Source organism: Streptomyces sp. Ag109_O5-1 (assembly GCF_003814875.1).
GTDB lineage: Bacteria > Actinomycetota > Actinomycetes > Streptomycetales > Streptomycetaceae > Streptomyces > Streptomyces sasae.
The window spans coordinates 4,794,293-4,908,245 of the sequence record NZ_RKQF01000001.1; the positions used below are offsets into that span (position 1 = coordinate 4,794,293).

General features: G+C 71.6%; 101 protein-coding genes, 2 pseudogenes and 2 riboswitches (2 of these 105 cut by a window edge). Of the genes and pseudogenes, 43 read left to right on the forward strand and 60 right to left on the reverse strand.

All coding sequences use genetic code 11. The annotated features are described in order from the left end of the window. Nucleotides 1–107 carry the beginning of a methylmalonyl-CoA mutase gene (locus tag EDD90_RS21775; RefSeq protein WP_123974633.1) on the reverse strand. Its footprint begins 1,474 nt before the window's first position, so the window shows 107 of its 1,581 coding nt (coding positions 1–107); its start codon is at nt 105–107; the stop codon falls past the left edge of the window. 99 nt (nt 108–206) lie between these two features. Between EDD90_RS21775 and EDD90_RS21780 the strand changes: the two genes are divergently transcribed. After that, the gene (locus EDD90_RS21780; RefSeq protein ID WP_123974634.1) at nt 207–1,070 is read left to right on the forward strand and encodes a L,D-transpeptidase family protein; all 864 of its coding nucleotides are present in this window, start codon (nt 207–209) and stop codon (nt 1,068–1,070) included. Between the two features lie 221 nt (nt 1,071–1,291). On the opposite strand, the gene EDD90_RS21785 is transcribed toward EDD90_RS21780, so the two are convergent. The 4 genes from EDD90_RS21785 to EDD90_RS21800 all read right to left on the reverse strand — a co-directional run bounded on the left by EDD90_RS21785 (nt 1,292) and on the right by EDD90_RS21800 (nt 5,024). After that, on the reverse strand, nt 1,292–2,338 hold the full coding sequence (locus tag EDD90_RS21785; RefSeq protein WP_185149179.1) for a hypothetical protein: 1,047 nt from the start codon (nt 2,336–2,338) through the stop codon (nt 1,292–1,294). Beyond that, a complete protein-coding gene (locus EDD90_RS21790) occupies nt 2,338–3,000 on the reverse strand; it encodes an RNA polymerase sigma factor (RefSeq protein ID WP_123974636.1) in 663 nt (220 codons plus the stop codon). Before EDD90_RS21790 ends, EDD90_RS21785 begins: the two co-directional genes overlap by 1 nt. Nucleotides 3,001–3,593: 593 nt before the next feature. Beyond that, nucleotides 3,594–4,328: a hypothetical protein gene (locus tag EDD90_RS21795; protein WP_260327988.1), complete on the reverse strand. Its 735-nt coding sequence runs from the start codon at nt 4,326–4,328 to the stop codon at nt 3,594–3,596. 78 nt (nt 4,329–4,406) lie between these two features. Beyond that, a complete protein-coding gene (locus tag EDD90_RS21800) occupies nt 4,407–5,024 on the reverse strand; it encodes an RNA polymerase sigma factor (RefSeq protein ID WP_123981477.1) in 618 nt (205 codons plus the stop codon). 297 nt (nt 5,025–5,321) lie between these two features. Here EDD90_RS21800 and EDD90_RS21805 point away from each other — a divergent pair, with 297 nt between their 5' ends. Then, complete coding sequence (locus EDD90_RS21805; protein ID WP_123974638.1) at nt 5,322–7,601, forward strand: peptidoglycan recognition protein; 2,280 nt, start codon at nt 5,322–5,324, stop codon at nt 7,599–7,601. 10 nt (nt 7,602–7,611) lie between these two features. On the opposite strand, the gene EDD90_RS21810 is transcribed toward EDD90_RS21805, so the two are convergent. The 5 genes from EDD90_RS21810 to EDD90_RS21830 form a co-directional block, all read right to left on the reverse strand. Next, nucleotides 7,612–9,084 carry a DHA2 family efflux MFS transporter permease subunit gene (locus tag EDD90_RS21810; RefSeq protein ID WP_123974639.1) on the reverse strand — a complete coding sequence of 491 codons (1,473 nt, stop codon included), beginning with the start codon at nt 9,082–9,084 and terminating at the stop codon, nt 7,612–7,614. 90 nt (nt 9,085–9,174) lie between these two features. Next, entirely contained in the window at nt 9,175–9,555 is a 381-nt protein-coding gene (locus EDD90_RS21815; RefSeq protein WP_185149180.1) for a hypothetical protein, read from the reverse strand. 187 nt (nt 9,556–9,742) lie between these two features. After that, nucleotides 9,743–10,300: a hypothetical protein gene (locus tag EDD90_RS21820; protein WP_123974641.1), complete on the reverse strand. Its 558-nt coding sequence runs from the start codon at nt 10,298–10,300 to the stop codon at nt 9,743–9,745. A gap of 207 nt (nt 10,301–10,507) precedes the next feature. Then, on the reverse strand, nt 10,508–11,269 hold the full coding sequence (locus EDD90_RS21825) for a DUF4328 domain-containing protein (protein WP_123974642.1): 762 nt from the start codon (nt 11,267–11,269) through the stop codon (nt 10,508–10,510). Nucleotides 11,270–11,400: 131 nt separating this feature from the next. Further along, nucleotides 11,401–13,068 carry a glycoside hydrolase family 20 protein gene (locus EDD90_RS21830; protein WP_123974643.1) on the reverse strand — a complete coding sequence of 556 codons (1,668 nt, stop codon included), beginning with the start codon at nt 13,066–13,068 and terminating at the stop codon, nt 11,401–11,403. 155 nt (nt 13,069–13,223) lie between these two features. Here EDD90_RS21830 and EDD90_RS21835 point away from each other — a divergent pair, with 155 nt between their 5' ends. The 10 genes from EDD90_RS21835 (at nt 13,224) to EDD90_RS21880 (ending at nt 20,713) form a co-directional block, all read left to right on the forward strand. Continuing rightward, nucleotides 13,224–13,832 (forward strand): 2-oxo-4-hydroxy-4-carboxy-5-ureidoimidazoline decarboxylase, encoded by a 609-nt coding sequence (locus EDD90_RS21835; RefSeq protein WP_123974644.1) that lies wholly within the window; start codon nt 13,224–13,226, stop codon nt 13,830–13,832. 194 nt (nt 13,833–14,026) lie between these two features. Beyond that, nucleotides 14,027–14,407 carry a succinate dehydrogenase, cytochrome b556 subunit gene (gene sdhC, locus EDD90_RS21840; protein ID WP_043406142.1) on the forward strand — a complete coding sequence of 127 codons (381 nt, stop codon included), beginning with the start codon at nt 14,027–14,029 and terminating at the stop codon, nt 14,405–14,407. Nucleotides 14,408–14,412: 5 nt separating this feature from the next. Then, nucleotides 14,413–14,895 (forward strand): succinate dehydrogenase hydrophobic membrane anchor subunit, encoded by a 483-nt coding sequence (locus tag EDD90_RS21845; RefSeq protein WP_123974645.1) that lies wholly within the window; start codon nt 14,413–14,415, stop codon nt 14,893–14,895. Nucleotides 14,896–14,914: 19 nt separating this feature from the next. Beyond that, complete coding sequence (sdhA, locus tag EDD90_RS21850; RefSeq protein WP_123974646.1) at nt 14,915–16,669, forward strand: succinate dehydrogenase flavoprotein subunit; 1,755 nt, start codon at nt 14,915–14,917, stop codon at nt 16,667–16,669. Continuing rightward, entirely contained in the window at nt 16,669–17,448 is a 780-nt protein-coding gene (locus tag EDD90_RS21855; protein ID WP_046729767.1) for a succinate dehydrogenase iron-sulfur subunit, read from the forward strand. The genes sdhA and EDD90_RS21855 overlap by 1 nt, the downstream gene beginning before the upstream one ends. 430 nt (nt 17,449–17,878) lie before the next feature. Beyond that, entirely contained in the window at nt 17,879–18,289 is a 411-nt protein-coding gene (locus EDD90_RS21860) for a VOC family protein (RefSeq protein ID WP_123974647.1), read from the forward strand. 94 nt (nt 18,290–18,383) lie between these two features. Then, nucleotides 18,384–18,791, forward strand: coding sequence for a hypothetical protein (locus tag EDD90_RS21865; RefSeq protein ID WP_123974648.1), 408 nt, complete (start codon nt 18,384–18,386; stop codon nt 18,789–18,791). Next, a complete protein-coding gene (locus tag EDD90_RS21870; RefSeq protein WP_123974649.1) occupies nt 18,788–19,282 on the forward strand; it encodes a thiol-disulfide oxidoreductase DCC family protein in 495 nt (164 codons plus the stop codon). The genes EDD90_RS21865 and EDD90_RS21870 overlap by 4 nt, the downstream gene beginning before the upstream one ends. Nucleotides 19,283–19,291: 9 nt before the next feature. After that, complete coding sequence (locus tag EDD90_RS21875) at nt 19,292–20,035, forward strand: TetR/AcrR family transcriptional regulator (RefSeq protein WP_123974650.1); 744 nt, start codon at nt 19,292–19,294, stop codon at nt 20,033–20,035. A gap of 90 nt (nt 20,036–20,125) precedes the next feature. Next, nucleotides 20,126–20,713 (forward strand): Uma2 family endonuclease, encoded by a 588-nt coding sequence (locus tag EDD90_RS21880; RefSeq protein ID WP_123974651.1) that lies wholly within the window; start codon nt 20,126–20,128, stop codon nt 20,711–20,713. A gap of 1 nt (nt 20,714) precedes the next feature. On the opposite strand, the gene EDD90_RS21885 is transcribed toward EDD90_RS21880, so the two are convergent. Continuing rightward, a complete protein-coding gene (locus tag EDD90_RS21885) occupies nt 20,715–23,123 on the reverse strand; it encodes an MMPL family transporter (RefSeq protein ID WP_123981479.1) in 2,409 nt (802 codons plus the stop codon). 177 nt (nt 23,124–23,300) lie between these two features. Here EDD90_RS21885 and EDD90_RS21890 point away from each other — a divergent pair, with 177 nt between their 5' ends. Together EDD90_RS21890 and EDD90_RS21895 are read left to right on the forward strand one after the other, a co-directional pair. Beyond that, complete coding sequence (locus EDD90_RS21890; protein WP_123974652.1) at nt 23,301–23,999, forward strand: response regulator transcription factor; 699 nt, start codon at nt 23,301–23,303, stop codon at nt 23,997–23,999. Then, the gene (locus tag EDD90_RS21895; protein ID WP_123974653.1) at nt 23,996–25,429 is read left to right on the forward strand and encodes a cell wall metabolism sensor histidine kinase WalK; all 1,434 of its coding nucleotides are present in this window, start codon (nt 23,996–23,998) and stop codon (nt 25,427–25,429) included. Before EDD90_RS21890 ends, EDD90_RS21895 begins: the two co-directional genes overlap by 4 nt. A 75-nt stretch (nt 25,430–25,504) precedes the next feature. Here EDD90_RS21895 and EDD90_RS21900 read toward each other — a convergent pair whose 3' ends face one another. The 5 genes and pseudogenes from EDD90_RS21900 to EDD90_RS21915 form a co-directional block, all read right to left on the reverse strand. Beyond that, nucleotides 25,505–25,906, reverse strand: coding sequence for an ATP-binding protein (locus EDD90_RS21900; RefSeq protein WP_123974654.1), 402 nt, complete (start codon nt 25,904–25,906; stop codon nt 25,505–25,507). A gap of 59 nt (nt 25,907–25,965) precedes the next feature. Then, a complete protein-coding gene (locus EDD90_RS21905) occupies nt 25,966–27,507 on the reverse strand; it encodes an ABC transporter substrate-binding protein (protein WP_123974655.1) in 1,542 nt (513 codons plus the stop codon). Between the two features lie 192 nt (nt 27,508–27,699). Next, nucleotides 27,700–28,065, reverse strand: a pseudogene (locus EDD90_RS21910) (metallophosphoesterase); the annotation flags it as partial. Beyond that, the gene (locus tag EDD90_RS55580) at nt 28,044–28,181 is read right to left on the reverse strand and encodes a hypothetical protein (RefSeq protein ID WP_185149704.1); all 138 of its coding nucleotides are present in this window, start codon (nt 28,179–28,181) and stop codon (nt 28,044–28,046) included. The gene EDD90_RS55580 and the pseudogene EDD90_RS21910, both read right to left, overlap by 22 nt. Before the next feature lie 16 nt (nt 28,182–28,197). Beyond that, nucleotides 28,198–28,437 carry an SCO4848 family membrane protein gene (locus EDD90_RS21915; protein WP_123974656.1) on the reverse strand — a complete coding sequence of 80 codons (240 nt, stop codon included), beginning with the start codon at nt 28,435–28,437 and terminating at the stop codon, nt 28,198–28,200. A 91-nt stretch (nt 28,438–28,528) separates the two neighbouring features. Here EDD90_RS21915 and EDD90_RS21920 point away from each other — a divergent pair, with 91 nt between their 5' ends. Beyond that, nucleotides 28,529–29,809 carry a D-alanyl-D-alanine carboxypeptidase family protein gene (locus EDD90_RS21920; RefSeq protein ID WP_260327990.1) on the forward strand — a complete coding sequence of 427 codons (1,281 nt, stop codon included), beginning with the start codon at nt 28,529–28,531 and terminating at the stop codon, nt 29,807–29,809. Here the strand turns inward: EDD90_RS21920 and EDD90_RS21925 are convergent. From EDD90_RS21925 to EDD90_RS21940, 4 genes are read right to left on the reverse strand one after another with little or no spacing between them, the layout of a single operon-like run. Continuing rightward, on the reverse strand, nt 29,757–30,662 hold the full coding sequence (locus EDD90_RS21925; RefSeq protein ID WP_123974658.1) for a YihY/virulence factor BrkB family protein: 906 nt from the start codon (nt 30,660–30,662) through the stop codon (nt 29,757–29,759). The genes EDD90_RS21920 and EDD90_RS21925 overlap by 53 nt on opposite strands. A 14-nt stretch (nt 30,663–30,676) precedes the next feature. Continuing rightward, on the reverse strand, nt 30,677–31,075 hold the full coding sequence (locus tag EDD90_RS21930) for a GtrA family protein (RefSeq protein ID WP_123974659.1): 399 nt from the start codon (nt 31,073–31,075) through the stop codon (nt 30,677–30,679). Continuing rightward, on the reverse strand, nt 31,072–32,079 hold the full coding sequence (locus EDD90_RS21935; protein ID WP_123974660.1) for a decaprenyl-phosphate phosphoribosyltransferase: 1,008 nt from the start codon (nt 32,077–32,079) through the stop codon (nt 31,072–31,074). Before EDD90_RS21935 ends, EDD90_RS21930 begins: the two co-directional genes overlap by 4 nt. Continuing rightward, complete coding sequence (locus EDD90_RS21940; RefSeq protein ID WP_185149181.1) at nt 32,076–32,600, reverse strand: phosphatase PAP2 family protein; 525 nt, start codon at nt 32,598–32,600, stop codon at nt 32,076–32,078. Before EDD90_RS21940 ends, EDD90_RS21935 begins: the two co-directional genes overlap by 4 nt. Before the next feature lie 150 nt (nt 32,601–32,750). Here EDD90_RS21940 and EDD90_RS21945 point away from each other — a divergent pair, with 150 nt between their 5' ends. Together EDD90_RS21945 and EDD90_RS21950 are read left to right on the forward strand one after the other, a co-directional pair. Beyond that, entirely contained in the window at nt 32,751–34,157 is a 1,407-nt protein-coding gene (locus tag EDD90_RS21945; RefSeq protein ID WP_123974662.1) for an FAD-binding oxidoreductase, read from the forward strand. 26 nt (nt 34,158–34,183) lie between these two features. Further along, a complete protein-coding gene (locus EDD90_RS21950; RefSeq protein ID WP_123974663.1) occupies nt 34,184–34,939 on the forward strand; it encodes a decaprenylphospho-beta-D-erythro-pentofuranosid-2-ulose 2-reductase in 756 nt (251 codons plus the stop codon). Between the two features lie 86 nt (nt 34,940–35,025). Here the strand turns inward: EDD90_RS21950 and EDD90_RS21955 are convergent, their stop codons facing one another. The 3 genes from EDD90_RS21955 to EDD90_RS21965 form a co-directional block, all read right to left on the reverse strand. Beyond that, a complete protein-coding gene (locus EDD90_RS21955) occupies nt 35,026–35,604 on the reverse strand; it encodes a 2'-5' RNA ligase family protein (protein WP_123974664.1) in 579 nt (192 codons plus the stop codon). A 211-nt stretch (nt 35,605–35,815) separates the two neighbouring features. After that, complete coding sequence (gene trpS, locus EDD90_RS21960) at nt 35,816–36,829, reverse strand: tryptophan--tRNA ligase (protein ID WP_123974665.1); 1,014 nt, start codon at nt 36,827–36,829, stop codon at nt 35,816–35,818. Between the two features lie 128 nt (nt 36,830–36,957). Next, the gene (locus tag EDD90_RS21965) at nt 36,958–38,412 is read right to left on the reverse strand and encodes a glycine hydroxymethyltransferase (RefSeq protein ID WP_123974666.1); all 1,455 of its coding nucleotides are present in this window, start codon (nt 38,410–38,412) and stop codon (nt 36,958–36,960) included. A 32-nt stretch (nt 38,413–38,444) separates the two neighbouring features. Further along, nucleotides 38,445–38,535, reverse strand: a riboswitch (ZMP/ZTP riboswitch). Between the two features lie 103 nt (nt 38,536–38,638). On the opposite strand from EDD90_RS21965, the gene rocD reads away from it, so the two are divergent. Further along, nucleotides 38,639–39,844: an ornithine--oxo-acid transaminase gene (rocD, locus tag EDD90_RS21970; RefSeq protein WP_123974667.1), complete on the forward strand. Its 1,206-nt coding sequence runs from the start codon at nt 38,639–38,641 to the stop codon at nt 39,842–39,844. Between the two features lie 106 nt (nt 39,845–39,950). On the opposite strand, the gene EDD90_RS21975 is transcribed toward rocD, so the two are convergent. Next, nucleotides 39,951–41,135: a glutathionylspermidine synthase family protein gene (locus tag EDD90_RS21975; RefSeq protein WP_123974668.1), complete on the reverse strand. Its 1,185-nt coding sequence runs from the start codon at nt 41,133–41,135 to the stop codon at nt 39,951–39,953. A gap of 9 nt (nt 41,136–41,144) precedes the next feature. Further along, nucleotides 41,145–41,489, reverse strand: a complete 345-nt coding sequence (locus EDD90_RS21980; protein WP_123974669.1) for a hypothetical protein — start codon at nt 41,487–41,489, stop codon at nt 41,145–41,147. A 258-nt stretch (nt 41,490–41,747) separates the two neighbouring features. Between EDD90_RS21980 and EDD90_RS21985 the strand changes: the two are divergent. Together EDD90_RS21985 and EDD90_RS21990 are read left to right on the forward strand one after the other, a co-directional pair. Continuing rightward, nucleotides 41,748–42,686 (forward strand): annotated as a pseudogene (locus EDD90_RS21985) (hydrolase); the annotation flags it as partial. Nucleotides 42,687–42,794: 108 nt separating this feature from the next. Further along, entirely contained in the window at nt 42,795–43,658 is an 864-nt protein-coding gene (locus EDD90_RS21990; RefSeq protein WP_123981481.1) for a DMT family transporter, read from the forward strand. Here EDD90_RS21990 and EDD90_RS21995 read toward each other — a convergent pair. Further along, entirely contained in the window at nt 43,639–44,427 is a 789-nt protein-coding gene (locus EDD90_RS21995; protein ID WP_123974671.1) for a DUF3050 domain-containing protein, read from the reverse strand. The genes EDD90_RS21990 and EDD90_RS21995 overlap by 20 nt on opposite strands. Before the next feature lie 243 nt (nt 44,428–44,670). Between EDD90_RS21995 and EDD90_RS22000 the strand changes: the two genes are divergently transcribed. From EDD90_RS22000 to EDD90_RS22025, 6 genes are read left to right on the forward strand one after another with little or no spacing between them, the layout of a single operon-like run. Further along, nucleotides 44,671–45,258 (forward strand): hypothetical protein, encoded by a 588-nt coding sequence (locus EDD90_RS22000; RefSeq protein ID WP_123981482.1) that lies wholly within the window; start codon nt 44,671–44,673, stop codon nt 45,256–45,258. Between the two features lie 30 nt (nt 45,259–45,288). Beyond that, complete coding sequence (gene pabB / locus EDD90_RS22005) at nt 45,289–47,628, forward strand: aminodeoxychorismate synthase component I (RefSeq protein WP_123974672.1); 2,340 nt, start codon at nt 45,289–45,291, stop codon at nt 47,626–47,628. Next, a complete protein-coding gene (locus EDD90_RS22010; RefSeq protein WP_123974673.1) occupies nt 47,625–49,172 on the forward strand; it encodes an AMP-binding protein in 1,548 nt (515 codons plus the stop codon). Before pabB ends, EDD90_RS22010 begins: the two co-directional genes overlap by 4 nt. A 32-nt stretch (nt 49,173–49,204) precedes the next feature. Further along, nucleotides 49,205–50,755, forward strand: a complete 1,551-nt coding sequence (locus EDD90_RS22015) for a class I adenylate-forming enzyme family protein (protein ID WP_123974674.1) — start codon at nt 49,205–49,207, stop codon at nt 50,753–50,755. Next, entirely contained in the window at nt 50,752–51,927 is a 1,176-nt protein-coding gene (locus tag EDD90_RS22020) for an FAD-dependent monooxygenase (RefSeq protein ID WP_123974675.1), read from the forward strand. Before EDD90_RS22015 ends, EDD90_RS22020 begins: the two co-directional genes overlap by 4 nt. A gap of 13 nt (nt 51,928–51,940) precedes the next feature. Beyond that, nucleotides 51,941–52,744, forward strand: a complete 804-nt coding sequence (locus tag EDD90_RS22025) for an aminotransferase class IV (RefSeq protein WP_123974676.1) — start codon at nt 51,941–51,943, stop codon at nt 52,742–52,744. 116 nt (nt 52,745–52,860) lie between these two features. On the opposite strand, the gene EDD90_RS22030 is transcribed toward EDD90_RS22025, so the two are convergent. Then, nucleotides 52,861–53,346, reverse strand: a complete 486-nt coding sequence (locus EDD90_RS22030) for a carboxymuconolactone decarboxylase family protein (RefSeq protein ID WP_123974677.1) — start codon at nt 53,344–53,346, stop codon at nt 52,861–52,863. Nucleotides 53,347–53,410: 64 nt separating this feature from the next. Further along, on the reverse strand, nt 53,411–54,838 hold the full coding sequence (locus tag EDD90_RS22035; RefSeq protein ID WP_123974678.1) for a PLP-dependent aminotransferase family protein: 1,428 nt from the start codon (nt 54,836–54,838) through the stop codon (nt 53,411–53,413). Nucleotides 54,839–54,884: 46 nt separating this feature from the next. Between EDD90_RS22035 and EDD90_RS22040 the strand changes: the two genes are divergently transcribed. Together EDD90_RS22040 and EDD90_RS22045 are read left to right on the forward strand one after the other, a co-directional pair. Then, nucleotides 54,885–55,382 (forward strand): carboxymuconolactone decarboxylase family protein, encoded by a 498-nt coding sequence (locus tag EDD90_RS22040; protein ID WP_123974679.1) that lies wholly within the window; start codon nt 54,885–54,887, stop codon nt 55,380–55,382. Then, nucleotides 55,379–56,089, forward strand: coding sequence for an isocitrate lyase/phosphoenolpyruvate mutase family protein (locus tag EDD90_RS22045; protein ID WP_123974680.1), 711 nt, complete (start codon nt 55,379–55,381; stop codon nt 56,087–56,089). Before EDD90_RS22040 ends, EDD90_RS22045 begins: the two co-directional genes overlap by 4 nt. Nucleotides 56,090–56,138: 49 nt before the next feature. Here EDD90_RS22045 and EDD90_RS22050 read toward each other — a convergent pair whose 3' ends face one another. From EDD90_RS22050 to EDD90_RS22085, 8 genes are all read right to left on the reverse strand, one after another. After that, the gene (locus EDD90_RS22050) at nt 56,139–57,086 is read right to left on the reverse strand and encodes an ABC transporter substrate-binding protein (protein ID WP_123974681.1); all 948 of its coding nucleotides are present in this window, start codon (nt 57,084–57,086) and stop codon (nt 56,139–56,141) included. Between the two features lie 2 nt (nt 57,087–57,088). Next, nucleotides 57,089–59,020 carry a proline/glycine betaine ABC transporter permease gene (locus EDD90_RS22055; RefSeq protein WP_123974682.1) on the reverse strand — a complete coding sequence of 644 codons (1,932 nt, stop codon included), beginning with the start codon at nt 59,018–59,020 and terminating at the stop codon, nt 57,089–57,091. Continuing rightward, a complete protein-coding gene (locus EDD90_RS22060) occupies nt 59,020–60,336 on the reverse strand; it encodes a glycine betaine/L-proline ABC transporter ATP-binding protein (RefSeq protein ID WP_123974683.1) in 1,317 nt (438 codons plus the stop codon). The genes EDD90_RS22055 and EDD90_RS22060 overlap by 1 nt, the downstream gene beginning before the upstream one ends. Beyond that, complete coding sequence (locus EDD90_RS22065) at nt 60,336–61,856, reverse strand: GMC family oxidoreductase (protein WP_123974684.1); 1,521 nt, start codon at nt 61,854–61,856, stop codon at nt 60,336–60,338. Before EDD90_RS22065 ends, EDD90_RS22060 begins: the two co-directional genes overlap by 1 nt. Nucleotides 61,857–61,905: 49 nt before the next feature. Continuing rightward, nucleotides 61,906–63,417: an aldehyde dehydrogenase family protein gene (locus EDD90_RS22070; RefSeq protein WP_123974685.1), complete on the reverse strand. Its 1,512-nt coding sequence runs from the start codon at nt 63,415–63,417 to the stop codon at nt 61,906–61,908. Between the two features lie 196 nt (nt 63,418–63,613). Further along, nucleotides 63,614–64,351 (reverse strand): DUF2637 domain-containing protein, encoded by a 738-nt coding sequence (locus EDD90_RS22075; protein ID WP_123974686.1) that lies wholly within the window; start codon nt 64,349–64,351, stop codon nt 63,614–63,616. A 23-nt stretch (nt 64,352–64,374) separates the two neighbouring features. After that, nucleotides 64,375–64,554: a hypothetical protein gene (locus EDD90_RS22080; protein WP_123974687.1), complete on the reverse strand. Its 180-nt coding sequence runs from the start codon at nt 64,552–64,554 to the stop codon at nt 64,375–64,377. A 186-nt stretch (nt 64,555–64,740) separates the two neighbouring features. Beyond that, complete coding sequence (locus tag EDD90_RS22085) at nt 64,741–65,670, reverse strand: LysR family transcriptional regulator (RefSeq protein ID WP_123974688.1); 930 nt, start codon at nt 65,668–65,670, stop codon at nt 64,741–64,743. A 100-nt stretch (nt 65,671–65,770) separates the two neighbouring features. On the opposite strand from EDD90_RS22085, the gene EDD90_RS22090 reads away from it, so the two are divergent. Next, nucleotides 65,771–67,174, forward strand: coding sequence for an MFS transporter (locus tag EDD90_RS22090; protein ID WP_123974689.1), 1,404 nt, complete (start codon nt 65,771–65,773; stop codon nt 67,172–67,174). A gap of 38 nt (nt 67,175–67,212) precedes the next feature. After that, on the forward strand, nt 67,213–67,899 hold the full coding sequence (locus tag EDD90_RS22095) for a siderophore-interacting protein (RefSeq protein WP_123974690.1): 687 nt from the start codon (nt 67,213–67,215) through the stop codon (nt 67,897–67,899). Nucleotides 67,900–67,902: 3 nt separating this feature from the next. Here EDD90_RS22095 and EDD90_RS22100 read toward each other — a convergent pair whose 3' ends face one another. The 8 genes from EDD90_RS22100 to EDD90_RS22135 all read right to left on the reverse strand — a co-directional run bounded on the left by EDD90_RS22100 (nt 67,903) and on the right by EDD90_RS22135 (nt 75,931). Beyond that, on the reverse strand, nt 67,903–68,949 hold the full coding sequence (locus EDD90_RS22100) for a hypothetical protein (protein ID WP_260327992.1): 1,047 nt from the start codon (nt 68,947–68,949) through the stop codon (nt 67,903–67,905). Between the two features lie 112 nt (nt 68,950–69,061). Then, nucleotides 69,062–70,051, reverse strand: a complete 990-nt coding sequence (locus EDD90_RS22105) for a malate dehydrogenase (protein WP_123974691.1) — start codon at nt 70,049–70,051, stop codon at nt 69,062–69,064. A 323-nt stretch (nt 70,052–70,374) separates the two neighbouring features. After that, the gene (locus tag EDD90_RS22110) at nt 70,375–71,487 is read right to left on the reverse strand and encodes an XRE family transcriptional regulator (RefSeq protein ID WP_123974692.1); all 1,113 of its coding nucleotides are present in this window, start codon (nt 71,485–71,487) and stop codon (nt 70,375–70,377) included. Between the two features lie 353 nt (nt 71,488–71,840). Then, nucleotides 71,841–72,302: a helix-turn-helix transcriptional regulator gene (locus EDD90_RS22115; protein ID WP_123974693.1), complete on the reverse strand. Its 462-nt coding sequence runs from the start codon at nt 72,300–72,302 to the stop codon at nt 71,841–71,843. Nucleotides 72,303–72,556: 254 nt separating this feature from the next. Continuing rightward, on the reverse strand, nt 72,557–73,234 hold the full coding sequence (locus EDD90_RS22120; RefSeq protein ID WP_123974694.1) for a response regulator transcription factor: 678 nt from the start codon (nt 73,232–73,234) through the stop codon (nt 72,557–72,559). Continuing rightward, a complete protein-coding gene (locus EDD90_RS22125) occupies nt 73,231–74,394 on the reverse strand; it encodes a sensor histidine kinase (RefSeq protein WP_123974695.1) in 1,164 nt (387 codons plus the stop codon). The genes EDD90_RS22120 and EDD90_RS22125 overlap by 4 nt, the downstream gene beginning before the upstream one ends. A 285-nt stretch (nt 74,395–74,679) precedes the next feature. After that, on the reverse strand, nt 74,680–75,087 hold the full coding sequence (locus tag EDD90_RS22130; RefSeq protein ID WP_123974696.1) for a DUF3017 domain-containing protein: 408 nt from the start codon (nt 75,085–75,087) through the stop codon (nt 74,680–74,682). Then, complete coding sequence (locus EDD90_RS22135; protein ID WP_123974697.1) at nt 75,077–75,931, reverse strand: bifunctional methylenetetrahydrofolate dehydrogenase/methenyltetrahydrofolate cyclohydrolase; 855 nt, start codon at nt 75,929–75,931, stop codon at nt 75,077–75,079. The genes EDD90_RS22130 and EDD90_RS22135 overlap by 11 nt, the downstream gene beginning before the upstream one ends. Before the next feature lie 229 nt (nt 75,932–76,160). On the opposite strand from EDD90_RS22135, the gene EDD90_RS22140 reads away from it, so the two are divergent. Continuing rightward, nucleotides 76,161–76,766, forward strand: coding sequence for an RDD family protein (locus EDD90_RS22140; RefSeq protein ID WP_123974698.1), 606 nt, complete (start codon nt 76,161–76,163; stop codon nt 76,764–76,766). Nucleotides 76,767–76,857: 91 nt separating this feature from the next. Here EDD90_RS22140 and purH read toward each other — a convergent pair whose 3' ends face one another. Then, a complete protein-coding gene (gene purH / locus EDD90_RS22145) occupies nt 76,858–78,423 on the reverse strand; it encodes a bifunctional phosphoribosylaminoimidazolecarboxamide formyltransferase/IMP cyclohydrolase (protein WP_123974699.1) in 1,566 nt (521 codons plus the stop codon). Continuing rightward, complete coding sequence (gene purN / locus EDD90_RS22150) at nt 78,420–79,049, reverse strand: phosphoribosylglycinamide formyltransferase (protein ID WP_123974700.1); 630 nt, start codon at nt 79,047–79,049, stop codon at nt 78,420–78,422. The genes purH and purN overlap by 4 nt, the downstream gene beginning before the upstream one ends. A 357-nt stretch (nt 79,050–79,406) precedes the next feature. On the opposite strand from purN, the gene EDD90_RS22155 reads away from it, so the two are divergent. Next, nucleotides 79,407–80,147 carry a hypothetical protein gene (locus tag EDD90_RS22155; RefSeq protein WP_123974701.1) on the forward strand — a complete coding sequence of 247 codons (741 nt, stop codon included), beginning with the start codon at nt 79,407–79,409 and terminating at the stop codon, nt 80,145–80,147. Between the two features lie 22 nt (nt 80,148–80,169). Here EDD90_RS22155 and EDD90_RS22160 read toward each other — a convergent pair whose 3' ends face one another. Further along, on the reverse strand, nt 80,170–82,077 hold the full coding sequence (locus EDD90_RS22160; protein ID WP_123974702.1) for a DUF6350 family protein: 1,908 nt from the start codon (nt 82,075–82,077) through the stop codon (nt 80,170–80,172). Between the two features lie 96 nt (nt 82,078–82,173). Here EDD90_RS22160 and EDD90_RS22165 point away from each other — a divergent pair, with 96 nt between their 5' ends. Next, complete coding sequence (locus EDD90_RS22165) at nt 82,174–83,016, forward strand: sigma factor-like helix-turn-helix DNA-binding protein (RefSeq protein ID WP_260327993.1); 843 nt, start codon at nt 82,174–82,176, stop codon at nt 83,014–83,016. Between the two features lie 249 nt (nt 83,017–83,265). Here the strand turns inward: EDD90_RS22165 and sucD are convergent, their stop codons facing one another. From sucD to EDD90_RS22200, 7 genes are all read right to left on the reverse strand, one after another. Beyond that, the gene (gene sucD / locus EDD90_RS22170; protein ID WP_123974704.1) at nt 83,266–84,150 is read right to left on the reverse strand and encodes a succinate--CoA ligase subunit alpha; all 885 of its coding nucleotides are present in this window, start codon (nt 84,148–84,150) and stop codon (nt 83,266–83,268) included. Between the two features lie 27 nt (nt 84,151–84,177). Continuing rightward, a complete protein-coding gene (gene sucC, locus EDD90_RS22175) occupies nt 84,178–85,359 on the reverse strand; it encodes an ADP-forming succinate--CoA ligase subunit beta (protein WP_123974705.1) in 1,182 nt (393 codons plus the stop codon). A gap of 457 nt (nt 85,360–85,816) precedes the next feature. Beyond that, nucleotides 85,817–87,451, reverse strand: coding sequence for a hypothetical protein (locus EDD90_RS57475; protein WP_260327994.1), 1,635 nt, complete (start codon nt 87,449–87,451; stop codon nt 85,817–85,819). A 230-nt stretch (nt 87,452–87,681) separates the two neighbouring features. Continuing rightward, nucleotides 87,682–88,575, reverse strand: a complete 894-nt coding sequence (locus EDD90_RS22185; RefSeq protein WP_123974706.1) for a hypothetical protein — start codon at nt 88,573–88,575, stop codon at nt 87,682–87,684. Between the two features lie 246 nt (nt 88,576–88,821). Continuing rightward, nucleotides 88,822–90,006, reverse strand: coding sequence for a VWA domain-containing protein (locus EDD90_RS22190; RefSeq protein ID WP_123974707.1), 1,185 nt, complete (start codon nt 90,004–90,006; stop codon nt 88,822–88,824). After that, nucleotides 90,003–92,543 carry a DUF5682 family protein gene (locus EDD90_RS22195; protein WP_123974708.1) on the reverse strand — a complete coding sequence of 847 codons (2,541 nt, stop codon included), beginning with the start codon at nt 92,541–92,543 and terminating at the stop codon, nt 90,003–90,005. Before EDD90_RS22195 ends, EDD90_RS22190 begins: the two co-directional genes overlap by 4 nt. Beyond that, nucleotides 92,540–93,658 carry an AAA family ATPase gene (locus EDD90_RS22200; RefSeq protein WP_123974709.1) on the reverse strand — a complete coding sequence of 373 codons (1,119 nt, stop codon included), beginning with the start codon at nt 93,656–93,658 and terminating at the stop codon, nt 92,540–92,542. The genes EDD90_RS22195 and EDD90_RS22200 overlap by 4 nt, the downstream gene beginning before the upstream one ends. A 132-nt stretch (nt 93,659–93,790) precedes the next feature. Here EDD90_RS22200 and EDD90_RS22205 point away from each other — a divergent pair, with 132 nt between their 5' ends. Together EDD90_RS22205 and EDD90_RS22210 are read left to right on the forward strand one after the other, a co-directional pair. Next, the gene (locus EDD90_RS22205) at nt 93,791–95,146 is read left to right on the forward strand and encodes an SWIM zinc finger family protein (RefSeq protein ID WP_123974710.1); all 1,356 of its coding nucleotides are present in this window, start codon (nt 93,791–93,793) and stop codon (nt 95,144–95,146) included. 60 nt (nt 95,147–95,206) lie between these two features. Next, the gene (locus tag EDD90_RS22210) at nt 95,207–96,796 is read left to right on the forward strand and encodes a DUF5691 domain-containing protein (protein WP_123974711.1); all 1,590 of its coding nucleotides are present in this window, start codon (nt 95,207–95,209) and stop codon (nt 96,794–96,796) included. Between the two features lie 116 nt (nt 96,797–96,912). Here EDD90_RS22210 and EDD90_RS22215 read toward each other — a convergent pair whose 3' ends face one another. Then, nucleotides 96,913–97,329, reverse strand: a complete 417-nt coding sequence (locus EDD90_RS22215; protein ID WP_123974712.1) for a cobalamin B12-binding domain-containing protein — start codon at nt 97,327–97,329, stop codon at nt 96,913–96,915. 316 nt (nt 97,330–97,645) lie between these two features. On the opposite strand from EDD90_RS22215, the gene EDD90_RS22220 reads away from it, so the two are divergent. Both EDD90_RS22220 and EDD90_RS22225 read left to right on the forward strand, forming a co-directional pair. Continuing rightward, nucleotides 97,646–98,500, forward strand: a complete 855-nt coding sequence (locus EDD90_RS22220; protein ID WP_123974713.1) for a triacylglycerol lipase — start codon at nt 97,646–97,648, stop codon at nt 98,498–98,500. 267 nt (nt 98,501–98,767) lie between these two features. Then, nucleotides 98,768–100,222 (forward strand): M23 family metallopeptidase, encoded by a 1,455-nt coding sequence (locus EDD90_RS22225; RefSeq protein ID WP_123974714.1) that lies wholly within the window; start codon nt 98,768–98,770, stop codon nt 100,220–100,222. A gap of 64 nt (nt 100,223–100,286) precedes the next feature. Here the strand turns inward: EDD90_RS22225 and pcrA are convergent, their stop codons facing one another. Next, on the reverse strand, nt 100,287–102,770 hold the full coding sequence (gene pcrA / locus EDD90_RS22230; RefSeq protein ID WP_123974715.1) for a DNA helicase PcrA: 2,484 nt from the start codon (nt 102,768–102,770) through the stop codon (nt 100,287–100,289). Between the two features lie 323 nt (nt 102,771–103,093). Beyond that, a riboswitch (cyclic di-AMP (ydaO/yuaA leader) is annotated at nt 103,094–103,265 on the forward strand. Nucleotides 103,266–103,273: 8 nt separating this feature from the next. Here pcrA and EDD90_RS22235 point away from each other — a divergent pair. Beyond that, the gene (locus tag EDD90_RS22235) at nt 103,274–104,431 is read left to right on the forward strand and encodes an NlpC/P60 family protein (RefSeq protein WP_123974716.1); all 1,158 of its coding nucleotides are present in this window, start codon (nt 103,274–103,276) and stop codon (nt 104,429–104,431) included. Between the two features lie 533 nt (nt 104,432–104,964). Here the strand turns inward: EDD90_RS22235 and EDD90_RS22240 are convergent. Further along, a complete protein-coding gene (locus EDD90_RS22240; RefSeq protein ID WP_123974717.1) occupies nt 104,965–106,158 on the reverse strand; it encodes an RNA-guided endonuclease TnpB family protein in 1,194 nt (397 codons plus the stop codon). A gap of 158 nt (nt 106,159–106,316) precedes the next feature. On the opposite strand from EDD90_RS22240, the gene EDD90_RS22250 reads away from it, so the two are divergent. From EDD90_RS22250 to EDD90_RS22265, 4 genes are all read left to right on the forward strand, one after another. Beyond that, nucleotides 106,317–108,383: a WD40 repeat domain-containing protein gene (locus EDD90_RS22250; protein WP_260327995.1), complete on the forward strand. Its 2,067-nt coding sequence runs from the start codon at nt 106,317–106,319 to the stop codon at nt 108,381–108,383. A gap of 171 nt (nt 108,384–108,554) precedes the next feature. Next, entirely contained in the window at nt 108,555–109,406 is an 852-nt protein-coding gene (locus EDD90_RS22255; protein WP_123974719.1) for a PQQ-binding-like beta-propeller repeat protein, read from the forward strand. Further along, entirely contained in the window at nt 109,313–109,939 is a 627-nt protein-coding gene (locus EDD90_RS22260) for a PQQ-binding-like beta-propeller repeat protein (protein ID WP_185149184.1), read from the forward strand. Before EDD90_RS22255 ends, EDD90_RS22260 begins: the two co-directional genes overlap by 94 nt. Nucleotides 109,940–110,150: 211 nt before the next feature. Beyond that, complete coding sequence (locus tag EDD90_RS22265) at nt 110,151–111,119, forward strand: tellurite resistance/C4-dicarboxylate transporter family protein (RefSeq protein ID WP_123974721.1); 969 nt, start codon at nt 110,151–110,153, stop codon at nt 111,117–111,119. A gap of 3 nt (nt 111,120–111,122) precedes the next feature. Here EDD90_RS22265 and EDD90_RS22270 read toward each other — a convergent pair whose 3' ends face one another. After that, nucleotides 111,123–111,476, reverse strand: coding sequence for a hypothetical protein (locus EDD90_RS22270; RefSeq protein WP_123974722.1), 354 nt, complete (start codon nt 111,474–111,476; stop codon nt 111,123–111,125). Nucleotides 111,477–111,947: 471 nt separating this feature from the next. Between EDD90_RS22270 and EDD90_RS22275 the strand changes: the two genes are divergently transcribed. Further along, entirely contained in the window at nt 111,948–113,006 is a 1,059-nt protein-coding gene (locus tag EDD90_RS22275) for an NlpC/P60 family protein (protein ID WP_123981491.1), read from the forward strand. A gap of 69 nt (nt 113,007–113,075) precedes the next feature. Here the strand turns inward: EDD90_RS22275 and EDD90_RS22280 are convergent, their stop codons facing one another. Then, nucleotides 113,076–113,789 (reverse strand): response regulator transcription factor, encoded by a 714-nt coding sequence (locus tag EDD90_RS22280; protein WP_123974723.1) that lies wholly within the window; start codon nt 113,787–113,789, stop codon nt 113,076–113,078. Continuing rightward, on the reverse strand, nt 113,786–113,953 hold the 3' end of the coding sequence (locus EDD90_RS22285; RefSeq protein ID WP_185149185.1) for an ATP-binding protein. It continues 1,161 nt past the right edge of the window; the window shows 168 of its 1,329 coding nt (coding positions 1,162–1,329); the start codon falls outside the window, past its right edge — the gene reads right to left on this strand; the stop codon is at nt 113,786–113,788. The genes EDD90_RS22280 and EDD90_RS22285 overlap by 4 nt, the downstream gene beginning before the upstream one ends.

The following is a 113,953-nucleotide window of genomic DNA, read 5'->3' on the forward strand; positions in this document are numbered from 1 at the left end:
GGGTAGGACCCCGGGTCGCCGAGTCGCTCGGCCGGGTCCCAGCCCGCGAGGGCCGAGGGGCCGTAGACCGGGTCGACGGGCAGTCCGGACTCCGACTCACGGACCATGATGGGTGACCTCCGCAGTGCGCCAGTAGGCCGGTACGTCTGTCACTCCCCACCATGCCCCCTTGTTCGACGGCGGTCACGCGGGGAAGCATCCTCGGCATGAAGGTGACGGGGTTCTCAGGGATCGTCGGGCGGCCCGGTGTCGCGGTCGCCTCGGCCGCCGCACTGGCGGTGCTGTGCGGATGCACCGCGCAGCCGGCGGACGGCAAGGGGAACTCCCCCGTCCATATCGAGCTGCCGCACAGCCGGACGCCCGGCAAGGCGCCCGGTACGACACCCGGCAGCACCCCTGCCCCGGCCTCGACCCCGTCCGCCGTCGAGACCACCCCGCCGCACATCGTCTTCACCCGGGGCGACACCGGCACCGGTGTCCGTGAGCTCCAGGCCCGGCTGCGTCAGGCCGACTGGCTGTTCGACGGGCCGACGGGGACGTACGACGACCTCACCGCCGAGGCCGTCAAGGGCTTCCAGGGCAAGCGCGGACTCCCGCGGACGGGTGAGACCGACGCCGTGACCTGGCGGCGGCTGGTGCGGATGACGCACCGGCCGGGGAAGTGGGAGCTGTACCTGATGGGCGGTCAGCCGGCCGCCGCACCCGACCCCCGGTGCCTGACCGGCCGGGTGCTGTGCATCAGCAAGACCAGCCGGACGCTGCGCTGGATGATCGACGGGCGGACGGTGTCGACGATGTCGGTGCGGTTCGGGGCGCAGTACACCCCGACCCGTGAGGGTGTGTTCCACATCTACTGGAAGTCACGGCACCACGTGTCGACGCTCTACCACTCCCCGATGCCGTACGCGATGTTCTTCAGCGGCGGCCAGGCGGTGCACTACTCGTACGACTTCGCGGCCCGGGGCTATGCGGGTGGTTCGCACGGGTGCGTCAACGTGCGGGACGAGGCGGCGATCGCGGATCTGTTCGCCCAGGTGCGGAACGGCGACAAGGTCGTCGTCTACTGGTGAGCGAACGGCTCGGGAAGTTTGGGGCGCGGGCGGGACCGGGGGAACGTGTCCCGCCCGCGCCAACGCACGAGCCACGGGTACGGGGGGAACCCCGGCTCTGTGCTACGGCCGATGACCAGTCGGCTCACTCAGTACTGCGCCACTGCCGCCGAAAACGTCACACCCTGCGGGAAAAAATTTCAGCGAGTTACAAAACCGCAGGTCAGAGCGGTTCGTAAAGGTCAGAGTGCGCTGTACGTCGGGTCGGGGGTCGCCGCCGACCGGCTCGGCAGGAGGGGCGCGAAGCCCGTCGGGGCGGGTGAGGCGGTGCCGTCCTCGTGGTGGTCGTTGCCCCCGCCGTTGCCCTCGTCGCTCCCGGAACCGCTTCCGGAGCCGCTCCCGCTCCGGCCGTCGCCGCCCTGGCCGTTGCCGTCGCCCTGGCCGCCGCTCCAACCGTCGTTGCCGCCCTGCCCGCCGACGCTGCCCTTGCCGTCGCCGTAGCTGCCGCCCTTGCCGGCGCCGAGGACGGTCCGGCAGAACTTGTCCACCCGCCCGGCACCGCCCGCGAGCCCCTCCAGGGCGCGTCTGCGGTCCGCGCCCAGGGACTTGCCGTGCTGGACGGCACGGCAGGACGCCAGCGCACGGCCCCACGCGTTCCCGGTACCGCCGTTCGATCCGGTGCCCTTCTCCTTCGACCTGCCGGACGGGTCGGGCGAGGGCTGTCCGGAGCCGTCGGACGTCGTACCGGAGGTGGGGGTGCCGGTCTCGCCGCCGAGCAGGGACTCGGGCGAGGCCGAGCCCTGCGGGACTCCGGGAGTACCGGCGGCCGAGACGGAGGCGGCGGGTCCGGGGCGGTTGCCGCCGAACGGCGTCGGCAGGACTCCGGTGCCGGCGGCGACCGCGACCCCGCCGAGCATGCCGGCGGCCAGCGCGGCGGCGAGGCCGAACCGGGCGGGGCGGGCCCAGCGGGAGACCCGCAGCGGCACAGAGCCGGCGCCGATGCGGACGAGGCCCGCGTCGGCACTCCGCCCGGGCCTCCCCCACTGCGCCGCCATCGCGGTCCGCTCGTCCTCGGCGGATTCGCGCGCTTTGCGGAAGGCAGCCAGCGCTGCTTCCTCGCCGGGGAGCTCGACGGTGGCGGGGGCGGTCTGCGCAAAGAGCGCACCGAGCGCCTTGCCGAGGCGTTCTGCCTGGTCACGGGCGGCGGGATCGACGGCTTCGAGCGACTCACCGCGCAGCAGACGTTCCGCCGTCGCCCGGTTCAGCCACTTGTACTGCTCGTCGGCCATCACATGTCCTTCTGCGTCCGCGAACGCGTATGCGTCACACTGGCGGACGTCACCGCACGACCATCCGGTTCTCGCTGGGGCGGAAGCGCGTCGAGGACGTCCGCCTTCTCCGGGTCGGCGCCGAGCAGTTCCGCGAGTTTCTTCAGGCCCCGGTGGGCTGCCGTCCGGACGGCGCCGGCGCGTTTGCCGAGGGTCTCGGCGGCGGTCTTGGCGTCCAGGCCCACGACGACCCTGAGGACGACGGCCTCGGCCTGGTCCTGCGGCAGCCGGGCGATGAGGGAGAGGGTGGAGTCGGTGGTGAGCGCCTCGATGGCCTCGCCGGCGGTGTCGGACTCGGCGGCCCGGCCGGTCAGTTCCGTCTCGTCGCCGCCGATCGCGGGGCGGCGGCCGCGCATCCGTATGTGGTCGAGGGCGCGGTTGCGGGCGATCCGGGCCGCCCAGCCGCGGAACCGGTCCGCGTCGCCTTCGAACCGGTCGAGGTCCCGGGCGATCTGCAGCCAGGCCTCGGAGGCGACGTCCTCGGCGTCCGGGTCACCGACCAACGTTCGGACGTATCCGAGCAGGCGTGGCTGGACAGCGCGGTAGACGATGCGGAACGCGATCTCGTCCCCGTCCTGTGCCGCACGCACCGCGGCGGTCAACTCCGCGTCGTCCCCCAGCACCCGATACCTACTCTGCGCCTAAACCGGCGCCGCTCTCGCGGTCGTGGTTCTCGCCGTCGTGGTTCCTCAACTAATGATTGCGGTGTTCGGGACGGCGGATCGTTGCGGTGGTCATGCGTCGTCCGCGCCCCGGCGCGAACTGCACGTTACGTGCTCAATCCGTTCCCCGTCCACGTCCGTACACAGCGCAACTAACTCGTGACGCCCTGGGGTGTGACAGAAAACGCACTCATGGCGCTGAACAGAGTACGGGCCGCCGCGCGGCCCGTGCCGCGCGACGGCCGGGGCCTCTCCTGTGGGGGGTGGCGGCCCCGGCCGTTGCTTCGGTGCCGGTCAGCGGTGCAACTTCCTGCGCACCCAGAGAAACCCGATCGCCCCGCCCACGACGGCCATGTACGCGGTCAGCGGCCCGTCGTCCAGGATGAGTCCGGGCATGGCGATGACGGCCACGAACAGAAGCCATCCGCATCCGGCGACGGCGAGGTCCGCTGAATCAGGGCGGCGCCGTTCGTCTTCCACCCGTTCCCCCGTCCCCCGGCTTGCACCTGGTCGACGCAGCGGCATGTTACGCGCCGCGCTCCCGATACGCGGGGTCAGCCGCCCTTGCCGTTCGCGGACTTACCCTTGCTGGATTTGACGGTTTCTTCGGGCTTCTTCGTACTGTTGCCGGAATTGCCTGACTTCTTGGTGGAAGTCGTCGTCTGCGACAGCAGGTCGGCACAGTACGCGGTTACGTTCGTCTTGCCGCCCGCGGCCCGGATCAGCCGCTGCCAGGCGGTCGAGTCCAGCGCCTTGCCGTTGTCCTTGACCTTCTCGTAGGCCCGGCAGTGGGCCTCGGTGTCCTGGGCGGTCGACGGGCGCTCGGACGGGTCGGTACGGCCGGGTGTGCCGGGGGCGTCGGTGGCCGGCCGGCCGGCCAAGGTGCCGGGGGCGGTGGGCGAGGAGCCGGCCCTTCGGGCGTCGTCGTGGCCGCCGCCGGAGGAGTGCACCGACCCGATCGCCGCGACCGCGACCCCGCCGAGGGTGAGGCTCGCCAGGGCCATCGTCACGGTCGCCTTCACCGAGCGACGGGTGCGCCGCTGTTCGCGCGGCCGCCAGTCGTCCCGGCGCCGGGTCCGCGCCCGGTGCTCACCGGCGTCCCGGGCGGTCCGGAAAGCGGCCACCGCCCGCCGCTCGCCCTCGGCGTCGACACCGTGGTCGCGGATGGCGGCGGCGAGCAGGACCTCCAGCGCCGGACCGGCGGGCTCGGCCCCGGGGCCGGGCACATGGCCGTCGGGGCGCACGTGCCGCCGGCCGCGGCCGGCGTCGTCGCTTCGCCGTTCACCCATGTCCCTGTCCATCCCTGTCCGACGGCCGTTCGTCGGGGCCGCCCCCGCCGCCCTTGACGTTCATGCCGTCGTTGGCGTTCATTTCGATTCCCCCAGCGTCCGGGGGTCCTCCTGCGTCACACCTGTGACACCCAGCCGCCGGGCCAGGCCCTTCAGCCCGCGGTGGGCTGCCGTGCGCACCGCGCCCGGGCGCTTGCCGAGGACCCGGGCGGCGGCGGGACCGTCCAGGCCCACCACCACACGCAGCAGCACCGCCTCGGCCTGGTCCCGGGGCAGCGAGCGGACCAGTTCCAGGGCCCGCTCCGTGGAGAGGGACTCCAGCGCCTGGTCGTAGGTGCTGTGCGCGCCGGGCAGCTCCAGCAGGTCCTGCTCGAGGGCGGACGCCCGAGGCCGCACCTTGAGCCGGCGCAGATGGTCCAGGGCCCGGTGCCGGGCGATGGTCGCCGTCCAGCCCCGGAACCCGGCGCCGTCGCCCTTGAACCGGCCCAGGTCCCTGGCTATCTCCAGCCAGGCGTCGGCGGCCACGTCCTCGGCGTCGTCACCGACGATCCCGCGGACATAGCCGAGCAGACCGGGCTGCACCAGCCGGTAGGCGACCGCGAAAGCGGCCTCGTCGCCTTCCTGGGCTCGTGCCACGGCTGCTCCCAGCTCGCCGTCGTACGCCTGCACGCGGCGGGTTTCCCCTCCTTGGCCCAACACGTTCCTCGTTCGTACCGAGTGCGAATCGGGCTCTGCCGAACCCGAACCGGTGCCGTGCGCACCTCCGGTCGTGTGCGCGGCCCCCACGATCACCAGCGTCCGCCCTCACAGAAGTGTCACAGCGGTCCGGATCACGGCGGCGGCCGGTGGTGAGTGACGTTTGGTCAGGACTGGGCGCTGTGTCTAAGAGTCACCTGTGCGACAGGCGTGTCAGGTGTGACAGTCATGGTCCTTTTTTTCTAGGGGTGGGGACGAGTGAGTCCACGCGGGAAGCGTGCGTACAGTCCGCTGAGCATGAAGCGACGGGCGTGGCTGACGCTCGGCGCGGTGGTTCTCGGCGGCGGGGGTGTGGTGACGTACGCCGTCGCCGACCCGTCCGCCGGCCACAGGGCCGCCGGACAGGCCAAGCGGCCGGTGAAGGTCTACGACCTGACGCTGAAGGGCGCCACGAACGGCGGGCGGGAGCTGCCGCGCACGGACACCGAACGGTTCTCGATGCTCGGCGTCTCCTGGACGGGGGCGAAGAACCGGCTGCACGGCACGGCCCAGGTGCGCACCCGGAGCGTCGAGACCGGCGCGTGGTCCGGCTGGCACGACCTGGAGGCGACCGACCCGCTGGTGGACCCCGAGGCCGGCCCCGACGCGCGCGGCGCGTCCGAGCCGCTGTGGGTCGGCCCCTCCGACGGCGTCCAGGTCCAGGTCGTCCACCAGGACGGCTCCACCAGCTCCGGTCTGCCCAAGGGGCTCCAGGTGAACCTGGTCGACCCCGGGGTGGCGACCGCCGCGGAGACCAGGGCGGAGCCGGCCGCGTTCGTGGCGGACGGCACCGCGAGCGACAGCCCGTCGCCGGCGGACTCCACGTCGCCCGACGACTCGGTCTCCCCGTCCGACCCGGCCGACCCGTCCGACTCCGTGTCGCCCACCGACTCCACGTCGCCCAGCGAGTCCGTGACCGCCACCGACTCGGCCTCGCCGAGCGCCTCCGTGTCCGCCACGCCGACGGACAGCGCCTCCGCGAGCCCGTCGGCCTCCGTCACGCCCACCGCACCGCCGTCCACCGTGCCCGAGCCGCCGATCGTCTCGCGCGCCGGCTGGGGCGCCGACGAGTCGCTGAGCCCGGACCCGTCGGAGTACAACGCGGACGTGAAGGCCGTCTTCGTCCACCACACGGACGGGACGAACGACTACACGTGCGCCGACTCCGCCGCGCTCGTACGGGGCATCTACGCGTACCACACGCAGGTCAGCGGCTGGAACGACATCGGCTACAACTTCCTGGTCGACAAGTGCGGCACGATCTTCGAGGGCCGCAAGGGCGGTGTCGGCCTGCCCGTGCTCGGCGCGCACACCTACGGCTGGAACCGGGAGGCGGCCGGTATCGCGGTGCTCGGTGACTACACCTCCATCGGCGCCACGGACGCGGCCCTGGCCTCGGTCGCCCGGATCGCGGCGTGGAAGCTCGGCCAGTACGGCGCCGACCCGGCCACGACCGTGCAGCTCAAGGCGGGCGCGACGCAGAAGAACTTCTTCGGCACCAGCTTCACCGCCGGCAGTTCGTACACCTTCAACCGGATCTCCGGTCACCGCGACGGCTACAACACCGAGTGCCCCGGCAACTCGCTCTACCCGCAGCTGCCGACGATCCGCGCCTGGGCGTCCGGCCCGGTGCAGGGCCTGAAGCTCACCTCGCTGTCGGGCGCCGCCCTGTCCGGCTCGAAGTACTACACCAAGGGTGCGATCACGGCGAAGTGGTCGACCACCACGCCCGGTTCGCTGATCTCGAAGTTCGAGCTGCTGGTGGACGGCAAGGCCGTCGCCACCGCCGCCGGCACGGCCACCTCGGTGGGCACCACGCTCACCGCCGGCAGCCACACCGTCGCCGTACGGGCCGTGCACCAGTCGGGCAAGACCACGACGACCGCCGCGCTGACCGTCGTCACCGACACCACCGCGCCCACCTTCAGCACCGCGCCGACGCTCTCCCTGCGCACCGGCACCGTCAGCACCACCGCCGTCCCGGTCACCCTCGGCTGGAAGGCCGCCGACAACGCGGCCCTGCAGTCGGTGAGCCTGCTGACCCCGACGACGGCCACCTTCGGCCCGACCACGACCGGCTCCAGCCGCACCGCGGGCTCCGGTGCCGCGTCCACCTGGTCGATGAAGGCGTACGACTACGCGGGCAACACCCGTACCTCGTCCCCGTCCTTCACCCCGCTGATCCTGCAGGAGACCTCGGCCGCCAAGTCCGGTACCTGGACCTCCCGTTCGTCCTCCAGCTACCTGGGCGGCAAGTCGTACTCCAGCACCTCCAAGGGCGCGAGCCTGAGCTGGACCTTCACCGGCCGGTCCGCCGCCTGGGTGGTCAGCCGGGCCTCCACCTCGGGGCAGGCGTACGTGTACGTCGACGGCAGCAAGGTCGCCACCGTCGACCTGAAGTCCACGACGACCTCCTACCGCCAGGCGATCTGGACCAAGACCTGGTCGTCCAGCGCCAAGCACACCGTGAAGATCGTCGTCGTCGGCACCAGCGGCCGTCCGACGGTCACGACGGACGGCTTGGTGTACATCAAGTAGGCCGAGCGGTTCAGGTGGCCGAGTCCACCGGTTCGGGCGTCCGTTCCTGCGCGGCTTGCGGGGCGGGCGCCCGGTCCGCGTTCACGACCACTCCGGCGACGAGCGCGGCCAGCAGCAGCGCGGCCATCGCCCACCAGGTGGCCACGTTGAAACCGTGCACCGCGGCCTTCGCCTCCAGCAGGGCCCGGTTCGGGATGCTCGCGGCATGGGCGGTGGCGTACCGGGTCGTGACGCTCGCGGCGATCGTGTTGAGCAGCGCCGTACCGATCGAACCGCCCACCTGCTGGGCGGTGTTGAAGGTGGCCGAGGCCGCGCCCGAGTCGCGCGGGGCGACCCCGCCGGTGGCCAGGGAGACCGAGGTCATCATGGCCGTGCCCATGCCGAGGCCGAGCATCAGCATGCCGGGCAGGATGTGCGAGGCGTACGCGGGCTCGACCCCGACCTGGGCTATCAGCGTCAGCGCCCCGGCCGCCAGCAGCAGCCCGGGGACCATCAGCAGACGGGGCGCGACCCGGTGCAGCAGCCGGGCGGCGACCTGGGTGGAGCCGGTGACCATGCCGACGGTGATGGGGAGATAGGCGACACCGGTCTTCACGGGCGAGTACCCGAGGACGCGCTGCATGTAGTAGGTCAGGAAGAGGAAGACGCCGAACATGCCGATGGTGGTCAGCAGCACGGTGAGGAAGGCGCCGATGCGCTGCCGGTCGCGTACGACGGTCATCGGGAGCAGCGGGACCCGGGCGCGGGTCTGCCAGAACCCGAAGAGGCCGAGCAGCGCGACCCCGCCGAACAGCAGCGTCAGGACCAGGGAGTCGCTCCAGCTCCGGGACTCCGCCTCGGAGAAGCCGTAGACCAGGGCGAGCATCCCGGCCGAGCCGAGCAGCGCGCCGGGTACGTCGAGGCGGGCGTCGGGGTGCCGGCCGCCGCCGGACAGCAGCACCCAGGCGCCGGCGAAGGCGACCAGAGCGATCGGCACGTTGACGTACAGGCACCAGCGCCAGTCCAGGTACTGGGTGAGGAAGCCGCCCGCGAGCAGCCCGACCGCGGCCCCGGCGCCGATGATGGCGCCGAAGATGCCGAAGGCCTTGCTGCGGTCCTTGGGGTCGGTGAACGTCGTCGCCAGCAGCGACAGCGCGGCCGGGGCGAGCAGCGCGGCGAAGACGCCCTGCAGCGCCCGCGCCCCGAACAGCATCCCCTGGTTGACCGCGGCCCCGCCTAGTGCGGAGGCGGCCGCGAAGCCGACCAGGCCGGTCATGAACGCCATCTTGCGGCCGGCGAGGTCGGCGATCCGGCCGCCGAGCAGCAGCAGTCCGCCGAAGGCGAGTGTGTAGGCGGTGATGACCCACTGCCGGTTGCCGTCCGACATGTGCAGGGCGGTCTGGGCGGAGGGGAGCGCGATATTGACGATGGTCATGTCGAGCACGACCATCAGCTGGGCCAGTGCGATGACGACCAGGGCCCACCAGCGTCGGTTGTCGGCCATGGGCCAATCGTGCTCCCGCCCGCGCCACTTGGGAACGCCCGCGTCTCCTATTGCGGGGTTTTTGCCAAGCCTGCGGCCCCGAGCACCTCGCTATCCCACGGCGTCCCGGCACAGCAGCCGCAGCGAGCCCTGGCCCTCGTAACAGCGTCGGGCCTCCTCGATCGGGTCCCAGAGCCGGCCGTCGGGGGTGCGGACCCAGTGATCGCCGCCGGACGCCCACCACTCGGCGCCGGTCTGACGGACGATCACCTCGCCGGCGTAGGCGCCGAGACCGCGCAGCATCTCCCGTACCGCGTTGTACGGCGCGCCCTCCCCGCGTATCTCGTCGATCACCCGGTCGACGCGCCACAGACTCTGCGCCGAATAGTCCAGCCGGACCCGCGCACCCTCGCGCATCATGGCCACCGCGTCCGCCGCCCACCGGGCCGGTTTCCCGGCGGCATGCGGCCTGCTCTGCTGCTGTGCTGTCACGTAGTGGGCTGTCACATAGGGAAGAGCGAGGTCAGCCCCCGTTTCGTCACCCTGGAACCGGGCGTTTCCGCAACCGGCGCAGGACCCCCGCAAGTCCGCCGCAGCTCCACCGCACGACACCCACAGGAATCTCCCAGGTTCGCCCCGCCCGGCTCACGCCTGGCTCATGACCGGCCGCGGGCCCGGCTCATGACCGGCCGCGGGCCCGGCGCGAGACCACCGCGCGCAGCACCCGGCGGCCCTCGGTGGACACGTCCAGCGCCCGGCGCAGGCCGGCCGGGCCATGCTCCGCGAGGAGTTCGAGGACGGTGACCTGGCGGCGCAGTTCGGCGGCGACCAGCGGGGACATGCTGTCGGTGCCGCCCTCGCGGCGGGTGTCGACCGAGGGCGCCGCGTCCTCGGCGGGGTCGAGCAGCCGGTGTATCTGGAGCGAGGCGACGGAACAGGCGTCGGCCCACAGCCGGATGCCGTTCCCCTCCTGCGAGTCGGGCGCGGCGTCCAGCATCCGGCGGGCGAGCGCCTCGGCCTCGTCGGTCTCGCCGGAAGCCTCTCCGGACGCGCCGAGGGAGCCGCGTGCCTTCTCCAGTCCCTCGCTCCAGTCGGAGCCGTCGGCCAGGCTCGCCCACAGTGGCCGCAGCACCAGGTCGTCCCCGCCGAGCAGCGGCACGCACCGATCCAAACAGGCCAACCCACTGGCGGCCAGTCCGCGTTCATCAGCCTGAGCGATCAGCTCAACCAGGCTCATCCCACGCCTCCCCACAACCGGTACAGACCAGGCCACCGCCCTTACGGAGCCCGCACTTCCCCCTACTGCGTGCAATGTACCTGGAGCGTCACAGCGGCACTACGCCCTGCAGATCAAGGAATGTGAAGAAAGAGTTTTCAGCCAATGACACCAACGGGATGAGGTCGACGGTCGGCGGTCGGTACGGCGAGGGTGTACGAGCGCGGGTCAGAGCGCGGCCGGGGCGGTGCCCGCCATCGCCTTCTCGTGCTGCATCCGGGTCAGCCGCACCACGACCAGGATCGCGAGGACGGCGGCGGAGATGTCGAGGGAGTCCGAGAGGATCAGCTGCAGGGCGCCGTCGCGGAGCCGGGCGGCACCCTGCACGTCGTCGCCGGGCGTCGCGAGGGGGTCGGCGACCAGCGCGGCCAGCCACAGCGTCCACCAGGCGTTGACCAGCGTGTGCGAACGGGTCGTACCCCAGGGGCTGCTGGCGTCCCAGATGTCGAGGGTGATCCGGCGCGGGTACCAGAGGTTCACGACCGGCACGAACCAGCCGCCGATCGCCCAGCCCGGCGACTTGCTCTGCCCGAGCGGGTCGAACACCTGGGCGTTGGCCCGTACCCGCTGGAACCAGGTCAGGTACACGATCCCGCAGGCGACCAGCGAACCCACCTGCGCACCGCCGGCGACGCCCAGCATCCGGTCGGCGCGGTCGGCCCGGCGGAACGCGGCGGCGCCGGTCTCGCCGTCCGCCAGCGCCCCCATGGCGTCGTACTGGAGGAAGTCCGCCCAGACGGAGAACAGGTCGGCGGCCACGACCACCCCGAGCAGGACGACGGTGGCCCAGCCGAGGCCCACCGGCGAGCGCAGCCACCGGCCCGGCGTGCTGCCGAAGGGCGGGACCGGCTCGGGCGAGTCGCCCAGGCAGCGGTGGCACAGGGTGGCGCCGGGCGCGGCGGCGAAGTGGTGGCAGCGGGCGCAGATCAAGACGGTTCCCCCGGGATGCGGTCGGGCACGGAGCCCTCCCCTGGCCCGCGCGGAAGCGGAACATACGGCCCGGCCGCGCCGTACGTCCACCCTTGATGCGTCGCGTGATCCGTCGGGTGATCGGTCGCGGATCAGCCCAGCTTGCCGGCGAGCGTCTTGAACCGGGTCCAGGACATCGACGGGGTGCGCGGGTCCCAGAGTTTCTGGGCGGTGGCCCGCAACGGCATCCGGATGCCGGCCGCAACCTGGTCCTGGGTCTGGGAGTTGGCCAGGTCACTCCAGACGGCGAACGACCCGCCGAGGATCCGGGAGTCGTACGCCGAGGACACGGCCGAGGTGCCGCGCAGCACGCGCGGGGTCCACTGCTGGTAGATCCGCTGTCCGGTCGGATAGACGAAGGTGTTGGGCTCCCCGAGGACGTAGTAGAGGAACTCGTCGTTGTAGTTGAGGACCGTCCGCCCCGCGCTCAGGTACTCCACCGGCTTGCGGGCGCCGATCTCCTTGCCGGTCCAGTAGGCGACCTGGAGATCCTTGGCGGGCTGCACGGAACTGCCCCGCAGGAAGCCGTCGTTCCAGGCCCGCATGGTGCGGTCGTGGGCGCGGACGGTGTCGACGCGGGCGTTGAGCCACCCGGTGGTGAGGTCGGCCACGGTGGCGCCGGAGCCGTACTTCTGCCGGGCGGCGGCCGCGAGCTGCGGGTAGGAGGCCTGCGGGTTCGAGACGGTCAGCGCCTGGTACTCGTCACCGCCGAGGTTCCAGTAGGAGCCGGGGAAAACATCGGCGTACTCGCCCAGCAGATCGTCGACGATCTTCGCCGAGGCCGGCTTGGAGATGTCGATGGCGCCCTTGGTGGGGACCCCCTGCGCGTTGCGCAGTTGCAGCTCCGGGTGCGCGGCGAGGACGGCGCCCAGGTGCCCGGGCGAGTCGATCTCGGGCACGACCTGGATGTGCCGGCCGGCCGCGAGGGCGACGATCCGCCTCACCTGAGCCTTGCTCAGATGGTTCTTGGAGACGATCTCCGGGTGGGTGCTGGACTCGATCCGGAACCCCTGGTCGTCGGAGAAGTGCAGCCCGAACTGGTTGAACTTCAGGTCGCCCAGCTCCCTTATCCGGGCCTCGATCCACCCGGCGGTGTAGGGCTTGCGCGCGATGTCCAGCATGAACCCGCGCTGCGGCTTGGCCGGCTGGTCCTTCACGACCCCCTCCGGGGCGCTGCCGCCGCCGTGCACCTCCTGCTTCAGCGTCCGGGTGCCGTAGAAGACGCCCGCGTCACCGGGCCCGCTGATCCGCACCGACCCGCCGCGCACGGTCATGGTGTACGACTCCGGGTCCCCCGTACCGCCGAGGTCGAGGCGCAGATCACCGGCCTTGACGTCCTCGTTCGCGCCTTTCTGCCCGGCGTACGACAGCCCCAGCTCCCCCGCTATCAGCCGCCCCTCGTCGGCCAGCGCCGCGTCGCTCACCACGACGCGCTCGCCGTGTTCGGGGCGCCAGCCCGGCCCGCGGGCGGCGGTGTGGGAGCGGACGGCGGGGATGGTCAGCGGGGCCTGGGAGAGGGGGTAGCTGCGCGTGGGAGTGGGGGTCGGCGTCCCGGCCCCGGCGGCGGACGAGGCGGCCCGCCCACTTCCGGACGGCTGCTGCTGGGGGGCTTCGGCCGTGGACCCGCCGCCGCCGTGGCCCGTGGCGGCCCATACGCCGATGCCCGTACCGAGCACGACGGTCCCCACGACGGCGGCGGCGACCACCGTCCGCCGCCGTGCGATCTGCCGTCCCGAGGGCCTACGCCTGTGCTGGCTCACACGGCCACGCTACGACGCGTCGCCCACTCAGACGTCATCCAACCGCTCCGAAACTCTCCCGTTCGGGTGAAAAACAAGCAACCAACGGACCCGCCGTGAACGTCCTCGATAACGTCAACGACACATCTCTCACAGCATTCCCTGCCACACCGCATGTGACGCGAGGACCCACGCTGCCCGCCCACCGTCTGCCCCATCTCCCCACCCCGCTGGACGCGTTCAACGCCGCCCCCGCCGACGAGGTCGGCGCCCTGCTGCTGCACTGCCTGCACAGCCTGCGCTGGTCCCGCCGCATCACGGACCACCGCCCCTACCCCGACGTGGCCTCCCTCCTGGCAGCGGCGGACGAGGCGACGTACGACCTGTCCCCGGGGGACCTCTCGGAGGCGCTGGCGGGCGAGTGCCTGCCGCCGGTGCCCGAGGGCACCTACCCGGCCGCCCACACAGCCCTGAGCGCGGCCCACGCGACCTACGAGGCCCGCTTCGGCCACGTCTTCATCATCTACCTGGGCGACACGCCGCCCGCCGAATCCCTGGACCACGTCCTGGCAGGCATCCGATCACGTTTGACAAACGATCCGGAGGAAGAGCGAGTCATCACGGCGGAGCAACTCCGGCGCCTGGCCAGAGGACGGCTGGCTGAGAAACTCAGGGGCGCGGGGCTGAACACATCAGCGGCTCCGCCGCGATGGGGGTCCCCCCGCTCGAGCGAATTCGAGAGTGGGGGAGCAACCAGCCCCCACGGCGCCGCGCCCGGCATCTGACAGTCCCCCACCCCCACAAACCCTCTTCTTTTGTAGCCCGTCCGGTGCCAGTTTGATCACACAAGGTAGGCCCCCCGTAAAGCCTCCTGCGACGGCTGGCTAACATGCTGGGGGCCGGTGGACCGTACCCGGCCGGGCCCGACCGACAGCACAAGCCGGCGCGGCCCCGATACCCCGCTCCCGGAGGGACTTCCGTGCCGGCTGGAACGCTGTACCGCGGCCGGGAAGGAATGTGGTCCTGGGTGGCTCACCGAGTCACCGGCGTCCTCATTTTCTTCTTCCTGTTCGTTCACGTGCTGGACACCGCTCTCGTCCGCGTCTCCCCCGAGGACTACGACAAGGTCGTAGCCACGTACAAGACGCCGATCGTCGCACTGCTGGAGTACGGCCTCGTGGCCGCCATCCTCTTCCACGCCCTCAACGGCCTGCGTGTCATCGCCGTCGACTTCTGGTCGAAGGGCCCGCGCTACCAGAAGCAGATGCTCTGGACGGTCGTCGGTGTCTGGGTCGTCCTGATGGCCGGGGCCATTTACCCCGTTCTCGGCCACGCCGCTCGTGTCCTGTTCGGGAGCTGACGCAGATGTCGACCACTGAAACCCCCGCAGCCGGCGTCGGCCCCGTCGAAGGCGCCCCGCTCTTCACCGTGGACAACCCGGCCCCCCTCATCGAGGCCCCGCGCAAGCGCACCAAGAAGACCCCGCGCTCCACCCGCGGCAACTTCGAGATGGCCGCCTGGCTGTTCATGCGCCTGTCCGGCGTCGTGCTGGTCGTCCTCGTCCTCGGCCACCTGCTGATCCAGCTGGTGCTCGACGGCGGCGTGTCGAAGATCGGCTTCGCGTTCGTGGCCGGCCGCTGGGCGAGCCCCTTCTGGCAGGTCTGGGACCTGCTGATGCTGTGGCTCGCGATGCTGCACGGCGCGAACGGCCTGCGCACGATCATCAACGACTACGCGGAGCGCGCGAACACCCGGCTGTGGCTCAAGGGCCTGCTCTACACGGCCACGGTGTTCACCATCCTGCTGGGCTCACTGGTGATCTTCACCTTCGACCCGAACATCCGCTAGGCACGGGGCTGCGAGAATCATGAAGATCCACAAGTACGACACCGTCATCGTCGGCGCCGGCGGCGCGGGCATGCGCGCGGCCATCGAGTCGACGAAGCGCAGCCGCACCGCGGTCCTGACCAAGCTCTACCCCACCCGCTCCCACACGGGCGCCGCGCAGGGCGGTATGGCCGCCGCGCTCGCCAACGTGGAGGAGGACAACTGGGAGTGGCACACCTTCGACACGGTCAAGGGCGGTGACTACCTGGTCGACCAGGACGCCGCCGAGATCCTGGCGAAGGAGGCCATCGACGCCGTCCTCGACCTGGAGAAGATGGGCCTGCCGTTCAACCGGACGCCCAACGGCACGATCGACCAGCGCCGCTTCGGCGGTCACTCCCGCAACCACGGCGAGGCCCCGGTCCGCCGGTCCTGCTACGCGGCCGACCGCACCGGCCACATGATCCTCCAGACGCTGTACCAGAACTGCGTCAAAGAGGGCGTGGAGTTCTTCAACGAGTTCTACGTCCTGGACCAGCTGATCACCGAGGAGGACGGCGTCAGGAAGTCCTCCGGTGTGGTCGCCTACGAGCTGGCCACCGGTGAGATCCACATCTTCCAGGCGAAGGCCGTCATCTACGCCTCCGGCGGCACCGGCAAGTTCTTCAAGGTGACGTCGAACGCCCACACGCTGACCGGTGACGGCCAGGCCGCGGTCTACCGCCGTGGTCTGCCGCTGGAGGACATGGAGTTCTTCCAGTTCCACCCGACCGGCATCTGGCGCATGGGCATCCTGCTGACGGAGGGCGCCCGCGGTGAGGGCGGCATCCTCCGCAACAAGGACGGCGAGCGCTTCATGGAGAAGTACGCGCCGGTCATGAAGGACCTCGCGTCCCGTGACGTCGTGTCCCGCTCCATCTACACGGAGATCCGTGAGGGCCGCGGCTGCGGTCCCGAGGGCGACCACGTCTACCTCGACCTCACCCACCTCCCGCCGGAGCAGCTGGACGCCAAGCTCCCGGACATCACCGAGTTCGCGCGTACTTACCTCGGTATCGAGCCGTACACGGACCCGATCCCGATCCAGCCCACCGCGCACTACGCGATGGGCGGCATCCCGACCAACGTCGAGGGTGAGGTCCTCTCGGACAACACCACCGTCGTCCCGGGCCTGTACGCGGCCGGCGAGGTCGCCTGCGTCTCGGTCCACGGCGCCAACCGCCTCGGCACCAACTCGCTCCTGGACATCAACGTGTTCGGCCGCCGGGCGGGCATCGCGGCCGCCGAGTACGCGCACACCGTGGACTTCGTCGAACTCCCGGAGAACCCGGCCGAGTTCGTGGTCTCCCAGATCGAGCGGCTGCGTACCTCGACGGGCAACGAGCGGGTCGCCACGCTCCGCCGGGAGCTGCAGGAGACCATGGACGCCAACGTCATGGTGTTCCGCACCGAGCAGACGATCAAGACGGCGGTCGAGAAGATCGCGGAGCTGCGCGAGCGCTACAAGAACGTCTCGATCCAGGACAAGGGCAAGCGGTTCAACACGGACCTGCTGGAGGCCATCGAGCTCGGCAACCTGCTCGACCTCGCCGAGGTCATGGCGGTCTCCGCGCTGGCCCGCAAGGAGTCCCGCGGCGGTCACTACCGCGAGGACTACCCCAACCGCGACGACGTCAACTTCATGCGCCACACCATGGCGTACCGCGAGGTGGGCGACGACGGCGCCGAGTCCATCCGTCTCGATTACAAGCCGGTCGTCCAGACCCGCTACCAGCCGATGGAGCGTAAGTACTGATGGCAACCCCCGTTCTGGACAAGGCGGACGCGGCCGGCCAGCCCGAGCCCGGCTTCGCCGACTCCCCGTACATCACGGTCACCTTCCGGGTCCGCCGCTTCAACCCCGAGGTCTCCGCGGACGCGGTCTGGGAAGACTTCCAGCTGGAGATCGACCCGAAGGAGCGCGTCCTCGACGGCCTCCACAAGATCAAGTGGGACGTCGACGGCACGCTGACGTTCCGCCGCTCCTGCGCGCACGGCATCTGTGGTTCGGACGCGATGCGGATCAACGGCAAGAACCGTCTTGCCTGCAAGACCCTCATCAAGGACATCAACCCCGAGAAGCCGATCACGGTCGAGCCCATCAAGGGCCTGACGGTCCTGAAGGACCTGGTCGTGGACATGGAGCCGTTCTTCCAGGCGTACCGGGACGTCATGCCCTTCCTCATCACGAAGGACACGAACGAGCCCACGCGTGAGCGTCTCCAGTCGGCCGAGGACCGCGAGCGCTTCGACGACACCACGAAGTGCATCCTCTGCGCCGCCTGCACCTCCTCGTGCCCGGTCTTCTGGAACGACGGCCAGTACTTCGGCCCGGCCGCCATCGTCAACGCGCACCGCTTCATCTTCGACAGCCGTGACGAGGCGGGCGAGCAGCGCCTGGAGATCCTGAACGACCGCGACGGCGTGTGGCGCTGCCGCACGACCTTCAACTGCACGGACGCCTGCCCGCGCGGCATCGAGGTCACCAAGGCGATCCAGGAGGTGAAGCGAGCGCTGATCACGCGCCGCTTCTGACGTCTCCTTCGGTACGTCGGCCAGGGCCCCGTCTCCCGGTTTCACACCCGGGGGCGGGGCCCCGCCCGTTACCCGAGTCCCTGGCCTCCCGATCGTCACTGCTCCTGGAATCGACGGCGACGGCGGCAGGCGTGGAGGGCGCGCTGGGTTGGCAACTCTCCGGGCTGCGGGGGAAGTTGCTGCCTAGGTTGCGGGGGTCTTCCTGGCTTTCGCGGCCTATCTGCACTTCTTCGGCGCGGCACGCGAGGGCCGGGAGCTGTCGCAGCTGCGGGTTGCCCTGTCCACCCGCCTCGACGGACTGATCGCGGTGCAGGTGCAGCCGGGACGGCGGAGGGTCCAGCGCCGCTTCGGCCGTTGAGGCGACAGCCGGGTGGGTGACCCCCTGGTCCGGCGGCAGGGGTGTCCGGAATGCCCGACCTAACCTGATGGCATGTCAGATGACGAGTCGTACGAACTGCTCGGGTTCGACAACGTGCTGATTCCCGTCGGGGATCTCGCGACCGCCGTCGCCTTCTACGAGCGTGCCGGATTCACCGTCGGCTTCCGGTTCGACGAGGGCGGGATCGCCCTGCTGAAGGTCGGGGGCGAGACCCCCGGGGTGCTGCTGCGGGTCGAGGAGGGGCTGGGGCACCGGCCCGCGGTGTGGGGCTCGCCGCGGGTGTGGCTGGAGGTGCCGGACGCGCGCGCCGCGACCCGGAGGCTGAAGACCGCCGGGATCACCGTGCTCGACGAGCCCTTCTCCGTCGCCACCGGCTGGACCGTCGAGATCGCCGACCCCTGGGGCAACGTCCTCGGGTTCACGGACTACATCAAGCGGCCGGAGCTCGGGCGCCGGACGTGAACGGGGTCACTCCGCAACCGAGTTGAACACGTTCAAAAGCAGGTCTACAGTCATCCCTGTCAGCGTTTTGAACGCGTTCAAGAAGGGGTGGGGCATGGACCGTACCGTCATCGCCTACGTCATCTACCTGCTCGTCAGCATCGGGCTGACCATCTGGGTGGCCCGCACGCTCAGCCGCAACGGGCGGATCTTCCTCTCCGACGTCCTGCAGGGGAACGAGAAGCTCGCCGACGCCGTCAACCACCTCCTGGTGGTCGGCTTCTACCTCGTCAACCTCGGCTTCGTCGCCCTGTACCTGCACACCAGCGACACCATCGAGGACACCCGCGGGATCTTCGAGGCGCTGTCCTCGAAGATCGGGGTCGTGCTGCTGGTGCTCGGTGTGATGCACCTCGGCAATGTGTACGTGCTGAACCGGATCCGGCGGCGCGGGGCCATGGAGCGGGAGCAGCTCCCGCCCGTGCCGCCGCAGGGCTGGACCGCGCCGGCGGCCGGGGCGTGAGCACCGTGACCGCCACCGACGACCGGGGCGCCGTGCGCGTCCCGGTCCACGGGCTGACCGTTCTCTACGACGCCGAGTGCACCCTCTGCAGCCACCTGCGCGACTGGCTCGTCCGGCAGCCCCAGCTGGTGCCGCTCACCCTCGTCCCCGCCGGGTCGGACGAGGCCCGGGCCCGCTTCCCCGAGCTGGATCACGCGGTCACCTTCGACGAGGTCACCGTCGTCGGCGACGGAGGGCAGGTCTACCGGGACACCGCCGCCTGGATCGTCGTCCTGTGGGCGCTGCGGGAGCAGCGGCCGCTCGCCCACCGGCTGAGCACACCGGCCGGAGCGCGGCTGGCCCGGGGCGCGGTGCTGGCCGCCGCCAGGTGGCGGGGCGCGCAGTGGGGCGGGAAGGCGTACCGGCGGGCGGACGGATGGGCGTACGACCCCGGTCTCGGCTGGACTTACGACCCTCCGGGCTGTGACAGCGGCGTCTGCGCCACTCGTTAGGCTCTGTCCGTGTCCGCGAAGAACGACGGTCCCGTCGAGGCCGGTGCCCAGAGCAAGTCCGAGCAGACCCGCGCGCTGATCCTGGAGACGGCGATGCGGCTGTTCCGGGAGCGTGGCTACGAGAAGACCACGATGCGGGCCATCGCCACGGAGGCCGGGGTCTCGGTCGGCAACGCGTACTACTACTTCGCCGGCAAGGAACACCTGATCCAGGGCTTCTACGACCAGCTCGCCGCCGAGCACCGGGTGGCGGTCCGCGAGGTCCTGGACCGGGAGACCGATCTGGAGGCGCGGCTCGCGGGCGTGCTCAAGGTGTGGCTGGACATCGCGCTGCCGTACCACGAGTTCGCGGTCCACTTCTTCAAGAACGCCGCCGACCCCGACAGCCCGCTCAGCCCCTTCTCCCCGGAGAGCGAGCACGCCCGCGACGAGGCGATCGGCGTGCACCGGGAGGTGCTGGCCGGGGCGAAGACCAAGGTGGCACCCGAACTGCGGGACGTACTGCCCGAGTTGATGTGGCTCTCACAGATGGGCCTGGTCCTGTACTGGATCTTCGACCGGACGGAGGGCCGGGAGCGCAGCTACCGGCTGGCCGAGCGGGGCGCGCGACTGACGGCCCGCGGTGTGTCGCTGGCGCGGTTCCGGGTGCTACGGCCGCTGGTCCTGGAGGTGCACGAGCTGTTCACGGACTTCCTGCCAGGGATGACGCGGGTGCTGCCGGACCCGGGGGGCAAGGGGCGCGGGGGCGAGTGATCACTTTCGGGTGAACGGAGTCGAACGGGACACCGAGGGTGCCGCGTGCCTACGATGATGCTCTCGACACCAGCCCATGGGAGGCACCTGATGTCCGCAGCAGCTGTCGAGCGGCCGCACAAGGAGTGGTCGCTGATCGCCGAAGCGAACCACATCATGGAGAGCATTCCGGGCCTCCGCGTCGAGATCATCGGAGACCAGATTCTCGTGAGCCCCGCACCGGACGGCCCTCACTCCGAGGCCCTGATGCTGTTCGCCGCCCCGTTCATGAATCTGGGCCTGGTGCGGGCGCTTCCCGGCATTGGTCTCTGGCTTCCCAGCGGCCCCGAGGACTACGCGATCCCCGATCTCTCGGTGGTCGACGACGACTACCGCGATCACTTGGTGGAGAACAGCTGCTACGACCCGACATGCTTCCGTCTGGTGATGGAGGTCACGTCCAGTAACTGGAAGACCGATCTGCAGGTCAAGGTCGCCCATTACGCCCAGTCCCGGATCCCCGTCTACGTCATCGTCGACCGCAAGCACCAGCGCGTCCATGTGCTGACCGATCCGGCCGGGGGTCGGTACGCCCACCACGGGATCCACAGTCCCGGGGAGCTCGTCACGCTCCCCGAGTCCGTGGGCGGCAAGGTCGTACTGGATGTCGAGCGCATCCTCAAAGCCGGGCTCGCCTGAGCTAATTGACCGCGTCCACCTCGTCCCCGGTCAGCTCCACGTCGTACACCACCGGCCCCTCCGTCACCGTCACCTGCCGGGCCTTCGAGCCGTACGACGAGGACGACACCGCCAGCAGATACGCACCCGGCGCCGGGACCGACACGATGTAGGAGCCGTCCGCCAAGGACGTCACGCGGTCCAGCTGGCGCCCGCCCTTGGACATCACGGCCACCGACGCGTTCTCCACCGGGTCGCCGTCCGGCGTGCGGACGAAGCCGTGGATCGCCGTCGCCGGGCCGGTGGGCTCGGTCGGCACCGGGGCCGGCTCCTCCTGCGGCTCCACCGCCAGATGCGGCAGCCGCTTCTCCAGCCAGGCCGGCAGCCACCAGTTGGACGCGCCCAGCAGATGCATCGCGGCCGGGACCAGCGCCGTACGCAGGATGAACGCGTCCAGCGCGACCGCCGCCGCCAGGCCCACGCCCGCCATCGCCGCGCCCGAGTCACCGCTGAGGACGAAGGCCAGGAAGACGCAGACCATGATCAGAGCCGCGGAGTTGATGACGCGGCTGGTCTCCGCGAGGCCGACCCGGACCGCGCGCGCGTTGTCCTTCGTGTGCACCCACTCCTCGTGCATCCGGCTCACCAGGAACACCTGGTAGTCCATCGAGAGGCCGAAGAGGAGGGAGAGCATGATGACGGGGAGGAACGCGTTGATCGGGCCCTCCTTGCCGAGGCCCAGCAGACTCAGGCCCCAGCCCCACTGGAAGACCGCGACGAGGACGCCGAAGGAGGCGGCCGCGGCGATCAGGTTCATCAGGGCCGCCGTCAGCGGGACGACCAGGGAGCGGAAGGCGACCAGGAGGAGCAGGAAGCCCAGGCCGATGATCGTCGCGATGAAGAGGGGCAGCCGGTCGCCCGTGACGGAGGCGAAGTCCTTGGAGACCGCCGTCACGCCGCCTACGTGGGCCTCCACGCCCGCCTTCGGGATCACCTGGTCGCGGAGGGTGTCGATGAGGTCGTCCGTCTCCTTGGACTGGGGCGAGGTGGTCGGGACCACCTGGATGACCGTGACGCCCTTCGCCGGGGGCAGCTGCGCCACCTGGGCGACGCCCGGCGTCGACTTCAGGTCCTTGACCAGCGTGGTCGTGTCGCCGCCGACGCTGACCACCTGGAGCGGGCCGTTGAAACCGGGGCCGAAGCCCTCGGCGAGCAGGTCGTAGGCCTTCCTGGTGGTCGTGGACGCGTCGTCGTTGCCCTGGTCGGTGGCGCCGAGGCGGAGGGAGAGGACGGGGATGGCCAGGACCGCCATGACGAGGAGTGCCAGTGCGGCGATCCGGCGCGGGCGCTTCTCCACGTTCACCGACCACCGGGCCGCCAGGCCGCTCGCCTTCTCCGGCTCGGGACCCTCGGCAGCCAGCCTGCGCCGCTGGCGGCGGCTGAGGACGCGCGGGCCGAGGAAGCCGAGCAGGGCGGGGAGGAGAGTGGTGGCCGCCAGGACGCTGAGCACCACCGTCAGGGACGTGCCGATGACCACGCCGTCCAGGAAGCGCAGCCGTGTGACCAGCATGCCGGCGAGCGCGATGCAGACCGTGCCACCCGCGAACAGCACCGCCCGGCCCGAAGTGTTGAGGGCGGTGACCGCCGACTCCTCGGGGTCCATGCCGCGCAGGATGCCGCGCCGGTGCCGGGTGACGATGAACAGGGCGTAGTCGATGCCGACGCCGAGGCCGATCAGGGAGGCCAGCAGCGGCGCGATGTCGGGGATGTCGGTGGTGTGGCTGAGGAGCTGGGTGGAGAACAGGCCCATGCCGACACCGAAGACGGCGATCGCGATCGGGAGGGTCATCGCGAAGAAGGAGCCGAAGGCCAGGAAGAGGACGACGGCCGCCGCGATGATGCCGACCATCTCGGAGAGGCCCTGCGGCGGCTCCTGCACGCGCTGGATGGCCTGGCCGCCCAGCTCGACCTGCAGTCCGCCGCGTTCGGCGTGCTGCGCGGTGTCGAGGACCTTCTGGACGAGGTCCTTGGGTATTTCGTTCGCGCGCTGGGCGAAGGTCAGCTGGGCGTACGCGATCTTGCCGTCCTGGCTGATCTGCGCGGCCCCCCGGGCGCCTGCGTACGGGCTGGTGACCGCGCCGACGCCCGTCATCTTCGCGATCTCGTCGAGGGCCGGCTGGATACGGCCGCGGACCGCCTGGTCCCGCACCGAGCCGTCGGTGACCTTCCAGACCACGGTGTCCGTGTCACCGGACGTGTTCGGGAAGGCCTTCATCATCAGGTCGTACGCGGTCTTGGAGTCCGTGTCCGGAAGGGAGAAGACGTTCGCGTAGTTCGTGCCCGCGGACGAGGCCGAGAAGCCCACGCCGAGGAGTGCCCCCACCCACAGCAACAGGACCACCAGCCGGTGCCGATAGCACCACCGTGCCAATGCCGTCACGCTCAACAGCTCCTTGAGATCAGATCCAGTTCGGTCGGTTGGTCCCCCAGGTCCTGGGCAACAGGATTGGTGGCGGGACGGGCGCCGGGACACGCGGCGCGCATGACTCTCAAGGAACTCCAAAGCTGCGGGCCCCCGGCGGTCCGCGGGGGCGCCGATACTGGGGGCATGACGGCTCCAGGCAGCACCGTGCTGATCGTGGAGGACGAGCCGAGCATCGCGGACGTCCTCGCCATCGCCCTGCGCTACCACCGGTTCGAGGTGATGACGGCCGGCACGGTCCAAGGCGCCCTCGCGCTGGCCGAGCGCACCCGGCCCGACGCGGCCCTGCTGGACGTGATGCTGCCGGACGGCGACGGGCGGGCGCTCGCCCGTGAACTGCGCGTGCGGCAGCCGGACCTGGCCCTCGTCTTCCTGACCGCGCGGGACGCCCCGGCCGAGATAGTCGGCGCGCTCGGCTACGGCGACGACTACATCACCAAGCCCTTCAACATCGACGAGGTCGTCGCCCGTATCGGCGCGGTGCTGCGCCGTACCCGCCCGGCGGACGTCATCCAGCAGCGGCCGCCGCTGCGCTACGGCGACTTGGAGCTGGACGAGACGACGTACTCGGTGCACCGCGCCGGCCGCACGGTCGAGCTGACCCCGACCGAGTACGCGCTGCTGCGCTTCCTGGTGCGCAACGGCGGCCGGATCGTGCCCAAGGAGCAACTGCTCAAGCACGTGTGGCAGTACGAGCACGCGCCGTCCGAGTCCACCGTCGTCGAGACCTACATCAGCTACCTGCGGCGCAAACTGGACACCCTGGGCGCGCCGGGCACGCCGGTGATCACCACCCGGCGAGGCGTCGGATACGGGCTGGCATGAGCCTCGGGAAGCGCCGGCACCGGCACGGGGCGCACTCGCTGCGCGGCAAGCTCACCCTGGCCAACGTCGGGCTCCTCGCCGTCGGCATCGTGGTGGCGACCACGGTCAGCATCATGGGCATGCGGCTGTACCTGCTCAACCAGGTGGACTCCGAGCTGCTCAAGACACGGACGTCACTGGGGGGTTCAGGACTCACCCTGCGGCAGGTCGACTCGCTGACCGCCCTCGGCGTCGTCCGGGAACGGATCTCCCCCTCGGAGTCCGATCCGACCCCGGACTCGATCTTCACCGTCGTCGACACCAAGGGCGAACCGCTCAGCGTCTTCGACATGAAACCGACGCAGGCGCAACGCGCGCTCGCGGCCGCCGTCGACGACCCGCGCGCCCTCACCGCCGCCCGCGACCCGCACGACATCGACGTGCACGGCGCGGCCTACCGGGTGACGGCGACCCGGCTCGCCGACGGCCCCTACATCCTGCTGGCCACCTCGACCGAACTGCTGCACAAGGGCATAGCCAAGGCGCTCAAACTGGACTTCGCCGTCGGCTCCCTGCTGCTCGCGCTGCTGTGCTGTCTGACCATGTACAGCGTGCGGCGCCGGCTGCTGCCGCTGGAGGACATGGTGGAGACGTCGTCGGCGATAGCCGAGGGCGACCTGACCCGGCGGGTGCCGTCGAGCCAGCATCCGACGGAGGAGGTCGAGCAGTTGCGGCTCGCCCTCAACTCCATGCTGCACCAGGTGGAGACGGCGTACCGGACGCGCGAGCACAGTGCGGCCCAGCTGCGCCGGTTCGTCGCCGACGCGTCGCACGAGCTGCGGACGCCGCTCGCCGCCATCCGCGGCTATCTCCAGCTCTACGACAAGGGGATGCTGAACGAGCCCGGGGAGCGGCGGCGGGCCTGGGACCGGATGCACGGGGAGGTGGACCGGATGGGGCGGCTGGTCGACGAGCTGCTGCTGCTGGCTCGGCTCGACCAACGGCCCGAGATCCGGTTCCGGCACGTCGATGTGAGCCGGCTGGTGCGGGATGCGGCGGAGGATCTGCGGGTGCAGCAACCGAGTCGGCGGGTCGCCGTTTCCGCCGACGGGGCGGTGCTGGTGCGGGCCGACGAGTCCGGGCTGCGGCAGGTGCTGGGGAACCTGGTGTCGAACGTCCGTACGCACACGCCGGTCGAGGCCGCTGTGCGGTTGGGGGTGGAGCGGTCGGACGGGGTGGTGCGGGTGTGTGTGGCGGACGACGGGCCGGGGTTGGGGGAGGAGGACGCGGGGCGGATCTTCGACCGGTTCTTCCGGGTGGGGAATGCGGAGGGGAGCGGGCTGGGGATGGCGATCGTGCAGGGGGTGGTGGAGGCACACGGGGGTGAGGTGTGTGTGCGGACGGCGCCCGGGGAGGGACTGGCTGTGACGGTTACGTTGCGATCGGTCTGAGTTCGGCTGACGGCCGGTGGGGGCTGGTCGCACCCACGCGGCGGTAGCCGCATATCGACTACGGCCCCGCGCCCCTTACGGGGCGCTCAGCACCAACGCCCATACTGTCTTGCCGTGGGGTCCCCTGGCCCATACTCCCCACGCCGCCGCGATCGTCTCCACCAGGTGCAGGCCCCGGCCCGTCTCGTCGTCATCCCTCACGATCCTGGGGCGGGACTCCATCCGCCGCTCGTCCGAGACCTCCACCAGGCACGAGCCGTCCGACAGCGCTGTCACCGCCACCTCGAACTCCCGCTCCAGCAAAGGGCCGTGGCGTACGACGTTGGTGGCCGGCTCGGAGACGAGCAGCATCGCGTCGCCGGCCGTCGGGGTGTCCGGGCCATGGCCCCAGGAGGCCAGATGGTCCCGGACCCGGTGCCGGGCCAGGCCCACGGATGCCGGGTGCCTGGGGAGCCGGAAGGCGTTGCGTCTCAGCACGTCCGCTCCTCACCCCACGCGCACCGCCGTCGCACGGTGCCGCGTCGGGTGTCCGCCGGTCAGATCCAGTTCAGACTCCACAGACGGAACACACCCGTGCTGTCGTTCAGGTACTGGCTGCCGCCCACGTCCTCGCTGCTGACGACGTAGTCCGTGCGCTGCCAGAGCGGGATCAGCGGCACGTCTTCCGCCACGTCGGTCTGGATGGTGCGGAAGTCCTGGTCGACGCGTCTGCGGTCGGCGTACTGCTGGCTGTCCTGGATGAGGTGGTCGACGGCCTTGTTGCTGTAGCCGGTGCTCATCACGGAGTTGCTGCCGACCAGGGAGGCGCCGAAGGTGTCCGGGTCGGGATAGTCGGCGACCCAGCCGACCGCCCAGGCGTCCATCTTGCCCGCGGCCCACGACTTCTGGAAGTCGGTCCACTCGTAACCCTTGACGTCGACCTTGAACAGGCCGCCCGCCTCCAGCTGCTGCTTCAGCGCGGCGGCCTCCTCGGCTCCCGAGCCGTGGCCGATGCCGTAGCCGAAGGTGAACCTGACCGGGGTGCTGACGCCGGCCTCCGCCAGCAGCGTCTTCGCCTTGGCGACGCTCTGCTTGGGGTACGTGTCGAAGAAGGACGTGGTGTGGCCGGTGAGGCCGGTCGGGATCAGCGAGTACAGCGGCTCCACCGTCCCGTCGTACACGGTGGCGGCCAGGTCCTCGCGGTTGACCAGCCAGGCCAGCGCCCGGCGGACGAGGACGTCGTGCAGGGACGACTTCGCACGGGTGTTGAGGTACAGGTTGCGGGTCTCGGAGCTGTCGGACTCGGCGACGCGCTGGTCGGGGTCGCTCGGCGAGAGCTTGGACACCATGGCCGGCGGCAGCGTGCGGGTGGCCACGTCGATCTGCTTGGCCTTGTACGCACTGCTGAGCTTGGCCGAATCGGCGTAGTAGTCCAGCCGGATGGGGCGGCCGGTGCTGCTGAGGTCGCCCTTGTAGGTGTCGTTGGGCTCCAGGGTCGCCTGCTTGTTCTTCGTGTACGACGTCAGGGTGTACGGGCCGGTGCCGTCGACCGAGTCATCGGTGCGCAGCCCGTTCGCCGGGTACTTGTCCTTGTCGACGATCGAACCGGCGCCGGTGGCCACCTTGAACGGGAACGTCGCGTCGGCCGACGACAGGTGGAATTCGACGGTCCTGCCGGAGGCGGTGACCGAGTCGAGCGTCGAGAACAGGGAGGCCGGACCGACGGGATCGTTGATCCTCTTGATCCGGTCGAAGGAGTACTTCACGTCCTCGGCGGTCATCGCCCGGCCGCTCGGGAAGGTGATCCCTTCGCGCAGTACACAGCGGTACGTCAGCAGGCCGGAGTCCGTGAAGTCACAGCTCTCGGCCGCGTCCGGGACCGGCTTGACGCCGTCCGGCTCGAAGGTGAGCAGTGACTGGAAGACGTTGTTGTACAGCGCCCAGGAACCGGCGTCGTAGGCACCTGCCGGGTCGAGCGAGGTGACGGCGTCGGTGGTGCCGACGGTGATCGTCTTGTTCTTGTTCTCCTGCGCCGGCAGCAACTGCCAGCCGCCGATCCCCACGACCGCCAGTACGAGAAGCGTCACAAGAATCCGCATGCGAACAGATCGCACGGTTGGTAGCCCTCCCCATAAACGTCACTCCCCTAAGTGACGCGGCTCACCTAACCACAGGAGTTTCATGTGAGGGAAGAGTGATCTGACGAGATGAGGAAGAACTTACCGACCGCTCGTTTCCGCCGGATTTCACAGCTCGTCCACAGGGAATACGGGGCGGTTTCGCCCAGCCGGTCAGGCTCGCCTCGACGCGAGTTCGATGACCGTGATGTCCGACGGGGCGCCCACCCGGGTGGGCGGGCCCCAGGCTCCGGCGCCCCGGGAGACGTACAGCTGGGTGTCGCCATAGCGGTCCAGTCCAGCGACCGTCGGGTTGGCCGCCGCCGCGATGAAGTTGCCGGGCCAGAGCCGGCCGCCGTGGGTGTGGCCGGAGAGCTGGAGGTCGACGTGGTGGCGGACGGCCTCGTGGATCTGGACGGGCTGGTGGGCGAGGAGCACGCAGGCGCGGGCCGGGTCGCGGCCGGACGGCGCGCGGTCGAAGTCAGGGCCCTGGCCCGTGCTCTCACCGGCGATGTCGTTCACTCCGGCGAGGTCGAAGTAGCGGTCGCGGCTGCGCCGCCGACGACTCGGGAGACGAAGAGGCGGCGGGACGGGGTCGGGTACCAGCACAGGCCCGTCACCACGGCCAGGGCGAGGAGCCCGAAGGCGACGATCACCCTGTGCTGCCTCTTTCTATGACGTGCGGCGCAGTGCGCGTACTCCGCGCAACCCGATGCCCCCGATGACCGTCCCCAATACGAAGGACACGACGGCCAGCGTCAGGTGGACCCAGAAGTACGCCGTGGGATGACCGTTGTCGAAGGCGAGTCCGCTGCCGTCCTTGACGAGGTTTTTGACGAAAGTGATCCAGATGAACCAAGACCACACCCCGAACGCGAGCAGGAACCAGGACACCGGGCGGCTGAGCTTCATGGGTTCAGTATCGCCGTCGGCTGTCCGGTTCCGATTCCGGGGTGGGGTGGGTGGTGGGACTTCGCCCTCTGTGCCGGGTACGTTCTCGTCCGTGCCCGCACCGAAGCCGAAGGCCAGCCGATCTCTGCTGGTCGCCTCCGCCGCCCTGATCTCCCTGTCGCTCACCGCGCCGGCCGCGCTCGCCGCGCCGACGCCCTCGACGAGTCCGTCGGCCACTCCCCCGGCGAAGATGTCGACGGTCGGCGGCACCCGGCTCGGACAGCCGGGTACCCAGGTGAATCTGACCGCCGGGGTGCCGGTGCTGCCGAAGGACGTCACGGCGCGTTCCTGGATCGTCTCCGACGCCGAGTCGGGCGAGGTGCTCGCCGCGCACAACGCGCACTGGCGGCTGCCCCCGGCGAGCACCCTGAAGATGCTGTTCGCGGACACCGTGCTGCCCCGGTTCCCGAAGTCGACCACGCACAAGGTGGTGCCGACCGACCTCGCGGGCATGGGCGCCGGCTCCAGCATGGTCGGGATAAAGGAAGGCCAGACCTACACGGTCCACGATCTCTGGCTCGGGGTGTTCCTGCGCTCCGGCAACGACGCCGTGCATGTGCTGTCCGCGATGAACGGCGGTGTCGAGCAGACCGTCAAGGACATGCAGGACCACGCCGACGAACTGCAGGCGCTGGACACGCATGTGGTGAGTCCGGACGGGTACGACCAGGCCGGGCAGGTGTCGTCGGCGTACGACCTGTCGCTGTTCGCCCGTTCCGGGCTGCAGAAGAAGGACTTCCGGGAGTACTGCTCGACCGTGCGAGCCAAGTTCCCGGGTGACACGACGAAGAACGCCAAGGGGCAGTCGGTCCGGGGCTCTTTCGAGATCCAGAACACCAACCGGCTGCTGAGCGGCGACACCGACGTGCCCGTCTACCAGGGCATCGCGGGGGTGAAGAACGGCAACACCACCAACGCCGGCGCCACCTTCACCGGGGTCGCCGAACGGGGTGGCAGGGTGCTGCTGGTCACGGTGATGAACCCGGAGAAGAAGGAGCACAACGAGGTCTACAAGGAGACCGCCAAGCTGTTCGACTGGGGCTTCCAGGCGGCCGGCAAGGCGACTCCGGTGGGGGAGCTGGTCCCACCCAAGGGGGCGGTGGGCTCCAGTGCCCAGCCGGGGGCGAGCGCCTCCGCGTCCGGCTCCGGCTCCGGTTCCGGGAAGGGCGCGGGGTCGAAGCCGGTGGCCGCCGCCTCCGCCGACGGCTCCGGCGGGATCGGAGTGGCGCTGGCGATCACGGGCGGGGTGCTGGTGCTGCTCGCGGGCGCGGCCTTCCTGGTCAACCGCCGTTGGCCGCTGCCGGATCTGGTGCGCCGCCGGACTCGTCCCTGACCCCTCTGCCGCTCTCCGTCGCCGTCCAGGCGGCGGAGAACAGGACGAGTTTCGACGTGAAGTTGATCCACAGCAGCAGGGCGACCGGGACGCCGAACGCGCCGTACATGCTCTTCGCGGCGACACCCTGGATATAGCCGCTGAGCAGCAGCTTGAGGAGTTCGAAGCCGACCGCGCCGATCAGGGCCGCGACCAGCAGCCGGCGGCGCGGCGGCTCGACTCCGGGCAGCAGGGTGAGGACGTAGAGCAGGAGCAGGAAGTCGGCGGTCACGGCGACGGTGAACGCGGCGGTCCGCAGCAACAGGGGCCCCCAGCCGTGCTCGGGGAGACCGAGCCGGTGGGAGATCCAGCCCACCGCCGCCGAGGCGATCGTGGACACGGCGATCGTGACGAGCACCGCGCCGCCGAAGCCGACCAGGATGCCGGCGTCCTTGAGCTTGGCGAGGATCGGGTTCTCGACCTTGTCGGACAGCTCCCACACCGCACGCAGACAGTCCCGCATCTGGCCGACCCAGTTGATACCGGTGAACAGCAGGACGGCACCGGCGATGAGACCGACGGTGCCGGCGTTCTGGACCAGGGAGTTGATGTCCAGCTGGTCGGAGATGCCGGGGACCTGGTCGGCGATCTTGTTCTGCACGTTCTGCTGCTGGGACTTGCTCAGGGTGGCGGCGGCGATCGCGGCGCCCACGGTCAGCAGCGGGAAGAGCGAGACAAAGCTGATGAAGGTCATGGCGGCGGCCAGCTGGGACCAGTTCACCCGCTCGAGCCGCTCGTACGACCGCCAGGTGTGCGTGGTCATGAGCCAGCCCACGAGCGGGCCGACGACGGGGAGTTTTCTCAGCCAGTCCATGATCCGACTCTGCCCTATGCGCGGAACACCAATGTGCGAGTACCCCAGAAGCGCAGAACCGTGCCCAGGGCCATGCCGACGATCGCACCGGAGACGGTGTCGGCGCGCTGCGAGGTGAGGCCGAGACCGTAGTGGCTGACGGCGAGGCAGAGCAACTGGACCAGGGCACCGGCGAGGTTCACGGCGACGAAGATTGCGTAGGGGCGCACGCCGGTCGCGTGCGCCCGGCGGTAGGTGCCGCGTGCGTTGCCGAGGTAGGCGACCGTGCAGCCCGCCACGAAGGACAGGGACTTGGCGGTGAGCGGGTCGAGGGCGGCCGGACCGCGCAGGCTCGTGAAGAGGGTGAGGTCGACGGCGTAGGCGAGCAGGCCGACGGCGGCGAAGCCGATCAGCTCACGCCGGTCCGTGCTCACCAGTGGGCCACCGCGAGGCCGTACATCGCCAGCCAGGCCAGGCCGATCAGGGCGAGGGCGCGGTCGCTCAGGACGACGTCCTCGGGTTCGCCGGCGGTGCCGCGGTCGGCGAAGACGGCGTACCGCAGGATCGCCAGGATGAACGCCACCATGGACAGCTGCCGCCAGGGCAGCAGGCCGTCCGGATGCCCGGTGCCGTGTCCGGTGCCGTGTCCCTCCAGGGCCCACAGGCAGTAGGCGAGGACGGCCACCCCGGCGGCGAGCTGCCAGACGAAGCGGAGGTAGCCGGTGGTGTACTCGGTCAGCAACGCGCGTGTGGCGCCCGCTTTCCCGGCCATCTGGACGGCCTCGGAGTAGCGCTTGGCCGACACCATGAAGAGCGCGCCGAAGCCGGTGGTGATCAGGAACCAGCGGGACAGCGGGATACCGAGGGCGACCCCGCCGATCGCCGCCCGCATCAGGAAGCCGGTGGTGACGACGACGAGGTCGACGACCAGGACGTGCTTCAGGACGACGCAGTACGCCAGTTGCATGCCCAGGTAGGCGATCAGGAGGGCCGGGACGAGCGGCGGGGTCAGCCGGGCCGCGAGCAGCGGTCCCAGGACGGCCAGGACGCCTCCCGCGGCGTAGGCCACGGGGACCGGGACCTGGCCGGCGGCGACCGGGCGGTGGCACTTGACGGGGTGGGCGCGGTCGGCCCCCGCGTCACGGGCGTCGTTGATCAGGTAGACGGCGGCGGCGCAGCCGGTGAACAGGACGAAGGTCAGGGTGAGGCGGAACAGCGCGTGCAGGGAGAACAGCTGCCCGGCGGCGGCCGGGGCGGCGATGACGAGGGTGTTCTTGACCCACTGCTTGGGGCGGGTGGTCCTCAGCAGGCCCTTGAGGAGACCGCCGGCGGTGACCCGCGCGGGTGCCGGTCCGTGCGGCCGGGAGGGGTGGGCGCGCTGTTCGTGCAGAGTCGTTTCAGCAACCGCTTCGCCGGCCGCGTGGGCGGTCTCGGTCATGTGAGCCTCCCCGTGTACGGGGTGCCGGCCGCTCCCCCGCTCACCCAGCGCGCCCCGGCCCGCGCCACGAGCGCCCCGAGGGCCGCGCCCGCCGCCACGTCCGTGGGCCAGTGCACACCGACGACCAGCCGGGAAAGGCACATCGCGGCCGCGAGAGGTGCGACCGCGGGTGCGCCGAGCGCCCCGAAGGCGACGGCGGCGGCCGCCGCGGAGGTGGCGTGCGAGCTGGGGAAGGAGTACCGGCCCGCGGTGCGCACCAGGGGCCAGACATGCGTGGGGCGCGCCCGGCGCACGACCCGTTTGACGCCCATGCTGCCGAGGTGCGCGCCCGCGACCAGCGCCGTACCGCGCAGCCAGGCGCCGCGCCGCGCGCCGTCCACGGCGGCCCCGGCGAGGCCCGCCGCGAGCCAGAGCGCACCGTGTTCACCGGCGCGGGAGAGACCGCGCGCGGCCGACGCGACGCGTGGATCGGCACCGCAGGCGAGCATCGCGGAGAGGAACCGGTGGTCCATGTCGTCCATTGGACTCACTGTTCACCTTCACCCCGCCAAAGCCGTGATCATATTGAGCGACATTCCGATAATCACCCGTTTCGGGGAGTCAGGTGATTTTAGGTAACCAGTCACTCATAGCACTCATAACGCCCATACAGCAGCGATACGGTCTTCGTCATGCCTGGAAAGCCTGAAGGGCCCGCAGGTCCCGTCGAACCCGGAACGGCCGTCTCCGAGACCACCGTCTCCGTCACCGGATGGGGCCGCACCGCCCCCACCGCAGCCCGCCTGATCCGTCCCCGGACCTACCAGGAGGCGGCGGACGCGATCCGGAACTGCGGGGCGCGCGGCGGTATCGCGCGGGGACTGGGACGCGCGTACGGGGACGCGGCGCAGAACGCCGGCGGAGCCGTGCTCGACATGACGGGCCTCGACCGCATCCACGCCATCGACGCGGACGGCGGCACCGTGCTGTGCGACGCCGGGGTCTCGTTGCACCGCCTGATGGAGGTGCTGCTGCCGCTCGGCTGGTTCGTCCCGGTGACCCCGGGGACCCGCCAGGTGACGGTGGGCGGCGCGATCGGCGCCGACATCCACGGCAAGAACCACCATGTCTCGGGATCCTTCTCCCGTCACGTGCTGTCCTTCGAACTCCTCACCGCCGACGGCCACGTCCGCACGGTGAGCCGCGGCACCCCGCTGTTCGACGCGACGGCCGGCGGCATGGGTCTGACCGGAGTGATCCTCACGGCGACCGTCCGCCTCCTCCCCGTCGAGACCTCGTACATGTCCGTCGACACCGAACGCGCCGCCGACCTCGACGATCTGATGGCCCGTCTCACCGCCACCGACCACCGCTACCGCTACTCGGTCGCCTGGATCGACCTGCTGGCGCGCGGGGCGGCGACCGGACGCGCGGTGCTCACCCGGGGCGACCACGCGCCCCTGCAGGCGCTCGGCAGGGAAACGCGCGCCGGGCGCGCACCCCTTGCCTTCCGTCCCCGACAGCTTCCGGCCGCTCCCGCCTTCGTCCCCGGGGGCCTCCTCGGCCGTACCACCGTCGGCCTCTTCAACGAACTCTGGTACCGCAAGGCGCCCCGCGCGCGTGCGGGCCAGCTCCAGGGCATCTCCGCGTTCTTCCACCCCCTGGACGGCGTCCCGCACTGGAACCGCGTCTACGGCCGCGCCGGCTTCGTCCAGTACCAGTTCGTCGTCGGACACGGCCGGGAGGACGCCCTGCGCCGGATCGTGGCGCGTATCTCCGAGCACCGCTGCCCGTCCTTCCTGGCCGTCCTCAAACGCTTCGGCGACGCCGACCCCGGCTGGCTCTCCTTCCCCGTGCCCGGCTGGACCCTCGCCCTCGACATCCCGGCCGCCCTGCCCGGCCTCGCCGCCTTCCTGGACGAACTGGACGAGGAGGTGGCGGCCGCCGGCGGCCGTGTCTACCTCGCCAAGGACTCCCGGCTGCGCCCCGAACTGCTCGCCGCGATATACCCACGGATCGCCGAATTCCGCGCCCTGCGGGCGGAGTTGGACCCGCGCGGGGTCTTCGTGTCCGACCTGTCCCGCCGTCTCGGTCTCTAGTCTTCCCCCAGCCCTCAGGAGTTGCCGTGAAGGACGCCTTCGGAATGCCCCAGTCCCTGCTGGTCCTCGGCGGTACGTCCGAGATCGCGCTGGCCACCGCACGCCGGCTGATCGCCCGCCGCACCCGCACGGTCTGGCTGGCGGGCCGCCCCTCCCCCGCGCTCGACAAGGCCGCCGAGCGGCTGCGCGACCTCGGGCCCGATGTCCACACCGTCGCCTTCGACGCCCTCGACCCCGAGTCCCACGAGGCGGCCCTCGGCAAGATCTTCGCCAACGGCGACCTCGACATGGTCCTGCTCGCCTTCGGCATCCTCGGCGACCAGGCCACCGACGAACGCGAGCCGGTGAACGCCGTGCGCGTCGCGCAGACCAACTACACGGGCGCCGTCTCGGCGGGCCTGGTCAGCGCGCGGGCCCTGCAGGCACAGGGCCACGGCTCACTGGTGGTCCTGTCCTCGGTCGCCGGCGAACGGGCGAGGCGCTCCAACTTCATCTACGGCTCCAGCAAGGCGGGCCTCGACGCCTTCGCCCAGGGCCTGGGCGACGCGCTGCACGGGACGGGCGTGCACGTGATGGTCGTACGGCCCGGGTTCGTCCGCTCGAAGATGACGGCGGGGCTGGCGGAAGCGCCCCTGGCCACGACACCGGAGGCGGTGGCGACGGCGATCGAGGCGGGCCTGCGCAGGCGCTCGGAGGTGGTGTGGGTACCGGGCACGCTGCGCGTGGTGATGTCGGCACTACGGCACGCGCCGCGGGGGTTGTTCCGCAGGTTGCCGATCTGAAACGCCCTGCTTTCAGGGGCGCTGGGGGTACCCCCGGCCGAAGGCTGGGGGAGGAACTGCGCGACCAGCCCCCACCGGCCCGCAGACTACCGACCGGCGATGCTCTCCTGCTCCACATGCCCCGCCTGAGGCGGAACGACAGAGCCCCCGAAGGCGTACTCACGCAGCTTCCGCCACACGCCGTCGAGCCCCTGCTCGTACAGCGCGAACCCGGCACAAGGCCACTCGGCCTCGAAGTCCGCCAACTCGGCGAACGCCCGGTCCATGGCGGCCTCGTCGATCCCATGGGCGACGGTCACATGCGGGTGGTAGGGGAACTGCAGCTCACGGTCGAGCGGCCCGGACGCGTCCCGGACCCGCGACTGGAGCCATGCACAGTCATCCGCGCCCTGAGCCACCCGGACGTAGACGACAGGCGAGAGCGGCCGGAAGGTACCCGTACCGCAGAGCCGCATCGGAAACGGCCGGCCCACCGCGGCGACCTCGCTCAGATGGGCTTCCACGGCGGCCAGCGCCTCCGCGGCGATCTCCGTCGGCGGCAGCAGAGTCACGTGCGTCGGAATGCCGTGGGCCGCGGCGTCGCCGAAGCCCGCGCGCCGCTCCTGGAGCAGGCTGCCGTGAGGCTCCGGGACCGCGATCGACACGCCGATCGTTACGGTCCCCACGTCATCTCCCGTCGGTCGTGATGGTCGGTCGTGACAGTCGGACGCGTGTCGGGTTCGTACCCGGCCGTCCGTCTATCGACTGTACGGCCACGGCCACCTTCCGGGCAGCCGTGGCCGAAGTGATGTGCAGCGCTCCCGTGCGCTCCCCGGAGCGCCCCCGGCGCCCCGCTCGGTGCCGTCGGCGCTTCGCTCGGTGCCGTCGGCGCTTCGCTCAGTGCTTGGCGGGCAGGAAGCCGACCCGGTCGTAGGCCTGGGCCAGCGTCTCCGCGGCGACGGCACGGGCCTTCTCCGCGCCCTTGGCCAGGATCGAGTCGAGCGTCTCGGGGTCGTCCAGGTACTGCTGGGTGCGCTCGCGGAACGGGGTCACGAACTCGACCATGACCTCCGCGAGGTCCGTCTTGAGCGCGCCGTACATCTTGCCCTCGTACTCCTGCTCCAGCTCGGCGATCGACTTGCCGGTGAGGGTGGAGTAGATGGTGAGGAGGTTGCTGACGCCCGGCTTGTTCTCGACGTCGTAGCGGATCACCGTGTCCGTGTCGGTGACCGCGCTCTTGACCTTCTTCGCCGTCGTCTTCGGGTCGTCGAGGAGGTTGATGAGGCCCTTCGGCGTGGACGCCGACTTGCTCATCTTGATCGACGGGTCCTGGAGGTCGTAGATCTTCGCCGTCTCCTTGAGGATGTACGGCTTCGGGATGGTGAAGGTCTCGCCGAACCGGCCGTTGAAGCGCTCGGCGAGGTCACGGGTGAGCTCGACGTGCTGGCGCTGGTCCTCGCCGACCGGGACCTCGTGGGCCTGGTAGAGCAGGATGTCGGCGACCTGGAGGATCGGGTACGTGAACAGGCCGACGGACGCGCGGTCCGTGCCCTGCTTGGCCGCCTTGTCCTTGAACTGGGTCATCCGGCTGGCCTCGCCGAAGCCGGTGAGGCAGTTCATGACCCAGGCGAGCTGGGCGTGCTCGGGGACATGGCTCTGCACGAAGAGGGTGCAGCGGTCCGCGTCCAGGCCGGCGGCGAGCAGCTGGGCGGTGGCGAGCCGGGTGTTGGCGCGCAGGTCCGCGGGGTCCTGCGGGACCGTGATCGCGTGCAGGTCGACGACCATGTAGAAGGCGTCGTGGGACTCCTGGAGGGCTACCCACTGGCGGACGGCGCCGAGGTAGTTGCCCAGGTGGAACGAGCCGGCGGTGGGCTGGATGCCGGAGAGCACGCGGGGTCGGTCAGAAGCCATGCTCACCATTCTCTCAGAGAGCTCGGGTGGTTTCGGTGCGCTGGGGGTACCCCCGGCCGAAGGCTGAGGGAGGAACTGCGGACCGGCGGGGGTCGTTCGCGCAGTTCCCCGCGCCCCTAGGGGGCGCTTCAGCCCAGGTCGATCTCCGGGTACAGCGGGAAGCCCGCCACCAGGTCCGTCGCGCGCTGGGCGATCTCCGTCGAGACCTTCTCGTCCAGGACGTGGGAGGCCTTGCTCGGGGCGCCCGACTTCGTGGTGCCCGGCTCGGTCGCCGTCAGGACGCGGTCGATCAGGCCCGCGACCTCGTCCATCTCCGCCGTGCCCAGGCCACGGGTGGTGAGCGCCGGGGTGCCGATGCGGATGCCGGAGGTGTACCAGGCACCGTTCGGGTCGGCCGGGATCGCGTTGCGGTTGGTGACGATGCCGGAGTCGAGGAGGGCCGTCTCGGCCTGGCGGCCGGTGAGGCCGTACGACGTCTCGACGTCGATCAGGTTGAGGTGGTTGTCCGTGCCGCCGGTCACCAGCGTGGCGCCCCGGCGCATCAGGCCCTCGGCCAGCGCGCGCGAGTTGTCGACGATCCGCTGGGCGTAGTCCTGGAAGGCGGGCTGCCGGGCCTCGGCCAGCGCGACGGCCTTGGCGGCCATGACGTGCGGGAGCGGGCCGCCGAGGACCATCGGGCAGCCGCGGTCGACCTGGTCCTTGAGGGAGTCGTCGCACAGGACCATGCCGCCGCGCGGGCCGCGCAGCGACTTGTGGGTGGTCGTGGTCACGATCTGGGCGTGCGGGACCGGGTCGAAGTCGCCGGTCAGGACCTTGCCGGCGACCAGGCCCGCGAAGTGCGCCATGTCGACCATCAGGGTCGCGCCGACCTCGTCGGCGATCTCGCGCATGATCCGGAAGTTCACCAGCCGGGGGTACGCCGAGTAGCCCGCGACGATGATCAGCGGCTTGAAGTCACGCGCCTGGGCACGCAGCGCGTCGTAGTCGATCAGGCCGGTGGCCGGGTCGGTGCCGTAGGAGCGCTGATCGAACATCTTGCCGGAGATGTTCGGGCGGAAGCCGTGGGTGAGGTGGCCGCCCGCGTCCAGGGACATGCCGAGCATCCGCTGGTTGCCGAAGGCCTGCCGCAGCTCGGCCCAGTCGGCCTCGGAGAGGTCGTTGACCTGGCGGGCGCCGGTCTTCTCCAGGAAGGGGACCTCGACGCGGTCGGCGAGGACGGCCCAGAAGGCGACCAGGTTGGCGTCGATGCCGGAGTGCGGCTGGACGTAGGCGTGCCGGGCGCCGAACAGCTCACGGGCGTGCTCGGCGGCGAGGCCCTCGACGGTGTCGACGTTGCGGCAGCCGGCGTAGAAACGGCGGCCGATGGTGCCCTCGGCGTACTTGTCGCTGAACCAGTTGCCCATCGCGAGCAGGGTCGCCGGGGAGGCGTAGTTCTCGGAGGCGATCAGCTTGAGCATCTCGCGCTGGTCGGCGACCTCCTGGCCGATGGCGTCGGCGACCCGCGGCTCGACCGCGCGGATCACATCGAGGGCCGCGCGGTACGCGGTGGACTCGGTGGACAGGGGCGCAGAGTTGTCTGACATTCGGGACCTCCGGACATGGCGTTCGGCATTCACGGTTCGGCCCAGGCGCACGGCACTCGATCACGACGCGGGCCGCTCCCCGATGGTCGGTCCCATCCCAGCGCGCCAGTCACGGCCCGCTGGTCACATTACCGGGCACGCCGGGCCCGGGGGCCGTGGCGTCCACCAGTCGGGCACGGACAGACGGTAATAAAGGGATCATCTCGCCGCGTTCTCTGGAGTCGCCGTGACCACTGCCGAAGCCCTCATCGCCGCCGCCGACGCGCACAGCGCGCACAACTACCACCCGCTGCCGGTGGTGATCGCCACGGCCGACGGCGCGTGGATGACGGACGTCGAGGGACGCCGGTACCTGGACTTCCTCGCCGGGTACTCGGCGCTGAACTTCGGGCACGGCCACCCCCGCCTGGTCGCGGCGACGAAGGCCCAGCTGGAGCGGGTGACACTGACGTCCCGGGCCTTCCACCACGACCGGTTCGCCGCGTTCTGCACGGAGCTGGCGGAGCTGTGCGGGATGGAGATGGTGCTGCCGATGAACACGGGGGTGGAGGCGGTGGAGACCGCCGTGAAGACCGCCCGGAAGTGGGGGTACCGGGTCAAGGGGGTGCCCGGTGAGATGGCGAAGGTGGTGGTCGCCGGCGGGAACTTCCACGGGCGTACGACGACCGTGATCAGTTTCTCGACGGATCCGGAGGCGCGGGCGGACTTCGGGCCGTACACGCCGGGCTTCGAGATCGTGCCGTACGGGGACCTGACGGCGATGCGGGCGGCGCTGACCGAGAACACGGTCGCGGTGCTGCTGGAGCCGATCCAGGGCGAGTCGGGGGTGATCGTGCCGCCGGCCGGTTATCTGCCGGCGGTGCGGGAGCTGACCCGCGATCGGAACGTGCTGTTCGTCGCCGACGAGGTCCAGTCCGGACTGGGGCGGACCGGGCGGACGTTCGCGTGCGAGCACGAGGGGGTCGTACCGGACATGTACGTGCTCGGGAAGGCGCTGGGGGGTGGGGTGCTGCCGGTGTCCGCGGTCGTGTCGAGCGCCGATGTGCTGGGGGTGTTCCGGCCCGGGGAGCACGGGTCCACGTTCGGCGGGAATCCGCTGGCCTGTGCGGTGGGTCTTGAGGTGATCGCGATGCTGCGGACCGGGGAGTTCCAGCAGCGGGCGGTCGAGCTGGGGGAGTTGCTGCACCGGCGGCTGGCGGAGATCGCGGGGAGCGGACGGGTGACGGCCGTACGGGGGCGGGGGCTGTGGGCGGGGGTGGATGTGGATCCGGGGGTGGGGTCGGGACGGGTCGTTTCGGAGCGGTTGATGGAGCGGGGGGTGCTGGTGAAGGACACACACGGGTCGACCGTGCGGATCGCTCCGCCGTTGGTGGTGGAGGAGGACGACTTGGAGTGGGGGATCGAGCAGTTGTGGGGGGTTTTGAGCGCCTAGCGGGGAGGGCGGATCGGTTCGTGGGCGACTGCGGGCCGGTGGGGCCCGGTCGCGCCCACGCGGCGGTAGCCGCACATTCATACGGCCCCGCGCCCCTGTCGGGGCGCTAAAGGATCACGTGGGGCAGGAAGCGGGCGTAGTCGTCCGTCACCAAACCCTGGGACTCGCGGATGCCCAGGCCCGCGGCCTCCTCCCCCACCACCCACGCGCCCAGCACCACATGGTTGCCGTCGAAGGTCGGCAGGGGGGCCAACTGCTGGTAGCAGCACGGCTCTTCGCGTATCACCGGGGCATGGCCGGGCTCGTGCACGACCACGCCCGCGCCCTCCCGGCCCAGCAGCGGCTTGCTGACGTAGCCGCCCGCGGCCGCCAGCTCCCTCGGGCCGTCCACGTACGCCGGGAGCAGGTTCGGGTGGTCCGGGTACAGCTCCCAGAGGACGGCGAGGAGGGCCTTGTTGCTGAGCAGCATCTTCCAGGCGGGCTCGATCCACATCGTCGTGCCCGTGCCGCCGCCGTTGTCCAGGGTGGCGAGGGCGTGGTCCGCGAAGGCGTCGGCCGTGAGCCATTCCCACGGGTAGAGCTTGAAGCAGGCACGGATGAAGCGGAGCCGGTTGTCTACGAAGCGGCCGGAGAGCGTGTCCCAGCCGATCTCCTCCATGGAGATCCAGTCGGTGTCCAGGCCCGCCTGCTCGGCGGTCTCCTTGAGGTACGCGACCGTCATCAGGTCCTCGCCGAGTTCGTCGGCGGCGGAGTGGGCGAAGTGGAGCGGGGCGCCCGGCGGGAGGAGGCGGGCCTGTGCCCGCCAGGCCTCGACGAGGCGTTCGTGGAGGCTGTTCCACTGGTCGGCGCCCGGGAAGCGGTCCGCCATCCAGAACCACTGGGCCGAGGCCGCCTCCACCAGGGAGGTGGGAGTGTCGGCGTTGTACTCCAGGAGTTTCGCCGGGCCCGTGCCGTCGTAGCGGAGGTCGAAGCGGCCGTAGAGGGAGGGGAGTTCGGCGCGGCGGCGCCATGACTCGGTGACGGCCTCGACCACGCGCGGGTCGGTGATGCCGAGGTCGGTGAAGCGGTTCTTCGCCACGATGTGGCCGGCGGCCGCCAGGCACATCGTGTGCAGTTCCTCGACGGTCTCCTCCAGCGCCTCCACCTCGTCCAGGGTGAAGGCGTAGTACGCGCTCTCGTCCCAGTACGGGCGCAGGACGCCGTCGGGGTGACGGGTGAGGGGATAGATCAGGCCCTGTTCCTCGACGGTCCGCTGCCAGTCGGGGCGAGGGTCGGTCGTATGGCGCCGCATGGGAACCGGTCAGCCGCCGGAGCTGTCGTGGCCGCCGCCGAAGCCGCCGCGGTGCACGCTGTGACCGCCGCTCGACGAACCGCCCGAGCCTCCGCCGGACTTGGTGAACGAGCCGCCCTTGACCCAGCCGCTCCGCTTCTTGCCGCCGTAGTAGTAGCCGGCGTTGACGGCGGACTTGGCGGAGGTGCAGTCCTTGTCGGAGACGACCTGGTAGCCCTTGGTGGCGCGGTAGCTGTCGCGGTCGACGCAGCGCTTGTCGGGGTCGGAGGAGCAGGCGGTCAGGGCGGCGGCCAGGAGGCCCATGCCGCCCAGGACGACCGTGCCCGAGCGCATTTGCCGACGTATGTCCGCCATGTCCGTGATCCCCCGTGCCGCCCCGTGCGATGTCCGGCGACAGTCTAGACGAGCGGTTTCGGCCCCCCTGATTGTCATGTACAGGTAAGAAAATCATGTGAAGCCCCCGCCGATCCTTACGGCGCCCCAAGTCGCCCGGGTACCGTCCAGCCTGCCCCCTGGGTGAACGATCAACTTCGAATCTACGCGCGCAGAACGATCGCCGCACGACCCGCACCGCCATCCCTCTCGCATCCCCCACCGATGGAGGAATGACAGATGCCCGGCTTTGCCACCTCACGCCGCAAACTCACCACGGCCGCGGCCGTGTTCGGCCTGCTCGCCGCCGGTGCCGCCGTCCAGGCCACCAGCGCCGCCACCCCCGCGCACGCGGCCACCGCCTACCGCGTCCTGTTCGACGACGGCCACGCCGAGGAGGCCGGCAACGCGGACTGGATCATCTCCACCAGCAAGCCGGACCCGCTCGGCGAGGACTCCTCCCCGTCCTCAGAGACGGACTGGACGGGCGCGCTGTCGTCGTGGGGTGTCGCCCTGCAGCAGACCGGCGACTACAGCCTGAAGACCGCCACCAGCGCGCTGACGTACGGCGGTTCGTCGTCGACCGACCTGTCGAAGTTCGACGCGCTGGTGCTGCCCGAGCCCAACACGAAGTTCACGACCGCCGAGAAGACGGCCATCATGAACTTCGTCAAGAACGGCGGCGGGCTGTTCATGGTCTCCGACCACACCGGCGCCGACCGCAACAACGACGGCTACGACGCGGTCAAGATCCTCAACGACCTGATGACCAACAACAGCGTCGACTCGTCCGACCCGTTCGGCTTCTCCATCGACTCGCTGAACATCAGCTCCGGCTACCCGAAGGCCATCAGCGACAGCAGCAACGCCGTCCTGCACGGCTCCTTCGGCACCGTCACCAAGAGCCTGATCGCCAACGGCACGACCGCCACCCTCAAGCCCTCCGACAACTCCAACGTCAAGGGGCTGCTGTACCGCAGCGGCTACTCCGGCAACACCGGCGCCTTCTTCCTGACGTCCACCTTCGGCAGCGGGCGGGTCGCCTTCTGGGGCGACAGCTCCCCGATCGACGACGGCACCGGCCAGTCCGGCAACACCCTGTACGACGGCTGGAACGACAGCGGCGCCACCAACGCCGCCCTCGCCCTCAACGCCACCGCCTGGCTGGCCGGCGCCAGCTGACGCACCAGGGGTGGAGCGGGTCCGGGGTGCGCCCCGGCCCGCTTCTTACTTTCCTCCCGGCCACCGTTTGCTCCTCTCGCCTAAAGTCCCTTTGTGCTCTTTGGAATGGTGTGCGCGCTCACGGCCGCGATCTGCTTCGGTACGGCGACGGTCCTGCAGGCGATGGCCGCGCGGGCGGCCGGTGACGGCGGGGGCGGGGAGGCCGCGCTGCTGCTGCGGGCCGTACGGCAGTGGCGGTACGTGGTCGGGCTGGGGCTGGACGGGCTCGGCTTCGTGTTCCAGATCCTGGCCCTGCGGTCGATCCCGATCTACGCGGTGAGCGCGGCCCTGGCGTCCTCCCTCGCGGTGACGGCGGTGGTCGCCGCACGGCTGCTGCGGGTGCGGCTGAGCGGGGCGGAGTGGACCGCGGTGGGGGTGGTGTGCGCTGGGCTCGCCATGCTCGGCCTGGCCTCGGGGCCGGAAGGGGACCACGCCGGGTCGATGACGCTGAAGTGGGTGATGCTCGGGATCGCCGTGGGCGTGCTGCTGCTCGGGCTGGCCGGCGGGCGGCTGTCCGGGCGGTGGCGGGCACTGGTCCTCGGGCTCGGCGCGGGGTTCGGGTTCGGGGTGGTGGAGGTGTCGGTCCGGCTGATCGACACCCTGCGGCCGGCCGGACTGCTGGCCAACCCCGCGACCTATGCCCTGCTCATCGGCGGCGGCGCCGCCTTCATGCTGCTGACCTCGGCCCTGCAGCGTGGCTCGGTGACCACGGCGACGGCCGGCATGGTGATCGGCGAGACGATCGGTCCGGCGGCGGTCGGGGTGGTGTGGCTCGGGGACCGCACCCGGGAGGGCCTGACCTGGCTGGCGGTGCTGGGGTTCACGGTGGCCGTGGCGGGGGCGCTGGCGCTGGCCCGGTTCGGCGAGGCGCCGGACGTGGCGGACGCCGGCCCCGAGGCGGCGGAGCCGGTCAGCCCATCGCGTCCGTGATCCCGTCCCAGAGGCGGGTCCGGGCCTCCAGGGCGACGAGGACGGCCTCGACGGCCTCGCTCCAGCGCTGTTCGTCGGTGCCGCACAGGTCGGCGACCATCTGGAGGGCCATGGGGGTGTGCTCCTCGCCGTCGACCTCGATATGGCGGGCGAGGTAGTCGCGGAAGAGCGGGAAGCGGCCGGTGCCCTCCTCCTCGATCACCTGGTCGAACATGTCCGGGATCAGGTCCTCGCGGGAGAAGGCGAAGGCGGCGGCCCGGCAGTGCAGCGGGCGGTCGGCGATGATCTCGAAGGTGGTGCGCACGAACTCCGCGGCCGGGGCCGGGACCCGGGCCACCCGGAGGGCCGCGTCGACGTCATGGCCCTCGGCGAGCAGCGCGACGAAGGTGTCGACGGGGGCGGTGTCGGCCGACGCCTCGGTCATGGCCGCGCGGTAGAGCTCGAAGTGGCTGGTGAAGCCGCCGTTCAGCTCGTCGCTCTCCTCGACCAGCACGATGTCGTTGATGAGCCGGCGGGCGACGGCGGAGCCGCGGGGCACCCAGGGCACGTCGACGCAGGTCAGCTCCCGCTGGAGCGACTTGAGCAGGGACATGAAGTCCCAGACGGCGAAGACGTGATGGGTCATGAACGTCGCCAGACGATCCCGGTCGGATATCCGCCGGTAAAGCGGGTGGGCGGTCACTTCTTTTCGCGCGGATTCGATCACCGAACGCGCCTGGTCAATTGCCTCCTGGCCTTCTCGGGTCAGATTCCAGACGTACCTCGACATGACGTTCTCCTTTGTTCCGGGACGGCGATCGTGCAACGTTCACAGCCACCCGGCAAGCACTTTCTGAAATTCCGCGCGAGTTACCCGAAGTAGCCGACAACAGAAGCCGCCAAGGCCATAGAAAGCGCTATAAAAAGTTACGTTCCGGACACGTTCCAGACATCTCCCCAGGCACGCCCCCGGGCCGCAAAAAATCTCGTTGAATCTTTGAACGCCAAGTGTGTCCATTCCGTAAAGGACACCGTGACCAGTAATCCCGTCACCGTCACCGTGGCCTATCACGTGATGCCGGGTCGCGAGGCCGACTTCCACTCCTGGGGGTGGGCCATGCTGGGCGCGAGCGCCCGTCAGCCGGGGTTCCTCGGCGGTGGCGTCCTTGTCGACCAGGAGGCGGAATGGCATGTCGTGTATCGCTTCGCCACCGAGGACTCGGCGCTGGCCTGGGAGAACTCCCTGGACCGCGGAGAGTGGGAGACCCGGACGGACGGCATCGCCCGGCCCACCGGTCGCCGTAGCGTGCGCGGCTCGAAGGTGTGGTTCGACTCGCTGGCCGGGCCGGCGCCCCTGCCACCGCCGCCTGCCCCTCCGGCGAAATGGAAACTGTGGTTCATCAACATGAGCGCGGTGTTTCCGCCGGTTCTGCTCTTCAATATCATCGTGATTCCCCATCTCGGCGGCCTCAATCCGCTCATCCGCACTCTGCTGCTCTGTCTCTGTGTGACCGCGCTTGTCACCTGGATTCTCATGCCGCGACTCCAGCGTTTCTTCAAGAAATGGCTGTACCCGCCGCTGCAGGCACTGCGCGGGCGGCACAAACGACGGGCCGCATAGGCCCGGGAACTACCCGAGGGAGGTGGGCGGGTGAAGACCCTGCTCATCGACAATTACGACTCGTACACCTACAACCTGTTCCAGTTGATCGCCGAGGTCAACGGCGAGGAACCGGTGGTGATCCGCAATGACGAAAGGGGCGGCACACCCTCCGGTCTCCCCTCTCTCGCGGAGTTCGACAACGTGGTGGTGTCCCCCGGGCCCGGGCATCCCGGAAACGCCCGCGACTTCGGCATCAGCGCCCGCGTGATCGCCGAGTCCACGGTCCCCGTGCTCGGGGTCTGCCTGGGCCACCAGGGCATCGCGCTCGGGGAAAGGGCCCGGGTGGCGCCCGCCCCGCAGCCGAGACACGGGCATCTGACCAGGGTCCGGCACGACGGGCGGGACCTGTTCGAGGGGCTGACCCAGGACTTCACCGCCGTGCGCTACCACTCGCTGGCCGTGCACGAGCCGCTGCCCGCCGTCCTGGAGGCCACGGCCTGGGCCGAGGACGGCGTCCTGATGGGCCTGCGCCATCGCGAACGGCCGCTGTGGGGCGTGCAGTTCCACCCGGAGTCGGTGCTGACCGAGTACGGCCACCGCATGCTGGTGAACTTCCGCAACCTGACCGCCCGGCGGACCCGCAGAGCGCGCACCAAGAACACCGCCGTCCCGCCGGCCGTGGCGGTGATACCGAGGCCCAGGTCGGCGGCCGCCGCCTCCGGGACCGGTCCGGCGGCGGGCATCCCCCGCCCACGGCAGGGGGACCACCCCGGGCCGGCGGCTCTCGCCCCGCCAGGCGATCTCTCCCGGCCACGCGGTCTCTCCCGGTCAGGGGATCCCACCCGGCCAGGTACTCACTCCCGGTCGGGCGAGCTGTCGCGGTCGGGTGATCCCTCCCGGCCAGGTGGGCGCCCGCGCCCCGCCCATCGCCTGCACACCCGCCAGATCGCCGGTGCCGTCGACACGGAGGCGGCCTTCTCCCGTCTCTTCGCCGCCTCGCCCCGGTCGTTCTGGCTGGACAGCTCGCTCGTCGAGCAGGGCCGCTCGCGCTTCTCCTTCCTGGGCGACGACAGCGGTCCGCTCGCCGAGTTCGTGCGGTACGACGTCACGGCCGGGCGCTGCACGGTCGAGCGGGCCGGACGGCCGCCGCGCAAGGTGTCGGCGAGCGTCTTCGACTATCTGAAGCGGCAGCTGACCAGCCGCCGGGTGGACGCCGACGGGCTGCCCTTCGACTTCACCGGTGGCTATGTCGGCTACTTCGGCTACGAGACCAAGGCCGACTGCGGCTCCCCCAACACGCACCGGGCCGAGACCCCGGACGCCTGCTGGCTGTTCGCGGACCGGCTGATCGCCGTGGACCACGAGGAGGACGTCACCTACGCGGTCTGCCTGGCGGAGGACACCCCGCGGGCGGCCCAGGAGGCCGAGGAGTGGCTGACGGAGACACTGGCCCAGCTGACGTTCCTCACCCCGGGCACCCCGACGCCCGCCCCGCCCGCCGCCGAGGGGCCGGACCTGGAGGCCGCCGAGCCCTGGCTGGTGCGCGACCGGGCCGGCTACCTCGCCGACATCGAGGCCTGCCAACGGGAGCTGCGGGCCGGCACCAGCTACGAGGTCTGTCTGACCAACGCGGCCCGACTGCCCGCCCCGGCCGACCCCTACGCCTTCTACCGGGAGCTGCGCCGCGTCAACCCGGCGCCGTACGCGGCCTTTCTGCGCTTCGGCGACCTGGACGTGGCCGGTTCCTCGCCGGAGCGGTTCCTGCGGATCACCCGGGACGGGGTGGCCAAGGCCAAGCCCATCAAGGGCACCGCGCCGCGCGGGGCGACGCCCTTCGAGGACGACCGGCTGCGGGACGCGCTGGCGGCGGACGCCAAGACCCGCGCCGAGAACCTGATGATCGTCGACCTGCTCCGCAACGACCTGGGCCGGGTCTGCCGTACCGGAACCGTCCGGGTGCCCCGCCTGATGGCCACCGAGTCGTACGCGACCGTGCACCAGCTGGTGTCCACGGTGACCGGACGGCTGCGGGCCGGGACGGACGCGGTGGACTGCGTGCGCGCCTGCTTCCCCGGCGGGTCCATGACGGGCGCCCCGAAGCTGCGCACGATGGAGATCATCGACGGTCTGGAGACCGAGGCCCGGGGCGTGTACTCGGGGGCGCTGGGCTACCTCGGGTGCAGCGGCGGCGCGGACCTCAACATCGTGATCCGTACGGCCGTGATCACGGACGGCCGGATGCAGCTGGGCGCGGGCGGGGCGATCGTCCTGGACTCGGACCCGGCCGCCGAGTACGACGAGATGCTGCTGAAGACGGCCGCGCAGATGCGGGCGCTGCGGGAGCACACGGAGGCCACGGCGGACGCCGTGGAGGAGGCCGCCCGATGACGCTGCCGCTGACCCGTACGGACACGCGCACGGGTGTCCGTACGGACACCCGCACGGACACCGTCAACCTCGCCGGCCGGCTGGCCGGCCTGGCCGAGCGCCACGGCTGGACCGACCGGCCCGCCTTCCACCAGGGCCACCGGGCCTGGACCCACGGCGAGGTGCACGGGCTCGGGGCCCGGGCCGCCACGGTCCTCGCCGGGCAGGGTGTCGGCCCCGGCGACCGGGTGGTGCTCGCGCTGCCGGACGGGATCGCCTGGGTGGTGGCCTTTCTCGCGGTCGCCCGGCTCGGGGCGGTCGCCGTCCTGGTCAACCCCGAACTGCCCGCCGCCGACCACGCGTTCATGGCCGCCGACACCGAGGCCGTGCTGTGTCTGACGGGACCGGGCATGGAGGATCGTTTCATCGACCGTCCCCGCTTCGGCGCCGACCAGCTGATCGCGCTGGCCCCCGCCGCCGATCCGGCGCCCGCCCATCCGGTCGACGGGGACAGCCCGTTGTATGTGCAGTACACCTCGGGGACGACGGGCGCGCCCAAGGGGGTCGTCCACACGCATGCCCACCCGGCGGCGTACTACGACCTCATCGGCTGGCCGCTGCTCGGCATCACTGCGAACGACGTCACCCTGTCGGTGTCCAAGCTGTACTTCGCCTACGGCTTCGGCAACGCCTTCGTCTTCCCGCTCTTCTCGGGGTCCAGCGCGGTCCTGGTGGACCGGCGTCCGGCCCCGGCCGCGGTGGACGAGCTGGTCGCCCGGCACCGGGTGACCCTGCTGTACTCGGTGCCGTCCGCGTACGCGGCGCTGGTCGCCGACCGGGGCACCGGGCAGCACCGGACCTGCTTCGCCTCCGTACGGGCCGCCGTGTCGGCCGGCGAGGGGCTGCCGGCCGGGCTGGGCGACCGGGTGACGGAGTTGCTCGGCGCGCCGGTACTCGAACAGATCGGCTCCACCGAGGCCGGGCACGCCTTCTGCGCCAACAGCCTGGACCACAACCACCCCGGCACCGTGGGCCGTCCGGTGCCCGGGTTCGAGGTGGAGCTGCGCGACCGCGACGGCCGGCCGGTCCCGGACGGGCACGAGGGGGAGCTGTGGGTGCGCGGGCCCACGGTGACGCCCGGCTATCTCAACCGGCCCGAGGAGACCGCCCGCACCCTGGTCGGCGGCTGGCTGGCCACCCACGACCGGGCGGTCCGCGAACCCGACGGCGCCTACCGGCACCTGGGCCGCAGCGACGACATGGAGATGGTCGGCGGGATCACCGTCTCCCCGCTGGAGGTGGAGGCCGTGCTGCGCACCCATCCGGCGGTCCGGGAGGTCGCGGTGGCGGCGGTGCCGGACGGCACCGGCGCCGGACGGCTGCGCGCCTTCGTCGTCCCGGCCGTGAGCCCGGCGCCGACGGGGCTCCAGGAGGAGCTGCTGGCGCTGGCCCGGGAGCGGCTGGCCGCGTTCAAGGTCCCGCGCAGCGTCAGTCTCCTTCCCTCCCTGCCCCGCACCCCGACCGGGAAGCTCCGCCGCCATCTGGTCCGCCAGGGCGCTTGGTGACACCGGCCGATCTGTCTGAAAGGAACGTCTCCATGCAGGAGTCCCTCATCGGCGAGCGCGGGTTCTATCTGGGCCCGCTGTTCCGGCGGGCGGCCGACCGGCACGGCGGGGTGTTCGTCACCCTGGACCGTCCCCTGGACACCCACCCGGACCTCGGCGTCCGCCTCAGCTATGTGGAACTGGCGGACGCCGTCGAGGAGTTGTCGGCGCGACTGTGGGCGGCCGGGGTACGGCCCGCCGAGCAGGTCGTCGTACACAAGACGGACAACGTCGACATCGTGCTGCTGACCTGCGCGATATCCCGGATCGGCGCGGTGCCCGTACTGCTCTCCCCCGCACTGGCCGGTGAGGTGGTGGGCAAGATGCTCCCCAGACTCCGGCAGCCGTGGCTGGTGACGGACGCGGCGAAGCTGGCCGGCCTGGACGTCAAGGGCCTGGTCCGGCAGACGCTCACCGTCGACACCGTGCCCGGACTGGTGTCCCTGGCCGAGCACGCCGGCGCCGAGGTCCCGCCGGCGATCCGGCTGCATCCGCGCGAACCCGCCCTGATCACCCACAGCTCGGGCACCACCGGCGTCCCCAAGCTCGCCGTGCACTGTCCGCAGACCATGTGGAACCGCCTGGTCCCGCAGCAGGCGATGGGCTGGCCCACCCGCGGCGAGGTCGCCGCGCTGCACATGTCGTTCGTGCATTCCCGCTTCTACCACCTGCTCGGCGTCCTGCTGCACTTCGGCAGCCCGCTGCTGCTGATCACCGACCCGGACCCGGCGAAGGTCGGCCCGATGCTGGCCCGGCACCGCCCCGGCATCGTCGAGACCCACCCCAACACCTTCGTCCTGTGGGAGGAGCTGGCGGACGCGCCGGGCGCCCCGCTGTCCCGCGTGAAGTCGTACGGCTCGACGTTCGACGCGATCCATCCGCGCACGGTACGAAGGCTGCTGAACGCCTCGAAGCGCCGGGCTCCCTGGCTGATCCAGCTCTACGGGCAGAGCGAGACCGGCCCGGTCGCCTTCCAGTGGTTCACCCGGCGGACCGTGGCCCGTGCGGACGGGCGGCGGGTCGGGATCGGGATACCGGGGTTCACGCGCGTCCGCGTCACCGGCTCCGACGGGCTGCCCGCCGCGCCCGGCACACCCGGCCGGATCGAGGCCCGTACCCGGGGCCGCATCCTCACCTACCTCGGCGCCCGGGACCAGTACGAGCGCCAGCTGGACGGCGAGTGGTGGCAGATGGGCGACATGGGCTACCGGAACCGGCTGGGCGCCCTGTATCTGATCGACCGCGAGATCGACCAGATCGACTCCGTGCACAGCAACCTGGAGGTCGAGGACACCCTCATGGACCGCCTGGAGGAGCTGCGCGAGGTCGTCATCGTGCCGGGCGCGGACCGGGAACCGGTCCCGGTGGTGTGCGTGCGCGGGGAACGGCCGCTGGATCCGGAGCGCTGGCGGGAGGCGACCGCCGACCTGCCCGCGATGGCGGAGCCCAGGCAGTGGAAGTTCGAGGAGCTGCCGATGACCGCGACCTGGAAGGTGAAGCGAGTGGAGATCACCCGGATGCTGGCGGCGGGTGTGCGCGCGTGACCGCGACCCCGGTCGTGGTGGTCGGCGCCGGGCCCGTCGGCCTGTCGGCGGCACTGGCGCTGCGGGCGCGCGAACTTCCGGTGCTGCTGCTTGAGGCGGATCCCGAGGACCGTGAACGGCCGGGCAGCCGGGCCCTGTTCGTGCACCGTGAGACCCTCGCGCTGCTCGACGCCATGCGGCCGGGGCTGGCCGACGAGATCACCTCGTACGGCCGGACCTGGCACACCCGGCGCACCCTGTACCGGGGGCGGGAGGTGTACTCCCGCACCTTCCCGCCCCCTTCCGGCCGGCCGCCCTTCACCAGCCTGCGCCAGGTGGACACCGAGCGCTTCCTGCGGGACGCGTGCGGGCGGGCGGGTGTGGAGTTCGCCTGGAACGCGCGCGTGATCGGCGTCCGCTGCACCGCCTCGGGTGTCTCGCTGAGCTGCGCGGACGGGCGGGAGGTGAGCTGCGGCCAGGTGATCGCGGCGGACGGCGCCCGCTCCGCCGTCCGGGCCGGGCTCGGCATCCCCATGGAGGGCACGCACGGCGAGGGCTTCCACGTGGTCGTGGACGTCGCCGACCGGCCTGGCGAGGAACTGCCGCTGGAGCGGGTCTTTCACTACGAGCATCCGGGCGTCGGCGGCCGCAGCGTGATGCGGGTGCCGTTCACCGGGGGCTTCCAGGTGGACCTGCAGTGCCACGCCGGGGACCGGGCGGAGGAGTACGGCACGGAGGAGGCCGTACGCGGCTGGCTGCCCGGGGTGGTGGGCGAGGGGTACGCGGACCGGATCCTGTGGGTGTCCACGTACCGCTTCCTGCGCAAGGTCGCGGCCTCCTTCACCGACCCGCACGAGCGGGTGCTGCTCGTCGGGGAGGCCGCGCATCTCTTCCCGCCGTTCGGGGCGCGCGGCATGAACAGCGGGATCGCCGACGCGGCGGCCGCGGCGGAGGCGGTGGCGACCGGGACGGTGGCCGACTTCGCGGCCGTACGCCGGGCGGCGGGCCTGTTCAACAGCGAGGCGGCCGGGGTCGCCCTGGACCATCTGCGGCCCCGCCGCCGGATCGTACGGCTGCGGCAGCGCGCGGCCGCCGCGCTGGCGCCGGTCCTGCCGTCCTGCGGATCCTGGCTGGAGCACGCGCCCTACGGGCCACGGCACGGGGCGCCTGCGCTGGCGGGCCGGAAATACTGAGGAGGCGACGAGCGTGGGCTCACAAGTGACGTCCGGCGAGGGGCTGTTGGCGTGGTCCCCGGCCGGCGGGCTGCGGCCCGCCGAGGACGCGGCGCCCGGCGGGCGGCTGCTGGTCGCGGACTCCTGGCTGGTCCGGGACGGCAGGGTGCGCGCCCTCGACCGGCACGAGGAGCGTTTCCTGCGGTCCTGCGGCGAGTGCGGCGGGCCGCCGCTGCGTCGGCTGCTGGAGTTCTGGCAGGACATGACGGCCGCGCTGCCCCGCACCGGCGCGTGGTTCCCGCGGGTGGAACTCGCCCCCGGCTCGATGGAGTTGCGGCTGCGGCTGCGGCACACGCCGCCGCTGCGGTCCGAGGTGCGGGTGTGGGCGGCCGGCCAGTCCGATCCGCGGACCGTCCCCCGCCGCAAGGGACCGGACCTGGACACGCTGGCCCGGGTCCGCGGCCGGGCGTCCGGCGGGGGCGCGGAGGAGGCGGTGCTGGTCGCACCCACCGGGATCGTGCTGGAGGCGGCCACCGCCAGTGTGCTGTGGTGGGAGGGCGACACCCTGTGCCTGCCCTCGCCGCGGCTGCCCGTGCTGCCCGGGGTAACCGTCGCCCTGATCCAGGAGCGGGCCCAGCGGTCCGGGATCCGGCTGGCCCACCGGGAGCGGACCGTGGCCGAGCTGGACGGCCACGAAGTGTGGCTGGTCAACGCGCTGCACGGGATCCGGCCGGTCACGGAGTGGGTCGGTGAACCGCTGCGGGCGCCACGGGCGGCTCGCGCCGGGGAATGGCGGACGTGGCTGGACGGCGCGATGGAGCCGCTGCCGGGCCACTGAATCGACCGTCGAAAAGGGAAGACAAGACAATGCGCCGGATCGGATCCGACCCGGCGCATTCCTTGCTGGCTGAATTAATCCGGATTAATTCGTCCGCACCACTCTCGCTGCCCGAATTACTTTTGCTTGGGCTGATAGGCCCCGGGCACCATCCGGGTGGCGATCGCGATCCGGTTGTAGGCGTTGATGACGGTGGCCGCCCAGATGAGGGCCGCGATCTGGGCCTCGTCGAAGACCTCGGCGGCCTCGGCGTACACCGCGTCCGGGACGTGGCCGTCGTGGACGAGGGTCACGGCCTCGGTCAACTCCAGTGCGGCGCGCTCCCGTTCGGTGAAGAAGGGGGTCTCCCGCCAGGCGTTCAGCGCGTAGATGCGCTGCTCCGTCTCGCCCTCGGCACGGGCGTCCTTGGTGTGCATGTCGAGGCAGAACGCGCAGCCGTTCAGCTGGGAGGCACGGATTCTGACCAGTTCGAGGAGTTCCGGTTCGACCTTGGCGTCCTGGGCCGCGGTGACGGCGGCGGCATGCAGGGAACCCATCGCCGCGGAGACGTCGGGGGTGATTTTCTTGAGGGCCACACGGGAAATCTGATCACCATTGCTCATGGGGAGACTCTAGCCTCCGGAATTCAATTCCGAGGGCCGTTGTCCGCGAATTCGTGGGGCTCATTCACGGGACGCTGATCACAGCCGGGTCGGACAGCACCGTGCACAGGGTGTCCAGCGCTCCCGACCAGGAGTGGTCGGCGGGGGTGCCGTAGCCGAGGACGAGGGCGTCCGGAGGGGTGACGGCGGCGGCCGGGTGGCGGTGGCGCGGGGTGAGGCCTTCGACGGCGAGGCCGCGTTCGGCTGCGGCCGGGATCACCCGCCGCAGGGTGCCGGGCGGGAGCCGCAGGACGATGTGCAGTCCGGCCGCGATGCCGGTCACCCGGATCGCCGGGGCGCGTTCGGCGAGCGCGGCGACCAGCTCGTCCCGGCGCCGCCGGTAGCGGGAGCGGGAAGCGCGGACATGGCGGTCGTAGGCGCCGGAGGTGATGAACTCGGCGAGCGTCAGCTGGTCCGGCGCCCCGCAGGTGTCCACACCGCCCTTGGCCTCGGTCACCTCCCCGGCCACGGCCGGCGGCAGCACCATCCAGGCCAGCCGCAGCCCGGGGGCGAGGGACTTGCTGGCCGTGCCCAGGTAGACCACCTCGTCGGGGGCGAGGCCCTGGAGGGCGCCGACGGGACGGCGGTCGTAGCGGAACTCGCCGTCGTAGTCGTCCTCGAGGACCAGGCCGCCGGTGCGCCGCGCCCAGTCCACGACGGCCGCCCGCCGGTCGTGGTGCAGCGCGACGCCCATCGGGAACTGGTGCGAGGGGGTCAGCAGCACCGCGGCCGGACCCGGCCCCAACTGCCGGATGTCCGTGCCGAGTTCGTCCATGGGCAGCGGAACCTGGCGCAGCCCGGCCGCGGTCAGCAACTGCCAGTGCTCGTCGAGGCCGTACGACTCCACGGCGACCGTGTCCGCGCCGCGCGCCCGGAGAAGGCGGCCCAGCAGGGTCAGGCCGTGACTGAACCCGGCGCAGATCACGATGCGTTCGGGGTCGGCGCGCACGCCGCGGGCGCGGGCCAGATAGGCGGCGAGCGCGGTGCGCAGTTCGACGCGGCCGCGCGGATCGCCGTAGCCGAAGGCCTCGTTGGGGGCGGCGGTGAGGGCTCGGCGGGCGGCCCTGAGCCACTCGGCGCGCGGGAAGGCGGAGACATCGGGGAAGCCGGCCCGCAGGTCGTAGGCGGGGCGGTGGGCGGCCGTACCGCCGGCCGGGGTCGTGGTGTGCGTCCCCGAGGGCAGGGCGGGCACTCCGGCCGCCACCCTCGTGCCGGAGCCCTGCCGGGCGGTGAGCCAGCCCTCGGCGACCAGGTCGGCGTAGGCGTCGGCGACGGTGTTGCGGGCGATGCCCAGGTCGGCGGCGAGGGAGCGGGACGAGGGCAGCCGGGTGCCGGGGACCAGCCGGCCGCTGCGGACGGCCTCCCGCAGGGCGTCGGTCAGGCCCCGGCGCAGGCCCGGACCGGCCGGTTCCAGGTGCAGGTCGATACCGAGAGTGGCCCATGTTTTCCCCATGGAAATGGACCATACCTCTGGGCTGCCTGACTCCTACGCTGGAGACATGACCACCGAAGAGACGATTCAGTACGCGCCCGAGCACACCCCCCGCCTGGCCTGGGCGCAGCACGCACCCGAGGTCTACAAGGCGATGGTCCGGCTGGACGGAGCCGCCCGTAAGGGCCTGGACGCCAAGCTGTTCGAACTGGTGAAGATCCGTGCCTCGCAGCTCAACCACTGTGCCTACTGCCTCGACATGCACACCAAGGACGCGCTCGCGGCGGGCGAGAGCATCGAGCGCATCGTTCAGCTCAGCGCCTGGGAGGAGTCGAAGCACTTCTACACCGAGCAGGAGCTCGCCGCGATCGAGCTGACCGAGGCGATCACCGTGCTGACCGACGGCTTCGTGCCGGACGAGGTCTACGAGCGGGCCGCCAAGCACTTCGACGAGGTGCAGCTGACGCAGCTGATCGCCTCGATCATCGTGATCAACTCCTGGAACCGGTTCGCCGTGACGACCCGGATGGTCCCCGGGCACTACACGCCGGGGCAGCACGGGTGAGCAAGGCCGGCGTCTTCCGGTCGCTGCACCACGGGCGCCCGCCGGGAGACCCCCTCGTCCTGCCCGGACCGTGGGACGCGGCCAGCGCCCGGGCCCTGGCGGCGGCCGGCTTCCCGGCGCTGGCGACGCCCAGCGCCGGGGTCGCGGCCTCGCTCGGGTACGCGGACGGGCAGACCCCGGCGGCGGAGATGTTCGCGGCCGTCGCCCGTATCGCCCGGTCCGTGGACGTGCCGGTGTCGGCGGACGTGGAGGACGGCTACGGGCTGGCGCCGAGGGAGCTGGTCGAGCGGCTCCTGGAGGCGGGGGTGGTCGGCTGCAACCTTGAGGACTCCCACGGGGGCGTCCTCAAGGACCCGCACCGGCACGCCGAGTGGCTGGCCGAGGTCCGTTCGGCGGCCGGCGGCCGGCTGTTCCTCAACGCCCGCGTCGACACCTTCGCCCGCGGGGTCACCGATCCCGACCGGGCCATCGAGCGGGCCGCGCTGTACGTGGCGGCGGGCGCGGACTGCGTCTACCCGATCCACGCCCCGGCCGCCCTGCTCCCCCTCCTGCGCTCCGGCATCGAGGGCCCGCTGAACATGTACGCGCGCCCGGACGGCGACGGCCCCGCGGCCGCCGGACTCGGCGAACTCGGGGCCACGCGCATCACGTTCGGACCCGGACTGCTGCGGCTGGCGCTGCGGTCGCTGGACGGATTCGGACGCTAGGAGAAGGCTTCAAGGGCTTCAAGGGCTTCAAGGGCTTCAAGAGAGGACGCTAGGAGATCCACTCCTTCCACACGGAGGGATGGTCGTCCACCCACTTCTTCGCGGCCTCCTCAGGGCTCAGCTTCTGGTCCGCGATCATCAGGGAGACCTGGTCCTGGTCCGTGGTCGTCCACCTGAACTTCTTCAGGAAGGCCGCCGCCCTGCCGCCGCTGTGCGCGAAGTCCGCGTTGAGGTACTTCTGCAGCGGGGTGTGCGGATAGGCGCAGGCGACCTTGGCCGCGTCGGCGTCGCAGCCCTCCTTGTACGCCGGGAGCTGCACCTCGGTCATCGGCACCTTCTTGAACAGCCACTGGGGTGCGTACCAGTAGGTGAGGAAGGGCTTCTTCTCCTTGGCGAACTGCTTGATCTGGGTGATCTGGGCGGCCTCGGACCCGGCGAAGACGACCTGGTAGTCCAGCTTCAGGTTGCTCACCAGCGCCTTGTCGTTGGTGACGTACGACGGCGAGCCGTCCAGGAGCTGCCCCTTGCCGCCGCTCTCCGCGGTGCGGAAGAGCGAGGCGTACTTGTTCAGGTTCTTCCAGTTCGTGATGTCCGGATGCTGCTTGACCAGGTAGGTCGGCACGAACCAGCCGATGTGCCCGGTGACCCCGAGGCCGCCGCCCCGGGCGATGGTCTTCTTGTCCTCGACGTACCGCTTCTCCTGGTCCGGGTGCCCCCAGTCCTCCAGGATGGCGTCGACCCGCCCCTGGCTGAGCGCGTCCCACGCGGGCACCTCGTCCACCTGCACGGTGTCGACCCGGTAGCCCAGCTTGTGCTCCAGCAGGTACTGGGCGACGGCGACATTGGACTGCGCGCCGACCCAGGACTGCACGGACAGGGTGACCGTCTTCGAGCCCTGCGCGTTGGCGAACGGCGAGGCCTGCTTGGTCATGTCGGCGGCACCGCAGCCGGTCGCGAGGACCAGCACGGCGGCGGCGATGAGTGTCGTACGACGCATGGTCACGCTCCCTTCTCCGTGCGGCGTTCCGTGGGCTGGGTGACCCGGTCGAGCATCAGCCCCAGGCAGACGATGGCGGCACCGGCCACCAGCCCGGTCGCCAGGTCGCCCTGGGCCAGACCGAAGGCGACGTCGTAGCCGAGCGCGCCGCCGCCCACGAGCCCCCCGATGATGACGACGGCGAGGACGAGCACCACACCCTGGTTGACGGCGAGCAGCAACGCGGGCCTGGCGAGCGGGAGTTGGACCTGCGTCAGCTGCTGGCGGCCGGTCGCGCCGAGCGACCGCGCCGACTCCAGGGCGGCCGGGTCGACCTGGCGCAGACCCTGCGCGGTGATCCGTACGACGGCCGGCAGCGCGTAGACGACGGCCGCCGCGACGGCCGGGGCGCGGCCGACGCCGAACAGGGCGACGACCGGGATCAGGTACACGAACTGCGGCATGGTCTGGAAGACGTCCAGGACCGGACGCAGCGCGCGCTCCACGCGGTCGCTGCGGGCGGCGGCGATACCGGCCGCGAAACCGAGGACGAGCGTGACCGCGACGGCCGCGAGGACCTGCGAGAGCGTGTCCAGCGACGGCTCCCACACCCCGAGCACACCGATGGCGGCCATCGCGAGGACGGCGGTGAGCGCGGTGCGCCAGGTGCCGATCAGCCAGGCCAGCGCGGCGATGATGAGCAGCACGGACCACCAGGGCAGCCACTGCAGCCCGGCGCGGAGCGGATCCAGGATCCAGGTGGTGAAGTGCCCCGCCCAGTCGGCGGTGCCGCCGACGACCGGGACACCCGAGTAGAGGTGGGCGGTCATCCAGTCGACGGCGCGGTTGACCGGTTCGGCGAAGTTCAGGGTCCAGGCGGTGGGCCAGTCGAGCCGGCCGAGGAGACGGGCGGCGAGCGCGACGGCCAGGGTGCCGCCGAGGGCGTACGCCCAGGCTCGGGGGCGGGCCTGCGCCTCGGTACGCTCCCCCGCTGCCGCCGTGATGCGGTCCAGTACGACCGCGAGCAGCACGATCGGAATACCGGCGGCGAGGGCCGCGCCGACGTCGACCGAGGCGAGGGCCTGGTAGACGCGGTCGCCGAGGCCGCCGGCGCCGATGACGGAGGCGATGACCGCCATCGACAACGCCATCATGATCGTCTGGTTGAGGCCGAGCAGGAGTTCCTTGCGGGCCAGCGGGATACGGGCGGTCAGCAGCCGCTGTGTGCGGGTGGCGCCCAGCGACTCCACGGCCTCCAGGACCTCGGGGTCGGCGTGGCGCAGGCCCAGGGCGGTGAGCCGGGCCATGGGCGGGGCGGCGTAGACGACGGTGGCGAGGACGGCCGCGGGGACGCCGATGCCGAAGACCAGGACGACGGGGAGGAGGTATGCGAAGGCGGGGAGCACCTGCATGGTGTCGAGGACGGGACGCAGGGCGCGGTGCAGCCGGTCGGAGAGCCCGGCACCGAGTCCGAGCACGACACCGACGGCGACGGACGCGAGGACGGCCACGACCATCAGCGCGAGGGTCTGCATCGTCGGCACCCACATGCCGAGGGCACCGCAGACGAGGAACGCGGCGGCCGTCCCGACGGCCAGCCTTGTCCCGGCGACACGGTGGGCGACGGCGGCGGCGAGCACGGTGACGCCGGGCCAGCCCGCGGCGAGGAGGGCCAGGTAGACGGCGCGGACGGTGAGGACGACGGCGTCGCTGATGTAGCCGAGGAAGTAGAGGAAGAGGGGGTGGGTGTCGCGGTTGTCGATGACCCAGTTGCTGGCGGAGGTCAGGGGCGCGGAGAGACTGACGGTGAGGTGGTGCGGCCAGGCGGCGGAGCCCCAGTGGGAGCCGGCGACGGGCACGAGGATCGCCGCGACGACGGCCAGGGCGAGGAGCTTGCGTACGGCGGGATGAACCGTGCGCATCGCTCGCGGAGTGGGAACACTGATCGTCGCCATCAGACGCCCTCCGGGTCGGTGCCGGGAACGGGGGGTGTCGCTCGCCCGCGCTGCCGGGGCACCGCCGCGCCCACCCGTGCCACCCCAGCGGCACGACCGCCCGCGGCCGGGCCGGCCGGATCTTCATGGCTGTCCGCGGCTGGGTCTTCATGCTTGCCTGCGGCGGCCGGGTCTTCCTGACTGCCGACGGCTGCGGAACGCCCCGTCAGGGGCGCGGGGAACTGCGCGATCGGCCCATGACCGCCCGCGGCCGAAGCACTGCCCGCAGCCGCCTTCGCCACGACGCCGAGCAACGCCTCCGCGTCCACGACCCCGACGCACCGGTCCCCCTCCACGACCCGTGCCGGGACGCCGGATCCCGCCACCACCTCGATCGCTTCGGCGACCGTCGCCCCGGGGCTCACCGCCGGCCCCGCCGCGGCCTCCGCGCCCTCCGTCGGCCTCATCGCGGTGCGGACCGTCATCACCTGCTCGCGCGGTACGTCCCGCACGAACTCCCGGACGTAGTCGTCGGCGGGCGAGCCGACGATCTCCTCCGGGGTGCCCAGCTGGACCACCCGGCCGTCGCGCATCAGGGCGATGCGGTCGCCCAGTTTGAGCGCCTCCGACAGGTCGTGCGTGATGAAGACCATCGTGCGGCCCTCCTCGCGGTGCAGGCGGACGACCTCCTCCTGCATGTCCCGCCGGATCAGCGGGTCGAGCGCGCTGAACGGCTCGTCGAAGAGGAGGACCTCGGGGTCGACGGCCAACGCCCGTGCGAGGCCGACACGTTGGCGCTGGCCGCCGGACAGCTGGCTCGGGCGGCGCTGTTCCATGCCCTCCAGGCCGACCTTGGCGACGACCCCGGCGGCCCGCTCGCGTCGCTCGGACCTGCCGACGCCCTGGATCTCCAGGCCGTACGCCACGTTGTCGAGGACGGACCGGTGCGGCAGGAGTCCGAAGTGCTGGAAGACCATCGCGGCCCGGTGCCGGCGCAGTTCACGCAGTCGGCCCTTGTCCATCGCGCGGACGTCCTCCCCGTCGATGGCGATCGTGCCGGCCGTCGGCTCGATGAGCCGGGTCAGACAGCGGACCAGCGTCGACTTGCCGGAACCGGACAGGCCCATCACCACGAAGACCTCGCCCTTGCGTACGTCGAAGGAGACGTCGCGGACGGCGGCCGTACAGCCGGTGCGGGCGCGGAGATCGGCCGGTGACAGTCCGGTCAGCTCGGGGTCCGCGGGGACCCGGCCGGCCTTCGGGCCGAAGACCTTCCACAGCCCGTCGACGGAGAAGACGGGGGTCGTCACAGCTGTCGTGACCGGGGTCGTACTCATCACGCACCGCCCTTCAGCAGGTCCACGGCCCTCTCGCCCACCATCAGCACTCCGATCATGGGGTTCACGGCCGGCATGGTCGGGAAGACGGACGCGTCGGCGATCCGGATGCCGTCGAGACCGCGGATGCGCAGCTCGGGGTCGACGACGGCCTGCTGGTCGTCGGTCGCACCCATCCGGCAGGTCCCCGCCGGGTGGTACACCGTGTGCGCGGCCTTACGGGCGTACTCGCTCAGCTCGGCGTCGCCCTGGATCTCCGGCCCGGGGCACACCTCGCGCTTCAGCCAGCCGGCCAGCGGCTCGGCCTTCGCGATCTCGCGGGCGATGCGGATGCCGTCGACGAGGGTGCGGCCGTCGTAGTCGTCCTCGTCGGTGAAGTAGCGGAAGTCCAGCGCGGGCTTCACGGACGGGTCGGCGCTGGTCAGGCAGAGGCGGCCGCGGCTGTGCGGCTTGGGGATGTTCGGGGTCATCGAGACGCCGTGCGCGGGGCGTTCGTAGCCCAGCCGCTCGGGGTTGTCGGTGAAGGGGACCTGGTAGAAGTGGAACATCAGGTCCGGGCCCGCGTGTCCGGGGTCTCGGCGGACGAACAGGCCCGCGTCGGAGTCCATCGCGGAGTTCTCGGGGATCGGGCCATGGGTCTCCCAGACGATCACCGACTCGGGGTGGTCGAGGAGGTTCTCGCCGACGCCCGGCAGGTCGTGCGCGACCGGGATGCCGAGGGCTTCGAGGTCCTGGGCCGGGCCGATGCCCGAGTGCAGCAGCAGCCGCGGGGAGTCGACCGCGCCCGCGCACAGGACGACCTCGTCGCGGGCCCGTATCAGCAGGTCCTCGCCGTCCTTGGTGCGCACGTGCACGCCCTCGGCACGGGTGCCGTCCAGCTCCAGCCGGTACGCCCAGGTCTCCAGCAGGATCGTCAGGTTCGGACGCTCGTCCATCACCGGGTGGAGGTAGGCGACGGACGCGCTGGACCGCTTGTTGTTCTCGGGGTGGTAGGCGAGGTCGAAGAAGCCGACGCCCTCGGTGAACGGCTTGCGGTTGAAGCCCTCCACGCGCGGGACGCCCAGCGCCTGCTGCGCCGCGTCGACGAAGTCGCGGGCGATGGCGTTCCGGTCCTTCTCGTCGACCGGGACGATGTTGTTGAGGAGGCGGGCGTAGTACGCCTCCATCGGGACCGCGCCCCAGCCCTTGGCGCCGGCCTGCTCCCACTCGTCCCAGTCGGACGGCAGCGGCTTGAAGGAGATGAGGGTGTTGTGCGACGAACAGCCGCCCAGCACCCGGGCGCGGCTGTGCCGGATGTGGGAGTTGCCGCGCGGCTGCTCGGTGGTCGGGTAGTCGTAGTCCAGCTCGCCGCCGAGCAGGCCCATCCAGCGGCGCAGGGTGAGGACGTCGTCGCGGTCGACGTCGCTGGGGCCGCCCTCGATGACGGCGACGGTGACGTCCGGGTTCTCGGTGAGGCGGGAGGCTATGACGGAACCGGCGGTTCCGCCGCCTATGACGACGTAGTCGTAGGTGTGGGACATGGGGAGGTACTCCAAGAGAGCTTTGTGCGTACGGCGGTCGGCGGTGGGCTCAGCCGGCGAACCAGCGCACCGGCCTCGGCGCGAGGTTCTGGTAGACGTGCTTGGTCTCGCGGTACTCGGCGAGCCCGGCGGGGCCCAGTTCGCGGCCGGTCCCGCTCTTTCCGAAGCCGCCCCACTCCGCCTGCGGGAGGTAGGGGTGGAAGTCGTTGATCCAGACAGTGCCGTGCCGCAGCCGGCCGGCCACCCGGCGGGCGCGTCCCGCGTCGGCGGTCCAGACGGCGCCGGCGAGACCGTACTCGGTGTCGTTGGCAAGGGCGACGGCCTCGTCCTCGGTGCGGAAGGTCTCGACGGTGAGGACCGGCCCGAAGACCTCCTCGCGTACGACCTTCATCTCGCGGTGGCACTGGTCGAGGACGGTCGGCTCGTAGAAGTAGCCGGTGGCGGGGCGGTCGGCGGACGGGTCGGGGCGCTTGCCGCCGGAGCGCAGTACCGCGCCCTCGGCCAGCGCCGACGCGACGTACGCCTCGACCTTGGCGCGCTGCTGCTCGGAGACGAGGGGGCCGCACTCGGCGCCGTCGGCGGTGCCGCGGCCCAGCCGGATCTTCGCCGCCCTGCGGGCGAGTTCGGCGACGAACCGCTCCCGGACCGGTTCCTCGACGATCAGCCGGGAGCCGGCCGAGCAGACCTGGCCGCTGTGGATGAACGCGGCGTTGAGGGCCTGGTCCACGGCGGTGTCGAAGCCCTCGTCCGTGGCGCAGGCGTCGGCGAAGACGACGTTGGGGTTCTTGCCGCCGAGTTCGAGGGCGACCTTCTTGACCGACACGGCGGCCGCCTGCGCGACCTTGACCCCGCTGACCAGTCCGCCGGTGAAGGAGACCAGGTCGACGTCGGGGTGCTCGGCGAGACGGGCGCCGACGGTGTGGCCGGGGCCGGTGACGAGGTTGGCGACGCCGGCGGGCAGCCCGGCCTCCGCCAGCAGCTCGATCAGTGCGATCGTCGTCAGCGGGGTGATCTCGCTCGGCTTGATCACGAAGGTGTTGCCGGCCGCGAGCGCCGGGGCGATCTTCCAGCTGGCCTGGAGCAGCGGGTAGTTCCAGGGCGTGATCAGCGCGCAGACACCCACCGGTTCGTTCACGACGACGCTGTGGATGTCGGCCGAGCCGGCGTCGACCACCCGGCCCGCGCCCTCCGCCACCACCAGGTCGGCGAAGTAGCGGAAGGCGTCGGCGACGCAGTCGATGTCGACGCGGCCTTCTTCCAGCGTCTTGCCCGCGTCCCGGCTCTCCAGCAGGCCGAGTTCCTCCCGGACGTGCACGAGCAGGTCGGCCGCCCGGTGGAGCAGGGCGGCGCGTTCGGCGACCGGGGTGCGGGGCCAGTCGCCGGTGTCGAAGGCGCGGCGGGCGGCGGCCACCGCCGCTTCCGCGTCCTTCTCGTCGCCCTCGGCGACCACGGCGAAGGGCAGGCCGTCCGCGGGGTCGATGATCTCGCGTGTCGCTCCGGAGACGGCTTCCAGCCATTCGTCTCCGACCCGGATGGTCGCTCGTGCCGTTCTGTCCGCCATGATCGGTATTGCCTTCCGTTCCTGTTCGGTGCCCCTGTGTGACAGACAGGTCACACTCGGGGACCGTCACCGCCTGCCCGTGCTCCCGGATTGCATGCGCAATCGGTGGCCGAAAGTGCGCTGCATCACTGAACAAGCGGTCAAAGCAGGACAAACAGTCAACGGAAGGTCTTCGTGGCGTGGTGACAGAGGACCGTCACGTCGTGGCGGGCGCCGGCTCGGCCTGCGTGGCGTGCCGGGGGCGGCTCTTCGTCGAGATCTGACCGACCAGTTCCCAGAAGCACACCAGTGCAGTGATGGGCGGGATCCCGAAGATCACTAAGGAGAGCAGCGCATGTGACGAGTGACTGACACACAGCGCCACGGCCACGACGGAGGCGGCCAGCACCACGCACCAGGACCGGCGCGTGCTCCGGCGCTGGACGGTGGCCCGCACCACGGAGAGCGCCGCCACGAACCACGGCCCGTACACCGTCAGCGGCCAGTACTGCGCGAGCCCCACGGGCAGCACCGACGATGCGATGCCGCGCAGCTGCTCGTAGGAGTAGCAGACGGACCAGGTCAGCATGCACACCGCGCACAGCGAGACCGCCGCGATCAGGAGCGTGATGTGCGTGACGCGCCGGCCGCCGTCGAGCAGATGGGAATCGTGACGGATCCGCCGGCGGTTGCTCCGGCGCCGGGCCGGCACGTCCAGCAGGGTGGGGGCCGTACTCACACTGGTCGGTGCGGACAGTATCTGGGCCAGTTCCTCGACCGGGTCCCAGTCGCTCGGTGCGCCGTCCGGTTCCGGGGCGCCCCATGCGTGGTCGTAGAGACCGGCATGGTCGAAGCGACCGGTGTGGTCGTAGGGACCCGTGTGATCGTAAAGACCCGTGGGGTCGTAGAGACCCGCGTGATCATAGAGACCGCTGTCGCGCTGAATCCCGTCCATCGGTAAAACCTCCACCCCCTGCCTCAGAACGCTTCGTACAGATCTGCCAATGTCCGCCGATACTCTTTTTCCATCGCGTTGATTCTCTTCAGGAAATCATCGAGCAGGTCCGAGCATGAGGTGATATCCATACTGCCGGGCCAGCGGAGCGCGGTCATCGGGTGATCTTCGGCGGTACGCCAGTCCAATCGCGTCACGGTCACCTAACGACCGTCACACGGGGCGGGGTTTGGGGCGTTCGGGGGAATTCAGTCACCCGGACGAGAACCTATAGAATACCCGGCGATTCACAATTGAAGAAATTCAGAATATGCGGGTGGTTACATTCCGTGAAAACGGAGACCGAATGAACGACGATGTGACCGGGCCCGGTTCGCCTCCGCCGTCGGTCAGGCCGGCCCCGCCCCGCCCGTCATCAGCTCCCGCACACAGCGCCGCAGCCAGGCGTGCGCCGGGTCGGCGTCGTGGCGCGGGTGCCAGGCCAGCCCGAGACCGAGCGGCGGGAGCGGCAGCGGCACCTCGAACAGGACCAGGCCGAGCGCGGTGGCCAGCGGCGCGCTCCAGGAGCTGACGAGGCCGATCAGATCGCAGTCGCGGAGCACGAAGAGGGAGGCCGGGAACGTGCCCACGGTGCCCACCACCTTCCGTTCCAGGCCCAGTTCGGCGAGGGCGTCGTCCACCGGGCCGCGCAGCTTGCCGCGCCGCGAGACGATCAGGTGCCCGGCCTCGCTCGCGAACCGCTCGGGTGTCAGCTCCCCGGTGAGGAGCGGGTGCCCGGACCGTACGACCCCGAGCATCCGGTCCTCGTGGAGGTGCTCCACATGCACCTCGGGCAGGGCGGTGTCGATCACCCCGATCTCCAGGTCGGCCGTGCCGTGCCGCAGGAACGGCGCGTCGACATGGCTCTCGGCGAGGAAGCGGACGCGGATGCCGGGCGCCTCCTCGGCGGCCCGGGCGAACAGGGGTGCGCCCAGCGGCGCGGCGATCGCGTCGTGGCCGATGATCGTGAACGTCCGGGAGACGGTCCGCAGATCGGTGTCCCGGCCCGGCGCGAACAGTGCCCGCGCCCGCTCCACCACCGCGCCCACCTCCGCCCGTACCGCGAGCGCGTGCGGAGTGGGCACCATCCGGCGCCCGGCCCGCACCAGCACCGGATCGCCGAGCGCCTTGCGGATCCGGCCGAGGGTGCGGCTCATGGCCGGTTCGGACAGATGCAGCCGCCGGGCGGCGCCCTGCACGCTCTGCTCCTCCAGCAGCACGTCCAGCGCCACCAGCAGATTCAGGTCGAGGCTGCCGTAGAGGTCGGCGGATTGCGTCATACGCAGGTATCCCTTGCAAAGGTTGCACTGGAAAGCAGACGAGTCCCGAGCCTACGGTGACAGGGCATCCCACACCACCCGCCGACTCCCAGGAGGAGCCGTGCCTTCGCACGCCCTGAAACGCCCTGTCCTGCTCGTCCTGTGCGCCTGTGTGCTGGTCGCGCAGAGCATGGTCGCCGCCATCAACCTCCTCATCCCCGAACTGAGTTCGTCCGCCCTGCACCCCTCGCACAGCGAGATCCTGTGGACGGTCGACGCGTACGTCATCGCCTTCGCCGGCCTGCTCATCCCGGCGGGTGCGCTCGGCGACCGCTACGGCCGCAAGGGCGCGCTGCTCGCGGGCCTGGCCCTGTTCGCGGCGGGCGCGGCCACCAGCGCGCTCGCCCCGGATCCCGCGGTCCTGATAGCGGGCCGCGGCCTGTCCGGCGCCGGAGCCGCGCTGATCACCCCGGCGACGATGTCGATCCTGATCCAGCTCGCCGCCCCCGAGCGGCGGGCCCGCGCCCTCGCCTCCTGGACGCTGGCGCTCGGCCTGGGCGGCGCGGCCGGCAACATCGGCGGCGGCCTGGTCGGCCAGTTCCTGTCCTGGCGGGCCCTGTTCGCGGCCATGGTCCCGCTCGCCGCCCTGCTCGCCCTGGCGGTCGCCGTCACCACCCCGCGCACCGCCCGCTCCGCACACAGCAACCTCGACCCGCTCGGCACCCTGCTCCTCACGGCAGGCCTGGTGGCGGCGCTGTTCGGCATCATCGAGGGCCCGGCGTACGGCTGGACCTCCGCGCCCATCCTCGGCTCCTTCGCGGCGGGGGCCCTGCTGACCGCCCTCTTCACCCGCCACGCCCTGCGCGCACCGCGCCCCCTCTTCGACCCGCGCGTCTTCGGCTCCGCCCGGCTGCGCTCGGCATCCCTCGGCACGGCGACCGGCTTCTTCGGCCTGTTCTCCCTCTTCTTCGTCAACTCGCAGTACCTGCAGGGCGTCAAGGGCTACGACGCGGCCGTCACCGGTTTCGCGATCATGCCGCTGACGATCGGCATGGCCCTGGTCTCGAGGCTCGCCGCCCGCTGGTCGGCGCACCCGCGCCCGGTCGTCGGCGCCGGGCTCGCCCTGATCGGCCTCGGTCTGCTCGGCGCGTCCACGGTCGACGCGGCCACGCCGTACTGGACGTACGCCTGCTGGCTCCTGGTCATCTCCGCCGGCACCGGTCTGTCCATGCCGGCCCTGACCCTCGGCGTCGTCACCTCGCTGCCGCCGCACCAGGCGGGCCTGGGCTCCGGCCTCGGCACCACGGCCCGCGAGACCGGCGCGGCGCTCGGCGTCGCGGTCACCGGCACGGTCCTGTCCGCCCACACGGACCTGACCACCGGCATGGGCCCGGCGCTGCGCACGGTCGCGCTGCTGGTTCTCGCGGCGACGGCGCTCGTCGTGGCGGGTTACGGCGGCCGCACATCGACACGTACTATCGCGTCCGACAAGGAACGCGTACTATCGCGTTCCACCGGCGCCTGAGCAACTCCCCTCACCATAAGGCCCGTTGAGGAGCCACCATGCCCGCACTCCTGAACCCCGTCCTCGATCTGCTGACCCTGCGCGGCACGGTCACCGAGGCCGAGCAGATCACCGCCCGGATGCGCCGGCTGCGCATCGACGGCGACCAGCTCGCCGGCCTCGACGTCCGGCCGGGCCAGCAGGTGCGCGTCCTGGTCACCGGGCTGACGCTCCGTACGTACTCCGTCTGGCGCTACGACCCGTCCGGCGTCGTCGAGTTGTGCGTCCTGGACCACACCGAGGGCGGACCGGGGGCCGGGTGGGGGCGCACCGTCGGGACGGGTGACCAGGTGCGGCTGCGCCGGCCCGAGGGCACCTTCACGTTGCGCCCCGAGGCCGCCCACCACGTCTTCGTCGGCGACGAGACGGCCTCGGTCGCCTTCGGCGCGATGCTCGCGGAGCTGCCCGAGGACGCCCGGATCTCCGGCTGCGTGGAGACGGGAACGGCCGCGGACCGCCTCCCCCTCGCCCACGCGGAGCGCCTCGACTGGGTGCTCCGCGGCGAGACGTCACTCCCGGAGGCGGTACGCCGGCTCGCCCCCGAACCCGGCGGGATCGCCTATGTCGCCGGGGAGGCGCGGGACGTGCAGGCGGTGCGGAAGGTGCTGGTCCAGGAGGCGGGGTGGGACCGGCGGGCGGTACTCACCAAGCCGTTCTGGACGCCGGGGAAGAAGGGCATGGAGTGAGGCTCAGGAGCACTGGGCGTCCGTGGGGCAGAACGAGTCGACCGCGGTCGTGAGCGGCCCCCGGACCAGGCCTGCGGACAGGCTCTCCGGACCGCTGGAGCGGATCGCGTAGAGGGTCCCGTCGGCGGCCTGGAAACGGTGGTCGACGACCTGGCGGGCACCCTTGCCCTTGTCGTCGTAGCGGTACGACAGTTCGGCCCAGGTGTCGCCGGAGGTACGGTCTCCGGCCCGGTAGCCGGGCTGGTGGGAGTAGCCGTAACCCGGGTCGTTCTCGGCGAGGTCGAGGGACTCCGCCGGGGTGGCCTCGGAGAGCTCGAAGATCTGCAACTGGCGCCCGTCGGACGGGGAGTCGTAGTACACGACCGGCGCCTTCTCCCCCTGCTGCTGCCGCCGCGTCCAGCCCCGCGGGACGTCGAGCGTGTAGCCGACGGGGTCGTGTGCGACGCGGTACCCGGAGGGGACGGAGGAGGCGGGGGTCGTCTCGGAGGCGGGAGACGCGGGCGACTGCGGCGACTCCGGCGACTCCGGCGACTCCGGCGAGGAGGACTTGACGCTGACGCTCGGCGCGGGGTCGGCAGCGGTGCCGGTGCCGTGGCCTCTCCCCAGGTACCAGACACCCAGCCCGGTGGCCGCGGCGACCAGCACCAGCGCGAGCACGGCGGCGGCCGTACGGCCGGTACGGCGGCGCGGCGGAACGTACCCGCCGGGCGGCGGGGGCGTCGGCGGGAGGACCTGGCCCGGGGAGGTGGGAGCCGCGGACCAGGGCGGCGGGGTGTAGGCGCGTGGCTCGTCCGGCGACGCCGGTGGGGACGAGAACCCGGCCGGGAGCGGAGGCAGTACGGAGGGCTGCGTCGGGGTCGGCGGCCAGGCGGGGCGCCCGCTCTCCTCACTGGGCTCGCGTTCGGTGCCGAGACGCTCGTATCCGCCGGGCCGGTTCTCCGGCCGCTCGGGGTTCTCCGGACGCTCCATCCGCTCCGGCCGCTCCGGCCTCTTCGAGAGGTCCGGGTGCCTTCGGTCCTGCGGCTCGTCTCCGTCGTTCCATCCGCTCATCGCGAACCCCCCGATTCACTTCACCGCGTAGCCCTTTCGACGGTAGCGGCGAAAACGGGAACGGGCCCCGTTCCGGAAGAAACCGGATCGGGGCCCGTGGGGTGCGGGAGGCTCAGATGAGGCCGAGGGCGCGGACCGCGTCGCGCTCCTCCGCCAGCTCCTGCACCGACGCGTCGATGCGGGCGCGGGAGAAGTCGCTGATCTCCAGGCCCTGGACGATCTCGTACTGCCCGTCCTTGGTGGTGACCGGGAAGGAGGAGATCAGGCCCTCCGGGACGCCGTAGGAGCCGTCCGACGGGATGCCCATGGAGGTCCAGTCACCGTCCGCCGTACCGTTGACCCAGGTGTGGACGTGGTCGATGGCGGCGTTCGCGGCGGAGGCGGCCGACGAGGCACCGCGGGCCTCGATGATGGCCGCGCCGCGCTTGGCGACGGTCGGGATGAACTCCTCGGCCAGCCACTTCTCGTCGCTCACGACCTCGGCGGCGTTCTTGCCGGCGACGGTGGCGTGGAAGATGTCGGGGTACTGCGTGGCGGAGTGGTTGCCCCAGATGGTCAGGCGCTTGATGTCGGCGACCGTGGAGCCCGTCTTCTTCGCGAGCTGGGTCAGCGCGCGGTTGTGGTCGAGGCGGGTCATCGCGGTGAAGCGCTCGGCCGGCACGTCCGGCGCGGCGGCCTGGGCGATCAGCGCGTTGGTGTTGGCCGGGTTGCCGACGACCAGGACCTTGATGTCGTCCGCGGCGTGGTCGTTGATGGCCTTGCCCTGGGGCTTGAAGATGCCGCCGTTGGCCTCCAGGAGGTCACCGCGCTCCATGCCCTTGGTGCGGGGGCGGGCGCCGACGAGGAGGGCGACGTTGGCGCCGTCGAACGCGACGTTCGGGTCGTCGCTGATGTCGATGCCCGCCAGGAGCGGGAAGGCGCAGTCGTCGAGCTCCATGGCGGTGCCCTCGGCGGCCTTGAGCGCCGGGGTGATCTCCAGGAGGCGGAGCCGGACCGGCACGTCCGCGCCGAGCAGCTGGCCGGAGGCGATGCGGAAGAGCAGGGCGTAACCGATCTGGCCGGCCGCGCCGGTGACGGTGACGTTCACGGGAGTGCGGGTCATGGCGTTCTCCGTATGACAGCTGGCGGTGGGCGTCCTTGCCCTGGCGAGCGGACGTACAAATGATCGATCTCTTGGCATCAAGAGATCCACCGGTCAGGCTATCGCGCATTCAGGAGGCCGTAGAGCGAGGGGTGGGTGTGGCTCACCCCACAAACAAGCGGCAGCCGCCCGTCCGGGAGAGGTGAGACGAGGCGGCTGCCACTCGGGGGTGCCGGTAACCGGACTCCCGTGGGGGTACGTTTCGCGTTCCCGGGAAACGGCCGGGCATTCCTCGGTACCGCGACTTTCCCCGTCGGGGTCACCTCCCCGTCGGAGTCACCCCGTCAGGTCGTGCACCCCGTCCGCCCCGACGCCAGCGTGGCGCAGGCCTTCGCCCCGGTCGCGTCCTTCACCGCGACCATCGGCGTGTACGCGATGGTGTCGCCGGTGGCCGTGATGTCGCCGCGTTCCGTGGTGGTGCCGGCCGTGATCCGCACCGAGTCGCCCCGGGCGGCGCCCGTGATCCGGCCCCAGGCGGCGCCGCAGGTCCTGCTGTAGCGGACCTCCAGGGTGGTCGCGCCGACCGTGGCGGTCTTGGCGGTGGTCACGAGGTCGCCGCTGCACCCCATGGCCTCCGCGTCCTTGCCGGTACAGCCGGCGCCCGCGCACTTCACCCCGGCCGGCAGGTCGGTGCCGGTGCCGACGGAGGGCGAGGCGGAGGCGGCGCCCTGGTTCTTCTTCCCGCCGTCGTCGTTGCCGGTGAGGAAGAGGACCGCGGCGATGACGACGACCATGCCGACGATCCCCGCGAGGAACATCGTCAGCCGCCGCTTGCCGCCCCCGGGGGCGGCCGGACCGCCCCGGGGTGCGGCGGGCCCCCGGGATCCGCTGCCCTCCCGGCGGTTCGCGTCGGGCGCCGTCGGCTGGGGCGGGATGGTGGGCGAGACACCCGCCGGCCCGGCGATCCCGGGCATCGCGACGGCACCGGCCGCGCGGCGCGCAGCCTTGCCCCCGGACCCGGACCCGGCCTCGGCACCGCCACCGCCCCCGCCTCCGGTGCCGGCACCGGCCGCGGCTCCGGTGCCGGCGGCGGTCGTGGACGCGGACGGGGGTGCCCCGAACTCCCCGAGCGCGGCCCGCGCCTGGGAGATCCGGATCGCCTCCATGGTCATGTCGTGGCGCTGCTCCGAACGGCTCCAGGCCCGTTCCGCCAGCTCCCACATGGTCGTGAGATGGACGGGATTGCTGCCGGTGACCTCGGCGAGCGCGACCACCGCGCCCTTGGGCGCCAGCAGCCGTCCGCCGAGGTACCGCTCCCAGGACGTCCTGCTGTAGCCGGTGCGGTCGGACAGTGCCGCGACGCTCAGCCCGCTGCGGTCCACGAGCCTCCGCAGTTGGGTGGCGAACTCCCTCACCTGCGGATCGAGTTCATCCGGCAGGGCTTTCCAACGAGGCATTGCTCCCCCTCTTCCCCCGGTCCTCTTTCCCCCGGTTCGGTGCCGTGTCTTCCCCGCGTTCCCCTTGCGCGTGGTGCCCCCGCGCCGGTCCCCGTTCTGGCTACCCACCGAACCGCGGCGACCCCGGAAACCGGTCCCCGAACAGGGGGCGCACAGGAGCATCGGCCCGCCGAGGTGCACCGTCGCACGCCGACCGCCATGCGGTCCAACAGGCCTCCAGCTCGCCCCGATTGGACACGTTAGCCCGCTTGTGAGGCGGCTTCGTAACATATCCGCGAACTTGTCAACACATCGACACACCGGTCACCGGCTTGTGACCTCGCAGGTCACAGGGGACTCATCGCACCCGGGTCTCACCCGAGAACCACGGCACCGACGACCGTCACGAGGAGCAGCACGAGCAGCAGCAGAACGGCGTACAGCAGCAGCCGGCCGTGCGGGCGGGGCGCCGGTTCCGGCTCCGGGCGGTCCCACCACGGCAGGGTCGGGTCGTCCTCGTACTCCCCCGCGTCCGGCGGCCGTTCCGGCTCGGCCGCCGGACGCGGCCAGGCCTGGACGGCCAGTTCCCAGCGCACGGCGTGCCGTTCGGCGTCCGCGCCGGCGAGGCCCGCGACCCGGCACAGCGCGACGACGGCCTGTCTCGGCGGCGGCTGCACGGCGTTGAGGTAGCGCTGCCAGGAGGACTTGCTGTACGCGGTGCGGGCGCCCAGCGCGACCAGGCTGAGGCCGGTGTCGTCCTTGAGGAGCCGCAGCTGCTCCACGAAGTGCCGTACCTCCGGCGGGAGCCCCTCCGGCAGCGGCTGCCAGCCGCTCATGACGCACCTCCACGGCTTCGCTCGTTGCCAGTTCGTTGCCAGTTCAGTCCGGGTGACGACAGCGGGCGGTCCGGCGGTTCCCGCAGGCAGTGGCGGTGCGGGCGGTCCGTACCGGAACCGTCACCTCTGTGCCACAGGCGTCGGACAGCCGTTGAACGGGCCCCGCGCGGTGGGAAGGCTGAATCCTGACGGCGGTCCGTCCTGCTCGGGGGAGGGGACGGGCCGCCGGTCCGTCCCCGGGGCCGCTGTCCGGATCAGCCTGCCGGGCCGCCCGGCGTCACCAGCCCCGTCTCGTACGCCACCACCACCGCCTGCGCCCGGCTGCCCAGGTCCAGCTTGGTCATCGTGCGGTTGAGGTGGGTCTTCACGGTCGCCTCGCTGATGTAGAGGCGGTCGGCGATCTCCAGGTTGGACAGCCCGCGCGCGGTGAGCCGGAGGACCTCGACCTCGCGTGAGGTCAGCACCTCCAGGTCGGGCGGTGGCCCGGCCTGGGGGCCGCCGCCGCGCTGCCGGGCGAAGGCCTCCACCAGGCGCCGGGTGACGCTGGGCGCGAACAGGGCGTCACCGCCGTCCACCGCGGTGACGGCGGCCAGCAGCCGTTCCGGGCCGGAGTCCTTGAGGAGGAAGCCGGAGGCGCCGGCGCGCAGCGCGCCGTACACGTACTCGTCGAGGTCGAAGGTGGTCAGGACGAGGACGCGCGGCGGCGGTCCGTCCGCCTGGGCGATGATGCGCTCGGTGGCCTCGATACCGTTGAGCCCGGGCATCCGGATGTCCATGAGGACGACGTCGGGCCGGGTCTCGGCGGCCAGCCGCACCGCCTCCGCACCGTCCCCGGCCTCCCCCGCCACCTCGAACCCGGGTGCGGCCTCCAGCAGCCCCACCAGGCCCGCGCGGATGAGGAACTGGTCGTCGACCACGAGCACTCTGGTCATCCGGTACGGTCGTCCCCCCGCCGTGCGAGTGTGGCCGAGGTCGGCAGGGTCAGTTCGACCGCGAAGCCGCCCTCGGGGCGTGGGCCGACGCTGATCGTCCCGCCGTAGAGCTTGGCCCGCTCCCGCATGCCAATCAAGCCATGTCCGGCGCCTGTTCGCACTCTGTCCGGATTCACCCCCTCCCCGTCGTCGAGGACGGACACGGTCAGCTCATGCGGCCCGTACCGCAGCAGCACGCGCGCGTGGGCGCGGCCGGCGTGCTTGAGGACGTTGGTGAGGGCCTCCTGGACGACACGGTAGGCGCACAGTTCGACACCGGGCGGCAGCGGCCGGGGCTCGCCGTCAACCGTGAACTCGACGGGCAGTCCGCCGCTGCGCACCCGCTCGACGAGTTCGGCCAGCCGCTCCAGGGTGGGCATGGGAGCCCGCTCGGCGGCCCGCGGATCCTCCTCCCGCAGCACCTGGAGCATGCGCCGCAGTTCCTCCAGCGCCTCCCCGCTGGTGTCGGCGATCGTCCCGAGCGCGCCCCGCGCCTTGCCGGGATTCGTCTCGAAGACGAACCGGGCGAGCCCCGCCTGCACGGAGATCACCGACATGTGATGGGCGACGACGTCGTGCAACTCCCGTGCTATCCGACCGCGTTCCTCGGCGACGGCCCGCCGGGCCCGCTCGGCCTGCTCGGCCCGCAGATGCCGGGTGAGGATGGCGGACCGCTGCGCGAGATGACCGAACCAGAGCAGCACCGAGCAGTACAGCAGCGCCTGCGTGACGACGGACAGCATCGAGGAGTCGACCGTGACGATCCCGGCGTACACCCACATGCCGGTCAGACAGAGCGCACAGCCGACGGCGATCCGGAACGGCCGCACCGACGCGACCGTGTACAGCGCCACCATGGAACCGAAGGTGCACACCACGGGCCAGTAACCGAGGCTGACATAGGCGAACGAGGCGCACAGCACGACGGCGAACACCTGCAGCGGCCACCGCCCCCGCAGCGCGATGGGCAGATGCGCCAGCCCGACCAGCGCATACGCCCGCGCGTCGAGCACCGGCCAGCCCTGCGTGGGCGACTCCCGCCCCAGCGACACGGCCATCACGACCGTCATGCACGCGAACAGCGTGTCGACGGCGAGCGGTGGCGGGTTGCGGAGGCGCATCGCCGCAGCGTAACGCCGGGGTCGCGGGCGGGGAGTCAATCGCCGGGCGTACCGCGGAAGTTGTAGGGGGTTCAACCGGGAGGGGGATTCGCCTGTGACACCGGCCCTCTACCTTCGTTCAGGGGGAAGCAGGCCCGCACCCACCGGGGGAGGTGCGGGCCACCTTTCGAACGCCGGGGGCTTCAGCGCCCCGCCAGGGGCTCGGGGCCGTAACTGATATGCGGCTACCGCCGCGCGGGCGCGACCAGCCCCCACCGGACCCGCAGCCGACACTGAACCCGATCCCTAGCTCCGCATGGTGAAGTGCAGGGTGTCCTTCAGATAGGGGATCACCAGCCATGGCTTCGGCTGCGCCATCAGCGCCAGCAGCACTATCGCCAGCCCCAGCACCCCGTACGTCACGATGTCCGTGAACCGTGACCGGACCGCCAGCATCCCCACGCTCGGCAGTACCCAGCGCATCACCGCACCGGCGAGCAGCGCCGCCCCGATCAGCAGCGCACCGATCCGGAACTGGTCCAGCGAGGTCACCAGCAGCCCCACCGCGGCGGTCGCGAGCACGACCAGCAGCGGCCACTGCCGGGCCGGCGCCGGCAGGTCCCCCGACGCGGCCCGGCCGCCCCCTTCGGGGCGAGCCGTGTCCCGGGTGAACAGCGGGAAGCGCCGGGTCGCCCGACGGCCGTCAGCCGACACTGCGCTCCGCCGCCTCGACCACGTTGACCAGCAGCTGCGCCCGGGTCATCGGCCCGACACCGCCGGGGTTGGGGGAGATCCACCCGGCAACCTCGGCGACGCCGGGGTGGACATCGCCGACGATCTTGCCGTCGGCGTTGCGGGAGACACCGACGTCGAGGACGGCCGCGCCCGGCTTGACGTCCTCGGGGCGGATCAGGTGCGGGGAGCCGGCCGCGGCGACGATGATGTCCGCGCGCTTGAGATGCGAGGAGAGGTCGCGCGTGCCGGTGTGGCACTGCGTGACCGTCGCGTTCTCGCTGCGCCGGGTGAGCAGCAGCGGCATCGGGCGGCCGATGGTCACGCCACGGCCGACGACCACGACCTCGGCGCCCTTGATCTCGACGCCGTGGCGGCGCAGCAGGGTGAGTACGCCGTTGGGGGTACAGGGCAGCGGCGCGGGCTCGCCGAGGACCAGCCGGCCGAGGTTCATCGGGTGCAGGCCGTCCGCGTCCTTGTGCGGGTCCATCAGCTCCAGGATGCGGTTCTCGTCGATGCCCTTGGGCAGCGGGAGCTGGACGATGTAGCCGGTGCAGGAGGGGTCGTCGTTGAGCTCGCGGACGACCGCCTCGATCTCCTCCTGGGTCGCGGTGGCCGGGAGTTCGCGCTGGATGGAGGCGATGCCGACCTGCGCGCAGTCGCGGTGCTTGCCGGCGACGTACTTCTGGCTGCCGGGGTCGTCCCCGACGAGGATCGTGCCGAGTCCGGGCGTGACGCCCTTCTCCTTCAGCGCCGCCACCCGGGCGGTCAGATCGGACTTGATCGCGGCTGCGGTGGCCTTGCCATCGAGAATCTGGGCGGTCATGGCTCCATCCTCCCGGATGCCGGCCCCCTGGTTCCACTCGGGTGCGCGGTCATGATCAATGATGTTGCACTTGCACAACACATCGCTAATCGGACTGGACAACCACTCGCCCGTACTTGACGATGAACGGCGCAGTATCGCGGTCCGGTGGGGGGCAAACCGCTCAGATCATGACGTACCTCCGTGCTTGTCCGCGTCGTCCCCGCAGGTCCAACGGAGGAAAACCGCCATGAGTTTCGGCTCGCCCAACAACCCCTACGGTCAGCCTCAGAACCCGCAGCAGGGTCAGCCCGGCTACGGCTACCCCCAGCAGGGCCAGCCCGGCTACCAGCAGGCCCCGCAGGGCGTGCCGCCGCAGCAGGGCTACGGCTACCCCCAGCAGCAGCCCGGCTACCCCCAGCAGGGCGGCTACGGCTACCCGCAGCAGGGTTACGGCGCGACGCCGCCGTACGCGAACTGGGGCTGGCGTTTCCTGAGCAAGCTGATCGACGGGCTGCTGTACGGCATCCCGTACATCCTCGTGATCGTGGGCGCCGGCAACAAGACCCCCGCGCTGACGATCATCGGCTTCCTCGGCCTGATCGGCCTGTTCGTCTACCAGGTCATCCTGGAGGGGCGTACCGGTCAGACCCTGGGCAAGAAGGCGGTCGGCACCCGCACGCTCAAGGAGGAGACGGGCCAGCCGATCGGTGCGGGCATGGCGTTCGTGCGCCAGCTGGCCCACATCCTGGACGGCCTGCCCTGCTACCTCGGCTACCTGTGGCCGGCGTGGGACGCCAAGCGCCAGACGTTCGCGGACAAGGTCTGCGGCACGATCGTGATCCGCAGCAACTGAGCGGCTGAACCGCCGGACCGCACTCCAAGGGCCGTGTCCCCCTCTTTCCGGGGGGACACGGCCCTGGTGTTTGCGCCTACGCGTCCGCGACTCAGTGGAAGAAGTGCCGCGTCCCCGTGAAGTACATCGTCACGCCGGCCTTCTTCGCGGCCTCGACGACGAGTTCGTCGCGGACCGAACCGCCCGGCTGCACCACGGCCTTCACACCGGCCGCGGTGAGGATCTCCAGGCCGTCGGGGAAGGGGAAGAACGCGTCGGAGGCGGCGTAGGAGCCGCGCGCCCGCTCCTCGCCGGCCCGCTCGACCGCGAGCTTCGCGGAGTCGACGCGGTTGACCTGGCCCATGCCGACGCCGACCGAGGCGCCGTCCTTGGCGAGCAGGATGGCGTTGGACTTCACGGCCCGGCAGGCCTTCCAGGCGAAGGCGAGCTCGGCCAGCTCCGCCGCGCTCAGCGCCTCGCCGGTCGCGAGGGTCCAGTTGGCCGGGTCGTCGCCGTCGGCCTGCAGCCGGTCGGTGACCTGGAGCAGCACACCGCCGTCGACGGGCTTGACCTCGACCGGGTTGGCCGGGGCGCCCGGCGCCTTCAGGACGCGGATGTTCTTCTTCTTGGCGAGGGCTTCGAGCGCCCCCTCCTCGTAGTCGGGCGCGACGATGACCTCGGTGAAGATCTCGGCGACCTGCTCCGCCATCTCCTTGCTCACCGGCCGGTTGACGGCGATCACGCCGCCGAACGCGGACAGCGGGTCACAGGCGTGCGCCTTGCGGTGCGCCTCGGCGACATCCGAACCGACCGCGATGCCACAGGGGTTGGCGTGCTTGATGATCGCGACGCACGGCTCGTCGTGGTCGTACGCGGCACGGCGCGCGGCGTCCGTGTCCGTGTAGTTGTTGTACGACATCTCCTTGCCGTGCAGCTGCTCGGCCTTGGCGAGGCCGCCGCCGGCGGCGTCGACGTAGAGGGCGGCGGGCTGGTGCGGGTTCTCGCCGTAGCGCAGGGTGTTCTCGCGCTCCCAGGTGGCACCCAGGAAGTCGGGGAACTGCGACTCGTCGACGGGGGCGTACTCCGAGGCGAACCAGGAGGCCACCGCCACGTCGTACGACGCGGTGTGCTGGAAGGCCTCGGCGGCGAGCCGCTTGCGGGTGGCCAGGTCGAAGCCGCCCTCGGCGACCGCGGCGAGGACGTCGGCGTACCGGGCCGGGCTGGTGACGACGGCGACCGAGGGGTGGTTCTTGGCGGCGGCGCGGACCATCGAGGGGCCGCCGATGTCGATCTGCTCGACGCACTCGTCGGCCGAGGCACCGGAGGCGACGGTCTCGCGGAACGGGTAGAGGTTGACGACGACGAGGTCGAAGGGGGCCACGCCCAGCTCGTCGAGCTGCTTGCGGTGGCTGTCCAGGCGCAGGTCGGCGAGGATGCCGGCGTGGACCTTGGGGTGCAGGGTCTTGACCCGGCCGTCCAGGCACTCCGGGAAGCCGGTGAGCTCCTCGACCTTGGTGACGGGGACTCCGGCGGCGGCGATGCGGGAGGCGGTGGAGCCGGTGGAGACGAGCTCGACGCCCGCCTCGTGCAGCCCGCGCGCGAGGTCTTCGAGGCCCGTCTTGTCGTAGACGCTGACGAGCGCCCGTCGGATGGGCCGCTTGTTGCTCTCGGCGGTCACTGGATAACTACCTTTCGTCCCTCAATGCGATAGCCGTTGCGGGCGATCCGCCCCACGACCTCGACGAGCAGCCTTCGCTCGACGTCCTTGATGCGCTCGTGCAGAGCGCTCTCGTCGTCCTCGTCCCGGACCTCCACCACGCCCTGAGCGATGATCGGCCCGGTGTCGACGCCGTCGTCGACGAAGTGGACGGTGCAGCCGGTGACCCTGGCGCCGTACGCGAGCGCGTCGCGTACGCCGTGGGCTCCCGGAAAACTGGGCAGCAGCGCGGGGTGCGTGTTGACGGTGCGCCCGCCGAACCGCGCCAGGAACTCCTTGCCGACGATCTTCATGAACCCGGCGGAGATCACGAGGTCCGGTTCGTGGGCGGCGACGGCGTCGGCCAGCGCCCGGTCCCACTCCTCGCGGCTCCCGAAGTCCTTCACCCTGGTCACGAAGGTGGGCAGCCCGGCGCGCTCGGCACGCGCGAGCCCCTCGATGCCGTCGCGGTCGGCGCCGACGGCGACGACCTCGGCGCCGTAGGCCTCCGCCCCGGTCTCGGCGATGGCGTCGAGGAGCGCCTGGAGGTTGGTGCCGGATCCGGAGACCAGCACGACGAGGCGCTTGGCCACGGGCTTGGCGGCCACGGCGGGGCCCTTTCTCGGGGGAGCGTCGGTACGGCGGCCGGTCCCGTACGGCGCTTGTACATTCGTACGAGTGCTTCGCGCCCCCGGATACGGGGAAGTCTACGAAGCGGCCGACCGTCAGCAACGATACCGGCACACCGGGCGGCCCCCACGGGACGGGGGCGTGGCCGGAAGGTAGCGTCTGGGAAGTACCGCGACGGGAACGTGTCCGGGATACGGCACGTTCACGAGGTAACCAGCCGTTTCATCCGCCGTATCGATCCGCCATATCCGTCAGCATTCGCCAGCCGTGTTCATCAGTCGCATTCATCCGCCGTATTCATCAGTCGTATCGATCTAGGGGAAGACGCTCACTTGATGCCGGACCGCAGCCTGGGACTTCGCCTGCTCCCCCCGCAGTCGGTGCAGGGAGGGACGCGTTTCGCCGTGCTGCTGCGGGAGCGGCCGGCCTCGCCGCCGGACGCGCCCTCGGACCGGCCGAAGAGCGACCAGCAGGACGACAACCCCTTCGCCCCGCCGCCGGAGGGCACGCCGGACAGCCCGTGGCGGCCGCGCCGCCCCGCCGGTGACCGCGACGAGCAGTCACCCTGGGGCAGCCAGTGGAGCGACCGCCAGCCCGGCCGGCAGTCCGGCGGCTTCGGCGAGCGTCCCGGCCGCGGCCCGGGGGGCGACGGCCAGGGTGGCCCCGGTGGCCCCGGCCCCGGCATGCGCTGGGACCCCACGGACCCGACCCAGCGCCGGGCGCGGTACGCCCTGCTGTGCGGGATGTGGGCGTTCTTCTTCGCCCTCTTCAGCTGGCCGTACGTCGCGCTGCTGCTCGGCGCGCTGGCCATCTACTGGGGCGTCAGCGCGCTCCGCGCCAAGCCGCGCAACCCCGACGAGGCCGCAGGCGGCCGCCCCCAGACGACGGCGGCGATCAGCGGCCTGGTCACGGCGTCCCTGGCGCTGGCCCTGGTGGCGGCGAGCTTCACGGCCCAGCTGGTCTACCGCGACTACTACACGTGCGTCACGGACGCCCTCACCAACGAGGCCCAGCAGTCCTGCGACCATCTGCTGCCGAAGGAGCTGCGGCCCTTCATGGGGAGCACGAACAGCTGACGGCCCGGACGAGGCCCCGTGGTCAGGAGCCGTCCACGCCCTCGCCCGGTTCGGAGACCTCCCGCAGCACCTCCCACCTGGCCCTGCGCGCCACCTCGTCCTGCCAGGGATCGGGCAGCGGGGCCGCGGGCGGGGGTGTGCCGGGCTCGGCGGACAGGGCCGCGTAGGGGTCACGGGCCGACGGCGCCTCGCGGGGCTCGGCGGGCGGTACGCCGTAGGGGTCGGCGGGGAAAGCTGGGAAGGGCCGGACCGGCGGAACGGGGTACGGCTCGGCCGGGAGCGCCTCGTACCTCTCCTCGAACGTGTCGCCGTCGCCCTGGCCGGGCAGGGGTGCGGCCGACGCGACCGGGGTGGAGGGCTCCGACCGCACACCGGTCCGCTTCTCCGCGGCCCGCCTCTCGGCCGCCTCCGCCCGCTGCCTCTTGGCCGCATGCTTCTCCGCGGCCCGCTTCTCGGCCCGCCGCCTCTTCGCCGCCTGCTTCTCCGCGGTCCGCTGCTCCGCCGTCCGCCGCTTGGCCGCCCGCCTCTCCGCGGTCCGTCTCTTCGCGGTGCGGTTCTCCGCGGCGCGGTTCTCCGCGGCGCGCTCCTCCGCCGTCGTCGTGCTGCCGAACCCCAGCCAGGCCGCGAGCGAGGCGGTGCCCCGCCCCCGCCACTTCCGCACCGCCAGGGCCGCCGGCACCCCCACGCCGACGAGCCAGACGGCGGTCGCCGTGCCCGTCTGCCACCAGACGGGGCCGAAGCGGGTGAGCCCGGAGACGCCCATGGGGCCGCCGGCCAGCCCGGCCAGCGCCGCGAGCAGCAGCGCGCACAGCAGTGCCGCGAGCGTCACCACCCCGGCCGTGCGCCCGGTCGTCCACTGCCGTTCGGCCGCCCTCTTCACCACGAACCACGCCACCGTCACCCCGGCCGCCACCGGTACCGCCGCCCCGGCCAGCCAGTTCACCGGTGTCCCGGGCCCGTTCACCGGCACGGCCGCCAGCAGGGGAAACGGCGGGAGCAACGGTGCCCGGTCGGAGGCCAGAGGGTTCACGAGATGCCCGGCGCCGAGCGCGAAGCCCGGGCCGACGGCATACGACGCCGACCACACCGCCGCGTTGGGGACGAGACAGACACAGAGGAGCAGGACGGCGCAGCGCCCGGTCCAGCCCGCCGTCAGCTGGAGGAAGGAAGCCCGCGTCGCGTCGCCGTGCCCCACCAGCGACACCACGAGCAGCGTCGTCCCGCCCCCGAAGAACACGACCGTTCCGGCCAGGGACGCGCGGACGGCCGTACCCCACCGCACCCGGGTGTCCCGCCCGAGCAGCAGCCGCCGTACCGCCCGCGGCAACACCCGGACCAGACTCGGCAGCGGCTCGCGCGGACGGCCGTACGCCGTCCACACCCCGGCGCCCGCTGCGCCCGTCGCGAGCAGCGGCAGACACACCGCCACCCACCCCCACACCGGCCGCAGTTCACCGCCGGACGCGTACAGCGCGACGCAGCCGCCGACACCGAGGTAGCCGGTGACCACGCCGGTCCACGCCGTCCGGGCCCGGACCGGCGGCGCGTAGGCACCCGCGCCGTCCGGGGCGTCCACCGCCTCCCGCGCACCCCGGTACACCAGTAGCGCCGGCACCACGAGCAGCAGCAACGGCGTCACCCCGACCGGCGCCGGCACCCCGGACAGGGTGTGGATACGGACCAGTTCGACACCGTGGGCGAGGAGCCACAGCGCCGCCGCGAGATGCAACGCGCCGCCCGGACCGCTGTCGGGATAGGGCGAACTGACCCAGAGCGCCATCACCAGCACGGAGAAACTGCCGAGTCCGAGCCCGGCCGCGATCGCGCCGCCCAGGAGGCTCGCGCCGAACCCGGGGGAACGGTCGCGCAGCCGGGTGAGCAGGGCCGAGAACGACGGTCGGCGGACGGTCATGTTCATCACGACCGCCATGCTCCCAACGACACGCGCTTTCCCGTCGTAACGGGCGAACCACCGAAGTGTCGCTCAATATATGTTTATGTGCTTTTTCGTAGGAAGGTACGCCAAGTGACGCAGAGCCCGGCCCACGCCGACCAGGCCGTACCGGCTACCGCCCTGACGCCCGCTCAGGCCTTCGACGCGCTGTACGCGTTCTGCGCCCCGGCCCTGGTACGGCAGACCTATCTGCTCACCGGGCGCCGGGAGCTGGCGCGGGAAGCCGTCGAGCAGGCCTTCCAACTCGCCTGGCAGAACTGGCCGCAGGTGGCCCGCGACCGGGACCCGGCCGGCTGGGTGCGCGCGGTGGCGCACGAGTGCGCGCTCTCCCCCTGGCACCGGTTCCGGCTGCGCTACCGGCACCCCGAGCCCCCACCCGCCGACGCGGCCGACCGCGCCCTGCTGGACGCGTTGCTGAAACTGCCGCCGACGTACCGCCGCACGCTGCTGTTGTACGACGGCGTCGGGCTCGACCTGCCGGAGACGGCGGCGGAGACGGAGGCGAGCACACCGGCGGCGGCGGGCCGGCTCACCCGGGCGCGCCGGGAGGTCGCGGCGCGGGTTCCGGAACTGGCGGACACTGCGGAGCTGCACCGGCGGCTGACCGAACTCGCCTCGGCGGAGCGGTTGCGTGCCGCTCAGCCGCCGTCGGTCCGTACGTACGCGGAACGCCGGACCCGGTTCTGGACCCGGTCCGCCCTCGCCTTCACGGCGGCGATCGTCGCGGCGACCACCCTCACGCTGCGGACGGCGCCGACGCACTACGAGGCACCGATCGGCCCGGCACAGGCGATCAGCGGGGTGCCTGCGGAGGTGGGGCTGGGGCCGTTGTCGGCCGGGGAGCGGGCGTTGCAGGCGAAGCTCCGCGGGGCGGCCGAGAAGGGGCCGGAGAGGTTGGTGCCTGTGGCGAGGTAGACCGTCGGGATTGGTACCGGTGGCGAGGCAGGACGTCGGCTGCGGGCCGGTGGGGGCCGGTCGCGCAGTTCCCCGCGCCCCTTATGGGGCGCTTCCCAGCCGCGTCTTTCATCCAGCCGCGGGCAGTCGTGCCGCTGGGGCGGCACGGGTGGGCGCGGGCGGCACCCATCCAGCGTGGCTAGCGTCAAGGCCGGTAGACCCGCCCCCACTCACCGGAACGGGCCTACCGACCTACAGTCACGCAGTTGTTCAGCCGGCCAGGATCTCGCGGGCCAGCTTCGCCGTCTCGGTCGGGGTCTTGCCGACCTTGACGCCCGCGGCCTCCAGGGCCTCCTTCTTCGCCTGGGCGGTGCCCGACGAACCGGAGACGATGGCGCCGGCGTGGCCCATGGTCTTGCCCTCGGGGGCGGTGAAGCCCGCGACGTAACCGACGACCGGCTTGGTCACGTTCTTCGCGATGAAGTCCGCGGCCCGCTCCTCGGCGTCACCGCCGATCTCGCCGATCATGACGATCAGGTCGGTCTCGGGGTCGGCCTCGAACGCGGCGAGCGCGTCGATGTGCGTGGTGCCGATGATCGGGTCGCCACCGATGCCGACGGCGGTCGAGAAGCCGATGTCACGGAGCTCGTACATCATCTGGTACGTCAGCGTGCCGGACTTCGAGACCAGGCCGATACGGCCCGGCTTGGTGATGTCGCCCGGGATGATGCCGACGTTCGACTGGCCCGGGGTGATGATGCCGGGGCAGTTCGGGCCGATGATGCGGGTCTTGTTGCCCTTCTTGCCCGCGTACGCCCAGAACGACGCCGAGTCGTGCACGGCGATGCCCTCGGTGATCACGACGGCGACCGGGATCTCGGCGTCGATGGCCTCGACGACCGCGTCCTTGGTGAACTTCTCCGGCACGAAGATGACGGAGACGTTGGCGCCGGTCTTCTCGATGGCCTCGGCGACCGTACCGAATACCGGTACCTCGGTGCCGTCGAAGTCCACGGTCTGCCCCGCCTTGCGCGGGTTGACGCCGCCCACGACGTTGGTGCCGTCGCCCAGCATGAGCTTGGTGTGCTTCATGCCCGTGGCGCCGGTCATGCCCTGGACGATGACCTTGCTGTCCTTGTTGAGCCAGATAGCCATGGTGTGTTGTGTCCTCGTCCTGAGTGCTTACTTGGCGGCGTGGGCCAGCTCGGCGGCCTTGTCGGCCGCGCCGTCCATGGTGTCGACGCGCTGCACCAGGGGGTGGTTGGCGTCCGTGAGGATCTTGCGGCCCAGCTCGGCGTTGTTGCCGTCGAGGCGGACGACGAGCGGCTTGGAGACGTTCTCGCCGCGGTCCTCGAGGAGCTTGAGGGCCTGGACGATGCCGTTGGCGACCTCGTCGCAGGCGGTGATGCCACCGAAGACGTTGACGAAGACCGACTTGACGTCGGGGTCGCCGAGGATGATCTCCAGGCCGTTGGCCATGACCTGGGCGGAGGCGCCACCGCCGATGTCGAGGAAGTTGGCGGGCTTGACGCCACCGTGGTTCTCACCGGCGTAGGCGACGACGTCGAGGGTGCTCATGACGAGACCCGCGCCGTTGCCGATGATGCCGACCTCGCCCTCGAGCTTGACGTAGTTGAGGTTCTTCTCCTTGGCGGCGGCCTCCAGCGGGTTGGCCGCGGCCTTGTCGTGGAGCTCCTCCCAGTCCGCGTGGCGGAACTCGGCGTTGTCGTCCAGCGACACCTTGCCGTCGAGGGCGATGACGTCACCGGAGGCGACCTTCGCGAGCGGGTTGACCTCGACGAGGAGGGCGTCCTCCTTGATGAAGGTGTCCCACAGGCGGACCAGGACGTCGGCGACCTTGTCGGCGACCTCGGCCGGGAACTTCGCCGCGGCGACGATCTCCTTGGCCTTGGCCAGGTCCACACCGTCGATCGCGTCGATCGGGGTCTTGGCGACGGCCTCGGGGCGGGTGGCCGCCACCTCCTCGATCTCCATGCCGCCCTCGACGGAGGCGATGGAGAGGAAGGTGCGGTTCGCACGGTCGAGGAGGAAGGAGACGTAGTACTCCTCGAGGATCTCCGGGGCGGTCTCGGCGATCATCACCTTGTGGACCGTGTGGCCCTTGATGTCCATGCCGAGGATGTCCGTCGCACGGGCGACGGCCTCGTCCGCGGAGGCGGCCAGCTTGACGCCACCGGCCTTGCCGCGGCCACCGACCTTCACCTGCGCCTTGACGACGGACTTGCCGCCCAGCCGCTCGGTGATCGCGCGCGCCGCCTCAGGCGTGTCGATGACTTCACCGGCCAGCACCGGTACATCGTGCTTGGCGAAGAGGTCCCTCGCCTGGTACTCGAACAGGTCCACGCGCTTCCGTCCCTATCAGTGATCTCGCGGTTCGTTGGATGCGTGGGCGTGCCGCGAAGGGCAACGTGACGTCCGCATGGGTCACAGGGGAAGCGCACACGGTGTCCGAGCGCGCGGCATGTCCGTCTCGCAGGTTATCGCCGGTTGCGGGGGCGCCCTAAATCGAGGGTCACACCTGAGCGGTGATACCTGTCACATGATGCCGGGTATCCAGCGGTTTTCTGGCACGGCGTGCCGTCTTGAGGCGCCTTTGGGGTGCCTTCGGGACGAAGTGCGAGGCCTCACCGGGCCGGGGTTGGCCCGGTGAGGCCTCAGGCCCCAGGGCCGGCCTTAAGGAACGGCCCTGGAGGCTTGGCCGGCGATCACCGTCCCCATGGGATCACCGGCCGGATCCGCGGGGCTCCGGCCCGGACGGACCGACGGTGTTCGGTCGTCCGGGCGCGGCCGCCCCCCGGAGTCAGACGGAGTAGGTCCGGGCGGCCTGCGGGCCGTGGACGTACCCCGGGGTCATGGAGTCGGCGACCTGCCGGACCCCGGCGACCGCGTGCGCGGCCAGCGGGGTGGCGGTCACGTCCTGCGCGAGCGGCACGGCGGCCGCGACGACCGGCTGCGCGTCGCCGACCGCGCCGTACGCCAGCGCCTCGGCGCCGCCCAGGACGGGTCCTGCCAGGTCCTCCGCATAGGTGGTCACGTGTCCGGTCACCCCGTACGCGAGCGGCGGCACGGCACCGACGACCGGCCGGACGTCGCCCACGGCGCCGTACGCCAGCGCCCGGGCGTCCGCCACGGCCTGCCCGGCGACCGGCACGACCCCGTGCACGGCGGTCGCGGCGACGGGCGGCAGCACGGCGCCGACGGCGTCCTGGGTGACCTCCCCGACCAGCCCGGTGGCGTACGGCGGCACGTCCGCGACGGCCGGGTACACCTCGCCGACGGCACCGGTGGCGACGCTCTGGACGCCACCCACGGCCTCCGTGGCGGTGCCGTGGACGCCCGTCACCGCGTGCTCGGCGACCGGCAGTACGGCGGCGACGGCGACGGTGGCCGTGCCCCCGACTCCGCCGGCCGCGCCCTCGGCGACCGGCACCACCCCGGCCACCGCGCCGGTGGCGGCGCCGTGCACGTCCCCGACCGCCGATCCGGCCACCGGCAGGACCCCGTGCACGGCGTCGGAGGCGACCGGCGGGACGACGGCGGCGGCCGTGCCGGTGACGACCGGCGTGAGCGTCCCGGGCACGGCCCGCACCGTGCCGACCACACGCTGCCCGGCCCCGCCGACCGTGCCGGTGACGTGCGCGGGAACGGCGGCCACGGCGGCGTCGGCGACGGTCGTCACCTGGCCGGCCGTGGCCGCCGCCTGACCGGCCGTGGCGGTCACGGGACCTGCGGTACGGCCCGCGCCGGCCACCGTGCGCCGCACCTGGGTCCGTACGGCTCCGTCGACGCCCTGCACCTGGGTGCGGGCGGCCGCCTGGGTCGCCTGGAGCTTGGTCTGGACGGCGGCCAGCGCCTGCTCGACCTCCGGGGCGAAGGAGGCGAGGGGGCCGAAGAGGTAGTCGATGTCGTCCTGGGGAACGGCCGGGGACGTGGTGTCCGTGGCGGTCGCGGCGACCTCGGCGGCCGTGTGGTGGGCGGTGTGCACGGCCTGGGCGGCGTGCGCGGCCTCCGCCCGGACCTGGTTCTCGGCGTTCTCGGCCTTGGCCTTCGCCTCGGCCTTGGCCTTCGCCGCACGGGCCGCCTGGGCGCCCTTGATGGCCTGGCCGCCCCTGATCCTGGAGGCGGCGGCACGACCGGCCTGGTCGGTGGTGCCGGTCGAGGTCTGGGCCGACCGCTGGATGTCCTGCACGGTGCTCGTCGCCTTCGCTGTGGTGTCCGCGACCGTCGAGGTGACGGTGCCGGTGACGTCGGACACGACGCCGTCGACCGTGTCGGTGAGGGTGCCGGTGATGCCGCCGGTGCCGGCATCCGTGGCGTCCGGTGCGGAGACGGACGCGGCGGGCAGTTCGTCGGCGCTGGCCGCGGCCGAGCCGAGCGCCCACGCGCCGGTCACTCCTGCGGCTATGACGATGGAGCGGCGGATGTTCTTGTTCATGCGTGCGTCAGATCCTTCGGGGCTCCGGTGCGTTCGGGACGCGGACGCGGAGCCGGGAGGGCTTCCGGTGGTGCCGGAAGCGCGGCTGGGGACATCGCCGTCCGGAGGCGTTCGGAGGGGGATCCGACGGAGGGGGATCCGAAAGGGGGGATCCTGGGGGTCCGGACGGACGGGCAGACCTGTTCCGCCCCCGCGCGACAGGTCCGTGGCAGGGAAGGGGGTCGCCGGTCCTAGCCGGGGAAGACGGGGATGTCCCGGAACATGTCCCGGGTCCCGGCCGCGTCGACGCGCGCGGCGGCACCGGGCACGAGCCGCAGCGGCGCCCGGCCGGCGAAGGTCACGGCGTACGCGTCGGCGTGCCGCGAGGCGGTGCCGTCGACCGCCGACTTGCCCAGCGCACCGTCCGGGTCTCCGGCGGGCGCGGGACGGGTGGGAGCGTCCGTGGTGCCGACGGCACGGTGGACGGCGGCGCGCTGCGCCCCGCCCTGAGCAGGGGGCACGACGGCGATCCGCGGCCCGTACGACACAGCGGTGGTCGCCGGTGCCTTCGTACGGGGCTTCCCGTGCCCGGCGTCATGCGTGACCGTCGTCCGCGGCTGCGCGGGACGGGGCGCCGACGTGACCGGCGCCGGGAGCAACACGCCCGGCAGCTCGGAGACGACGGGGAGCTCCGGCACCTGCACCACCGGCGTGACGGGCAGCGCGGGCAGCTCGGCCGGCAACTGCTCCGACACCTGGCGCACAGTCTCGTCGAGCGAGCGGGTCACGGTCGAGGTCGTCGAGGTCACCGTCCGGGTCACGGAACGGACGGTCTTGCGCACCTCGGGAACCCCGAGCGCCTTGTCGGCCACCGGAACGTCGGCCACCGGTACCACGGGCGCCGCCACGGTGGCGGGCTTCCGCGCGGCGGCCGCCTTGTGCGGCCGGTGCGGCGTCACCAGGTCCCGCAGCGGCACCTTCCGGGTCACGATCGACGTCACGACCGAGGTCGACGACGGTGTCGAGGACACCCCCTCCGCCGCCTGCGCCTGCTCCCCGCAGAAGAAGCCGAGCGCGAGCAGTCCGCCGACCAGCAGCGCCAGTTGCAGCGCACGCCGTCCCGCCACCGTGCGCAAGACACGCATGGCGGCACCGGGCAGAACTGCTGGCGAGGTCAAGACGGGGAGGGTCCTCCCGTGCGGCGGAACAGAGCAGAGGGAACGCAACGGCGTGAAGACCGGTGAAAGACCGGTGGAGACATCGATCCTTGCACGGGACTCCCGAGGTCGCGCAAGCCCCCCGTTACCGATGGGTAGTCATGTCCGTTATAACACTCGGAGTCGGGTATCGCTGAGTCGACAAGTCCCCCGCCGGATCCGGCCTCACAGTCCTCACACGGCGTCCGGAACCGGTATGGGCCGCTTCTCGATAGCCGCCGCCATCACCTCCGGGAAGAGATCGGGCGTGCACGCGAACGCCGGTGCCCCCAGCGCCGCGAGCGCGGCCGCGTGCTCCCGGTCGTACGCGGGCGCCCCCTCGTCAGACAGCGCGAGCAGCGCCACGAACTGCACCCCCGACGCCTTCATCGCCGCGACCCGCTTGAGCATCTCGTTCCGTATCCCGCCCTCGTAGAGGTCGCTGATGAGGACGACGACGGTCTCGGCCGGCCGGGTGATCTGCGACTGGCAGTACGCCAGCGCCCGGTTGATGTCCGTACCGCCGCCGAGCTGGGTACCGAACAACACGTCCACCGGGTCGTCGAGCTGGTCGGTGAGATCGACCACCGCCGTGTCGAAGACGACGAGCCGGGTGTCGATCGACCGCATGGACGCCAGCACCGCCCCGAACACGGACGCGTACACCACCGACGCGGCCATCGACCCGGACTGGTCGATGCAGAGCACCACTTCCTTCTTCACCGACTGCGAGGCCCGCCCGTACCCGATCAGCCGCTCCGGCACGATCGTCCGGTACTCCGGCAGGTAGTGCTTGAGGTTGGCCGAGATCGTGCGGTTCCAGTCGATGTCGTGGTGGCGCGGCCGGTTGATGCGGGCGCTGCGGTCGAGGGCGCCGGTGAGGGTGGCCCGGGTGCGGGTGGCCAGCCGCTTCTCCAGGTCCTCGACGACCTTGCGGACGACCGCCCGTGCCGTCTCCTTCGTCGTCTCCGGCATCGCCTTGTTGAGCGAGAGGAGCGTGCCGACCAGGTGGACGTCGGCCTCGACCGCCTCCAGCATCTCCGGTTCGAGCAGCAGTGCGGCGAGCCCGAGCCGGTCGATGGCGTCGCGCTGCATGACCTGGACGACGGAGGACGGGAAGTACGTCCGGATGTCCCCGAGCCAGCGCGCCACCGACGGCGCCGACGCCCCCAGCCCCGCCGAACGCTCCCGCCCCGACTGCGCTCTGTCCCCCTTCCTGTACAGCGCGGCCAGCGTCCCGTCCATCGCCGCGTCCCGCCCCGACAGCGCACACCCGGTCCCGTCGGCGGCCTCGCCCCCGAGCACCAGCCGCCACCGCCGCAGCCGTTCCCGCGCGGGGTCGTCCGGACCGCTGCCGGTGTCCCTCACGTCCGTGGTCATGTCCCCGCCCCCACAAGGCCGTTGTCCGGATTCTTCTCGTCGGTTCCATCGAGCCCGAGCAGCAGCCGCAGCACGGGCAGTACGGCGTCGGCGCGCCCGGTGTCCGTCTCAGCGCCGAAACCCGGTACCGCGGCGGTCTGCCCCGCCCCTAGGGGCCGCTCCCCAGGCCCCCTGCGCACCAGTTCGCCGAGCGTTCTGCGCACCCCCGGCTCGTACGCCGAGAAGGTCCGCCGCAGCAGTGGCAGTACGTCCGTGAACGCCTCCACCGGCACCCCGGTCAGCCAGGCGTCGACCAGACCGAGCAGCCGCTCGTCGTGCACGAGCAGCATCCCGCCCCCGCCGCTCCCCCCGACGAACCCCTCGATCCAGGCCGCCGCGTCCGCCGGCGGGGTCCCCGGCGAGAGCACCAGCCCCATCAGCCGGGCCGCCTCCTCCGCCCCCAGCTCCCCTTCGTCCAGCAGGATCCGCACAGCCCGCCCGCGCAGCACCCCGGGCACGGTGTCCCGCCCGGACAGCGTCCGCAGCACGGCCCGCCAGCGCCGACGGAGGCCACGGTCCCCGGATCCGGACCCGTTCTCGGTCCCAGTCCCAGTCCCAGTCCCGCTCCCGGCCACCGTCCCCTTCCCGGTGGCCGTCCCCGCTCCGGTCCCGGTCGCCGTCCCTCCTCTCCCGGTCTCGTCGAGCAGTCCCACCGCCGTGTGCACCGCGTCCACATGGCCCCGCATCTCCTCCGCCGCGTCCGCGTCGAGGGCGGCGCAGGCGGGCGGGAGTCCGACGAAGACCCGCTCGGCGAGGCCCGCGGCGACCTCGGCGAGCGCCCCGGTGTCGGTGCTCCGGACGTCGCCGTAGCGCAGCGAGCGGACCAGGGCCGGGAGCGCCTGGGCGAGATGGCCGACGTCCGTGTCCAGCGCGGCCCGGTCGGCGAGCACCCGCATCACCACCGGCAGTGCCTCCGGCAGCCCGGCGAGCAGACAGTGCTCGGCCAGCGCGGTGACATCGGCGAGCGCGGTCACTCGCACCGCGTCGGCCTCGGCCCTGGCCGTCGCCGCGCCGTCGACGGTCGTCCCCCACACGCCCGCCTCGGCGACCCGCACCGACAGTTCCGGCTCCCAGCACAGCCGCCAGGTCTCCCGGAACGTGCCCGTGCTCCCCCTCGACTGCACCGGCTCGCCCCACCCGACGCCGAGCAGCCGCAACCGGTGCAGCAGCCGGCTGCGCCCGGCGTCGATGTCCTTGCGCAGGTCGAGCTCCAGCTCCCGCTCCAGCGCCTCCGGCTTGAGCCGGAGCCGGCGCTGCTCCCGGGCCAGGTCCCGCTGCAGGGGCACCGCGGGCGCGGACTCCGGCACCTCACCGAGCACGTCCCCGACCACCAGCCGGTCGTGCACCAGCGCCAGCGGGACGTCCGAGCCCTCGCACAGCACCGCCCGTACCGCGTCGGTCGTCTCGCCCAGGCCGGGCAGCGGGCGGCCGCGCATCACCGCGAGGGTTTCGGCCAGCCGTACCGCTTCGATGACATGGGCCGAGGAGACGATGCGGTCCTCCTCACGCAGCAGCATGGCCACTTTGGTGAGCCACCGCTCCACCGGCCGGTCCGGGGCCCGGAACAGGTGCCCGTACCAGCCCGGCGAGTCGATGCCCGCGCCGTATCCGCTCGCCCGGGCCAGCCGACGATTGGTCCATGGCACCCAGGTCATGTCGGTCTTGACCTTGGGCAGCCCCTTCAGCAGCTCCCTGTCGGCCGCGACGGTGCTCCTCGCGCGCAGGGCCGGTACATGCCACGCCCCGCACACCACCGCCACGGCGTCCCCGAACTCACGCTGAGCCGCTCGCAGTCGGAGCCGCATATGCGCCTCCCGCACGGGGTCCCGGTCGCGCCCGCCGCCCCCGTACGTCTCCCGCAGTGCCCCCATCGCCTCCTCCACCGCGGCGAACGGCGCGAACACGTCCCGCTCCGCCGACCCGCTCCGGTGCTCGACGACGTCCTCCCACCAGCGCTCGGGGTCGTCGTAACCGGCTGCCTCGGCGAGAGCGGCGAGGGGGTCGACACGCAGCTGCCGCTCGGCGTCGGGCTCGGCGTCGGCAGCTCTCCGGTCGCCGTCGGCCTCGCCGGTGCCGTCCGCCCCGTCCGCTGTCCCCTCCGCTCCTGCCTCGTCGCCGTCGGTGCCCGGAGCCGCGGCCGTGGCCTCCACCGACTCCCACGCGAGCGTGTGCGTGGCCGGCAGGTCGATGAAGCGGGCCGGGACGTCGTGCTCCAGGGCCCAGCGGACGGCCACCCACTCGGGGCTGAAGTCGGCCAGCGGCCAGAACGCCGAGCGGCCGGGCTCGTCCACCGCGTGCGCGAGGAGTGCGACCGGCGGCCGCATCTCCGGGTCGGCGGCCAGCGGGATCAGCGCGTCGGCCTCGGGCGGGCCCTCGATCAGCACTGCCTTCGGCCGGGCGGCGTCCAGGGCGGCCCGCACCGCCCTCGCGGAGCCGGGCCCGTGGTGCCGTACCCCCAGGAGCAGCGGACCGGTCCGCGCCCACGCGGAGTCGGTCATGCGCTCACCTCCCGGCAGGCGCGGTAGAAGTCCTTCCAGCCGTCCCGCTCGCGGACGACCGTCTCCAGGTACTCCTGCCAGATGACCCGGTCGGCGGCCGGGTCGCGGACGACGGCCCCGAGGATGCCGGCCGCGACATCGCCGGCCCGCAGCACGCCGTCCCCGAAGTGGGCGGCCAGGGCGAGCCCGTTGGTGACGACGGAGATCGCCTCGGCCGTGGAGAGCGTGCCGCTCGGCGACTTCAGCTTGGTGCGGCCGTCGGCGGTGATGCCGTCGCGCAGTTCGCGGAAGACGGTGACGACCCGGCGGATCTCGGCGATGCCGTCGGGCACGGCCGGCAGGTCCAGGGAGCGGCCCAACTGGTCGACGCGGCGCGCCACGATGTCGACCTCGGCGTCCGCGCTCTCCGGCAGCGGCAGCACGACGGTGTTGAAGCGGCGGCGCAGGGCGCTGGACAGGTCGTTGACGCCCCGGTCGCGGTCGTTGGCGGTGGCGATCAGGTTGAAGCCGCGGACCGCCTGCACCTCCTGGCCGAGCTCGGGGATCGGCAGGGTCTTCTCGGACAGGATCGTGATCAGCGTGTCCTGGACGTCGGCCGGGATCCGGGTCAGCTCCTCGACCCTGGCCGTCATGCCCTCCGCCATGGCCCGCATGACCGGGCTGGGCACGAGCGCGTCCCGGCTCGGGCCGTGGGCGAGCAGTTGCGCGTAGTTCCAGCCGTAGCGGATCGCCTCCTCCGGGGTGCCGGCCGTGCCCTGCACGAGCAGGGTCGAGTCGCCGCTGACGGCGGCGGCGAGGTGCTCGGAGACCCAGGTCTTGGCGGTGCCGGGCACGCCGAGCAGGAGCAGGGCGCGGTCGGTGGCGAGGGTGGTGACGGCGACCTCGACGATGCGGCGCGGGCCGACGTACTTCGGGGTGATCACCGTGCCGTCCGGCAGTGTGCCGCCGAGGAGATAGGTGGCCACCGCCCACGGCGACAGCTTCCAGCGGGCCGGGCGCGGCCGGTCGTCCTGCGCGGCCAGCGCCGTGAGTTCGTCGGCGAAGGCGTCCTCGGCGTGCGGTCGCAGCGCACGCTCGGTGGTCGTCGGATCGGTCGGTTCCACGGACACAGTCATGGCTGAGGCCCCCTCCAGCTCGGCCGGTTCGGATCTGGTGTCCACCGTGCACCACGCCACTGACAATCGGCCTGACCTGCACGAACGCACTCCCTCGGCCGATTGTCAGTGCCGGGATCTACCTTCGATGGCATGACTCAGCAGGGGGTGCGCTGGAGTGCGGACCAGGTGCTGGCACTGGCGTCTGACGCCGCGTCACGCAAAGCCGGAAGCAGACTCGGAGCGGCGGGGCCGTGGTCCGGGGCGGGGAGTTGCGAGGAGGGGACGGTATGGGGACTGTGCAAGGGCAGCGGCAGCAAGCCGTACCAGACGATCGTGGACATCGCGGGCCCGGCCGGACCTGCGTACAAGTGCAGTTGTCCGAGCCGGAAGTTCCCGTGCAAGCACGCTCTCGGGCTGCTCCTGCTGTGGGCCGGCGAGGACGACGCGGTGCCGACGGTGGCGCAGGCGCCGGACTGGGCCGAGCAGTGGATCGCGGGCCGGCGCAAGCGCTCGGAGGACAAACGCCCGGCGGGCGGCGGGAGTTCCCCGGCCGCCGCTGATCCCGAGGCGGCCCGGCGGCGGGCGGAGAAGCGGGCCGAGCGGGTCACCGCGGGCGCCACGGAGCTGGAGCAGCGCCTGACCGACCTGCTGCGCGGCGGCCTGGCCGCGGCCGAGCAGGCGAGGTACGGGCTGTGGGAGGAGACGGCGGCCCGCATGGTCGACGCCCAGGCCCCCGGACTGGCCGCGAGGGTGCGGGAGTTGGGGGCGATACCGGCCTCCGGTCCGGGCTGGCCGGTGCGGCTGTTGGAGGAGTGCGCGCTGCTGCACCTCCTCGACCAGGGCTGGCTGCGGCGAGACCGGCTCCCGGAGGGCCTCGCGGCGACGGTCCGCTCCCGCATCGGTCTGCCCGCATCGGCGGACGGCCCGCCGGTGCGCGACCGCTGGCTGGTCCTCGCCCAGTACGACACGGTGGACGTGAAGCTGACGACCCGCCGGATCTGGCTGCACGGCGCCGGCACCGGCCGTACGGCGCTGCTCCTGTCCTACGGAGCGGCCGGCCGTGCCCCCGAGCTGGCGCTGCCGGTCGGTCTCGCCCTGGACGCGGAGCTGTCCGCCTACCCCGGTACGGGCGGGCACCGGGCGGCCCTGGGCGAGCGGTTCGCCGCGCCCGCGCCCCTTCCGCTACGGCCGCCGGGCATACCGACGGCACGGGCGGCGGCGCGGTACGGGGAGGCGCTGCGCGAGGACCCGTGGCTGGAGTCGGTGCCGGTGACGCTGGAGCGGGTGGTCCCCGTCCCGGACGGCGACTCCTGGCAACTGGCGGACGCCGATTCCAAGTTGGCGCTGCCGCTCACGCCGGCCGCTCGTTCCCGCCCGGGCCTGTGGCAGTTGGTCGCACTTTCGGGCGGCGCCCCGGTCACGGTCTTCGGCGAGTGCGGCCACCGCGGCTTCACTCCGCTGACGGCGTGGGCGGAGGGAGCGGGCGAGGCGGTGCCGCTGTGCTGACCCGACCGGCCCCGCCCGGACCACCCCGAGTACCGGACCGCTCATGAGAAAGGGAACCCCGTGACCGCTTGGGAGGATCTCGTCACCACGGCCCTGCTGGGTACGGACCGGCGTCCGCCCGTGACCGGCGGGGCCGGCCGTGAGGCCCCGGAGGCCCTGCTGGACGAGGCAGCCGTGGCAACCGTACGACGACGGGCGGGACTGTGCCCGGCGCCGGCCGCGCGCCGGCCCGAACCGGCCGCCGAGGACCCGCGCCCCGCGCTGCCCGCAGCGGCGGCGCGCAGGCTGGCGATGCTGCTGTCCGGCCGCCCCGGCACCGGGACCGGCGGCCGTCGGGGCACCTCGCCCGACCTCATGGAGCTGCTGCCGCAGTGGCTCGCGGCGGCCAACGCGCGCGGGTTCGCAGCGCCTCCGCAGATGCTGCCCGCGCTGCTGGACGCGGCCCGGGGCCGTACCGATCTGCGGCCCGCCGCGCTGGCCTTCGCAGGACCGCGTGCCCTGTGGCTGGCCCGGCTCAACCAGGACTGGCGGTTCGCCCTGCGCGCGGCCCCCGGCGGTGGCACGACCCTGCCCGATCCCGAGGACGTCGAGGCGATCCGGCAGTTGTGGCAGGAGGGCTTGTTCGCCGAACGGGTCGCGCTGCTGACCGCCCTGCGGGCCCGTACACCCGACGCGGCACGCGAGTTGCTGGCCGGGACCTGGGCGACGGAGCGGGCCGAGGACCGGCTGATGTTCCTCGACTCGCTGCGCACGGGCCTGGCCGGCGGGGACGAGCCGTTCCTGGAGCAGGCGCTGTCGGACCGGAGTCGTAACGTGCGGACGACGGCGGCGGAGTTGCTGTCCGCGCTGCCGGGCTCGGCGCTGGCCGGGCGGATGGCGGTGCGGGCCGGGGCGTGTGTGGCGGTCGACCACACCGGGGACGGGCCGGTGATCGCGGTGGAGGCGCCGCCGGAGTGCGACGCGGGTATGGAACGCGACGGAGTCGTGGCCAAGCCGCCGGCCGGTCGTGGCGAACGGTCCTGGTGGCTGGGCCAGTTGGTGGAGGCGACCCCGCTCACCGCCTGGTCGGCGCGGCTCGGCGGACGTACGTCCGGGGAGATCGTGGCGCTGCCGGTGGCGGACGGCTGGCAGGGCGAGCTGCACGCGGCCTGGAGCCGGGCCGCCGTACGGCAGCGGGACGCCGACTGGGCACGAGCCCTGCTCGGGGCGCCTGCGGCACCGGAGGCGGGCGGTCCGGGGGCGGTGTCCCTGGCCGAGCGGGCGAAACTGCTGGCGACGCTGGAGGGCGGGGAGCGGGCCGGCTGGGTGGCCGGTTTCATCGCGGCGCACGGCCTGTCGGAGGCGTTCCAGCTGCTCGGCGTGTGCCCCGTACCGTGGTCCGCGCCGCTCGGCCGGGCCGTGGTGGACGCCCTCGACATCGCGCGGGACGCGGGGAGTTACCCCTGGAGTTTCAGCGGGGTGATGGGCCTGGCGGAGCGCTGTCTGGACCCCGCGGAGGCGTCCCGGCTGGACGGACTGCTGGCGGTACCGGACGAACGCGAGGACGCGTCACCGGGAGCCGGCGGCTACTGGGCGGAAGCGTTCCAGCGCCTGGTGACGACACTGAGACTCCGGGCGACGATGCTCGCAGAGCTGGAACACGCCCCGTGAGGGGCGCGGGGCTGTATTTGATGTGCGGCTACCGCCGCGTGGGCGCGACCAGCCCCCACCGGCCCGCACCACACATGCCCCGCACCACCCCGACGTCGGTCCACCGCAACCGCGGCCTACGCCTCCGTCGGCTGCCGGACGTTCTCCCGTACCCACTCCACGATCGACGTCGTCGTCGCCCCCGGTGTGAAGATCGCGGCGACGCCCTTCTCCTTGAGGGGGGCGATGTCGTCCTCGGGGATGATGCCGCCGCCGAAGACGAGGATGTCCTCGGCGTCACGCTGCTTGAGGAGGTCGATGACCGCGGCGAACAGGGTGTTGTGGGCGCCGGAGAGGATGGACAGGCCGATCGCGTCGGCGTCCTCCTGGATGGCCGTGTCGACGATCTGCTCCGGCGTCTGGTGGAGCCCGGTGTAGATGACCTCCATACCCGCGTCGCGCAGCGCCCGCGCGATGACCTTGGCGCCGCGGTCGTGGCCGTCGAGCCCCGGTTTGGCCACCACCACGCGGATCGGACCGGCTGCCACACCCATCACTGCCTCCATGACCGTAAAACGAACGCGCCGACATCCATCCGTACCGACAAGTACCGCACATTCGGCGCGTTCCGCCACCCGTCTCAAGTGAACGAACGTTATCTCCAGCATCCCGCAACCGGCAGTTTCACGGAGGTTACCGAGGGGGAAATCACACACAGTGGGACACGTCAGGGAGCCGCAGCGTGGTCCGCGGGGGCAACAGGGGCACACGACGCGGCCCGTCGTCCTGCCCTCGCCACCTCCGCTCGGCCTCCCATGAGGGCACACGGGGGACGGAGTCGCCCTTCGCGTGCCGACAGGAGGTTGGCCGATGAAGGTCACCGGGGCACTGGAGCCCTTTCTCCCGCTCTGTCGTCGTCTCCTGCCGAGCAGGCTCGCGGGCCTGTCGCTGGCCCTCCTGAAGTCGACCGCCCTGGAGGCGGCCGTCCTGGCCGGGCATCTGCTGCTCTATCCCACCGGCCTCACCCCGGAGCGCCGCTCCCCCGCACCGCCCGCGGAGCCCGACGGCACCGACCGGCTGCCGGTCCGGCCGGCCCCGCCGGTCGTGCTGCTGCACGGCTTCATCGACAACCGCTCGGTCTTCGTCCTGCTGCGCCGCGCTCTCGCCCAGCACGGCGGCCAGCGCGTCGAGTCGCTCAACTACTCGCCGTTGACCTGCGATGTCCGCACCGCCGCCGAGCTGCTCGGCCGGCACATAGAGGAGATCTGCGAGCGCACCGGCAGTCACCGGGTGGACATCGTCGGGCACAGCCTCGGCGGGCTGATCGCGCGCTACTACGTCCAGCGCCTCGGCGGTGACCTCCGTGTCCGCACCCTGGTGACGCTCGGCACCCCGCACTCCGGCACCCGGGTCGTACCGCTCGCGAACGCGCACCCGATCGTGCGGCAACTGCGCCCCGGTTCGGAGGTGATCGAGGAGCTGACCCGGCCCGCGCCCGGCTGCCGTACCCGCTTCGTCAGCTTCTGGAGCGATCTCGACTCGCTGATGGACCCGGTGGAGACGGCCTGTGTCAACCACCCGGACCTGATGGCGACGAATGTGCATGTGACCGGGATCGGGCATCTCGCCCTGCCCGTCCATCCGGCGATAGCGACCGGGATACGGCAGGCGCTGGACGAAGCGCACCCGGAGGAGCGGATGGCGGGCGGTCTGACGGTGGCGTGAGGGCAATCCGGACAGCGGGAGCATTCGGGTCGGTTCGGACGGACAACGAGCGCCCGGCGCAACCGAATTAGCGCCGCCGGACCGCAGCCAGCCTCGAACACTCATCGAACACAAGGCCAAACCCGCGCCCGTCGTCCCCCGAAAGACGGGCGAATGCCCGTTTCCCGAAACCGCGAAACCTGCCGAAGATTGTCGCGCCCGTATACCGCCGGGTACAGTCGCCGCACTGCTCTGGCAGCCCCTGTTGTCGAGGCGAAAGAGAAGTTGGTGAACGACCGTCACCCGTCGGGGACCATGACCACCCCGGCTCCGGCTTCCGATGCCGGCCAGGCGCACTACGCGTCGTACGGCACCCAGGAAGCCCAGTACGGCGACTTCACCACGTACGGCGACGCCACCGTCACCGGCTCCTCGTTCCACAGCGACCCGCTCTTCGGCAACCTCCAGGGCGAGGGGCAGGCCACCGGCGGGTACGACGCCACGCAGTGGCAGACGGCCGGCGACCAGACCCTCAACTACGACGCGTACGCGGCCCAGCACCACGCCGCCTACGACTCCGGCGCCTACGACAGCACCGCCTGGACCGTCCCGGCCCAGGGGACGGCCGTCGACGCCGGCAGCGGGCAGTGGGACGCGAACGCCTGGCTCCAGCCCGACCAGTCGGCCATGACCGGCGCGACGCAGCACTGGGAATGGGGCACCCAGGCCTTCGACACCGGCGCGTACGACGCCACGCAGTGGAACTCCGACGGCTCCCCGGCGCAGGACCCCGAGCACGCGGCACCGTCCGACGGCTCCTTCGACCCGCCTGCGACCCAGACCTTCGAGCAGCTCCCCTACGAGGAGTTCGCGGAGGAGTCCCCGGACGAGGAGGAGCCGACCGCGACCGGTGAGCTACCTGAAGGAACGCCACTGCTGGACGACCAGGAAGAGGTCACCCCGGCTGCCCCGGCCTCGGCGACACGCGCCGGCTCCCGTGCGGGAGCGCGTTCCCGCCGTCGTACGCCCCCCAAGCGGTCCGCGCTGCTGACCATCGCCGTGCCCTCCGCGTGCGTGATGGGCGTCGCCGGGATCGCCGCCGCTTCCGTCGGCAACCTCACCGGCGACGACAAGGACACGACGGCCTCGGCCTCCGACGCGCAGTCGGTGAAACCGTCCGCCGCCAACAGCAAGCTGGACGCCCAGCTCAGGACGCTCTCGGCGGGCGCCGACGACTTCGCCGACCGGGCCAGCCGGACCCAGGAGCGCATCGATCTCAAGGCCCAGCAGGAGGCCGAGAAGAAGAAGGCGGCGGCGGAGGCGGCCCGCAAGGAGCGGCTGCGTCCCAAGTACGTGCTTCCGGTGACGCAGAAGGGGCTCAGCGCCTACTTCGGCCAGGCCGGTGTGAACTGGATGTCCGTCCACACGGGCATCGACTTCCCGGTCTCCTACGGCACGACGGTGATGGCCGCGACCGACGGCGTCGTCTCCACGAAGTGGAACGGCGCCTACGGCAACATGATGATCGTGACGGCGAAGGACGGCACGGAGACGTGGTACTGCCACCTCTCGTCGTACCGTGTCGCCGCCGGTACGACCGTGAAGGCCGGCGATCCGATCGCGTACTCCGGGAACTCCGGCAACTCGACCGGCCCGCACCTGCATTTCGAGGTCCGGCCGGCGGGTGGCGCCGCGATAGACCCGCTGCCGTGGCTGCGGAGTCACGGGCTGGACCCGACCTGATCCGATCTTCGCCTGATCCGATCTCCGAGTGAGCCCCCGCCGTCGGCGGGGGCTCATCCGTCTTCTACAGCTTCTCCACCGGCGCGTACCGCAGCAGCAGTCGCTTCGGCTTGCCGTCCCCGAAGTCGATCGTCGCCTCCTCGTTCCCGCCCGTGCCCTTCACCCCGACGACCGTGCCCAGGCCGAACTGGTCGTGGGTGACACGGTCACCGACGGCCAGTGAGACCACCGGCTTCTCCGAGGTCCGCCGGGTGGCGAAGCCGGACGCGCCCGATGCCGAGGAACGCGAGCGGGTCGAGGAGAGCGAGGCGGCCACGCCCGACGCGGGCCCGGAGGACACCGGCGCCGTCGCCCCGGTCCGCTTCCACTCCAGGTACGAGCCCGGGATCTCCTCCAGGAAGCGCGAGGGCGGGTTGTACGACGGCTGGCCCCAGGCGCTGCGCATCGTCGACCGTGTGAGGTACAGCCGCTCCCGCGCGCGTGTGATGCCGACGTACGCGAGGCGCCGCTCCTCCTCCAGTTCCTTGGTCTGGCCGAGGGCGCGCATGTGCGGGAAGACGCCGTCCTCCATGCCCGTCAGGAAGACCACCGGGAACTCGAGGCCCTTGGCGGTGTGCAGGGTCATCAGGGTGATGACGCCGTCGCCGTTCTCGTCGTCGTCGGGGATCTGGTCGGAGTCGGCGACCAGGGCCACCCGCTCCAGGAAGTCGGCGAGCCCGCCGGGCTGTTCGCCCTCGCCGCGCTCCTGCTCGAACTCCAGGGCCACGGCGGCGAGTTCCTGGAGGTTCTCGATCCGGGTCTCGTCCTGAGGGTCGGTGGAGGCCTGCAACTCGGCGAGGTAGCCGGTGCGTTCGAGGATCGCTTCGAGGACGGTCGCCGGTCCGGCGCCCGACTCGACGATCGTACGGAGGTCGTCCATCAGCGTGTTGAACCGCTTGACCGCGTTCGTCGACCGCGCGGCCATGCCGTACGCCTCGTCGACACGCTTGAGCGCCTGCGGGAAGCTGATCTTCTCGCGCTGGGAGAGGGCGTCGATCATCGCCTCCGCGCGGTCGCCGATACCGCGCTTGGGGACGTTGAGGATGCGGCGCAGCGGGACGGAGTCCTCCGGGTTGGCCAGCACCCGCAGATAGGCGAGGACGTCCCGGACCTCCTTGCGCTCGTAGAAGCGGACACCGCCGACGACCTTGTAGGGCAGGCCGACGCGGATGAAGATCTCCTCGAAGACACGGGACTGGGCGTTGGTCCGGTAGAAGACGGCGACATCGCCGGCCTTCGCGTCACCCGCGTCCGTCAGACGGTCTATCTCGTCGGCGACGAACTGGGCCTCGTCGTGCTCGGTGTCGGCGACATAGCCGGTGATCTGCGCGCCCGCGCCCGCGTTGGTCCACAGGTTCTTGGGGCGGCGGGACTCGTTGCGCTCGATGACCGCGTTGGCGGCGGAGAGGATCGTCTGCGTGGAGCGGTAGTTCTGCTCCAGGAGGATCGTCGTCGCGTTCGGGTAGTCCTCCTCGAACTGGAGGATGTTGCGGATCGTCGCGCCCCGGAAGGCGTAGATCGACTGGTCGGCGTCGCCCACCACGCACAGCTCGGCGGGCGGGAGGTCGTGCTCGGCGGGCGGCACGTCGGTGGGGTGCCCGGAGGTGCCGACGAGCTCGCGCACCAGCGCGTACTGGGCGTGGTTGGTGTCCTGGTACTCGTCGACCAGGACGTGCCGGAAGCGGCGGCGGTAGTGCTCGGCGACGTCAGGGAAGGCGCGCAGCAGGTTGACCGTGGTCATGATCAGGTCGTCGAAGTCGAGGGCGTTCGCCTCGCGCAGCCGCGACTGGTAGAGGGCGTAGGCCTGGGCGAGGGTCTTCTCGAAGCCGTCGCTCGCCCGGGCGGCGAAGTCCTCCTCGTCGACCAGCTCGTTCTTGAGGTTGCTGACCTGGGCGCTGAACGACTTCGGCGGGAAGCGCTTGGGGTCGAGGTCCAGGTCACGGCAGACCAGGGCCATCAGCCGCTTGGAGTCGGCCGCGTCGTAGATCGAGAAGGAGGAGGTGAAGCCGAGCTTCTTGCTCTCCCTGCGCAGGATCCGCACGCACGCGCTGTGGAAGGTCATCACCCACATCGCGTTCGCGCGTGGGCCGACGAGCTGCTCGACGCGCTCCTTCATCTCGCCCGCGGCCTTGTTGGTGAAGGTGATCGCGAGGATCTGGCCCGGGTGGACATGGCGCTCGCCGAGCAGGTGGGCGATGCGGTGGGTGAGCACACGCGTCTTGCCGGAGCCGGCACCGGCCACGATGAGCAGCGGGGAGCCGGCGTGCACGACCGCCGCGCGCTGGTTCTCGTTCAGCCCCTCCAGGAGCGCGGCCGGATCCAGGACGGGGCGGGCGGCGCCGTCGCGGTAGTAGGCGTCCCGATCCGGGGGCACGTCGAACCGCCCGCCGAACAGATCGTCCGGAATCGGCTCCGGTACGTGCTCGTCCTCGGGCGGCGGGGGTTCCTCCTCGTGGCCGCGCGGGGGCTGGAGGCTCGCCAGGAAGCTGTCGTCAAAGAGGCTGCTCATCGCTCTCCGAGTCTAGGACGCCCCACCGACAACCGGTCGCCACCCCGAAAACTCACCCCGGCCACCCGATGGATTCGGTCCATCACATTCAGCGATCGCAGGTCACGGGCACCCTCACGACCGACCGCCGGAGGGGCGAGCCGCCCACCCGAACCGAACAAGTCGGGACATATACCACTGAAACAACCGCATCGCATGAGACTCAACACTCAGGTCACGAAAATGTATCGGGCATATCGCACATCAACCTTCACACGGACCACACAAGTTGGCTAGCGTGCCGGGCGGGCCGTACGACACCCACCGGCGAACGTCGCCGGGCCGCACGGCCTCCGCCGAGTCCGGTGCGCCGCCGCGCCGCCGGAGCCGGGGACCCACACCGACCTTGGGGTGAATCGGTCCCGACTTCCCACGGGGAACGGACCGTAGGGCAACCCTTCCGAAGCATCCGCCCGAACCCGACAGCTAACTCGGTAGGCGGAACATGGAAGGAGTCGCCCCCGTTGGCGTCGCACCGCAAGTCCCGCCCCTCCGCAACGCGCGTAGCCGGCATACGCACCCCCGCCCTGGCCACCGCCGCCCTCACCTCCGTGGCCCTGCTCTCTCAGACGGCCAACGCCACGCCTTCCGAGGACGGCAAGCCGAGCCTGGAGGAGGTGGAGAAGAAGGTCGACGCCCTCTACCGGCAGGCGGAGTCGGCCACCGAGAAGTACGACGCGGCCAAGGAGAAGACCGGTACGCAGCGCAGGCAGGTCGACACCCTGCTCGACGACGTCGCCAGGCGCACGGACCGGCTGAACAAGGCGCGTGAGGAACTGGGGTCGTTCGCCGCGGCCCAGTACCGGACCGGGGCCGGCGCCCCCGACACGGCGACCTTCCTGCTCGCCGACAATCCGCAGGACTACTTCGACGAGACGCAGCTGATGAGCCGACTGACCTCGCGTCAGAAGGACGCGGTCGACGACTACGTCACCCAGCAGTCGGCGACCATGAAGAAGCGGCAGGAGGCCGCCAAGAGCCTCCAGACGCTCACCGGCACGCAGGACGAGCTCAAGACCGCCAAGACCACCGTCCAGACGAAGCTGGCCTCCGCGCGGGAGCTGCTGTCGCAGCTGACGGCCCAGGAGAAGGCACGGCTCGCGGAGATCGAGAAGCAGAAGCAGGAGGAGGCGGCGCGCAAGGCGGCGGAGCTCGCGAAGCAGCAGGCGGCGGCCGCGGCCGCCGCCGAACAGGACAGCTCGTCCTCGTCGTCGACGTCGTCCTCCAGCGGCTCCTCGTCCTCCGCCTCCGACTCGGCCTACGCCACGAAGGCCGCCAAGGCGATCGCCTTCGCCCGCGCGCAGATCGGCAAGCCGTACGTCTGGGGAGCGACCGGCCCCGGCTCCTACGACTGCTCCGGCCTCTCCCAGGCCGCCTGGAAGGCCGCGGGCGTCTCCCTGCCGCGCACCACCTACGACCAGGTGAACGCCGGCACCACCGTCTCCCTCGCCGACGCCCAGCCCGGCGACCTGGTCTTCTTCTACGACGACATCAGCCACGTCGGCATCTACATCGGCAACGGCATGATGATCCACGCCCCGAAGCCCGGCGCGTACGTCCGGGAGGAGTCGATCTACTACGGAGGCGAGTCGATCATCCACAGCGTGGTGCGACCTGCCTGATCATCTGCACGTCCGCGAGTGAGCCGGCCTTTTCTCGTCGTTCCTGCCCGCAGCCCGCTCCCCCAGCCCTCGCCTCCGCCCACTCGGGTGGGGTGCAGGGCTGGGGGGAGCGCGGCCGGCAAGAGGTGGAAGGTGCGCCAGGATCACTCGGTGCCGGTGTCCGCGGAGTCCGCGCCGGTCCCGGTGCGCGAGCGATCTCCTGTGGGGAGCCGCGTAGTTACACGGATGCCCGGCCGTGCCTCGCCCGGATACCGTCCGTCGGTGAGGCCTGCGACCGTCGACGTACCGCATGGCCGGGCAGGTGACGGATGCTCGGCCCGGCCGAGACGCGGGACGGCGGGTGTACGGCCCGCGGGACGCGCAGACGCGAGGTGAATGTGCCTCGGCACCGGGTCGGAGACGGCCGGTGGGAAAGGCTGCGCCGGGGGACCGGCTTCACCCAGGGAGTGCTGTAGGCGTGCCGGAGGGGTTGGCCCACCAGTGGGGGCCAGAGCTTTTCTTGACTTCCTCCCCCTCCTGAAGGAGGGGGATTCCTACGGCTCGCGCCGTGGGGTTTTCTGCTTCACAGCCGACTGCCCGCCCGGAGTACTCCGTTGAGGTCTCACACCAGCTCCACAGACAGACGCCGTCAGCCCGACGGCCAGAATGTTCTTCGCCGCGTTCACGTCCCGGTCGTGGATCGTCCCGCAGTCGCACGTCCACTCACGGACGTGCAGCGGCATCTTGTCCTGCAAGGTGCCGCAGACGGAGCACAGCTTGGAGGACGGGAACCATCGGTCGATCGCGATCACTTCGCGGCCGTACCACTGAGCCTTGTACTCCAGCATGCTCCGGAAATCCGACCAGGCCGCGTCGCTGATGGCGCGGGCCAGGCTGCCGTTCTTCACCATGTTCCGAACGGCGAGGTCCTCGATCACGATCGTTTGGTTTTCACGAACGAGACGAGTGGTGAGTTTGTGCAGGTGGTCGCGCCTGCGGTCGGTGATGCGGGCGTAGACCCTGGCCACCGTCCGGCGCGCCTTGGCCCGGTTCGCTCCGTCACCCTTGACCTTGCGGGCAAGCCGGCGCTGCGCCTTGGCAAGGCGGGCTCGGTCGCGCCGCTCGTGCCGGGGGTTGGAGACCTTCTCCCCGGTGGAGAGGGTCAGCAGGTGGCCGAGGCCGACGTCGACACCGACGGCCGCGTCTGTGGGTGCAAGCGGCTGGACGGACGGGTCCTCACACAGCAGGGACACGTACCAGCGTCCGGCCGCGTCCTGCGACACCGTCACGGTGGACGGCGACGCACCCTCGGGCAGTGGACGGGACCACACGATGTCGAGCGGCTCCGCCGTCTTCGCCAGGGTCAGCCTGCCGTCCCGGAACCGGAACGCGCTGGTGGTGTACTCCGCCGACTTCCGCGACTTCTTCCGCGACTTGAAACGCGGGTACTTCGCCCGCTTGCCGAAGAAGTTCGCGAACGCCGTCTGGAGGTGCCGCAGGGCCTGCTGGAGCGGGACGGCGGAGACCTCGTTGAGATATGCGAGTTCCTCGGTCTTCTTCCAGGCCGTCAGCATCGCCGACGTCTGGTTGTAGTTCACCCGCTCCTGCCTCGTCCACGCTTCCGTGCGCGCCGCAAGGGCCAGGTTGTAGACCTTCCGCACACATCCGAACGTGCGCGACAGCTCGGCTGCCTGCGCGTCAGTCGGATAGAAGCGGTACTTGAACGCCCGCTTCACGTGAGTGGGCATGGCTCACAAATTATCACGTCAGCTTGTGACCATCTGCCGGTTCGTGGGAACGGACGCCGGTCCGCCCTGGCGGCGAACCGGCTTTCTCCGCCCTGCCCCGCAGGAGCTTCGTTTCCTCCCCGGCCTGAAGGCCGGGGTATCCACGAAGGAAGGCCCCGATGATTTCGAAGCTGCCCCTGCACAGCCCTCGCTGGCGTGACCTTGACGGTGTGACAGCCGACGAGGTGAAAGCGCTCCTGGAGGACATGGCATCCGGGGGTGCCACCGGGACCGGCGATGCCTGGAGGCAGACCTGGAAGCACCTGAGCGGCGGACTCATGGATGACGGAACCGTCTTCGACGGAACCTATGCGGCCCTGCCCCATCTCGTCGAGGCGGCAGCGGCCTTGCCTCCGGGACAGACCGTGGACTTCTGGGTGGACATGGGATGCGTCGTGACCGCGGAGGACAGGCCCCCCGTCCCGGCCGATCTCGAGGCGGGGTTCGGCGCCGCCCTTCGTCTGGCCGAGCAGGCGGCTGTACGGAGCCTCCTCGCCGTCGGCTCTCCCGCCGAGGTCTGTGCCTCCCTCGCACTGAGCTGTGTCGCCTTCGCCGGTCATCACACCGCCGCGGCACTGTGGTCTCTCGCGCCCCAGGAAGGGCACCTTCTGCTGGTGTGTCCCGGGTGCGGCGCCGATACCGAGATCCCCGGCTTTTTCGTGGACCCCGTGCGTCCACCTCTGGATGCTCCGGAGCTGCCCGACCCCGCCCGTGTCCGTCCGGGGGAACACCCATGGGGTGAGGTCGCCACGGCTCTGCGCGAGGAGGCGCTGGGAGAGGGATGGGAGCCCTTCCTGCGGGTGGCACGCGAAGTCGCGGCGGCCGGAGTACCCCCCGAAACACCGGGGCGGGCCGTCCTGTGTCTCGTCGCCGGCTTGGTCGCGGCCAAGGGCACCCCAGGGCGGGCCGGGAGGGAATGGGCCCGCAGGCTGATGTCGCTCACCGGATACTTCCGCTGCTGGGACTGCGAGCGGACCTGGGCGATCGCCGACGGTCTGGCGGAGAACCCGGACGGCGCGCACCCGCAGAACCACCTGGGGGAAGGGTGGACGGCTGCCGACGAGCCGGCTACGACGGTGCGGTCGGCGGGGGCCGACCGGCCGGGTGAAGCGCCGACCCGGCTCCGGCAGGACGGGAGGGCCCTGCTCGCCGCCGACGGCACACCCTGGGGCCACCTGACGGTGTTCTCCGACTCCGCGCCCGTTTCCATGCCCGTTTCCGTGCCCGTTTCCATCGGAGGCGTCACCTCACTGACGGTCGTGTCCCGCCCCGGTCGGCCGACGCTCGTCGCCGGCGCCGGGGACCGGACCGCGGTGTGCCTGTGGAATCCGGTCGACGGTCAACTCGTCCATGCCCCGCTGCCGGGACATCCCGACCGTATCCGCTCGATGACGGCCCTGCCCCTGCCCGATGGCCGCGTCCTCCTGGCGTCCGGAGGCGAGGCAGGGACGATCACCCTGTGGGATCCGGCCACCGGCCGGCCGGTCGGCGAACCGTTCGGCGAACCGGTCGGCAACCGGCTCGGCGAGGTGATCGGGATGTGTGCCGCGACCGTCCCCGACGGTCGGACCCTGCTCGTCACGGCCACTCCCCGAGGCGCGGTCCGGTTGTGGGATCCGGTCACCGGCGAGTCCGTCGGACGCCTCAACCCTTATGGCAGTCCGATCCGGTCGATCGCTGCCGTCCCGGTCTCCGCCGGCCATACGCTGGTCGCGGCCGCGGACACCAAGGGCGGCGTTCACGTGTGGGATCCGGCCGTCGGCGACCCCTGGGAACGGGGCGCGGCCGTGCAGTTGAACGGGCGCGCCCTCGACGACGCAGGCCACCGGGTGGCGGCTGTGGCGGCTGTGCCCACACAGGACCGTACGATGCTGGCCACCGGAGACGACCGCGGCGTGGTCAGGCTGTGGGACCTCTCGACCGGTGCCCCGGCCGGTGACGGCCTGCCCTCCTCGGAAGGCACCGCCGGTGTTCCGGTCATGGCCGCCGGCACGCTGCACGACGGGCGCTCCGTCCTGGTCACCGGCAGCAGACTGGGGCGCAGACTGCGGGTGTGGGAACCGGAGACCGGCGCAGTGCGGCACATCGCCCTGGACGTGGCGCTCACCTGTCTGGCCGCCGCGGGTCCCGACCTGATCGTCGGGCACGACGGCGGGGCCATCGGACTGCCGCTCACCAGGTGGTGAACGGGGGCGGCCGCAACGCTGCGCGGTGAACACCGGCCGGAGCCCACCGGGACTGCTCCCCCTCACACACACGGACAGCCGCAGCCGGAACCGAGTGTGCGAGGCCGGGCGCGGCCAACGGGCTGTGGGACTAGGTGGTTCCACGGATGCGCCGCTCAAACGCGACATGTCATGGTTCGATGCACGGCTCGCCGGGTTGCGCGGTGTGGTCGGTGGCCCGCAGGGCATCAGGCGAACGCGACAGGGCGAAGAGGGCGTGGGGAGGGGAACGCGACGGCCGGTATCGATGTCGATGACAGGACGCTGTGGAGGGTGCCTGGCGGGGGCGTGCTCCACCACACGTCGGCGATGGCCGACGGTGCCGTCTACGTCCTCCAGGACTTCTTCGATCTGGTGGCCGTCGACGCCGGCACCGGGGAACGGCGTTGGACACTGCGAAGCGACTCCGGGATCGCATCGTCGCCAGTGGCCGATGCCGGCGTCGTGTACTTCGCCGACACGGCCGGCTATCTGACGGCGGTGGACGCCGCGACCGGCGACGTGCGCTGGAAGTGGAGATCGCGCCGTTCGAAGATGTCGATGCCGACGGTGGCGGACGGCATCGTGTACGCCGCACACCACACCAGGATGTGGGCGGTCGACGGGGTCACCGGCCGACCGGTGTGGGACGTCAGGGTGGCTGACCAGGGCACGGTCCTGAATCCGCCGACCGTGGCCCACGGTGTCCTGTACGCGGCCGACGGCGGGCATCTGCTGGCCCTGGACACGGCCACCGGGAGCAGGCGGTGGGACGTCTTCCCCCACGGGGGCGTTCAGCAGACTCCGACGGTCGCCGACGGAAGCGTGTACGTGGCCAACCGCGAAGGCCTGGTCGCGCTGGACTCGGCGACGGGTGAGCAACGCTGGCGGACGTCCCCCGGCGGGACGGTGTGGGCGAGCCCGGCGGTGGCCGAGGGCATCGCGGTCGCCGGTGTCCACGGCTGGTACCTGATCGCGGTGGACGCCGAGACCGGCCGCGGCTGAAGACCCGGGGCGAGATCCACGCGACGCCGGCGGTCGCCGACGGCACGGTGTACGCGGGAAGCCACGACGGACGCCTGTGGGCGGTGGACGCGGCCACGGGCGCGGCGCGGTGGAAGGTCAGGACCACCGGACCCGTGCACTCCACGCCCCTGGTGAGCGGCGGCACGGTGTACGTCGACAGCCTCGACGAGCACCTCTACGCCGTGCGCGCCCACCGGCCGGGCGAAGCACCCGCCGAGGACCACCGCGCCGCATCCGCCCACCTCGTGCGGACTCCGGCAGGCCCCGGCCCGGTCGGCGGCACAGTGCGCTGGCGGGTGCCGGCCCCGGGCGCCGGTCATCTCACCCCGGCCGTGGCCCACGGCGTCGTGTACCAGACCACTTACCGCAGCCTGCTGGCGCTGGACGCCGCCACGGGCGAGGAACGCTGGCGGCTGGAGACCGGCGGGGAGGTGCATTCGACGCCCGTGGTGGCTGACGGAACCGTGTACGTAGGCAGCGCGGACGATTTCCTGTACGCGATTCACATCTGACGCCGGCGGCCGGGGCTGTGATCAAGGGAGCTGCGGCGCCCACTCCGCCCCCTCCGCTCCCCCTGCGCCCCTCCGCTCCCTCACACCCGCCTCCACCCCACCACGCCCGGACGCCCCGCGCCCACGCGTCCGTCCCGCGCCCGCGCGCATTTCGTGCGCACGCGCGCGTGCCCCACCCGCGCCCCGGCCCGTGCTCCTTAGCATCGGGATCATGTCCGGCATGTCACCCCTCCGCGCCTGGTGGGTGCAGCGTCCGCCGGCGGCCGGGGCCGCTGTGATGGCCACCGGCATCGTGTCGGTGGGGTTGCACCAGGCGGGGGCGGAGACCCTGTCCCGGGTCATGCTGCTGCTGGCCTGCCTGGCGTGGGCGGCGCTGGCGGCCGACTTCGTCGCGGAGCTGGTACTCGACCGCCGCCACTGGCTGACCGAGGCGAAGACACCGGGCGCGCTCACCGCCGTTGCGGCCACGACGGTGCTGGGGACGCGGTTCTCGCTGCTCGGCCGGCAGCCCCTGGCCGAGGCCCTGCTGGCGCTGTCGGCGGTGCTGTGGCCGCCGTTGCTCGTCCTCGCCGTGCGGCACTGGAAGGAGAGGATGCCGGGCGCCGTGTTCCTGGGCTGTGTGGCCACGCAGGGGCTCACCGTGCTCGGCGCGGTGCTGGCGGCGGCCCTGGCCACGGCATGGCTCGCGCACCTGGCGCTGGTGCTGTTCTGGCTGGGGCTGTCGATGTACGGGCTCGCCGTGCCCCGGTTCGAGTGGCAGCAGGTCACCGAGGGGCCCGGCGACCAGTGGATCGCGGGCGGCGCGCTCGCGATCTCTGCGCTGGCCGGGGCGAAGCTGCTGGCCGCCGACAGCGCGCGGCTCTACCTGTGGAACAACGACGACCAGGGCGTCCTGCGCACGGTGACGGTGGCGCTGCTGGTCCTGGACCTGGTCTGGTACATCGTCCTGCTGGCCGCGGAGGTGGCGCGGCCCCGGCTGCGGTACGACGTGCGCCGCTGGGCGACGGTGTTCCCGATGGGGATGACGGCGGCGGCGACGCTGTCGGTCGAGGCCGCCGTCGGTATCCCGTGGCTGAAGTGGCCGGGGCGGCTGCTGGTGTGGATCGCGGTACTGGCGTGGCTGGCGGTGGCCGCGGGCGCGGTGGCGACGGCCCGCGGCGCGCTCAGGAAGACTCCCTGACCGTCACGTCCACAGCACGGCGATGAAGATGTTCACCATGGTCAGCAGGCCCACCAGACCGAAGGCGCCCTTCTCGACCTTCTCGTCGTCCCGTTTCACGTAGACGAGCCCGAGGATCACGATGAGCAGCGCGAGCTTCACGCCGATCTTGATGGTGTTGACGTGATGGCCGTTCGCCTCGTTGAGGCCGACCAGGATCACACCCGTAGCGAGCATGGTGAACGCGCCGTGCAGCATCCCGGGGACGAACCGGGCCGTGCCCTGGCCCATCGCCTTCATCTGGGTGAGGAAGCCGCCGAGGAGCGCGGCGATGCCGATGATGTGCAGGCCGACGAAGAGATGGATGAGTACGTCCATGGTTGCGGAGCCTAATCACGCTCCCTGGGGCGCCGGGCACCAGCCCCTCCTTCCGCGTCCGCCGCCACGCGCCTCCGGGGCACCGCATATATGCACCCCATAGCACCCCGCACTCCCGGCGCGCCTCGGAACCGCCGCTTCGGTCAGCACGCCTCGCGAAGCCGACGGCTCCGGATCGGAATCCCGGTCACATAACGTCAGGTAACGATCCGGTCACACCAATTCCGTGCATCGCGTTACCAACCTGACGCAGCCGGGCCTAGCGTCCTCCCCCAGGTGACCGACTCCCCACCGCCGCCCGGGCCAGGGGCGGCAGTCGGACACCACCGCCGAGAAAGTCCGGCGGCGGTCCGCTCCCCCTGTGCGGGCCGCCGCCGGACGCGCAATCCGCTCCCCCGCGGCCGTACGTGTGCTCCCCCTGGCGTTCGTACGGACGACACGGCGGTCGTACGAAAGGACGTGACGGTCCAGGTGGCAGCGCACCGCAAGCCTCGACAGCGCTCGCTCGGCGGCAATACGGCCCGCACGGCCGCAACCCTCGCCCTGGCGGGCGCGGCCACCGCGACGGCCTTCGAAGGGACCGGCCAGGCCGAACCGCAGCTGACGCCGGCGCAGGTGAAGGCCAAGGTGGACCAGCTGTACCAGGAGGCCGAGACGGCCACCCAGAAGTACGACGGCGCGAAGGACAAGGCCGACGCGGCCCAGCGGCGGCTGAAGTCGCTGCAGGACGAGGCCGCCCGGAAGCAGGAGAAGCTCAACTCCGCTCGGGACGCCCTCGGGGCGACAGCGGCCGCGCAGTACCGGGACGGCGGTATCGATCCGGCGTGGCAGCTGGCGCTGTCCAGCGATCCCGACCGGTACCTGGACGACGCGGCGTTCGCCGAGCGGGTCGGTGACCGGCAGGCCGGCGCGGTGATGCGGGTGCGCGGACAGCTGCGGGAGATCGAGCGGTTGCGTGGCGCGGCGCATGTCGAGCTGGCCTCGCTGCGGTCCCGGCAGGCCGAGCTGAACCGGCAGAAGAACACCATCAACGGCAAGCTGGGCGAGGCCCGGCGGCTGCTGGACCGGTTGTCGCCGCAGCAGCAGGCGGCGGTCACGGCGGACGCCGTCTCCTCCCGTGCCTCCCGTTCGGGCTCGGACGGCCGCGACATCCTGGGCCCGGGCAGCGTCGCCGCGCCCGACTCCCGTGCCGCGGCCGCCGTCTCCTACGCCTACTCGAAGCTCGGCAGCCCCTACATCTGGGGCGCGACAGGCCCGAACGCCTTCGACTGCTCGGGCCTGGCCCAGGCCGCCTACCGCTCCGCCGGTGTGTCCATCCCCCGCACCACCTATGCCCAGATCAACGCCGGCCGCCGCGTCTCCCGCTCCGAACTCCAGCCGGGCGACCTGGTGTTCTTCTACTCGGGCATCAGCCACGTCGGCATCTACATCGGCAACGGCCAGATGATCCACGCCCCGAACCCCTCGGCACCGGTACGGATCGCGCCCATCGACGAGATGCCGTTCGCGGGGGCGACGCGGGTGGTGTGAGCCCCGGCCGACCCCTCCCGCGCCCGCCGGGCCCTGCCGTCCCCCGTCCTCCGTTTCCCCTCCCCCTTCTCAGACCAGGCGGCGGGCGGTCGCCCAGCGGGTCAGCTCGTGGCGGTTGGACAGCTGCAGCTTCCGCAGCACCGCCGACACATGGGACTCGACCGTCTTCACGGAGATGAAGAGCTGTTTGGCGATCTCCTTGTAGGCGTAGCCGCGCGCGATGAGACGCAGGACCTCGCGCTCGCGCTGGGTGAGGCGGTCCAGGTCCTCGTCGACCGGCGGGGCGTCGGTGGAGGCGAAGGCGTCCAGGACGAACCCGGCGAGCCTCGGGGAGAAGACCGCGTCGCCCTCCTGGACCCGGAAGATCGAGTCGACCAGGTCGGTGCCGGTGATCGTCTTGGTGACGTAGCCGCGGGCGCCGCCGCGGATCACACCGATCACGTCCTCCGCCGCGTCCGACACGGACAGCGCGAGGAAGCGCACCGGCTGTTCGGCGTCCGACATCAACGGGGCGCACCGGCGCAGCACTTCGACCCCGCCGCCGCCCGGCAGGTGCACATCGAGGAGGACCACCTCGGGCCGGGTCGCGGTGATCACCGTGACCGCCTGGTCGACATCGGCGGCCTCGCCGACCACCTCGACACCGGTCTGCTCGGTCTGGCCGATCTCGGCCTGGACGCCCGTACGGAACATCCGGTGGTCGTCGACGAGGACCACCCGCACCCGACGCCCGGCCGTCTCCACGCCCTCCGCCGGGCCGTTCGCCTCGGTCGCGTCGCTCATGACGTCTTCTCCGCCCTCTCCATCTCCAGCTCGACCTCCGTGCCGCCGCCCGGTACGGACCGCAGCCGTGCCGTGCCGCCGTTGCGCTCCATGCGCCCGATGATCGATTCTCTGACGCCCATGCGGTCGACGGGTATCGAGTCGAGGTCGAAGCCGGGACCGCG

Bases quoted from the DNA above. Each gene is read 5' to 3' on its own strand.
- EDD90_RS21780 (WP_123974634.1), top strand. From the start codon at position 207: ATGAAGGTGACGGGGTTCTCAGGGATCGTCGGGCGGCCCGGTGTCGCG.
- EDD90_RS21785 (WP_185149179.1), bottom strand. From the start codon at position 2,338: ATGGCCGACGAGCAGTACAAGTGGCTGAACCGGGCGACGGCGGAACGT.
- EDD90_RS21795 (WP_260327988.1), bottom strand. From the start codon at position 4,328: ATGGGTGAACGGCGAAGCGACGACGCCGGCCGCGGCCGGCGGCACGTG.
- EDD90_RS21805 (WP_123974638.1), top strand. From the start codon at position 5,322: ATGAAGCGACGGGCGTGGCTGACGCTCGGCGCGGTGGTTCTCGGCGGC.
- EDD90_RS21810 (WP_123974639.1), bottom strand. From the start codon at position 9,084: ATGGCCGACAACCGACGCTGGTGGGCCCTGGTCGTCATCGCACTGGCC.
- EDD90_RS21820 (WP_123974641.1), bottom strand. From the start codon at position 10,300: ATGAGCCTGGTTGAGCTGATCGCTCAGGCTGATGAACGCGGACTGGCC.
- EDD90_RS21845 (WP_123974645.1), top strand. From the start codon at position 14,413: ATGTCGACCACTGAAACCCCCGCAGCCGGCGTCGGCCCCGTCGAAGGC.
- sdhA (WP_123974646.1), top strand. From the start codon at position 14,915: ATGAAGATCCACAAGTACGACACCGTCATCGTCGGCGCCGGCGGCGCG.
- EDD90_RS21855 (WP_046729767.1), top strand. From the start codon at position 16,669: ATGGCAACCCCCGTTCTGGACAAGGCGGACGCGGCCGGCCAGCCCGAG.
- EDD90_RS21860 (WP_123974647.1), top strand. From the start codon at position 17,879: ATGTCAGATGACGAGTCGTACGAACTGCTCGGGTTCGACAACGTGCTG.
- EDD90_RS21865 (WP_123974648.1), top strand. From the start codon at position 18,384: ATGGACCGTACCGTCATCGCCTACGTCATCTACCTGCTCGTCAGCATC.
- EDD90_RS21880 (WP_123974651.1), top strand. From the start codon at position 20,126: ATGTCCGCAGCAGCTGTCGAGCGGCCGCACAAGGAGTGGTCGCTGATC.
- EDD90_RS21890 (WP_123974652.1), top strand. From the start codon at position 23,301: ATGACGGCTCCAGGCAGCACCGTGCTGATCGTGGAGGACGAGCCGAGC.
- EDD90_RS21895 (WP_123974653.1), top strand. From the start codon at position 23,996: ATGAGCCTCGGGAAGCGCCGGCACCGGCACGGGGCGCACTCGCTGCGC.
- EDD90_RS21905 (WP_123974655.1), bottom strand. From the start codon at position 27,507: ATGCGGATTCTTGTGACGCTTCTCGTACTGGCGGTCGTGGGGATCGGC.
- EDD90_RS21915 (WP_123974656.1), bottom strand. From the start codon at position 28,437: ATGAAGCTCAGCCGCCCGGTGTCCTGGTTCCTGCTCGCGTTCGGGGTG.
- EDD90_RS21925 (WP_123974658.1), bottom strand. From the start codon at position 30,662: ATGGACTGGCTGAGAAAACTCCCCGTCGTCGGCCCGCTCGTGGGCTGG.
- EDD90_RS21935 (WP_123974660.1), bottom strand. From the start codon at position 32,079: ATGACCGAGACCGCCCACGCGGCCGGCGAAGCGGTTGCTGAAACGACT.
- EDD90_RS21940 (WP_185149181.1), bottom strand. From the start codon at position 32,600: ATGGACGACATGGACCACCGGTTCCTCTCCGCGATGCTCGCCTGCGGT.
- EDD90_RS21945 (WP_123974662.1), top strand. From the start codon at position 32,751: ATGCCTGGAAAGCCTGAAGGGCCCGCAGGTCCCGTCGAACCCGGAACG.
- trpS (WP_123974665.1), bottom strand. From the start codon at position 36,829: ATGGCTTCTGACCGACCCCGCGTGCTCTCCGGCATCCAGCCCACCGCC.
- EDD90_RS21965 (WP_123974666.1), bottom strand. From the start codon at position 38,412: ATGTCAGACAACTCTGCGCCCCTGTCCACCGAGTCCACCGCGTACCGC.
- EDD90_RS21975 (WP_123974668.1), bottom strand. From the start codon at position 41,135: ATGCGGCGCCATACGACCGACCCTCGCCCCGACTGGCAGCGGACCGTC.
- EDD90_RS21980 (WP_123974669.1), bottom strand. From the start codon at position 41,489: ATGGCGGACATACGTCGGCAAATGCGCTCGGGCACGGTCGTCCTGGGC.
- EDD90_RS21990 (WP_123981481.1), top strand. From the start codon at position 42,795: ATGGTGTGCGCGCTCACGGCCGCGATCTGCTTCGGTACGGCGACGGTC.
- EDD90_RS21995 (WP_123974671.1), bottom strand. From the start codon at position 44,427: ATGTCGAGGTACGTCTGGAATCTGACCCGAGAAGGCCAGGAGGCAATT.
- EDD90_RS22010 (WP_123974673.1), top strand. From the start codon at position 47,625: ATGACGCTGCCGCTGACCCGTACGGACACGCGCACGGGTGTCCGTACG.
- EDD90_RS22015 (WP_123974674.1), top strand. From the start codon at position 49,205: ATGCAGGAGTCCCTCATCGGCGAGCGCGGGTTCTATCTGGGCCCGCTG.
- EDD90_RS22030 (WP_123974677.1), bottom strand. From the start codon at position 53,346: ATGAGCAATGGTGATCAGATTTCCCGTGTGGCCCTCAAGAAAATCACC.
- EDD90_RS22035 (WP_123974678.1), bottom strand. From the start codon at position 54,838: ATGGGGAAAACATGGGCCACTCTCGGTATCGACCTGCACCTGGAACCG.
- EDD90_RS22040 (WP_123974679.1), top strand. From the start codon at position 54,885: ATGACCACCGAAGAGACGATTCAGTACGCGCCCGAGCACACCCCCCGC.
- EDD90_RS22050 (WP_123974681.1), bottom strand. From the start codon at position 57,086: ATGCGTCGTACGACACTCATCGCCGCCGCCGTGCTGGTCCTCGCGACC.
- EDD90_RS22055 (WP_123974682.1), bottom strand. From the start codon at position 59,020: ATGGCGACGATCAGTGTTCCCACTCCGCGAGCGATGCGCACGGTTCAT.
- EDD90_RS22060 (WP_123974683.1), bottom strand. From the start codon at position 60,336: ATGAGTACGACCCCGGTCACGACAGCTGTGACGACCCCCGTCTTCTCC.
- EDD90_RS22065 (WP_123974684.1), bottom strand. From the start codon at position 61,856: ATGTCCCACACCTACGACTACGTCGTCATAGGCGGCGGAACCGCCGGT.
- EDD90_RS22070 (WP_123974685.1), bottom strand. From the start codon at position 63,417: ATGGCGGACAGAACGGCACGAGCGACCATCCGGGTCGGAGACGAATGG.
- EDD90_RS22075 (WP_123974686.1), bottom strand. From the start codon at position 64,351: ATGGACGGGATTCAGCGCGACAGCGGTCTCTATGATCACGCGGGTCTC.
- EDD90_RS22085 (WP_123974688.1), bottom strand. From the start codon at position 65,670: ATGACGCAATCCGCCGACCTCTACGGCAGCCTCGACCTGAATCTGCTG.
- EDD90_RS22095 (WP_123974690.1), top strand. From the start codon at position 67,213: ATGCCCGCACTCCTGAACCCCGTCCTCGATCTGCTGACCCTGCGCGGC.
- EDD90_RS22100 (WP_260327992.1), bottom strand. From the start codon at position 68,949: ATGAGCGGATGGAACGACGGAGACGAGCCGCAGGACCGAAGGCACCCG.
- EDD90_RS22105 (WP_123974691.1), bottom strand. From the start codon at position 70,051: ATGACCCGCACTCCCGTGAACGTCACCGTCACCGGCGCGGCCGGCCAG.
- EDD90_RS22110 (WP_123974692.1), bottom strand. From the start codon at position 71,487: ATGCCTCGTTGGAAAGCCCTGCCGGATGAACTCGATCCGCAGGTGAGG.
- EDD90_RS22115 (WP_123974693.1), bottom strand. From the start codon at position 72,302: ATGAGCGGCTGGCAGCCGCTGCCGGAGGGGCTCCCGCCGGAGGTACGG.
- EDD90_RS22120 (WP_123974694.1), bottom strand. From the start codon at position 73,234: ATGACCAGAGTGCTCGTGGTCGACGACCAGTTCCTCATCCGCGCGGGC.
- EDD90_RS22125 (WP_123974695.1), bottom strand. From the start codon at position 74,394: ATGCGCCTCCGCAACCCGCCACCGCTCGCCGTCGACACGCTGTTCGCG.
- EDD90_RS22135 (WP_123974697.1), bottom strand. From the start codon at position 75,931: ATGACCGCCCAGATTCTCGATGGCAAGGCCACCGCAGCCGCGATCAAG.
- EDD90_RS22140 (WP_123974698.1), top strand. From the start codon at position 76,161: ATGAGTTTCGGCTCGCCCAACAACCCCTACGGTCAGCCTCAGAACCCG.
- EDD90_RS22155 (WP_123974701.1), top strand. From the start codon at position 79,407: ATGCCGGACCGCAGCCTGGGACTTCGCCTGCTCCCCCCGCAGTCGGTG.
- EDD90_RS22160 (WP_123974702.1), bottom strand. From the start codon at position 82,077: ATGGCGGTCGTGATGAACATGACCGTCCGCCGACCGTCGTTCTCGGCC.
- sucD (WP_123974704.1), bottom strand. From the start codon at position 84,150: ATGGCTATCTGGCTCAACAAGGACAGCAAGGTCATCGTCCAGGGCATG.
- EDD90_RS57475 (WP_260327994.1), bottom strand. From the start codon at position 87,451: ATGAACAAGAACATCCGCCGCTCCATCGTCATAGCCGCAGGAGTGACC.
- EDD90_RS22185 (WP_123974706.1), bottom strand. From the start codon at position 88,575: ATGCGTGTCTTGCGCACGGTGGCGGGACGGCGTGCGCTGCAACTGGCG.
- EDD90_RS22190 (WP_123974707.1), bottom strand. From the start codon at position 90,006: ATGACCACGGACGTGAGGGACACCGGCAGCGGTCCGGACGACCCCGCG.
- EDD90_RS22195 (WP_123974708.1), bottom strand. From the start codon at position 92,543: ATGACCGACTCCGCGTGGGCGCGGACCGGTCCGCTGCTCCTGGGGGTA.
- EDD90_RS22200 (WP_123974709.1), bottom strand. From the start codon at position 93,658: ATGACTGTGTCCGTGGAACCGACCGATCCGACGACCACCGAGCGTGCG.
- EDD90_RS22205 (WP_123974710.1), top strand. From the start codon at position 93,791: ATGACTCAGCAGGGGGTGCGCTGGAGTGCGGACCAGGTGCTGGCACTG.
- EDD90_RS22215 (WP_123974712.1), bottom strand. From the start codon at position 97,329: ATGGGTGTGGCAGCCGGTCCGATCCGCGTGGTGGTGGCCAAACCGGGG.
- EDD90_RS22220 (WP_123974713.1), top strand. From the start codon at position 97,646: ATGAAGGTCACCGGGGCACTGGAGCCCTTTCTCCCGCTCTGTCGTCGT.
- pcrA (WP_123974715.1), bottom strand. From the start codon at position 102,770: ATGAGCAGCCTCTTTGACGACAGCTTCCTGGCGAGCCTCCAGCCCCCG.
- EDD90_RS22240 (WP_123974717.1), bottom strand. From the start codon at position 106,158: ATGCCCACTCACGTGAAGCGGGCGTTCAAGTACCGCTTCTATCCGACT.
- EDD90_RS22250 (WP_260327995.1), top strand. From the start codon at position 106,317: ATGATTTCGAAGCTGCCCCTGCACAGCCCTCGCTGGCGTGACCTTGAC.
- EDD90_RS22255 (WP_123974719.1), top strand. From the start codon at position 108,555: ATGGTTCGATGCACGGCTCGCCGGGTTGCGCGGTGTGGTCGGTGGCCC.
- EDD90_RS22265 (WP_123974721.1), top strand. From the start codon at position 110,151: ATGTCCGGCATGTCACCCCTCCGCGCCTGGTGGGTGCAGCGTCCGCCG.
- EDD90_RS22270 (WP_123974722.1), bottom strand. From the start codon at position 111,476: ATGGACGTACTCATCCATCTCTTCGTCGGCCTGCACATCATCGGCATC.
- EDD90_RS22280 (WP_123974723.1), bottom strand. From the start codon at position 113,789: ATGAGCGACGCGACCGAGGCGAACGGCCCGGCGGAGGGCGTGGAGACG.